Origin of the sequence: Pseudoalteromonas sp. SWXJZ10B (assembly GCF_015864475.1) — a bacterium.
Lineage (GTDB): Bacteria > Pseudomonadota > Gammaproteobacteria > Enterobacterales > Alteromonadaceae > Pseudoalteromonas > Pseudoalteromonas arctica.
Map to the genome: position 1 here is coordinate 1 of NZ_JADYXD010000006.1, position 115,343 is coordinate 115,343.

At 38.1% G+C, this 115,343-nt stretch carries 97 protein-coding genes, 2 tRNA genes and 2 pseudogenes (1 of these 101 running past the window's edge); 65 read left to right on the forward strand and 36 right to left on the reverse strand.

Annotated elements, in window-relative coordinates; all coding sequences use genetic code 11:
* The first annotated feature begins 103 nt into the window (after positions 1–103).
* From I6F54_RS07235 to I6F54_RS07250, 4 genes and pseudogenes are all read left to right on the forward strand, one after another.
* Positions 104–790 carry a hypothetical protein gene (locus I6F54_RS07235; RefSeq protein ID WP_197140543.1) on the forward strand — a complete coding sequence of 229 codons (687 nt, stop codon included), beginning with the start codon at positions 104–106 and terminating at the stop codon, positions 788–790.
* Between the two features lie 219 nt (positions 791–1,009).
* Positions 1,010–1,273 (forward strand): annotated as a pseudogene (locus I6F54_RS07240) (transposase); the annotation flags it as partial.
* A gap of 269 nt (positions 1,274–1,542) precedes the next feature.
* Complete coding sequence (locus I6F54_RS07245) at positions 1,543–2,937, forward strand: RNA-binding domain-containing protein (protein ID WP_197140547.1); 1,395 nt, start codon at positions 1,543–1,545, stop codon at positions 2,935–2,937.
* Between the two features lie 145 nt (positions 2,938–3,082).
* Positions 3,083–4,057, forward strand: a complete 975-nt coding sequence (locus tag I6F54_RS07250) for a transposase (protein ID WP_197140549.1) — start codon at positions 3,083–3,085, stop codon at positions 4,055–4,057.
* A gap of 649 nt (positions 4,058–4,706) precedes the next feature.
* Here the strand turns inward: I6F54_RS07250 and I6F54_RS07255 are convergent.
* Complete coding sequence (locus I6F54_RS07255; protein ID WP_197140551.1) at positions 4,707–5,897, reverse strand: PQQ-dependent sugar dehydrogenase; 1,191 nt, start codon at positions 5,895–5,897, stop codon at positions 4,707–4,709.
* Here I6F54_RS07255 and I6F54_RS07260 point away from each other — a divergent pair.
* On the forward strand, positions 5,882–6,334 hold the full coding sequence (locus I6F54_RS07260; RefSeq protein ID WP_197140553.1) for a hypothetical protein: 453 nt from the start codon (positions 5,882–5,884) through the stop codon (positions 6,332–6,334). The genes I6F54_RS07255 and I6F54_RS07260 overlap by 16 nt on opposite strands.
* A 103-nt stretch (positions 6,335–6,437) precedes the next feature.
* On the opposite strand, the gene I6F54_RS07265 is transcribed toward I6F54_RS07260, so the two are convergent.
* The 4 genes and pseudogenes from I6F54_RS07265 to I6F54_RS07280 all read right to left on the reverse strand — a co-directional run bounded on the left by I6F54_RS07265 (position 6,438) and on the right by I6F54_RS07280 (position 12,562).
* Entirely contained in the window at positions 6,438–7,637 is a 1,200-nt protein-coding gene (locus tag I6F54_RS07265) for an Nramp family divalent metal transporter (protein WP_197140562.1), read from the reverse strand.
* Between the two features lie 560 nt (positions 7,638–8,197).
* A pseudogene (locus tag I6F54_RS07270) lies at positions 8,198–9,459 on the reverse strand (valine--pyruvate transaminase).
* A gap of 135 nt (positions 9,460–9,594) precedes the next feature.
* Positions 9,595–10,254, reverse strand: coding sequence for a glutathione S-transferase (locus tag I6F54_RS07275; RefSeq protein WP_165741189.1), 660 nt, complete (start codon positions 10,252–10,254; stop codon positions 9,595–9,597).
* 13 nt (positions 10,255–10,267) lie between these two features.
* The gene (locus tag I6F54_RS07280; protein ID WP_166376821.1) at positions 10,268–12,562 is read right to left on the reverse strand and encodes a peptidase U32 family protein; all 2,295 of its coding nucleotides are present in this window, start codon (positions 12,560–12,562) and stop codon (positions 10,268–10,270) included.
* 296 nt (positions 12,563–12,858) lie between these two features.
* Between I6F54_RS07280 and I6F54_RS07285 the strand changes: the two genes are divergently transcribed.
* The 4 genes from I6F54_RS07285 to I6F54_RS07295 all read left to right on the forward strand — a co-directional run bounded on the left by I6F54_RS07285 (position 12,859) and on the right by I6F54_RS07295 (position 17,195).
* Positions 12,859–13,968 carry an endonuclease/exonuclease/phosphatase family protein gene (locus tag I6F54_RS07285; RefSeq protein ID WP_197140778.1) on the forward strand — a complete coding sequence of 370 codons (1,110 nt, stop codon included), beginning with the start codon at positions 12,859–12,861 and terminating at the stop codon, positions 13,966–13,968.
* A gap of 412 nt (positions 13,969–14,380) precedes the next feature.
* Positions 14,381–15,208 (forward strand): tetratricopeptide repeat protein, encoded by an 828-nt coding sequence (locus I6F54_RS20285; protein ID WP_231617005.1) that lies wholly within the window; start codon positions 14,381–14,383, stop codon positions 15,206–15,208.
* Complete coding sequence (locus I6F54_RS20290) at positions 15,209–16,585, forward strand: tetratricopeptide repeat-containing diguanylate cyclase (RefSeq protein WP_231617006.1); 1,377 nt, start codon at positions 15,209–15,211, stop codon at positions 16,583–16,585.
* A gap of 190 nt (positions 16,586–16,775) precedes the next feature.
* Positions 16,776–17,195 carry an MAPEG family protein gene (locus I6F54_RS07295; protein WP_002963227.1) on the forward strand — a complete coding sequence of 140 codons (420 nt, stop codon included), beginning with the start codon at positions 16,776–16,778 and terminating at the stop codon, positions 17,193–17,195.
* Between the two features lie 130 nt (positions 17,196–17,325).
* Here I6F54_RS07295 and I6F54_RS07300 read toward each other — a convergent pair whose 3' ends face one another.
* A complete protein-coding gene (locus I6F54_RS07300; protein WP_165727854.1) occupies positions 17,326–19,173 on the reverse strand; it encodes an ABC transporter ATP-binding protein in 1,848 nt (615 codons plus the stop codon).
* A gap of 149 nt (positions 19,174–19,322) precedes the next feature.
* The gene (locus tag I6F54_RS07305; protein ID WP_165727855.1) at positions 19,323–20,159 is read right to left on the reverse strand and encodes a hypothetical protein; all 837 of its coding nucleotides are present in this window, start codon (positions 20,157–20,159) and stop codon (positions 19,323–19,325) included.
* Between the two features lie 247 nt (positions 20,160–20,406).
* Here I6F54_RS07305 and I6F54_RS07310 point away from each other — a divergent pair, with 247 nt between their 5' ends.
* Entirely contained in the window at positions 20,407–20,811 is a 405-nt protein-coding gene (locus I6F54_RS07310) for a GFA family protein (protein WP_165727856.1), read from the forward strand.
* Positions 20,812–20,817: 6 nt separating this feature from the next.
* Here I6F54_RS07310 and I6F54_RS07315 read toward each other — a convergent pair whose 3' ends face one another.
* Positions 20,818–21,615, reverse strand: coding sequence for a hypothetical protein (locus I6F54_RS07315; RefSeq protein ID WP_165727857.1), 798 nt, complete (start codon positions 21,613–21,615; stop codon positions 20,818–20,820).
* Between the two features lie 149 nt (positions 21,616–21,764).
* Here I6F54_RS07315 and I6F54_RS07320 point away from each other — a divergent pair, with 149 nt between their 5' ends.
* From I6F54_RS07320 to I6F54_RS07330, 3 genes are all read left to right on the forward strand, one after another.
* Complete coding sequence (locus I6F54_RS07320; protein WP_024589167.1) at positions 21,765–22,157, forward strand: hypothetical protein; 393 nt, start codon at positions 21,765–21,767, stop codon at positions 22,155–22,157.
* A 118-nt stretch (positions 22,158–22,275) separates the two neighbouring features.
* Positions 22,276–23,679 carry a M28 family peptidase gene (locus tag I6F54_RS07325; protein WP_197119325.1) on the forward strand — a complete coding sequence of 468 codons (1,404 nt, stop codon included), beginning with the start codon at positions 22,276–22,278 and terminating at the stop codon, positions 23,677–23,679.
* A gap of 117 nt (positions 23,680–23,796) precedes the next feature.
* The gene (locus I6F54_RS07330; RefSeq protein ID WP_007580192.1) at positions 23,797–24,243 is read left to right on the forward strand and encodes a DUF4826 family protein; all 447 of its coding nucleotides are present in this window, start codon (positions 23,797–23,799) and stop codon (positions 24,241–24,243) included.
* A gap of 62 nt (positions 24,244–24,305) precedes the next feature.
* Here the strand turns inward: I6F54_RS07330 and I6F54_RS07335 are convergent, their stop codons facing one another.
* From I6F54_RS07335 to mnmA, 5 genes are all read right to left on the reverse strand, one after another.
* Positions 24,306–24,764 carry a GNAT family N-acetyltransferase gene (locus I6F54_RS07335; protein ID WP_010552647.1) on the reverse strand — a complete coding sequence of 153 codons (459 nt, stop codon included), beginning with the start codon at positions 24,762–24,764 and terminating at the stop codon, positions 24,306–24,308.
* 154 nt (positions 24,765–24,918) lie between these two features.
* A complete protein-coding gene (locus I6F54_RS07340) occupies positions 24,919–26,076 on the reverse strand; it encodes a ribosomal protein uL16 3-hydroxylase (protein ID WP_166376827.1) in 1,158 nt (385 codons plus the stop codon).
* Positions 26,077–26,164: 88 nt separating this feature from the next.
* A complete protein-coding gene (gene purB / locus I6F54_RS07345) occupies positions 26,165–27,535 on the reverse strand; it encodes an adenylosuccinate lyase (RefSeq protein ID WP_024589170.1) in 1,371 nt (456 codons plus the stop codon).
* A 31-nt stretch (positions 27,536–27,566) separates the two neighbouring features.
* Positions 27,567–28,169 carry a high frequency lysogenization protein HflD gene (gene hflD / locus I6F54_RS07350; RefSeq protein WP_197140565.1) on the reverse strand — a complete coding sequence of 201 codons (603 nt, stop codon included), beginning with the start codon at positions 28,167–28,169 and terminating at the stop codon, positions 27,567–27,569.
* Positions 28,169–29,269 (reverse strand): tRNA 2-thiouridine(34) synthase MnmA, encoded by a 1,101-nt coding sequence (gene mnmA, locus I6F54_RS07355; RefSeq protein WP_165741543.1) that lies wholly within the window; start codon positions 29,267–29,269, stop codon positions 28,169–28,171. The genes hflD and mnmA overlap by 1 nt, the downstream gene beginning before the upstream one ends.
* A gap of 360 nt (positions 29,270–29,629) precedes the next feature.
* On the opposite strand from mnmA, the gene I6F54_RS07360 reads away from it, so the two are divergent.
* The gene (locus tag I6F54_RS07360; protein WP_197140567.1) at positions 29,630–30,901 is read left to right on the forward strand and encodes a sensor domain-containing diguanylate cyclase; all 1,272 of its coding nucleotides are present in this window, start codon (positions 29,630–29,632) and stop codon (positions 30,899–30,901) included.
* A 50-nt stretch (positions 30,902–30,951) separates the two neighbouring features.
* Here I6F54_RS07360 and I6F54_RS07365 read toward each other — a convergent pair whose 3' ends face one another.
* Genes I6F54_RS07365 through I6F54_RS07395 form a run of 7 tightly spaced genes read right to left on the reverse strand, consistent with a single transcriptional unit; the run spans position 30,952 to position 34,091 of the window.
* A complete protein-coding gene (locus I6F54_RS07365; protein ID WP_165727862.1) occupies positions 30,952–31,389 on the reverse strand; it encodes an NUDIX domain-containing protein in 438 nt (145 codons plus the stop codon).
* A complete protein-coding gene (locus I6F54_RS07370; RefSeq protein WP_165727863.1) occupies positions 31,382–32,068 on the reverse strand; it encodes a pseudouridine synthase in 687 nt (228 codons plus the stop codon). Before I6F54_RS07370 ends, I6F54_RS07365 begins: the two co-directional genes overlap by 8 nt.
* Complete coding sequence (locus tag I6F54_RS07375; RefSeq protein ID WP_165727864.1) at positions 32,068–32,397, reverse strand: TusE/DsrC/DsvC family sulfur relay protein; 330 nt, start codon at positions 32,395–32,397, stop codon at positions 32,068–32,070. The genes I6F54_RS07370 and I6F54_RS07375 overlap by 1 nt, the downstream gene beginning before the upstream one ends.
* Positions 32,398–32,400: 3 nt before the next feature.
* A complete protein-coding gene (locus tag I6F54_RS07380) occupies positions 32,401–32,667 on the reverse strand; it encodes a DsrH/TusB family sulfur metabolism protein (protein ID WP_007580209.1) in 267 nt (88 codons plus the stop codon).
* A complete protein-coding gene (gene tusC, locus I6F54_RS07385; RefSeq protein WP_007580210.1) occupies positions 32,664–33,020 on the reverse strand; it encodes a sulfurtransferase complex subunit TusC in 357 nt (118 codons plus the stop codon). The genes I6F54_RS07380 and tusC overlap by 4 nt, the downstream gene beginning before the upstream one ends.
* Positions 33,017–33,370: a sulfurtransferase complex subunit TusD gene (tusD, locus tag I6F54_RS07390; protein ID WP_165727865.1), complete on the reverse strand. Its 354-nt coding sequence runs from the start codon at positions 33,368–33,370 to the stop codon at positions 33,017–33,019. The genes tusC and tusD overlap by 4 nt, the downstream gene beginning before the upstream one ends.
* A 55-nt stretch (positions 33,371–33,425) precedes the next feature.
* Positions 33,426–34,091 (reverse strand): Bax inhibitor-1/YccA family protein, encoded by a 666-nt coding sequence (locus I6F54_RS07395; RefSeq protein WP_007580214.1) that lies wholly within the window; start codon positions 34,089–34,091, stop codon positions 33,426–33,428.
* 251 nt (positions 34,092–34,342) lie between these two features.
* Here I6F54_RS07395 and I6F54_RS07400 point away from each other — a divergent pair.
* From I6F54_RS07400 to I6F54_RS07515, 24 genes are all read left to right on the forward strand, one after another.
* Positions 34,343–34,433: transfer RNA gene (locus tag I6F54_RS07400), tRNA-Ser, on the forward strand.
* Positions 34,434–34,516: 83 nt separating this feature from the next.
* Positions 34,517–34,607 (forward strand) — tRNA-Ser (locus tag I6F54_RS07405).
* A 370-nt stretch (positions 34,608–34,977) separates the two neighbouring features.
* A complete protein-coding gene (locus tag I6F54_RS07410; protein WP_231615207.1) occupies positions 34,978–35,874 on the forward strand; it encodes a LytR/AlgR family response regulator transcription factor in 897 nt (298 codons plus the stop codon).
* A gap of 118 nt (positions 35,875–35,992) precedes the next feature.
* A complete protein-coding gene (locus I6F54_RS07415) occupies positions 35,993–36,805 on the forward strand; it encodes a CPBP family intramembrane glutamic endopeptidase (protein WP_007586924.1) in 813 nt (270 codons plus the stop codon).
* 13 nt (positions 36,806–36,818) lie between these two features.
* Complete coding sequence (locus tag I6F54_RS07420; RefSeq protein ID WP_165727867.1) at positions 36,819–37,064, forward strand: hypothetical protein; 246 nt, start codon at positions 36,819–36,821, stop codon at positions 37,062–37,064.
* 174 nt (positions 37,065–37,238) lie between these two features.
* On the forward strand, positions 37,239–37,619 hold the full coding sequence (locus tag I6F54_RS07425) for a hypothetical protein (RefSeq protein ID WP_007586920.1): 381 nt from the start codon (positions 37,239–37,241) through the stop codon (positions 37,617–37,619).
* 128 nt (positions 37,620–37,747) lie between these two features.
* Complete coding sequence (locus tag I6F54_RS07430) at positions 37,748–38,206, forward strand: GAF domain-containing protein (protein WP_197140569.1); 459 nt, start codon at positions 37,748–37,750, stop codon at positions 38,204–38,206.
* On the forward strand, positions 38,206–38,484 hold the full coding sequence (locus tag I6F54_RS07435) for a hypothetical protein (protein WP_002961910.1): 279 nt from the start codon (positions 38,206–38,208) through the stop codon (positions 38,482–38,484). The genes I6F54_RS07430 and I6F54_RS07435 overlap by 1 nt, the downstream gene beginning before the upstream one ends.
* Positions 38,485–38,499: 15 nt before the next feature.
* Complete coding sequence (gene proQ, locus I6F54_RS07440; RefSeq protein ID WP_007586916.1) at positions 38,500–39,150, forward strand: RNA chaperone ProQ; 651 nt, start codon at positions 38,500–38,502, stop codon at positions 39,148–39,150.
* A gap of 26 nt (positions 39,151–39,176) precedes the next feature.
* Positions 39,177–41,201 carry a carboxy terminal-processing peptidase gene (gene prc / locus I6F54_RS07445; RefSeq protein WP_197140571.1) on the forward strand — a complete coding sequence of 675 codons (2,025 nt, stop codon included), beginning with the start codon at positions 39,177–39,179 and terminating at the stop codon, positions 41,199–41,201.
* Between the two features lie 181 nt (positions 41,202–41,382).
* Positions 41,383–42,846 (forward strand): Na+/H+ antiporter NhaC, encoded by a 1,464-nt coding sequence (gene nhaC, locus I6F54_RS07450; RefSeq protein ID WP_197140573.1) that lies wholly within the window; start codon positions 41,383–41,385, stop codon positions 42,844–42,846.
* A gap of 47 nt (positions 42,847–42,893) precedes the next feature.
* Entirely contained in the window at positions 42,894–45,488 is a 2,595-nt protein-coding gene (gene pepN / locus I6F54_RS07455) for an aminopeptidase N (RefSeq protein WP_165727869.1), read from the forward strand.
* Positions 45,489–45,710 carry a DUF2835 family protein gene (locus tag I6F54_RS07460; RefSeq protein ID WP_010552655.1) on the forward strand — a complete coding sequence of 74 codons (222 nt, stop codon included), beginning with the start codon at positions 45,489–45,491 and terminating at the stop codon, positions 45,708–45,710.
* 252 nt (positions 45,711–45,962) lie between these two features.
* Positions 45,963–48,062 carry a DUF1302 domain-containing protein gene (locus tag I6F54_RS07465; RefSeq protein ID WP_165727870.1) on the forward strand — a complete coding sequence of 700 codons (2,100 nt, stop codon included), beginning with the start codon at positions 45,963–45,965 and terminating at the stop codon, positions 48,060–48,062.
* A gap of 13 nt (positions 48,063–48,075) precedes the next feature.
* On the forward strand, positions 48,076–49,440 hold the full coding sequence (locus I6F54_RS07470; RefSeq protein WP_165727871.1) for a DUF1329 domain-containing protein: 1,365 nt from the start codon (positions 48,076–48,078) through the stop codon (positions 49,438–49,440).
* A gap of 126 nt (positions 49,441–49,566) precedes the next feature.
* Positions 49,567–50,562: a WD40/YVTN/BNR-like repeat-containing protein gene (locus tag I6F54_RS07475; protein WP_197140575.1), complete on the forward strand. Its 996-nt coding sequence runs from the start codon at positions 49,567–49,569 to the stop codon at positions 50,560–50,562.
* Positions 50,562–52,883, forward strand: coding sequence for an efflux RND transporter permease subunit (locus I6F54_RS07480; protein WP_197140577.1), 2,322 nt, complete (start codon positions 50,562–50,564; stop codon positions 52,881–52,883). The genes I6F54_RS07475 and I6F54_RS07480 overlap by 1 nt, the downstream gene beginning before the upstream one ends.
* Positions 52,884–53,091: 208 nt before the next feature.
* Entirely contained in the window at positions 53,092–57,933 is a 4,842-nt protein-coding gene (locus I6F54_RS07485; protein ID WP_197140579.1) for an NAD-glutamate dehydrogenase, read from the forward strand.
* 120 nt (positions 57,934–58,053) lie between these two features.
* Entirely contained in the window at positions 58,054–59,064 is a 1,011-nt protein-coding gene (gene pyrD, locus I6F54_RS07490) for a quinone-dependent dihydroorotate dehydrogenase (RefSeq protein ID WP_010552659.1), read from the forward strand.
* A 117-nt stretch (positions 59,065–59,181) separates the two neighbouring features.
* On the forward strand, positions 59,182–59,712 hold the full coding sequence (locus tag I6F54_RS07495) for a cell division protein ZapC (RefSeq protein ID WP_007586900.1): 531 nt from the start codon (positions 59,182–59,184) through the stop codon (positions 59,710–59,712).
* 357 nt (positions 59,713–60,069) lie between these two features.
* A complete protein-coding gene (gene rlmKL / locus I6F54_RS07500; protein WP_197140587.1) occupies positions 60,070–62,187 on the forward strand; it encodes a bifunctional 23S rRNA (guanine(2069)-N(7))-methyltransferase RlmK/23S rRNA (guanine(2445)-N(2))-methyltransferase RlmL in 2,118 nt (705 codons plus the stop codon).
* On the forward strand, positions 62,180–62,419 hold the full coding sequence (locus I6F54_RS07505) for a glutaredoxin family protein (RefSeq protein ID WP_007586898.1): 240 nt from the start codon (positions 62,180–62,182) through the stop codon (positions 62,417–62,419). Before rlmKL ends, I6F54_RS07505 begins: the two co-directional genes overlap by 8 nt.
* A gap of 15 nt (positions 62,420–62,434) precedes the next feature.
* The gene (gene uup, locus I6F54_RS07510; protein WP_010552661.1) at positions 62,435–64,348 is read left to right on the forward strand and encodes an ATP-binding cassette ATPase Uup; all 1,914 of its coding nucleotides are present in this window, start codon (positions 62,435–62,437) and stop codon (positions 64,346–64,348) included.
* Between the two features lie 11 nt (positions 64,349–64,359).
* Entirely contained in the window at positions 64,360–66,105 is a 1,746-nt protein-coding gene (locus tag I6F54_RS07515) for a DUF3466 family protein (RefSeq protein WP_024589193.1), read from the forward strand.
* Between the two features lie 121 nt (positions 66,106–66,226).
* Here I6F54_RS07515 and I6F54_RS07520 read toward each other — a convergent pair whose 3' ends face one another.
* Positions 66,227–66,733 carry a DUF2062 domain-containing protein gene (locus tag I6F54_RS07520; RefSeq protein WP_007586895.1) on the reverse strand — a complete coding sequence of 169 codons (507 nt, stop codon included), beginning with the start codon at positions 66,731–66,733 and terminating at the stop codon, positions 66,227–66,229.
* Between I6F54_RS07520 and I6F54_RS07525 the strand changes: the two genes are divergently transcribed.
* Genes I6F54_RS07525 through tcdA form a run of 7 tightly spaced genes read left to right on the forward strand, consistent with a single transcriptional unit; the run spans position 66,713 to position 74,174 of the window.
* Positions 66,713–68,980, forward strand: a complete 2,268-nt coding sequence (locus tag I6F54_RS07525) for a DNA internalization-related competence protein ComEC/Rec2 (protein WP_197140589.1) — start codon at positions 66,713–66,715, stop codon at positions 68,978–68,980. The genes I6F54_RS07520 and I6F54_RS07525 overlap by 21 nt on opposite strands.
* A gap of 60 nt (positions 68,981–69,040) precedes the next feature.
* Positions 69,041–70,786: a lipid A export permease/ATP-binding protein MsbA gene (msbA, locus tag I6F54_RS07530; protein WP_165740983.1), complete on the forward strand. Its 1,746-nt coding sequence runs from the start codon at positions 69,041–69,043 to the stop codon at positions 70,784–70,786.
* Entirely contained in the window at positions 70,783–71,763 is a 981-nt protein-coding gene (gene lpxK / locus I6F54_RS07535; protein WP_165740984.1) for a tetraacyldisaccharide 4'-kinase, read from the forward strand. The genes msbA and lpxK overlap by 4 nt, the downstream gene beginning before the upstream one ends.
* Positions 71,753–71,950, forward strand: a complete 198-nt coding sequence (locus I6F54_RS07540; protein ID WP_002961789.1) for a Trm112 family protein — start codon at positions 71,753–71,755, stop codon at positions 71,948–71,950. The genes lpxK and I6F54_RS07540 overlap by 11 nt, the downstream gene beginning before the upstream one ends.
* The gene (gene kdsB, locus I6F54_RS07545) at positions 71,938–72,699 is read left to right on the forward strand and encodes a 3-deoxy-manno-octulosonate cytidylyltransferase (RefSeq protein ID WP_197140591.1); all 762 of its coding nucleotides are present in this window, start codon (positions 71,938–71,940) and stop codon (positions 72,697–72,699) included. Before I6F54_RS07540 ends, kdsB begins: the two co-directional genes overlap by 13 nt.
* The gene (locus I6F54_RS07550) at positions 72,696–73,376 is read left to right on the forward strand and encodes a TIGR01621 family pseudouridine synthase (protein ID WP_165740985.1); all 681 of its coding nucleotides are present in this window, start codon (positions 72,696–72,698) and stop codon (positions 73,374–73,376) included. Before kdsB ends, I6F54_RS07550 begins: the two co-directional genes overlap by 4 nt.
* Positions 73,377–74,174, forward strand: coding sequence for a tRNA cyclic N6-threonylcarbamoyladenosine(37) synthase TcdA (gene tcdA, locus I6F54_RS07555; protein ID WP_024603405.1), 798 nt, complete (start codon positions 73,377–73,379; stop codon positions 74,172–74,174). It abuts the gene before it with no gap.
* A 6-nt stretch (positions 74,175–74,180) separates the two neighbouring features.
* Here the strand turns inward: tcdA and I6F54_RS07560 are convergent, their stop codons facing one another.
* The 3 genes from I6F54_RS07560 to I6F54_RS07570 all read right to left on the reverse strand — a co-directional run bounded on the left by I6F54_RS07560 (position 74,181) and on the right by I6F54_RS07570 (position 77,259).
* The gene (locus I6F54_RS07560; RefSeq protein WP_007586879.1) at positions 74,181–74,597 is read right to left on the reverse strand and encodes a SufE family protein; all 417 of its coding nucleotides are present in this window, start codon (positions 74,595–74,597) and stop codon (positions 74,181–74,183) included.
* Positions 74,598–74,630: 33 nt separating this feature from the next.
* Positions 74,631–75,857 carry a SufS family cysteine desulfurase gene (locus I6F54_RS07565; protein ID WP_165727882.1) on the reverse strand — a complete coding sequence of 409 codons (1,227 nt, stop codon included), beginning with the start codon at positions 75,855–75,857 and terminating at the stop codon, positions 74,631–74,633.
* Between the two features lie 115 nt (positions 75,858–75,972).
* Positions 75,973–77,259, reverse strand: a complete 1,287-nt coding sequence (locus I6F54_RS07570; protein WP_007586875.1) for a citrate synthase — start codon at positions 77,257–77,259, stop codon at positions 75,973–75,975.
* 420 nt (positions 77,260–77,679) lie between these two features.
* Here I6F54_RS07570 and sdhC point away from each other — a divergent pair, with 420 nt between their 5' ends.
* The 8 genes from sdhC (at position 77,680) to sucD (ending at position 87,537) form a co-directional block, all read left to right on the forward strand.
* On the forward strand, positions 77,680–78,057 hold the full coding sequence (gene sdhC, locus I6F54_RS07575; RefSeq protein WP_076914908.1) for a succinate dehydrogenase, cytochrome b556 subunit: 378 nt from the start codon (positions 77,680–77,682) through the stop codon (positions 78,055–78,057).
* Complete coding sequence (gene sdhD, locus I6F54_RS07580; protein ID WP_007586873.1) at positions 78,048–78,395, forward strand: succinate dehydrogenase, hydrophobic membrane anchor protein; 348 nt, start codon at positions 78,048–78,050, stop codon at positions 78,393–78,395. The genes sdhC and sdhD overlap by 10 nt, the downstream gene beginning before the upstream one ends.
* Entirely contained in the window at positions 78,396–80,168 is a 1,773-nt protein-coding gene (sdhA, locus tag I6F54_RS07585; RefSeq protein WP_007375750.1) for a succinate dehydrogenase flavoprotein subunit, read from the forward strand.
* 10 nt (positions 80,169–80,178) lie between these two features.
* On the forward strand, positions 80,179–80,895 hold the full coding sequence (locus I6F54_RS07590; protein WP_007375751.1) for a succinate dehydrogenase iron-sulfur subunit: 717 nt from the start codon (positions 80,179–80,181) through the stop codon (positions 80,893–80,895).
* Positions 80,896–80,989: 94 nt separating this feature from the next.
* Positions 80,990–83,809, forward strand: coding sequence for a 2-oxoglutarate dehydrogenase E1 component (gene sucA, locus I6F54_RS07595; protein ID WP_165727883.1), 2,820 nt, complete (start codon positions 80,990–80,992; stop codon positions 83,807–83,809).
* Between the two features lie 3 nt (positions 83,810–83,812).
* The gene (odhB, locus tag I6F54_RS07600; protein WP_165741166.1) at positions 83,813–85,321 is read left to right on the forward strand and encodes a 2-oxoglutarate dehydrogenase complex dihydrolipoyllysine-residue succinyltransferase; all 1,509 of its coding nucleotides are present in this window, start codon (positions 83,813–83,815) and stop codon (positions 85,319–85,321) included.
* 177 nt (positions 85,322–85,498) lie between these two features.
* Positions 85,499–86,665, forward strand: coding sequence for an ADP-forming succinate--CoA ligase subunit beta (sucC, locus tag I6F54_RS07605; protein ID WP_007586870.1), 1,167 nt, complete (start codon positions 85,499–85,501; stop codon positions 86,663–86,665).
* Complete coding sequence (gene sucD / locus I6F54_RS07610; RefSeq protein WP_010552674.1) at positions 86,665–87,537, forward strand: succinate--CoA ligase subunit alpha; 873 nt, start codon at positions 86,665–86,667, stop codon at positions 87,535–87,537. The genes sucC and sucD overlap by 1 nt, the downstream gene beginning before the upstream one ends.
* 59 nt (positions 87,538–87,596) lie before the next feature.
* On the opposite strand, the gene I6F54_RS07615 is transcribed toward sucD, so the two are convergent.
* The gene (locus I6F54_RS07615) at positions 87,597–88,667 is read right to left on the reverse strand and encodes a DUF3083 family protein (protein WP_165741149.1); all 1,071 of its coding nucleotides are present in this window, start codon (positions 88,665–88,667) and stop codon (positions 87,597–87,599) included.
* A 218-nt stretch (positions 88,668–88,885) separates the two neighbouring features.
* Between I6F54_RS07615 and glnS the strand changes: the two genes are divergently transcribed.
* Complete coding sequence (gene glnS / locus I6F54_RS07620; protein ID WP_197140593.1) at positions 88,886–90,544, forward strand: glutamine--tRNA ligase; 1,659 nt, start codon at positions 88,886–88,888, stop codon at positions 90,542–90,544.
* 109 nt (positions 90,545–90,653) lie between these two features.
* Here glnS and fur read toward each other — a convergent pair whose 3' ends face one another.
* From fur to I6F54_RS07645, 5 genes are all read right to left on the reverse strand, one after another.
* On the reverse strand, positions 90,654–91,097 hold the full coding sequence (gene fur, locus I6F54_RS07625) for a ferric iron uptake transcriptional regulator (RefSeq protein ID WP_007586857.1): 444 nt from the start codon (positions 91,095–91,097) through the stop codon (positions 90,654–90,656).
* Positions 91,098–91,283: 186 nt separating this feature from the next.
* A complete protein-coding gene (gene fldA / locus I6F54_RS07630) occupies positions 91,284–91,811 on the reverse strand; it encodes a flavodoxin FldA (RefSeq protein WP_007586856.1) in 528 nt (175 codons plus the stop codon).
* Between the two features lie 14 nt (positions 91,812–91,825).
* Complete coding sequence (gene ybfE, locus I6F54_RS07635; RefSeq protein ID WP_002962928.1) at positions 91,826–92,104, reverse strand: LexA regulated protein; 279 nt, start codon at positions 92,102–92,104, stop codon at positions 91,826–91,828.
* Between the two features lie 2 nt (positions 92,105–92,106).
* Positions 92,107–92,328, reverse strand: coding sequence for a DUF2788 domain-containing protein (locus I6F54_RS07640; RefSeq protein WP_002962930.1), 222 nt, complete (start codon positions 92,326–92,328; stop codon positions 92,107–92,109).
* Positions 92,329–92,423: 95 nt separating this feature from the next.
* Positions 92,424–93,191 (reverse strand): alpha/beta fold hydrolase, encoded by a 768-nt coding sequence (locus I6F54_RS07645; protein ID WP_007586854.1) that lies wholly within the window; start codon positions 93,189–93,191, stop codon positions 92,424–92,426.
* 220 nt (positions 93,192–93,411) lie between these two features.
* Between I6F54_RS07645 and seqA the strand changes: the two genes are divergently transcribed.
* The 7 genes from seqA (at position 93,412) to I6F54_RS07680 (ending at position 101,393) form a co-directional block, all read left to right on the forward strand.
* Positions 93,412–94,008, forward strand: a complete 597-nt coding sequence (seqA, locus tag I6F54_RS07650; protein WP_024589204.1) for a replication initiation negative regulator SeqA — start codon at positions 93,412–93,414, stop codon at positions 94,006–94,008.
* A gap of 9 nt (positions 94,009–94,017) precedes the next feature.
* The gene (gene pgm / locus I6F54_RS07655; protein WP_165741148.1) at positions 94,018–95,655 is read left to right on the forward strand and encodes a phosphoglucomutase (alpha-D-glucose-1,6-bisphosphate-dependent); all 1,638 of its coding nucleotides are present in this window, start codon (positions 94,018–94,020) and stop codon (positions 95,653–95,655) included.
* Positions 95,656–95,776: 121 nt separating this feature from the next.
* Positions 95,777–96,829, forward strand: a complete 1,053-nt coding sequence (gene astE, locus I6F54_RS07660) for a succinylglutamate desuccinylase (RefSeq protein WP_197140595.1) — start codon at positions 95,777–95,779, stop codon at positions 96,827–96,829.
* 265 nt (positions 96,830–97,094) lie between these two features.
* Complete coding sequence (locus tag I6F54_RS07665; protein ID WP_024596866.1) at positions 97,095–98,309, forward strand: thiamine pyrophosphate-dependent dehydrogenase E1 component subunit alpha; 1,215 nt, start codon at positions 97,095–97,097, stop codon at positions 98,307–98,309.
* Complete coding sequence (locus tag I6F54_RS07670; protein ID WP_008171214.1) at positions 98,309–99,286, forward strand: alpha-ketoacid dehydrogenase subunit beta; 978 nt, start codon at positions 98,309–98,311, stop codon at positions 99,284–99,286. Before I6F54_RS07665 ends, I6F54_RS07670 begins: the two co-directional genes overlap by 1 nt.
* Before the next feature lie 8 nt (positions 99,287–99,294).
* Positions 99,295–100,878, forward strand: a complete 1,584-nt coding sequence (locus tag I6F54_RS07675) for a dihydrolipoyllysine-residue acetyltransferase (protein ID WP_165727888.1) — start codon at positions 99,295–99,297, stop codon at positions 100,876–100,878.
* 149 nt (positions 100,879–101,027) lie between these two features.
* Entirely contained in the window at positions 101,028–101,393 is a 366-nt protein-coding gene (locus I6F54_RS07680; RefSeq protein WP_165741375.1) for a DUF805 domain-containing protein, read from the forward strand.
* A gap of 70 nt (positions 101,394–101,463) precedes the next feature.
* On the opposite strand, the gene I6F54_RS07685 is transcribed toward I6F54_RS07680, so the two are convergent.
* Both I6F54_RS07685 and I6F54_RS07690 read right to left on the reverse strand, forming a co-directional pair.
* The gene (locus I6F54_RS07685; protein WP_165741320.1) at positions 101,464–102,639 is read right to left on the reverse strand and encodes a putative manganese transporter; all 1,176 of its coding nucleotides are present in this window, start codon (positions 102,637–102,639) and stop codon (positions 101,464–101,466) included.
* 160 nt (positions 102,640–102,799) lie between these two features.
* Positions 102,800–104,425 carry a M28 family metallopeptidase gene (locus tag I6F54_RS07690; RefSeq protein WP_165741321.1) on the reverse strand — a complete coding sequence of 542 codons (1,626 nt, stop codon included), beginning with the start codon at positions 104,423–104,425 and terminating at the stop codon, positions 102,800–102,802.
* 113 nt (positions 104,426–104,538) lie between these two features.
* Here I6F54_RS07690 and I6F54_RS07695 point away from each other — a divergent pair, with 113 nt between their 5' ends.
* The 4 genes from I6F54_RS07695 (at position 104,539) to I6F54_RS07710 (ending at position 110,675) form a co-directional block, all read left to right on the forward strand.
* Positions 104,539–105,351, forward strand: coding sequence for a DUF3025 domain-containing protein (locus I6F54_RS07695; protein WP_165741322.1), 813 nt, complete (start codon positions 104,539–104,541; stop codon positions 105,349–105,351).
* Complete coding sequence (locus I6F54_RS07700; RefSeq protein WP_007586825.1) at positions 105,348–106,136, forward strand: ABC transporter ATP-binding protein; 789 nt, start codon at positions 105,348–105,350, stop codon at positions 106,134–106,136. The genes I6F54_RS07695 and I6F54_RS07700 overlap by 4 nt, the downstream gene beginning before the upstream one ends.
* Positions 106,129–107,337: an ABC transporter permease gene (locus I6F54_RS07705; protein ID WP_008171197.1), complete on the forward strand. Its 1,209-nt coding sequence runs from the start codon at positions 106,129–106,131 to the stop codon at positions 107,335–107,337. The genes I6F54_RS07700 and I6F54_RS07705 overlap by 8 nt, the downstream gene beginning before the upstream one ends.
* A 326-nt stretch (positions 107,338–107,663) precedes the next feature.
* The gene (locus tag I6F54_RS07710; RefSeq protein WP_442960970.1) at positions 107,664–110,675 is read left to right on the forward strand and encodes an ATP-binding protein; all 3,012 of its coding nucleotides are present in this window, start codon (positions 107,664–107,666) and stop codon (positions 110,673–110,675) included.
* A 25-nt stretch (positions 110,676–110,700) separates the two neighbouring features.
* On the opposite strand, the gene I6F54_RS07715 is transcribed toward I6F54_RS07710, so the two are convergent.
* From I6F54_RS07715 to I6F54_RS07730, 4 genes are all read right to left on the reverse strand, one after another.
* A complete protein-coding gene (locus tag I6F54_RS07715) occupies positions 110,701–111,534 on the reverse strand; it encodes a UDP-2,3-diacylglucosamine diphosphatase (protein WP_165741799.1) in 834 nt (277 codons plus the stop codon).
* A 361-nt stretch (positions 111,535–111,895) separates the two neighbouring features.
* Positions 111,896–113,620, reverse strand: coding sequence for a proline--tRNA ligase (locus I6F54_RS07720; RefSeq protein WP_165741928.1), 1,725 nt, complete (start codon positions 113,618–113,620; stop codon positions 111,896–111,898).
* Between the two features lie 89 nt (positions 113,621–113,709).
* Positions 113,710–114,414 (reverse strand): tRNA (N6-threonylcarbamoyladenosine(37)-N6)-methyltransferase TrmO, encoded by a 705-nt coding sequence (gene tsaA, locus I6F54_RS07725; RefSeq protein WP_165741930.1) that lies wholly within the window; start codon positions 114,412–114,414, stop codon positions 113,710–113,712.
* A 413-nt stretch (positions 114,415–114,827) separates the two neighbouring features.
* Positions 114,828–115,343: the 3' portion of an outer membrane beta-barrel protein gene (locus I6F54_RS07730; RefSeq protein ID WP_007586810.1), read on the reverse strand. The gene runs 54 nt beyond the window's last position; 516 of the gene's 570 nt are visible here — the last part of the coding sequence; its start codon lies beyond the right edge, outside the window; it ends in the stop codon at positions 114,828–114,830.

The following is a 115,343-nucleotide window of genomic DNA, read 5'->3' on the forward strand; positions in this document are numbered from 1 at the left end:
AACCAAAATAGGAACTCAGCTATGGTTTGTTTATCAATAAAAAAATTTTAAAACGAGTTAATCTACAGGCTCGTTAGCCTACTCCGTAGTATCGAGGATATATATGCGTAATACCATTCTAGTAATGATGACATTACTTTCTTTTTTTGTGCAAGGAAGTGAAGAAAAGACGGAACCTAACAAAATAGAACCTAAAAATGAGTTAGTAAAAAGTATCGAGTTGATACAAAAGCCTGAAATTATTGTCAATATAAAAGAACCAACAAATTGGTATATGCTCAGTCTTCCATTTATTACTATTTCACTAGTGATTGGTAGCACAATCATATCGATTAGAACTATAAATATTAAAACAGAGGAAGCTAAGGACTCATTTGCAAAATCATTAGAAACACAAAAAGAAATATCTGAAACTCAAGTTAGAATGACTATTCTGTCTGAAAGTAGACAGAAGTGGATAAATACATTAAGGGATGAACTATCTTCATTTATATCAAAATTACATGAAATAGAGCATATGCTTGATACTGATAAGGGTAATAAAACAAAAAAAGAAGACCATGATTATCTAACAAAATTACTATCTCAGATAGAACTGAAAGCTTCGAAAATAACTTTGTTAGTTAACCCTAGTGAAGACGATCATATTAAGCTTATCGATTTAATTAATGATGCATTAATTAATCACGGTAAGGGCTTAACTGATTTATATAAAATAAGTGACGATATAATTATACTATCTCAAAAGATTTTGAAAGATGAGTGGGAAGTTGTGAAAAAGCTAAAGTAGGCTAACAAGAAAATCAACAAGGACACGTAACAGTTGGCTACATTTCGCTTCGCTTCACAATTTTAGCCAACCATTACTTAGCCTGTTATTTGGGCGTTGAGGCTGTAGAATTACTCTTTTTAGGAACGTATCCAACTATTCTAGATTGGTTGCTTTTTAACCTTGAATCCATCTGTTCGCTGTGATCTAATAGATATTATTCACCCACGGTAAACTGTTATGGCTAACTACAAGCCTGACTTATCCTGTCAAAATAAATTCATTCCTATCAATTTTGCTGAGCAAATTCTGCCTGGCACTTTTGAGTATGCCCTTTGTTATATTGTCGAAAATAAACTCGATTTATCGGGATTTGACGCGTGGTACAACAATGACAAAACGGGTGCGGCGGCGTATCCACCTTCGGTAATGCTAAAGATTATTTTACTGGGCTATGCACATGGTTTGATCAGTAGCCGTCGAATTGCTAAAGCGTGTGAGACGAAAAAGAAACTAGACACCCAACTTAAATTGTGAATAAAGGGAAGCCTTTTAACCTAAATAAAAGCCACTCAACTACTCGTAATCCCTTACAAAACGCCAATTTAAACAACACCAAACACTTCTTTATATGCTGCGTAAAAATACAGTAATCGATTGAACCAAAATAGGAACTCAGCTATGGTTTGTTTATCAATAAAAATAAATAAAAAAACGAGTTAATCTACAGGCTCGTTATATGCGCAAATAAAGTATGGAGAGTATTTTAAACTATGGAAATTAGAGAAATTTCAAAGAAAGAAGTTTTGGAGTTCTGCACTAAAGACGAAGACCACTTTTTCGATAGAAAAGCATATGGCTTAAAAGGTGATAAAGTACAGCGTATTGCCGTTGCTCTTGCTAATGCCGATGGAGGTGAATTTGTCATAGGTGTCGCTGATGAAAAAGAATTTGAAGATCCAATGCTGCGATGGAATCCCGTTGAAAAAATTGAGGCCTTTAATGAAATCATTGCTAATTTATCTATGCCTGAACCTTCAATTGATTATCGATGTGTTTTCCTTAGGCAAAAAGGAACACGTGGGTACGTATTACATGTTTCCATTGAAAAAGGTTTGTACGTACATGAAACATCAAAAAAGCAAGTTATCGTTCGAAAAGGTGCACAATCACAAGAACTTAAAGGGAATTTTAGAATTTCTGAATTAGCTTATGCAAAAGGACAGCGATCTTATGAAGACGAATTGGTACCGGATTGTCAAATTGAAGATCTAGAATCATCAACTAGTTTAGCTAATTTCACAAATAACTTACCTTCCGATAAAATTGAACCATTAGCTTTATTAATTAAACAAAATCTTGTTGATAAAGAGTGGACTCCCAGAGTTGCTTCAGTTTTACTATTTTCAGAAAATCCATCTGCAATTTTACCTAAGCAATGTGCAATTAGAATTGCTCGTTATGACACTACAGATGAAGCGCCCGAAAGAGATGATCTTACGGAAGACATTTTTTCAATAGAACGACCTATATACGGTCAAATTAATGAAGCTTATGAAGGAATTGTCAACTTATTGAAAAAACATGAAGTCTGGACAATGGATGGGTTTAAACCCATGAGTTTTCCTAAGGAAACTATATGGGAGTTACTCGTAAATGCTGTTATTCATAGAGATTACTCTATTTCAGATAATATTTTTGTTGGTGTTTTTAATGACCGAATAGAAATCAAAAGTCCTGGTAAATTACCAGGATTTGTTAAAATTGATAATATCTTAGATAATCGGTTTTCTAGAAACTCAAAGTTAGTTCGTCTCCTCTCTCGATATCCGTCATCACCAAACAAAGATTTAGGTGAAGGTGTTAACACTGCATTTCAAAAAATGCATGCCTTAGGTAAAAAGTTACCATCAATTGTTGAAGAAGGTAATTTTGTTAAAGTTTCAATTCATCATACGCTTGCAGGGGAACCTGAAAATGTCATATGTGAGTTTGCTGATAAATTTGGTTCTATTAATAATAAACAAGCACGTGATTTAACTGGTATTAGAAATACATCTAAAATTACAGCTATATTCTCAAAACTTAGAGATCAAAACTTACTAAACAAAAATGAAGCACATTCAACACAAGATACAACTTGGTCAACTGTTGAAAAGTGCATATAACAACATAGTGAAATTAGGGTCACCAAAATAGACAAGACACCCAGACTAAATTTTGGACGATAACAGTGACACCCATCCTATTTTTTGCAGTTTAGTGAACTAAGTACTAGGCTTTTATCAGTGTGAAAAATAAGCAGGGTGTCTTATGGCAATTGCAAGAAAGCGCCAAGTAAGTTTGGTTGATACAAAGTACTACCATTGCATATCACGTTGCGTACGCCGTGCATTTTTATGTGGGGAAGACCACTTTACAGGTCAATCCTACGAGCATCGTAGAGACTGGGTTGAAGATAAACTGCTTGAGTTAGCCAAAGTGTTTTGTATTAATGTATGTGCTTATGCTGTTATGAGTAATCACACCCATTTAGTGCTGTATGTTGATGATAAAAAAGCGAATAGGCTAAATGATAAAGCGATTGTTATTCGCTGGCACAAGCTTTGTAAAGGCACTGTACTTACGCAAAAATACATACAGGGTGAAAAGCTAAGTAAAGCTGAACTTATCTTTTTTAATCAAACAGTAAAACAATACCGCGAGCGCCTATCAAGTATTAGCTGGTTTATGCGGTTGTTAAATGAAAACATTGCTCGCAGAGCAAATAAAGAAGATAACTGCACTGGCCGTTTTTGGGAGGGACGATTTACGTCTCAAGCATTATTAGATGAAGCAGCCCTTGCGGCCTGTATGGCGTATGTCGATTTAAACCCCATTAGAGCTAAAATGGCTAACACCCCAGAAGAGTCAGACCATACCAGCATCAAACAGCGTTTAACGTATGCAAAGGATGGCAAGCAACCAAAACAACTACTGCGCTTTGCAGGGATGCCTCGTCAAATTATGCCAAAAGGGCTGCCGTTTGAGCTTAAATCGTACCTTGAACTTGTTGAGCTAACAGGGCGCTGTATACGAGAAGACAAACGTGGTTATATTGAAAGTACACACTTACCCTTACTCGAAAGAGTTAATATCTCCCCAGAAAACTGGTTAAAGCTCACCACACAATTTACGCGTGTATTTCATGGTGCAGTCGGCAGGCCAGCCTCACAAGAAGGTTATTGTGAAAACTTAAACCGAAAGCGGCGAGCGAATATCAGTAACTGCGAAAAGCTACTGGCATAAAACTTAAACTACTCAGTAATAAATCACAACTGCATTATGCAGTCATTTTCATGCGTGTAATTTAGGTTTAACAGTGATAATTGCTTATTAAATGTGTAACGCGCGAGTAAAGATATAAAAAGAGGTGAACTCTTAGCTCAAAAAAGTAAATTTAGTGGCGCTAGATTAGTTTACAATTGGAGTGGCTGTCTAGTTTAATGTCCCCGCTGTCTAGTTTAATGTCCCCAGAAAACTGGTTAAAGCTCACCACACAATTTACGCGTGTATTTCATGGTGCAGTCGGCAGGCCAGCCTCACAAGAAGGTTATTGTGAAAACTTAAACCGAAAGCGGCGAGCGAATATCAGTAACTGCGAAAAGCTACTGGCATAAAACTTAAACTACTCAGTAATAAATCACAACTGCATTATGCAGTCATTTTCATGCGTGTAATTTAGGTTTAACAGTGATAATTGCTTATTAAATGTGTAACGCGCGAGTAAAGATATAAAAAGAGGTGAACTCTTAGCTCAAAAAAGTAAATTTAGTGGCGCTAGATTAGTTTACAATTGGAGTGGCTGTCTAGTTTAATGCGGTCTAGTTTAATGCGCAGCTTATTTAAAGCCGCTATCTTACTTTAAAAGCGAAGCGGCTCTTATCTCCTTTGTGAATTAATTTGCTGTCATCAACATTAGCTTTGCATCTTTCCCATCGGTTAATACCGCGACGTTACCTTTATCAGTTACAAATACATCTCTTAGTCTCCCTGAAGCCTTAGGGAATACCTGAGACTGCGTAAATTTACCATTAGCTAAATTAACGCTGTAGAGCTTTTTATCGACTAGCGTGGTGATGAGTACATGTTGTTGTAGTGAAGGAAAAGCGGCGTGTTTAGAGCCGTAATATGCCATGCCTGATGGGGCGATTGATGGCGTCCAATCTACGCTTGGCTTTTGCATGCCTTTATATTCGGTAAATGGTGAAATACGCGCATGAGAATAATCTTTACCGTAGGTGATTACGGGCCAGCCGTAATTAGTACCAGCGGTTAAATAGTTTAGTTCGTCACCGCCTGCAGGGCCGTGTTCGTGGCTAACAATTTGCTGCGTATCGTAATCATAAACTAAGCCTTGCGGGTTACGATGACCGAGCGAATAAACAGCATGTGCATTTAGGTTTTCGTTATTAATAAATGGGTTGTCTGTAGGAATGGTGCCATCTAGGCTTATACGTAATATTTTACCAAGTTGGTTGGTGATAACTTGTGCTTGCTCTCTAAAGTCAAACCCGTCGCCCGTTGAAATTAATAACGTATTATCGGGTAGTACAAGGGCGCGGCCAGCGTAATGTTGTGGTGTGTTTTTATTAGTCGCTATTTTATAAATAACGTGTGGCTTTGAAAAGTCAGTGCCATTAAACGTGGCTTTGGCAACAACCAGCCTGTTTGCGCTTGCATCACCTTGGGCATAAGTAAAAATAATTTCTTTGGAGTCGTTATAATCTGGTGATAACACAATGTCGAGTAAACCACCTTGGCCTGCTACGTATAAACCTGTTAGGTTTAATTTTACTCTTGATTGCGCATTGTTTTTAACTATAACTACGTGGCCATCACGCTCTGTAATTAACCATGTGCCGTTTGGTAGTTCAACCATGCTCCACGGAGACTGTAATTGCGTAGCCAGTGCTTTTGTACTGTATTGCTCTTTTGGTAACGTAGCATCTGCATTAACAGAAAGCGAAAAAAGCGAAAGCAAAGTAAAAAAAGAGATACATTGTTTACGGGGCAAGCCTTTGCTAGCATGACTAGTATAAGAAAAAAGCTTTATTTTAAGTTGAGATAACCATGTCGTTTTTAACACGTATATTGCCTTCATTTTTAGTTTCTTGGTTACTTACATTCACACTTGCTAGCTTGTTTCATAGCCAATACGTTGTCAATCAATTAGTTAATGTAGGTGTAGTGGTGGGCTTTAGTGATCGTGCTAGTTTAACGTTTGATGATTGGTTAGGCCTATTACCTACCTACGGCGCTATTATTGCCCTAGCACTTGCCATCGCTTTTTTTGTTACCCTAAAGCTTAATAAAAAGGTTAAAAAATACAGTACTCAGCTATTTGTTATTGCTGGCATTGTGGCATTTGCTATTGTGTTAATTGCCATTGAATCAATTATGAATATTCATATTATAGCGGGCGCAAGAGGCTGGGGTTTTTATGCTCAACTGCTTGCAGGCGCGTTAGGTGGTTTGGCGTTTTCGCAATTAGTTAAGGCAACTAAAAACCAAAAAGCGTGTTAGCTGTGTGAATATAAATACGGCTTATACGTTATTTGGTGATTAATAAATAAAGGCCGCTGTTTATTGTAAACAGGGGCCTTTAAATATGGTTTTTAGAATTTAATCAAAAAATTAAACTAATTAGTTTGTAGCTACTTAGCCCAAAAATTAGGATTAAAACGGGTAGGGTTACCAGGTTTAACACCAAAGAGTTAGTGTAGTTTCCCATAACGCCTTTTTGATTAACCAGCCATACAAGGTAGGTGCTAACAATAGGAAGTAATAACCCGTTAGCCGCTTGCGCGAATATAATCACCGCGACAGGGTCTAAACCGAGTGACGCCACAGCAGCACCAAACAATAAAATAACAATAGCGACGCCTTTAAAGCGCGTGTTACCCATATCGTTTGACCAACCTAACATGCCACACACAGCATAAGCACCCGCAAGTGGCGCTGTAATAGCACTTGTTAAACCTGCAGCAAATAAGCCAATAGCAAAAAAGTAATGAGCGGCGTCGCCAAGCAATGGCTCTAGCTGCACGGCCATGTTAGCCGCACTAATTTGCCCCGCATCGGTGCCATAAAATGCAACTGAAGCTGTAGATAAAATAGCTAAAGTGATCACACCGCCTAAAGTGATTGATAGGCCTGTATCAACATTTGTTTGTTTAATCACTTTTTGCATGTCGCTGTTACTGTCGTGTCTAGCAGCGAGTACGCCGGAGTGTAAAAATAGGTTATACGGCACAATGGTAGTGCCAACTAAAGCGAGTATGGTTGTAATAGAGCCTTCAGGCATACTAGGAATAAAACCAGCAAATACATCACCCAGTGAAGGCGCTGCCATTACAAGTGTTGAGATAAACACTAAGCTCATTAAAATAACGAGTAAAATTAGCGCGTTTTCAATCACTTTATGTTTGCCGCTATACAGTAAAGCAGCACTTAAAAAAGCAATAAGTGGTGTCCATACTTGAGAGCTAATTTGAGGGAATATTTCAATTAACCCCATGCTAGCGCCACTTAAGTTACCCGCTTCATAAGCTGCACTGCCCACACCAATTGCGCTAATGACTAAAAATATAGCTAAAGATTTAAATAAAGGCGTTTGAATATGTGCTCTGAGTGCTTGAGCTAAATCTTGCCCGGTGGCAACGCCAAGGCGCGCCGCCATAGATTGTAATAATATAGTGGCAACTACTGAAAACAGTAATGTCCATATAAGTGCAAAACCAAAGTTTGCACCTGCCACGCTGGCGGTAGTAATAGTCCCTGGTCCAATGAAGGCAGCGGTGACGAGTAGTCCTGGTCCTAATCGCATAATTGACCTTAATAGTGCTATTGCATGTTGCTATTTAAAGTTACATCTAACGTTTAAAACCAATATTTATACGCGATGCCTGTAGTGTTATTGCTGCCACTTTAATTAAGTGCCCTGCAGCGATTATCGCCCCTTGGCTGGTTCTTTTTTAATAAGCATATGTTATACCAATCCGCAATAATACTTAATCAATTTGAGGGATTAGATTTGACGCTAACTGCGTTAAAAATTTCTGATATAGAACAACTAAATAACGAAATTTTTGCCTGGTTATCGACACGATTTTCTCACCTCTGATAGATCACTTAATTAAGCGAATTGCTATTAAAAAAGGTCGCGTAGGATACCAATATATATATAAATTTAAAGGGGATACAGTGCGTTTGAATAAAGTTTAAGCTAAAAGTGGGTATGAGTATGTGTTACAAGCTAAGGTTCAAAGTTAAAATAACGCTTACTGCACAAACAAGCAGAGTATTAAATGCAGTAAATTTTAAACGAATATATAAGCCAATCGAGTTAAATGGGTGATGCTGATATTAATATCAGCATCAGTGTATTTACTTTATTAGCGATTTAATCACTTCTAAGCCTTTTTTTAGAGTATTGGCATCAGTAGCATAGTTAATACGAATACACTCGTGCTTGTGCGGCCAACTGTCGTCAATGCCAATAAAAAAGTTGTGCCCAGGAATTACATATACATCTTGAGCTTTAAGCTTTTGATACAACACTTCGCTGGTTATTTTTGCATCTTTAAACCACAGCCACATAAAAAAGGCACCTTCAACTTTGTGCAGGTAAACAGGCAGTTCGGCAAATACTTCATTAAACAACTCAATCGCTATGTGTGCTTTATTACGATAAAAAGGCAACACAACATTACGGCACAGTGGCAGTAGTTCGTTGTCGTTAATTAAGCGTGTCACTAAGCTTGGACCAATACTATTTGGCGATAACACCATGCTGCCATTTACGCGACCAATTGCTTTAATAATCTCATTGTTTGCAACCACAATACCGCTGCGTAAACCCGGTAGGCCCAGCTTTGAAAGTGACATACATAAAATAATATTTGAGTTCCACGTTAGGTTTGCATCGGTGTAAATACAACCTGGAAACGGATTGCCATATGCGTTATCAATAATGAGTGGAATACCATATTGCTTAGCGAGCAAATCAAGGTGTTTTACTTCATCGTCAGTAATTACATTACCTGTCGGATTGGTAGGTCGTGAGACGCACAGCGCGCTTATGCTGTTGTCGTTTGCTAGTGTTTTTTCAACTGCTTTAAAATCAATGACGTATTTAAACTGTTTTGATGTGCTGCCTGTATTTAAAATTTCGATATCAGGCTTTATGGCAACAAACATATCAGCCGATAAACCTTGATCGGCATAACCTATGTACTCTGGCGCAAGGGGAAATAAAATCTTTTTATGGCTGCCATCCGGCATTTCACCTGCCAACATATTAAACAATACAAAAAGTTAGCTTGGCTGCCATTACCAAGTGCTACGTTATCGGCGCTAATATCCCATGCGAACTCTTTACTTAGCTGGCCAGCTAATGCAGCTCTAAACTCGTCGTTACCAGTCGGGCCGTCGTAAAGGCCAAATACCTGCGATACCTTGTTACTGGCAACGAGTTTTTGTAATTCACTTAAAAAAACCTCATTTACTTGTGGTACTAATGCGGGGTTACCGCCACCGAGCATAACAATATTAGGATTGTTGCTGTTTTTAGCACCACCTAAATCTTCCATTAACTGAGTAATGCCGTTGGGTTGTGTGAATTTAGTGCCGAAGTTTGAGTAGTTCATAATGCATAGCGTTTGTTAGTAATGGGGAGGGCAGTATAGCGTAAATAAAGGGCTTAAATCCGATGATGAGAATAATTCAATACTTAGCTTTGTAGTTGGCTATGACAATAAAATTTCTATAAAACAAAGGCTAAGTTAAGATTTTTTAACGCCGTATAAAAACTCTTCGCCGCAGTCCATATACAAATCAAATTTGGTCATAACTTTGGTGAACATGGGGGCGTGTAAAAACTCGTTTAACCATGCGCGTACATGCGTGTATTCACTTTGTAAGTACCAATGTTTATCTACACGGGCAAACTGTCTAATAAATGGTAGCAGGGCATAATCGGCTAGACTTTTTTCATCGCCCATTAAGTATTTATGCGTGGTTAGTTTTTCTTCAAATTGCTTAATAAATTCTTCGCAGGCTTTTTGGTAATAAATTTGTGCCATGTCTTTTGTGCGAGCATAAAACTTATACTTTTCAAGCACTGGTTTAAATTTCGTGTCGTTTAGCTTAATTAATTCAAGCATGCGCTCAAGTGCTAATGGGTCTTGAGTATGAAGTAAATTATGCGGATCGTTTTGCTTTAAAGCCCACAGCATAATATCTAGGCTTTCATCTATAACTTGATTATTCGGCAGTAATAAAACAGGCACCGTGCCTTTTGGCGATATTTGCAAAAGATGCGGTGGTTTGTTTTTAGTTTTAATAGCGCGTAGTAGCACGTGTTGCTCTGCCATTAAAATACCCATTCGTGCACGCATTGCGTATGGGCAGTGTTGTAATGAATATAATAATGGCAGTGTCATTTTATTACTTACCTTAGCTATTTAAGCCTTCAACATATTGCTGACGTGTTTTTACTTTTACCATGTGATTTAACTGATCAGCTGCTTGTGTTTGCCCGCTAATTAAATCTTGAAAATGCGCAAGTAACACGGCTTTATCGAGTTTTTCTTTATCGCCTGAGCCAATGTCGGTTAAATCAATCATGAACTCGTCAAACTTGTCGGCATAATCGGTCACAATATCCATATTTAAAAATTGTTCATGATTATAAATGCTCGGGTAGCCGCCTTTTTGTTTATCAATGGCAAAGCTAATGCCTTTAACATTGGTAACGGTTGTTTCCTTTTTACAGCTCAGCATACAGCTGGCATCAATACGTGGTTTTTTACAGCCAACGGTTTGCTGGAAAAAACACTGGCGGCTGGTCATCATTAGTATTGGATGATAAATGCTGTACATCATTTTAAAGTTGTTAGGGCGTTTAATACTGCGCATTTGCTGCTTGTTTATTTCGTTTGAAATAAACGCGCCTTTTGCGTTTAAATCTTCTTGTAGCGTTAATAACGCATAAGAGTTTGTAGTATTTAATAATGGACCGGCAATCCAGTCAAGACCCATTTGCACGGCTTTAAATGCAACGCCTGTGTTGTTACTAATAATAAGCTTAGGTTTTACAACCTCGAGTAAACGTACCGCTTCTTCAAAATCTTTACCAATTAATACCGCCGGGAACCACGGAATTAACTGCGGGTGCTCTAAAAATACGTTGATGTATTTATCGTTATCGGTTCTAAAGCTCTCAGGTAATTTAAAGTAAACATCGCCATCTGTTAAATCACATAGGTGAACGTCTTTTATGTCCGATATTAAAATAGAGAGTGTTGTTTTGTTTTTATCTGCTTTTTCGTGGCTTACTAGTTTTGGTAATTCAACAGGGGCGAGTACGTCTTTGCCTTCGTTTAATAAAAACGCGACTTGCTTTTTAATACGGGCGAGCTCTTTAAACGGAATGCTTAAGTTGTTGCCTAAGTTTGAGTAATCCATATTTTTAATTTCAAAATTGGCATTACTAAAGCTTTTAAAGCGTTTATCAATAGCAGCAATATCAACAACCGATTTATCGGCGGTTTGCATAGGCATTTGCGATTGAACTTCAAAGCGTAGAGGCTCTTTTTCGTTTTTATTCGAAAGCGTAATATCGTTTTTATCTTCAATAATTATGTTTACAGTGAATGGCTGATTTAATTGCCCTGAAAATTCTAATGTAAGCTCGCGCTTTGAAATATCTAAAAATTCAATTTTCTTTTTAACTAACGAATCAATTTCACTTTTTTGAGTAGAAAGCTCTTGCTGTGCATCGTAAATTTGCACGACCGAAATTGCGTTGTTTTTTTCATTTGCGTGATCAAAGCTATGGTCGCGCGGGTTATCGGTAAACATGTTTTTGGTCATGTCGCCGGTTAAAAACTTATTAGTAAAGTTACGGTTAAATACTTTGTATAAGCTTGAATCGTCTTCAATTAGGTTACCGGTTTGCACAAACGTGTCTATCTGTTTGCGCCAGCTATCAATAACCGTATGTACGTAGTTAGCGCCTTTAATACGACCTTCTACCTTTAACGAATCAACACCTGCGGCTACTAGCTCTGGCAGGTCGAAATAAGCTGAGTTATCTTTTAAGTTTAACGGATGCTTGTTACCCATCGCAGTTGGCTCGTATTCATCACGACACGCTTGCGAGCAGCGACCACGATTACCCGAGTTACCCACACTTACTGAGCTTGAATAACATTGCCCTGAAAACGCAATACATAATGCGCCGTGCACAAATACTTCGGTTAATACGTCGCATTTATGCGCTACGTCGGTCAGTATTTTAATTTCAGTTAAGTTAAGCTCGCGCGATAAATTTACACGTGTAGCGCCAATGCGCGCTAAAAACTCAACCTGTGATTCGTTATGCGTGGTTAACTGAGTTGATGCGTGAATATGCAACGTAGGAAAGTGCTTTTTAACTATATTGAACAACCCTAAATCTTGCACAATAATGCCATCGAGCGTGGTATTTACTAGCTGATTTAATAGCTTAAATAGCGCACCCATTTCGTGCTCTAATATAACTACATTTAGCGTTAAAAAAATCTCACAGCCGTATTCATGGGCTAGGCGAAGTGCGCCGTTAAGCTCATCAAACGAAAGATTAGACGCTCGGTTACGTGCATTAAAGGTATCTAACCCACAATAAACCGCATTAGCACCGGCTACAATGGCGGCTTTTACCGCGTTTACATCACCGCCTGGGGCTAATAGTTCAATCTTTCTACTCATGACAACTTCACTTCGCTCATATTTAATTGCCGCGAATTTTATCTGGTTAAGCACGTTAATGCTATTTATTGAGGGATATAATAAAGACTAAAATAAAAGAGTGTATAAAATTACAATTAAGCTGGCTGATTTATTACGTAAACATGTAATAAAATGATAGTTTATAAGCAAGCAACACTTTCAACTTTACTTAGGCGATACCCATCAGCAATCAAGATCTTAAACAGTTAGATACAGATTTAAACCGTGAAGAATCTGTAATTATTAACACCCAACTAAAAATAGCCACATTTAACCTGTTTAACTATCTTGAGCCACCCAATGCATACTATGAGTTTGAGAAAATTTATACCGCGCAACAGTGGGCCAAAAAGCAGCGTTGGATTGCTGATTACTTAACAGAACATGCGCCTGATGTGATTGGTTTTCAGGAAGTGTTTAGTATTGATTCGTTAAAAGAGCTAGTTGCTGAGCAAGGCTATAATTACTTTGCGGTGGTAGATACACCAGAGGTGATTGATGATTTTATTTATAAGCGCCCCGTAGTGGCGATTGCCTCTAAATATCCCATAGTTGAGGTAGCAGCGGTTGAGCATGACAGCGAGCTTGCAAGTACGCTTGGCCTTAATAGTGAGTTTACTTTTAGTCGTAAGGTATTGAGAGCGACCGTTACTTTACCGCACATAGGCAATACTGATTGTTATGTGGTGCATTTTAAATCTAAGCGCCCGATGATTAATGTTGATGAGCATAATAAAGAGCTTACGCCCGAGAAAAACATAATTGAGATTTTAAAAGCAAATGTAGCAGGAGGGTGGGGCTCAACTATTCAGCGTGGTAGTGAAGCTACATTGCTAATGATACAAATGATTACTCGCCGCGAAGCTACGCAGCAACCCATGATGCTAATGGGCGATTTTAATAACGACCTAGCTGATGGTGTGCTCAGTCATTTACTTACTAATACGCTACGTTTTGCCCCTGCGTTTGACGCTAAAACCTACCTCGCTAAATATTGTCTAAATGATTCATGGGATTTGTTTGTTAAGTCGCAGCTAAGTAATGATGAAGTGATTAGCGATGAAGCAATAACAAACGATGAACAAAGTGATTGTGATCGCAATAACAGCGAGATTGTTGATTCAGCGGATAAAAGCCAAGTAAAAAATATAAATATAACAAAGACAGCACCGTTAAGGCCGCCAACACATTATTATGGCGCGAGCAGCTCTGTGCTTGATTACATTTTATTGTCGTGTGAGTTTGACGCTAGTTACGATGACAGCTTTTTTGAAGTAAGCGCGTATAACACTTACGACAGGCACTTAATAAACCCCGAATATGAGCGTGATGATTTAACTACCGACCACGGTGTTGTATTGGTTACCCTTAAACTAAGAAGCTAGGTTTTCTCATTTAATAACTTACAGCGTACGATTAAGCTAAAAAAGAATTAAGCTGCAATATGCATAATTATGCTAAAATCATAAATTAACAATTACCCATATTGCAGCGAAACTTGACCTGCAGTCTTTATGTGTATATTTTATCGCCAGAATTTTTGCATTAAATTAATAACAAATCACTAAAATGGTAAATATGGAATTTTACACTTACTCGTATCACACGCGAAAGATGGACTTAACTTCGCAAGTACACACTTTCTTCGTAAATCGAATTTATAATTCTAAATTGTTAGTGAAAGCTTTGCTTTTTGCTTTGTTTATTAGTTTAAGTAGCGCTTACGCGCAAGAAACCACCTCATACAGTTTAATCAATGAATCTAATACAGGGCTGCTAAAAAGAGCCGAATTACTTATGGATACTGACGTTATAACAAGTATCGAACTAAGTAAGGCGTTGTTGTTACAAGCGCAAAGTGCTGATGACACGTTACTCAGCGCAAAATTACATAACTTATTAGGTAAAGCGAATAAAAAAAATAACAATATTAATGAATCGCTTCATCACTTTTCACAATCCTCGGCTTATTACAGTAAATTAAATGATTCACGCAACCAAATAAAGGCGTCTATTAATTATATAAAAATATTATTAGATGAAAAACGTTATGACGAACTTGCTAACCGCATTGAAACTTTATTACCAACAACGCTTGTGTATGGCGATGAGTTTTTTATAGCACAAGTACTCCTAACAAAGGGGGATTCGTTTTATGAACAAAAAAAATACAATGACGCGATAACGCAATATTCATCTGCTTTAAAATACCTTGTAAATAAAGACGAACAAATACAAAAACAGTTAGGTGAAACGTATAAAAAATTAGCTCAGTCGTATAAGCGTCTTGAAAATAGAGAGCAAACGGCTCATTTTTATACCAAAGCTTTAGATATATATACTAATTTAGATGATTTAAAGTTGATGGCGCGTACATTAAATACACTAGCAGAAGCGCAGCGCTATTTAGACAACTTAGTTTTAGCCCTTGATTACAGCACTCGAGCATTAGAAATACATAAAGAAATTGACGATCCTGTTGGCTTGGCTAAAGCATTATTAGGTGCTGGTATTATTTATCGACATATCAACCTTTATGAAAAATCACTTAAGCATATAAATGAGGCATATTTATATTATAAAAAAGTAAATAACGTGCTTGGGATTGCTAAAACATCCAATTAAATGGGGCTGCTATACACACGATTAAAGCAGTTTGATCAGGCCGAGATTTTCTATCAAATAACCATTGATTTACCAAAAGGTGTGGTCGAGGAAAAAACGCTCGCGTCGGCCTTAAGAGAAATGGCTGTTATTAACTATGAGTCTGGCGACTTAGAATCAGCGATGAGATTTGCTCAGAAAGCTTACGTAACTTATAAAACCAAAAATCTTACATCCTACATTTCTATAACGGCGCGTATTATTGCTAATATTTATCGTGCCCAAGGGAATAAAAACAAGGCTATAGAGTATTACAAAGAGTCGTTGTCGTTCGCCAGAGAAACGGGCAGTAAGCTTTATGAGATAAAGTCGCTAACAGCGCTTGCGGCGATTTTAATTGGTATTGATACAAATGAGGCGATTTCTTTACTAAAAAGGTCACTCGCTTTATCAACCGAAATAGATGATAAGTTACATATGCTATACGCTTATCGTGAAATTCGAATAGCAGAAAAACAGCGTGGACGAATAAATGAATCACTACGTTACGCAGAAGAAGAAATTGCCCTGACCGGAATCATTCAATACGAAAGAGACGAAAGTAAGCTTGCTCTTGAAAAAGCACATTTGCATTCTCACAAAATGGAAATAGAGCTGGAAACGTTAAGAGAAAAAGAAAAACTCCATCAACTTGAGCTTGAAAAGAAAAACAATGAAATTGAAATATCAGGCCAAGCTAGGGTTATATCAGAGCTAGAGCTTGCAAAAAACAAATACGCGAGTATTGCGCTCGCATTTTTATTAGCCGCTTGCTTAGCTATTGTTTTATTGGTTTATCGAAGCTTTATTGCCTCTAAAAAACGTAATGAAGAGTTAGACTATTTGGCCGCGAGAGACCCTTTGACCAATTGTTATAACCGCCGTATTTTATTTGAAATTATGAATCGCGACTTTTTGGATTTACCTCAGATTGAAGAGTACTGTATTTTAATGGTCGATATTGACCATTTTAAAAGTGTTAACGATACTTATGGGCACAGCATTGGCGACACCGTACTTTGTGGCGTTGCCAGTCTTTTACAAGCTAATATACGTACGAGCGATAGCGTTGCCCGTTTTGGTGGCGAAGAATTTTGTATTATTTTACCCAACACGACTCAAGAGCAAGCAATACGTATTGCTGAAGCTATTCGTATTAAAGTAGAAAAAGCGATATTTGATGATATTCCTGTTACGTGTAGTTTTGGGGTTACGTCTATTAAATTTAAAGCCAGAACACCTTCTGAGTTAATTGAACAGGCTGATTTAGCACTTTATGAGGCTAAGTCTTTGGGTCGTAATCAAGTTGTGTTGTGGGATTGTGCGTTTGAAGAGTTTAAGCTTTTTAGATCGGAGTAAACCTAGCAGTATACAGCTCAGTTTTGATGTTATTTTTTAAAATCATAACAAGTAAATTTTATACAACGCCGTGAGTTACTTACATATGTAATTAGGTTTATTAAATTAACCTTTTAAATATCAGTGTATTAACTTAGGCTTTAAAATTGCATTCTAAACTAAGTTAAAAAACAAAATAAGGGATTTAGTAATGACTGAAGTTGCACTTTCGGCCTATTTGGCATTTTACCTCTATTTAATTATGTTGCTTGTACAGTGGGCTGTGGCTACGTTTAGCAAAGCTAAAGAGCCAAATGCTGTACCAGGTAAAATTGACGAGGATTTATCGCACGATAGCTTTATATTTAGAGCGCATCGTACGTTTCATAATACGCTTGAAAACAGCGCATTATTTATAGGTACGGTGTTATTTGCGTTTGTAATTAATTATCAAAGCCCGATTTTTGCAATGTGTATTTGGGTGTACTTAATTGCGCGTTTAATTCACATGGCGCTGTACTACGCTATAGCAACGGAGAAAAACCCAAGTCCACGTAGTTACTTCTTTTTAATTGGTGTGCTTGCTAATGTGGTTATGCTGATAATGATAGGATTAAGACTAATCTCTTAGTTTATAAAAAAGTTATAAACTCTATTTATAACTTTAAACAAAAAAGCGAAGAGCCTTTAAGGCATCTTCGCTTTTTTGTTTAGGTAGCAGCAGAATATAAACCACGTCTACAGTAAGGTAATATTAATGGCTAATCGACGCCTATAAACCCGCCTGTTTGATGTGTCCACAGGGCTGCGTAAATCCCACCCTTAGCGATTAGTTCTTCATGAGTGCCTTGCTCAACTACGCCGCCGTCATCAAGTACAATTAATCTGTCCATTTGTGCAATGGTTGAGAGCCTATGCGCTATGGCGATTACTGTTTTGCCTGTCATTAAGTCATCAAGACTTGCCTGAATTGCCGCTTCTACTTCTGAGTCGAGTGCGCTGGTGGCTTCGTCGAGTATAAGTATGGGTGCATTTTTAAGTAGCACACGTGCAATAGCAATACGTTGGCGTTGACCGCCTGAAAGAGTAACACCGCGTTCGCCCACTTGTGCATCAAAGCCTTTGTTACCTTTGCTATCTACCAAGTCGTTTATAAACTCAAGTGCCTTAGCTTGTTTGGTCGCGTTGATCATTTCGTCTTGTGTTGCATCAGGGCGACCATACAAAATGTTGTCTTTTACTGAGCGATGAAGCAGGGAAGTGTCTTGCGTAACCATCGCTATGTAGCGGCGTAGACTTTCTTGGCTTACGTCTGTGATGTTTTGCCCATCAATTTTTATTGTTCCTGAGTCAGTATCGTAAAAACGCAGTAACAAGTTAACAAGTGTTGATTTACCTGCACCAGAGCGACCGACTAAGCCAATTTTTTCGCCAGGTTTAATGTTTAAGTTTAAACCATTCATTACTGGGCTGCGATTAGTCTCGTTTGCAGCTTTGCCGTAGTTAAAATGTACGTTGTTAAACTCAATAGCACCTTGGCTTACGTTAAGTGTATCGGCATTTGGTTTATCGGCAACTTCAATAGGGTTAGACAGTGTTTTCATACCATCGGCTACGGTGCCAATGTTTTCGAACAAGCTGCTTATTTCCCACATGATCCATTGCGCCATACCGTTTAATCTAAGCGCTAAACTAACAGCAACTGCAATGGCACCTGCGCTAATTGCACTAAGCGACCATAAATAAAGTGATACTGCGGTAACCGAAAATACTAATAAATAATTTAAGCTTTGAATAACAAAGTTTAGGCTGGTTACCAAGCGCATTTGTTTGTACACAGGCTGCAAAAATACATCCATGCTTTGTTTTGCGTATTGCTCTTCACGCTGGGTATACGAAAACAATTTAATAGTAGAAATATTTGTGTAGCTATCAACAATTCGACCGGTCATTTCTGAGCGCGCATCAGCTTGTGAGCTGGCAATTTTTTTAAGGCGAGGTACAAAATAAAGCTGTACGCAAATGTATAAAACTAACCAAACCAGTAAAGGGATCATTAAGCGCCAATCAGCTTCGGCAACTAAAAATACCATTGAGCCAAAATAAACCACTATGTACATTAATACATCGAGTAGTTTGGTCACTGTTTCGCGAACGGCTAAAGAGGTTTGTAATACTTTGGTGGCTATTCTTCCTGCAAACTCATTTTGATAAAAGCTCACACTTTGGCGCAGTAAATAACGATGCGCTAACCAGCGAATCGACATAGGGTAATTGCCCAGTAATGCTTGGTGCAAAATAGCAGAATGAAAAAATACGACTACGGGCAATACCAGTAAGAGCATGACAGCCATTTTGATAAGTTCTGATTTTTGCTCTACAAACAAGGTTTCGGGTGTGTAGGCCGTTAACCAATCAACAAGCTGCCCCATATAGCTAAATAAAGAAACCTCTAAAATAGCGAGCATGGCGGCGCTGATTGACATTAGCACCAACGACAATTCCATTCCTTTGGTGTAGTGACGACAAAAAGCAAATAAAGTCGAAGGCGGCTGAGTAGGTTGATCCTCAGGAAATGCTTTTGTCATTTTTTCAAATAATCGATACATTTTAAAAACTTAAATGGCAAATAATGGTGGCTATTATACCATTTAAGTATTTTTAAATGCAGGTTTGTAAGGTATTAATTGTGAATATGCTAGAGCGTTATTAATATAAACTTATGTATAAAAGAACACCTAAAAACACTTCACTTACTTTATAGCATTGGGTTATTTAGGTTTGTACCTTTGCTCATGTATAAATCGTCATATCTGAGACCACCATTTCCGTAAGGCTTTTTAATTGGGCCTGTATTACAGTTTGCTAAAAAATATATAAGAGGTTGTTCGCGCTTCATTCTAAATTGTGCATTTTTATACACCAGTGTTTGCTTGCTAAATTCACCACCTTTTACGTAAACATCATATTGCTGACCTTGCTCTGAGGCTGCTGCGTTATTAACAACGTACCATACGTCGTACCAGGTATTTGTTTGCAGTGGCTTGGCCGATTGTTTGGTAGTGTAGTTTTGAATGTTGCTATACCCGCTGTCGGTTTTAACCATTAAAGCGCCATCGTTTACAAACCCGTTTGATTCTGTTTTATCGGTTACGCGAAGTGTAGGCTCAAACGCATCGTACGCATGTTTATTAATTAGCTCTGGCGTAAGGTTGCTTAATCCAAAAGCATGGTTATTAGGAAAAGCAGCTACGTTTATACGCATATAAAATGTGTAGGTTTGACCAACTTCAACCGCTTGTGGAAGTTTTGTATAAGAAAGCGCTTTACGATTTCCTACAATGCCCTCAGCTGCAGGTTTTTTTAGTAAATAATGATTTGTTGATGAGTTTGCTTGTTCTGGTTGTATAACTGTTATTTGTGGGTTTTTAACCTGTGGTTTAGTTTCATTTTGGGTATCGACACTTTGCCACTTGCTAAGTGAATTTTCAAAGTTATCAATAAGTAGCCAATCGCTCGATGTACTTTTTTGAATGGTTGAACATGCTGATAGCGTGCTAAACAAACATAGAATTAAAATGTGTTTGGAAGACATAATTGGCTCTCGTAATATTATTGATATTTGGTTAACCAATTTAAATTTTGGCTATAGTTTTTATTGAGAGTTATGTAACCAATTTAATGTTTTTATGTCAACCATTAAAGCAATAGGTAATGGCGTGGGAACTGCGAAGATACAAAAATTATTATTCCATTCAAAAAATTAACCAGTAAACTTATCCATTAAATCAACTCAGCAAATTTCAGCTGAGTTTAAAATAATTTAATAGTTAGGATGTTATATGTATACGGGTTCGTGTTTGTGCGGTGAGGTAAGGGTTGAAGTGTCGGGTAGTATAACCAGCATTATTCATTGTCATTGTTCACTGTGCAGAAAAAACAGCGGGACTGCATTTGCAACCAATGGCTTTGTAAATACAGATGACTTCACAATAACCAAAGGAAAAGCATTACTTAGTGAATTTAGTTTTAAACCAGGGCGCACTCGTTACTTTTGTAAGTGGTGTGGCTCGCCGGTTTACAGTAGCAATAATGATGACAAAAGCAGAATACGAATTCGTTTAGGAATATTTGATAGCGATATTACTGAGCAGGTTTTATCGCATAATTTTGTTACGTCTAAAGCTAACTGGGAGAAGTTAGAAACAAGCTTACCGTGCTATGAAAAACATGAACCTGGACGGTAACGCGTTTTATTCAATGTGGTAAATGCTGTTAATACTTTTATAAAGGTTTGGTGCAAAATTTATAAACACAGGTGAGTTTTGTATTTCATCAACGTTTATGTGCATTAATGTTTGCTGGCTTAGTATGATCACTATATTTTTGTATTCGTTAAACTCTATTATCCCTAAGCACTTAAAATGTTGCCTTAAAAGTACTAAAAGCATTTGCAGCTCTTGGCCAGTTTGTGGGTTTAAATTAATGATTACTTGCGTATTTTGCTCACTGCAGCTATTTATATTTTGCCAAAAGCTATCGCTGGTTAAAAAAGGCTGGTGATATTCACCACTAAAAATATCGATAGTGATTACGTTAAAGTGATCAGTGCATTGGGTAATATATTGCTCGGCGCATTGTAAATAGGTGCTGTGCTTAATTGGTAACTTAAAGTGCTGGGCAGCAATTAAGGCAATGCTTGGGTTTATTTCTACCGTGTTAAATGTATTGATGGTGTTTATGTAAGGCGTATTACTTTGTAAGTGATACATAATTCGCTCAAACCCTGCAGTGCCCAAGCCTAAATTTAATATATTTAGTGTATCTACCGGTTTAAGTAAAAATAACATCATACACTGGTTTACAGGTACTATTACTTGCTCAGGGTGTATAAGGTTCATAACGCCCTGAATTGTAATGTCTTCATTGGTTTTTTGTGCAAGCGTTAACCACCGGTATTCTTTATTTTGATACACGCATACGGGGCCGTATGCACTTTGCTGCGACTCAATAAGGTTACTTTTAACTGTATCTTCTTTTAGCTGACGCATAACTTAAACTATTAATATATAAACAATGACAGTGTGCCACGAAAAACATATTTTTTAATAGATTATTGTGTAACAAGGTTTGTAATTTAACCTCAAAATATAATATTGTATTAGCAATTAATTAGTTAGACGTTATTCAAGGATTGAAAATGAGAACATTTATTTGCGCTGTTCATTTTGTGTGTGCTCAGTGGATGAAAAAATTAGACTCAAGAAATAAAAATACGGCCATAAATGCTGCAGCATTGTTAGCTATGATATCTACTGTATATAGTTTTCTTTTAGCTATGACGTTTGACATTCACTACTTAGATAAAATAATCAGTACTTTTAAGCAAAACCCTTTACTTATTGGTGCTCTATTTTACGCAATCGTAATTGGAATTGTGTTTTTAATTTTGGGTGATTTTAACGGTTATAGAAGTAGAGTTAGATCTTGTATAAATAAAGGGAGCTTTAAAAAATATATTTTAGGAATAAAGCTGTGGATGTTTGGGTTAATTCCTATGACCGGTATTATGTTGATTGTACGACTCAATTAACTCTCTAAGTATTACTATAACTGCGCTTTAGCGTGCTCCTTTCTACATCTACCTCAAATGTATTGCCATAAAATCTTAGTTAAGTAATGGTTACACCATAATAATTAGGAGCTAATAGATGCTTAAAACACCTTTAAAAATCACAACAACGTTACTCAAATTTACTGCAATTGCAGGCGCTTGCTCACTTGCATTATCAGCACATGGTGAAACGCAATTACAATATACCGACCAACAAAAGTTACACGATATAGCAAGTGAAGTGTCGGCTACCCGTATCGGTAGTGACATTCAAACGCTGGTGGATTTTGGTACTCGCCATACGCTTTCAGAGACTAAATCGGATACGCGAGGTATTGGTGCGGCTAGGCGTTGGATAAAAAAAGAATTTGAAAAAATATCTGTGCAGTGTGGTGGTTGTCTGGAAATTATTGAAGTAAAGGACACTATATCGGGCGAAAAACGCATTCCTAATCCTGTTGAAGTGGTTAACATAGTGGCTATTCAACGTGGGTCGAGCGAGCCGAATCGGATGGTGATGATGTCGGGTGATATAGATTCACGTGTAAGTGATGTTATGGACTTTACGAGTGATTCACCGGGTGCTAACGATAATGCATCGGGCGTGGCAGGAGTAATAGAAGCAGCTCGTGTTTTAAGTAAATACAAATTTAATGGTTCGGTAGTTTACGCGGCGCTTTCGGGCGAAGAGCAAGGTTTGTTTGGCGGTAAAATATTAACGGCTTATGCACAAAAGCATAACTGGCAAGTTCATGGCGTTTTAAACAACGATATGATTGGCAATATTACCGGTATTAATGGGGTAACTAATAACACGACTGCACGTATATTTTCAGAAGGTACCCGTGTTGTAGAAACAAAAGAGCAAGCTAATACTCGGCGCTTTACAGGTGGTGAAGTTGATTCTGCGAGTCGTAATTTAGCTCGCTACATAGATACTATTGCTGACAGATACATTCCTAATTTAGATACAATGCTTGTATATCGATTAGATAGATTTGGTCGTGGTGGGCATCATCGCCCATTTAATGATGCAGGTTTTGCAGCAGTGCGTATTATGGAAACTAACGAGCACTACGATCGTCAGCATCAAGATTTACGCACTGAAAATGGTGTTGAGTATGGTGATACCATTGAAGGTGTTGATTTTGATTATACGGCTAAGTTAACTTCACTTAATGCGGTAACGATGGCGTCTATGGCGTGGGCACCCGCACCGCCAAAAGAAGTTAAAATAAAGGGCGCTGTTACAGCTGATACGTCGTTTTCATGGCAACAAAGCAGTGATGAAAATATTGCTGGCTATAAAATTTATTGGCGTTACACGAGCGAGCCGCAATGGCAGTTTAGTAAATACGTTGGTAAGGTTTCACAGTACACACTTAAAAACGTAGTGATTGATAATTATTACTTTGGTGTAGCCTCTGTTAGTAAAGACGGTATTGAGTCTCCAGTAGTTTTTCCGGGTGATGTAGGTTCGTTTGATCACAATATAAAATAATAGTTTGGCTAAAAACACAGCAAACAGAGCGCTTTAAGGTGCAAACGACCTTTTTATACTTGCACCTTATTTACTAAGCCCTTAGAGTGTTAAAAAAGAAGTAAAAGGTTATTAAAAATGCAACAACAAGAAAAAAAGCCGTTAACAGCAAAAGAGCAAGTTATAACTGATGAGCAAAGAATGCAGTGGCAACGCGAATGTTTTCAAGCAGCGCAAAAACATTTAGCCGAAAAGGGCATTATGCCAAAATCAGTAGTTGATAAAGACAGCCGATTTTTAGCACCACTTTGTGCAATGTGGAAATTTAAAGCCCAAAACGGTAAAACATATTGGGTAGTAACAGGGCGCTTACCTACAGATCATGCTGAAGTAAGTGCAGCTACAGATGCTCGCGATGCAATGCGTTATTTTTCTTTGCAGTGGCAATTAAAAGCGGATCAAATTATGAGTACAGGCGCGCGTGATAAAACGCAGGTAGATTTTGCTAACTTACTTATAAATAGAGCACATGGCTTGTACGAAATGTATGATAATGAACCGCTGTGGGCAAATGAACCAAAGTAACTACAGTTTGGGTTAAGTAACAATGTAGAGGGTGATAGCTTATTTATAGCCCTTTTCTTTATCTAATGGACAAGTGTGAAGGGGGTTGTATTAAACGCCGAAACAGAGCATTGCATACGTTGCCTAGGAATTCCCGCCTCCATAAAAACATTTCCTTGCTGAATAAAGCCATTTCGCTTAAAACGCTCTACCTCATTTAAAATACAATTAATGCTTACTTCTTCTATACCTTGGTTGGAAGCTAATTCAACAATAAAGTTAAGAAGCGATTTATATACTTTGCGATTACGGTGCTCGGGTAATACCGCTATTCTGCCGATTAAGCCATCTGTACACAGCCGACCTGTTGCAATAGGGCAGTTTGCATCGTCTGTAACAAGTACATGTAATGCAATTTTATCTAGGCTATCAAATTCGATGTGCTTGGGGATATGTAACTCGTAAACAAAAACTCGCTCTCGAATTTTTTGTAGCATATCTTTTTTTATATCCCATTCAACCTTATCAACCAGATAGCCCATTGCAAACTCCTATTGATAGCCAATTAAAATGAGTAAGCAATCACAGCAAAATTATTTAAGCCAATATCAGGTGAAAATTAAAATTTTTAACTAACCTGTATACATAATATTTTACGCTGCAAAATGCTCACCATTATTAATAAAATTGGTATTATTACTCTTGGTCTATATTAAACCAAAGCCCCTCATTAACAAGTGTAGTAAAAGTTTGAGTAAAAACTAAACTTGGGTTTGTTAAATTTAATGCTGAACTTTCAAATTCAGTATTATCGGTAAGTAGTTTTACCGCCGCTAAGTCAGTTAATGGCATAGCGTAATTTTCACCGTTTACACTTAATAACACTTCGGTATCGAGCTGCTGATAAATAGCACGCGTGCCACCTAAACGCTCAAACACAGCTTCTTCATCACTTAAATCATCGCTTATTTGCTCAGGTGTAAATGGAGGTTCTACTGGTGCTAAATCCATTTCATGCTTGGGCTGACTAAGCGTTGAGCCTAACCATTGTTTAAATAAATCGTCATTTTCTAAAAGTGCCGCCATCAGTGTTTTAACTTTATCAACTTCAAGGTTTGTAAGTTCACCTTTTGATTTTCTTAGTGTGATGTTGTGATCGGTATAACGTTTTTGTCCGCTTTCGGTATCAATAATATGATCGGCAAAGCTCGACAATAAATCTTGTTGATTTGGCGCCCTAAAACCAACTGAATAATTTAGTGCGTTTTCTACAGCGTAACCTTCGTGAGGGCACCCTGGTGGAATATACAAAATATCGCCTGGTTCTAATATGCAATCAATTACGGCTTCAAAAGGTTCAACTTGCAGTAACTTTTTGTTTTGAGCAAACTGTTTAAGTGTTGGATCGGGCAGGCCTACACGCCAATGACGTTTACCTTCGCCTTGAATAATAAATACGTCATATTGGTCTAAATGTGGGCCAACACCACCATTAGGCGTTGAATAGCTGATCATTAAATCATCTATGCGCCAGTTTGGAATAAACCTAAATGGCTCTAGTAGTTGTGCAGCTTCGCTATGCCAGTGATCAACTGCTTGCACGAGCAATGTAGAATGATCGTCTGTTAACTGCTCAAAGTCTTCAAATGGACCTTGGTGCGTTTGCCAGTCATTTTTATGATTGGTGATAATACGTGACTCTATGCTTTCTTCCATTGCTAGGCCGGCAAGTTCATTAGCATCAAGCGGGTCTTGAAAATTAGCAAAACCCTGTTTGATTAAAAGCGGCTTTTTTTGCCAAAAATGGCTTAAAAACTCTTGCTCAGACAAATTATTTATTTTTAATTGATACATACATTATGCCTACTAGTTAGTGCAATGGGGTTAAAACAAAAAAAGCGAAAGGATGATCCTTTCGCTTTTTAAAAGAGCAATTTAGTTTTTAAACTAAATCATCAATAAACTCAACAGCACGACCAATGTAATTAGCAGGTGTTAGTTTTTTCATTTCTACTTTAGCGTGCTCTGGAAGGTCTAAACCATCGATGAAGTCAGCCATTATTTCTTTGTTTACACGTTTACCGCGTGTTAAATCTTTAAGTTTTTCGTATGGCTTTTCAATACCATATTTACGCATAACTGTTTGAATCGGCTCGGCTAGCAATTCCCAGTTTTGATCAAGCTCGTCAGCTAAACGTTGCTCGTTTACTTCAAGCTTGCTTACACCTTTAAGTGTTGATTGGTATGCAATAATTGCATAACCCATACCTACACCTAGGTTACGTAATACCGTTGAATCAGTAAGGTCACGCTGCCAGCGAGAAACGGGTAATTTTTGTGCAAGATGAGCAAAAATAGCATTTGCTAAGCCTAAGTTGCCTTCTGAGTTTTCAAAATCAATTGGGTTAACTTTATGTGGCATTGTTGATGAGCCAATTTCGCCAGCAATTGTTTTTTGCTTAAAGTGATTAAGGGCAATGTAACCCCACATGTCACGGTCGAAATCTAACAATATAGTGTTAAAACGTGCAATTGCGTCAAATAATTCTGCAATATAGTCATGCGGTTCAATTTGTGTAGTAAATGGGTTTAGTGTTAAGCCTAAACTTGATACAAATTTATCTGCATGTGTATGCCAGTCGTAATCTGGGTATGCGCTAAGGTGAGCGTTGTAGTTACCAACAGCACCATTAACTTTACCTAGCATCTCTACTTGTGCAATTTGCCCGCGTTGACGCTTTAAGCGCATATATACGTTAGCAAACTCTTTACCCATAGTTGATGGTGTAGCAGGTTGTCCGTGCGTACGAGTCATCATTGGGATTGTTTTGTATTCAATTGCTTTAGCTTTAATTGCGCTTAAAAGTTCATCGCAATAAGGAAGTAAAACATTTTTACGCGCTTCGCTTAGCATTAAACCATGAGATAGATTGTTAATATCTTCTGAAGTACAAGCAAAGTGAATAAATTCGTTTATTGCATGAAGCTCACTGTTATCGGCGACTTTTTCTTTTAGTAGGTATTCAACCGCTTTAACATCGTGATTTGTAGTGCGTTCTATATCTTTAACGCGTTGTGCATCAGCTTCACTGAAGTTATCTACAATGGCGTTTAGAAGTGCATTAGCTTCTTCGCTAAATGCAGGTACTTCTTTAATATCGCTTGCTGCAGCTAACGCTTGCAACCAACGCACTTCAACAATTACGCGGTATTTGATTAAGCCAAATTCGCTGAAAATACTGCGTAGTTCAGTGGTTTTGCTGCCGTAGCGACCATCCACTGGAGAGATAGCCGTTAACGCTGAAAGCTCCATAATAACTCCTAAATTTTAGTTTGAACGATAGTTAAATTTTTGTTTTAGCAATGGCGAGTATTTTTCTTTTTGCAAAGAAAAAGTGACGGCGTTTGCCGCCCATTTGACGCCATAACACTGCACTTCTAATGCCGGCTAATAATAATGCACGGATTTTATTTTGAGTGAGCTGCTGTTTTAGTAACTCGGGTTTACCATAAACCTGTATTCGGTGCCCAAGGGGGCTCAGCACCGACGAGTATATATCTGCTAAACCGGCGACAACGCTCTCGTCGGTAATAGCAAAATGATCTAAACGACGATGAATATCATCTATTCGTTTACCTAATTCGTTTAAGCTTTTGTCGTTTGCGCTCAGTGCGCGCTCAAGTTGCATTAAACCACCTACGTATTTAACTATTTCAACATCTTTTTGAGCGCCAGCAGTAAGCTGTGCCATTAATGTTTTATAGCCATCACGTAAGTTGTCAGTGCCTTGATAAACATCTTCTGGCGATGCCGGAGATGTTTGAATAATACTTGAAAGTAATATTTCTAAATCATGTTCGTTATTGTTGCCATATTGGGCAATTTTTTGAATTTGTTTAGCAGCCTGGCACATGGCGGCAAGCGCCATGACTTGGTGTTCATTCATTACTTAATCACCGAATCAATAATACCGCCACCTAAACAGATATCTTCTGCGTAAAATACGGCAGATTGACCAGGCGTCACTGCTTTTTGTGGCTCGTCGAACAATACGCGGGCCATGCCGTCTTCACCTACAAGTAGGGTACAGCTTAAGTCTTCTTGGCGGTAACGCGTTTTTACTGTGCAGCGAGTTGTGCCTTTAGGGCCAATACGGTCTACCCAGTGAAGTTGGTTTGCGTTAAGACCGTTGCTGTATAGGCGAGGGTGATCTTTACCTTGGCCCACAATAAGTACATTTCGCTCAAGGTCTTTATCTACTACGTACCAAGGCTCACCAGAACCTTCTTTCATTCCACCAATTAACAAGCCTTTGCGTTGTCCAAGTGTGTGGTACATTAAGCCTTCGTGTTCGCCTACGTCATTACCGTCTGTGTCTTCGATAACGCCAGGTTGTGCTGGTAAGAACTTTTGTAAAAAGTCTTTAAATTTACGCTCACCAATAAAGCAGATACCAGTGCTATCTTTTTTATCGTGAGTGATTAGGTCTTGCTCTTCAGCTATGCGGCGTACTTCAGGTTTTTCGATATCACCTACAGGGAATAACGTTTGGCCAATATGTTCATGACTTAAGGTATATAAGAAGTAGCTTTGATCTTTATTGTTATCAAGCCCGCGACACATTACGTATTTGTCATCGCGAAGCTCACGGCGAACATAGTGACCCGTTGCAATAAAGTCTGCGCCTAGCGCTTGAGCTGCAAATTCTAAAAAAGCTTTAAATTTAATTTCTTTGTTACACATTATATCTGGGTTAGGTGTACGGCCTGCTTTGTACTCTGCTAAAAAGTACTCAAATACGTTGTCCCAGTATTCTGCTGCAAAGTTAACAGTGTGAAGCTCAATGCCTAATTTGTCGCACACTGCTTGCGCATCTTTTAAATCATCAGCGGCAGCACAGTATTCATCATTGTCATCTTCTTCCCAGTTCTTCATAAACAGGCCTTCTACTTGGTAGCCCTGTTGTTGTAATAAATATGCAGATACAGAAGAATCAACACCGCCGGACATACCAACGATGACTTTAATGTGACTATTTTCGCTCATGAATAATTTCGCTTATACAGATTGCTGTTAACTTGGAAAGGCCGCGATTATAGCATGTATTTTGTTTGTGCTTAAAGAGACTAAGGGCGCAAAGAGAGGAATTAGTCAGTATTTTATTTATATAACAAATAGCAAACTAGACTTAAACGCGTTATTGAGCTGAAGCTTCAGTGAAATTTAAGTGATCTGAACTAATGAATTAGGGCTATAGACTAATTCATGTAGTTATTAAGTTTTATTAATAGTATTTCCTTTTAAAACTACTAGAGTAAATATACACTTAATAAAATAAATATAGTGGTGAGTATATGAATGTAAACCACTTTAAGTCGCTTGATATATAGTCAATGGAATGAATATATGAATTACGCCTATCAAATAAACAAGATAAATTCTTTAGTTGAACACTACACAAACGAATCTGATTTTGTGGATAGTGAATTACTCTCCAGTAAAACGACAGAGTTTAAAAAGTCAGCCTATCACCTTTTTTACGAGTTAATAAAACTCAAGAACCCTCATATTTTTCAAGAGCCTAATTATGTACATGAGCTATTTAGTTTAATTAAACGTTCAACCGCTAAAAAGAATGTTGAGCTAAAGGTGCTTGAGCGTGTAGAGCACTGGTGGCTTGAATGGTATTTTGCTTTAGAAATGAATGAAAAGCTTAGTATTGAAAAAAATGATATGCCAATGAGTTACTTATCTCAAAGTACACTTAATCCGATGCGCAAACACGAGATAAGCCATTATGCAAAGTTATTCACTGTTCTCCCTATGCCAGTATGTAACGTATGCGCTAAAACAGGAGATATTTTAAGAGTAAATCAACGGTTTGTCGACGTATTCGGTTATACAGTAGAAGATGTTCCTAACCTGAAGTCGTGGTGGGATAAAGCGTATCCAGATCCGCAATACAGAGCACTTGTAAAAGACCTGTGGCAAGACTCACTTGAAAAGGCGCTGAATAATAATAACGACATACCCGCAAATAACTATCGAGTGTCTTGTCGTGATGGTTCACAAGTGATGATGGAAATATCAGGGATTGATATTGGAGAGGAATTTTTGGCGGTTTTTAATGATGCGACAGAGCGTTTAGAAGCTGAAGATATACTTAGAGATATGGCTTTTTTGGATGCACTAACCAAAATTGCGAATAGACGACGATTTGAAGACAAGCTTACGCATGAGTTTGAGCGTGCAAAGGACTGTGAGGGCGTGCTATCGATGATTATTATCGATATTGATCATTTTAAACAGTTCAATGACCGATATGGACATGTTGCTGGTGATACCTGCTTATATGACGTAGCTCAAAAAATTGCTTCTACGGTAAGTCGACCAGAAGATTTTGTTGCTCGTTATGGTGGAGAAGAGTTTGTCGTTTTATTACCCCAAACAGATAGGCAAGGTGCTTTGTTTATAGCTGAGCAAATACAAAAGGCGGTAGAGAACTTAGCTATTGCGCACGAAGATAGTTTCACTGGTTTTTTGTCTATCAGTATGGGAATTAATACAATAAACGACTATACAACGGACGATAAAGTCAGCTTTGTGAAAGCAGCCGACAGTGCCCTGTATTATGCTAAAAAACAAGGGCGGAATTGCATAGCGTTAAGTTCGGTTTAATTATTTACAGTTATGTTTATCGCATAAATTAAAACAAGCTTTGATAGCGACTAGTTGTAAATAGTTTCAAGGCTCAACATTGGGCGCATTAGACTGTCGTTAATGCATTTTATTACCAGGGGACTTCTAAGCGGTAATGACTTGATTTGCTCAAACGTATACCAATTGGCGCTGATTATATCGGTATCTATTGGCACTGGAGTTTGTATGTTATCGAGCGCTTCAAATAAAAAGCAGAACCGTAAATAGTGTACTCCATTTTCGGCATGCAAATTATACACACCTAAAAAGCCGACTGGCTCAAGCGCTAAGCCTGTTTCTTCAAGTAATTCTCTGCTTGCGGCTTGTGCAAGAGTTTCGTTTTGTTCTAAATGACCAGCAGGTTGATTGTAGCAAACCTGCTGTGTAAATTTATCGCGCTCTTTGACGAGCAAAAACTCATTTTGCTTTTTTACTATTGCTGCAACCGTGACATGCGGTTTATGCATCAACTACACCCTTAATTACTTTGTATTCACCACAATTAATATCATCTAACGTATAGTTGCCAATGCTATAGCGAATAAGGCGAAGTGTAGGGTGGCCAATATGTGCGGTCATTCGACGAACTTGTCTATTTTTACCTTCGTTAATGGTGATACTTAGCCACGTAGTTGGGATTGCTTTTCGCTCGCGTACAGGGGGATTACGCGCCCAAATTGTAGGCTCATCTATTATTTTAACGTTAGCAGGGAGTGTTAGCCCGTCTTTAAGTTTTACGCCATTGCATAAATCGTTAATTGATTCACTTGTTGGTTCACCTTCAACTTGTGCCCAGTAGGTTTTATTGGTTTTTTTATCAGGTGCAGTTAAGGTGTTTTGTAATTTACCGCAGTTTGTTAAAAGCAATAAACCTTCACTGTCTCTGTCTAATCTTCCTGCTGCGTAAACTTCTTTAATAGGGATAAACTCTGCAAGCGTTTGTCTGTCGGCGTCATCTGTAAATTGGCATAGCACATCAAATGGTTTATTGAATAACACAATTTTTCTGTCTTTAGATGCTATTTGTGGCTTTATTTCTCTTTTACCAGAAGGTGTTTTGTTAAGTGCACTGCGTGAATAAGTGCGCCCTGTACTTCTTTTTGGCTTGGATTCAGTTACTTGATTATTGCCTGATTTAGATCTCATTATATGCACCTAGCTGGTTTTGGTAATCCGGCGATTTTTGTTGCTTGCTTAGCAGGGCCTTTAGGAAATAATTTATACAAATAAAGGCTGTTTCCTTTGTCTTCACCGAGTGCTTTAGCCATTGCTTTTACAAGCATTCTAATGGCTGGGCTGGTGTTATACTCAATGTAAAAATCACGAACAAAGTTAATGACTTCCCAGTGTTGTTCACTAAGTGTAATGTTTTCTTGGATAGCAATTACAGGTGCAAGCTCCTTTGACCACAAAGTATGATCAAGCAAGTAGCCTTGTTTGTCGGTTTCAATCTGTTGGTTGTTAAATTCAAGCATGAGTTACCACGTAATTGATTGATTAGTTGATAAAGTGAGTGCTACAAAGTCTTCATAGCTAATGGCTTTATCGTTATCTGTTAATTTTATTGCACGTACTTGCGCGTCTTGTTCAAGTATTAACAGTGTATCTGCAAATTGCCTAAATTGTTTTTTTGCAAAGCAGGCATCACCAACAAGTAGCACGTTATCGTCTGATAAAATTAAGTTCTCTAGCTGATTTGCCGAATAATAGTTAAGCGGCTTAGAAAAAATATGTAATGTACTCATAAATTCACCACATGTTGCTGCGCTTTAATTAATGTTTGTTGTTGGCTAAAGTTGAGTGCTTTTGCCTCTATGAGCAAATCATGTTTATTTAAACCATAATCAAGCAATGACTTTTCACACACGTAGATGTTTTCAACATCATAAATTTCGAGTGTTTTAATGTTTTTAAAAAAATCTTTTAATCCAATATTGTTTGGTTGTTGATGCTTTTTTAAAGCCAAAACGGCGGGGCCGCTAAACAACCAACTCACATTTTGGTCAACGGCAGCAAATATCAATGTCATATCAAGTGCATCACGAATATTTAAATCGTCAAATGGACTGCACTGACTCATTACTAATACGTTTATCATTTAAATTGCACCCATTTATCAGCGTCGCTTGCAAGCATTGCAAATTCAGCTAGCCCTGCGACTGCAAATACACCTGTGTTTTTAATATCTAACCCGCGTTTTTCAGCGGCGGTAACACACAGCATTAAATTTAGTTTTTGATCAGCGAGTTGCTGCCAAAGTGCTGAAATTTGTAGTTCGTCTGAGGATAAATCAAAGTGGGTAGATGCATGATAAATACCTTGCTGGTATAAAAAAATAGCATCAATGGTGTGCCCTTGGGCTAAACATGCATTCGCAAACTTAACTAATCTTTGCGTGGTATCGTGATCGGATGGTGGTGTATGTAATGAAAGAACAAAACGTGACAAAACAATTCCAATAAAAAAGCCCCAATTAAGGGGCTATTTTAACAGAACTATTTAATTAGTCATCACTTGCGCCAAGTAGAGCAAGTAAAGACGTAAATAAGTTATATACGCTTAGGTATAAAGACACTGTTGCGCGAATGTAGTTGGTTTCGCCGCCATTAATGATTCGGCTTGTATCGAATAAAATCAAACCAGACATGATCAATACAACTGCAGCATTAAGAACCATAAACATCAGCGAACTGCCAACAAAAATATTAACAATGCTAGCTACAATCACAACTATTAAGCCAACCGTTAAAAAGCCACCCATAAATGAGAAGTCTTTTTTAGTGTTCAGTGCATAAGCAGATAAACCAAAAAAGATAAGCGCCGTAGAACCTAACGCTTGCATAATAAGCATTGGGCCATTAGGCATTGCAGCATAATGGTTAAGTAATGGACCTAAGCCAGCCCCCATTAAACCTGTGAAAGCAAACACCCAAAATACACCAGATGCTGTATCTGCTTTTTTATTTACAACAAATAATAAACCGAACGAAACAAGTGTAAACACAATTCCCATAAAGTAAGGTAATTGTAGTGCCATTGAAATACCGGCTGTAACAGCACTGAAAGCAAGTGTCATAGCTAGTAAAAAGTAGGTGTTTTTAAGTACCTTGTTTGTTTCAATGGTAGACATTACCGGTTTCGCGGTATTGTACGATTGATTAAACGCCATTGTAGAGCTCCTTTAAGTGAAACGTGTGTGTTTCGATAATTTAACTAAAATTAGATTACCAACTCTTATATGTTTGGGCAAACCTTTGTAGATCAATAGAGTTAAATATTTAAATAAAAGAGTATTGACGGCTAAATTAAAAACACTTTGTTCTAACTTTAGACAAATTAATTGTTTTTTAAGCACTTAAACAATTAATTTAAAAAAAAGCTTCACAAAAGGGATGGGTTTCCCTATTATGCAGGCCGTGCGGAGAGATGGCAGAGTGGTCGAATGCACCGGTCTTGAAAACCGGCATGGGTTTATAGCCCATCTAGGGTTCAAATCCCTATCTCTCCACCACTTATTTAATAAGTGTGTGGTAATTAAAGTATCATTCATTTAAATAGTTATTAGTACACTCTTACTTTTAACTTAGCAGTATCGGAGAGATGGCAGAGTGGTCGAATGCACCGGTCTTGAAAACCGGCATGGGTTTATAGCCCATCTAGGGTTCAAATCCCTATCTCTCCACCATATAACAAAATAGCCCGCTAATTTAGCGGGCTTTTTTGTGTTTGGAACAAAATCAGTGCACTTATACCAATCCGTAATAATACTTAATCATTTTGCGGGGCTAAACGTGTCGTTCCCTGCATTAAAAAATTCTCATTTAGAACAACTAATAGCGGATTTTTTGCCTAGCTATCAACACGTTTTTCCGCCCTCAAAATAGACCACTTAATTAAGCGAATTGGTATTACATGTTTTATCTCTCATTAGTAAAATCTTAAAAGCAGATAGAATTGCTCACACACCACCTTCTGCTGTTAAATAACGTTGATGTTCTCTTCCTTTTTTTGTTTTTAATAAAACTACCATCACAAAAAATTTTAAATGAGTTGGAATGCACATATTAATGTGTGCTATTTTTAAACATTGGTGGATTAAAGGTATGCAAAATAGGATGTTGTGGCTCAAAGATGATCTAGATTCGAGAAAGTTAGTTGTATATCGTGCCGTCATGTTTTCGTTTATAGCGCTTTTTGTACTTTTTGTATTTCAACCTTTTGGCACTTCAAGCGATACCGAGTCTTACAAGTTTCTGCGGCTTTTTGGCTATGGGTTAGTAACCTTTTGTGCTTTGCTATTGTCAGGTTTCATAGAAATAGTGTTACTTAAGTTTAAGCTAAGTAAATTAAGCCGTTTAATTATTATTCCTGTTACATATATTTTAATTACTGCGTTATTCAATCATGGGTATTTTGTGGTTGCTGTACTTGGGTCTTGGCATTGGCAGAATCAATTACTTTTTGTAGGGTATATTTTTTGTATTGGTGTATTTCCTCTTATTTTTTTACTTGTGGTAAATAGGCATGTAATAGATTTAACTAAGCCAAGTACAGTTAGCGTCGATCAAGAGCAGTTGAGAGAAGTTGAATTAAAGACAATTACTCTTAAAGGCGATAATAAAAACGACGAAATTAACACGGCTCATCACCATATTTTATTTATTAAATCTTCAGACAACTATTGTGAAATAACAATACTGGAAGGAGCTTCAACTTCACGTAAACTATTACGTGTATCTCTTAGCGGTTTATTAAAGCAGCTTCCAGAAAATACAATTATATTACGATGCCACCGTTCTTATGCGGTCAACCTGCAAAACATTCAGCACTACAGTGGTAATGCTGGAGGGTTGCAATTATCGCTGCATACAATTGATATTAAAATACCGGTGTCTCGTTCTTATGTAAAAGTAATAAAAGATGCTTTGTCATTAATCCCAAAAACATGTTAATCCCCCCTAAAACATGGGCTTTATACCTCGTCTTGTAATTGAGACCTAATAAGTCGCTTTGTATTTTTACTATTGCCAAGATTAAGTTGAAATTTACAACTTAACGAGGAAAGTAGATATGAAATACGCTATCAAGGCACTTGTAATAATTTCTATATTTGTATTTTGCCACTATGTAATGAGGCAGTTTTGGGGAGAAGGTTGGTCTAGCTGGTTGTCTGAACTTGATAATCTAACTGGCATTTTATTTACCCCCGCTAAATATACTTTTTTATATGGACCGTTAGTTATTGCGGCTATTATTTTGTTTAAACAAAGTGAGCCTTTTGAATCTATAGGGCTTAATTCTTCTGGTTTTATTAACTATGCACTCGCAGCAATTATTTGTTGTGCTCCTATGGCAATAGGTTATGGATTTTTGAGTGATGAACTTAACCTATCAATACCAGCAATAATCACCGGCTCAGTTTATGCGGGTTTTTTTGAAGAGCTAATTTTTAGGGCTGCATTGTTTGGTGTTTTATTTAAATATTGTAGATGGGGCTTTGTGCCTGCGGCATTAATTAGTTCAGTAATATTTGGCCTGGGTCATATTTATCAAGGTAATGATGCGATTTCTGCATTGATGGCGGTTGCGATCACTACTGTAGCAGGTACATGGTTTGCGTGGCTATATTGTGAATGTGGTTATCGTATTTGGTTTCCTATGTGGATGCATATTTTTATGAATGCAGCTTACGGAATATTTGGTATGTCGGGTGGCGCAGTAGGTGATCTACAAGGTAACTTGTTTAAAGCAACAGCCATTGTGTTAAGTATTGTGTATGTTGAGATGCTAATTCGACGAGGAAAGCAGCGCGAAGTTACATTATCAAAATTATTTCAATGCACTAAAAGTGGCCTTTATACGCAACAAGCTAACTTAAATTGATTGGGAAACGACCATGCTAGAACTATTTATTGTAATAACTATATTTAGCTCACCCTTTGTGATTCTTACTATTACTAAACGTTATTTCACCTATAAAACTACAATAATGGCAGCGCAAGCAAAATTTAAAGGACTGAGTAATAATAAGATAACAAAATTAGAGGAACAAACAGCGATGTTGAACAAAAGATTGGCAGTGCTAGAGGAAATAGTAACATCTCGCCACTTTGAGTTATCAAATAAAATAGCTCAGTTATAAGCACTTTGATAAGTATGACCCAAACGTATGAGCCTATTAATTTATTAATAGGCTCATACTGCAATAAGGTTTATTTTTAATCATAAATTACGACCATAGTCTCTATTTCTAAGCTTTAGATCTTGGTGCATGCTTAATACATTAAAATTTATACTCTGTATTAAGGATTATTAGATGAAACATCAACTCGCAAAAAGTGTCGCGCTTTCATTATTGTCCCCGGTAATTATTGGTAGCTTGTTAGGATTGTATTATGCACTAACGCTACAGGGTGATTTCTTATCCGTATTTTTTCAACTATTGATGACTGCTATCTCAAATGCACATATTGTAGGCTTAACGATGGCGGCCTTTGTTGTGCCAGGGTATTTACTAATGTTTAAGTATTCTAAAGTTAATTATTCAGGTGTATTAACGCTTGGTTTGTTAGGTGGCGCTATATTTAGTTACTTATTAAGTGCCTCAACTGGCGAGATATTTTTGATTAATAGTGTTATGTCAGCATTTGCAGCCGGACTGTTTTTATTTGGTCTTCGCAAATCGGTAAAAAAATAATCGTAGCATTATTAACCAAGCACGCTGATAAACGGTGTGATTTCCTTTTTTTTACCTCCAAAAGGTTCCAATTTTTCACGACAAAGAGTACCTTTAGCTACTGTATGTTTAATAAGAAGTAGTTTGGTATGCAAAAGCACGATTTTTACCAGTCATTAGTTAAGCAAACTGAATCGCTGATAGCTGGTGAATCTAATGTAATTGCCAATTTGGCAAACATAAGCGCGCTGTTATTTACCTCTTTAGAAGATGTAAATTGGGCGGGCTTTTACTTTATGGATTCTCCTACTGAATTAGTACTTGGTCCGTTTCAAGGTAATCCTGCATGCATCCGTATTCCCGTTGGGAAAGGGGTATGTGGAACAGCTGCGGCAACCGCTGAAACACAATTAATTGAAGATGTTCACGCTTTTGACGGGCATATAGCCTGCGATGCAGCGTCTAACTCTGAAGTGGTTGTACCTATCATGAAACATGGTAAAGTATTCGCAGTACTAGACATTGATAGTCCAAGTATTGGCCGATTTGATACTGATGATAAAGCTGGCCTTGAAGCATTAGTGAAATGCTTAGAGGCGAGCCTGTAATGAAAGATTTGCTAAATGTTCAAGACTACCTATTTGCTGTGCAAGATGTTGGCGACTGGGAAGGCGAAGAAGAGCATGTAGCGGAAACGCTCAATGATTTAATTCATATTGCATGGGATCGTCTTCCAGATGATTCAGAATGTGAATTTATTGATGAAACAATTAATGGTATTTGGGAACACCTTCGGGGTGATATGGCTGTAATAGAAGCCGATTTCGAAGAGTTGGTCGACTGGGTAACACACTACGTCGATTCGTCCCTTGATGAAAAGATGTGAAAAATAGGTTCTAAAATGGAAACCACAAACAAGCTAAAAGATATTAATGAAGTGTTGGAATTTTTATATCAAGAATTCCCACAATGTTTTAAACAAAAAGATGGCATCAAGCCGCTTAAAGTAGGTATTTTTAAAGATATTGCTGAGCGTATTGAAGGGTCTGAAAAAGTAAGTAAGACTCAAGTTCGTCAAGCGCTTAGAAAATACACGTCTAATTGGCGTTATTTAGAAGCTGTGACAAAGTCAGAGTTTCGTATTGATCTTGATGGTAATCAAGGTGAAAAAGTTGAGCAAGAGCATATCGACCATGCACAAAAAGCATTGGAAGAAAGCCGTGCTAAAATGGCAAAACGCAAAAAACAACAGCGTCCTCGCCAAGATTCTGATTCTAAATCTTTCAAGAAAAAACCAGCTCATGCTAGCAAAGCAGGCGATAAAAACGCACCTGCAGCTAACAAACCTGCTAAAGCAGCGCCAGTTAAACGTTCAGGAAAAATTGAACCTTTACCAGCAACTGAGGTCAAGGTTAATAATAAGGTTAAGGTTAAACTTGGCCAAGCACTTGTAAATGCAGTAATCACTGAAGTGAACAAAGATGACGTTCATGTTGAATTAGTGACTGGTATGCAAGTTAAAACCAAAGCTGACAGCTTATACATCGTTTAAGTTGTAAATAAATTAAGGAGTTGTGTATGAGTAAAAAGTTTACGCTCATTCCGTTAGTTGCTGCCCTGTTTTCAGGTTCATTATTTGCTGCTGTAGAAGCCGTTACAATTGACGATTTACCCCAGCTTAAGCAAGAGAGTCAACATGGTACTGCTAGCAAACGAGTGGCTAGCTTATTTGCTCGTTCACACTATACACCGGTTCGATTTAACGATGAGCTTTCTAGTAAAGTGTACGATCGTTATATCGAATCCCTTGATTTTAATAAAAGCGTTTTCTTAGCCAGCGATATTGCTTCTTTTGAGCAATATCGTGATGACTTTGATAACGCTATTACTACCGGTAAATTAGACTTTACGTTTGATATTTTTAACTTAAGTCTTAAACGCCGTTTTGAACGTTACGAGTATTCACTTACTTTACTTGAAAAAGAAATGACGTTTGATAAAGAAGATGAATACTTTTTTGACCGTGAAGATTCAGCATGGCCTTTGTCACAAGCTGAGCTTGATGAAATTTGGCGTGAGCGTGTAAAGTACGACGCACTGCGTTTAAAAATGACGGGTAAAGATTGGGAAGGCATTAAAGAAGTGCTGACCAAACGCTATAAAAATGCAGAAAAACGTTTAGTACAATCTAATTCAGAAGATGCTTTTCAAATTGTTATGAATTCGCTAGCACGTAGTATTGAGGCGCATACGTCTTATTTATCGCCACGTCGTGCAGAGCAATTCAAAATGGATATGGACTTAGAGCTTGAGGGCATTGGTGCCGTACTAAGCCCAGATGAAGACTACACTGTTATTCGCAGCTTAGTGCCGGGAGGCCCTGCAGATAAAACAGATCAAATTAAAGCTGATGACCGCATTATTGGTGTTGCCCAAGATGGCGAAGAATTTGTAGACGTAATTGGCTGGCGTTTAGATGACGTAGTTGATTTAATTAAAGGTCCTAAAGGGACTAAAGTACGTCTACAGTATTTAAAAGGTGTTGACGCTCACGGCGCACCTAAAGTTGTTGAAATCACGCGTGATAAAATTCGACTTGAAGATAGAGCGGCTAAATCAGAAGTATTTGAAGCAAAATACTCTGATTTAACAAGTAAAGTTGGCGTGATTGAAATTCCAGGCTTTTACAATAATCTTTCGAAAGATGTAAAAGTTGAGCTGGCTAAGCTTAAAGAAGAAAAAGTTGATGGTATTATTATCGACTTACGCCAAAATGGTGGTGGTTCTTTATATGAAGCAACACAACTGTCTGGTTTGTTTTTTGACCAAGGTCCAGTTGTTCAAATTCATACCTTAAATAACCGTATTGAAGAGCAAAAAGATCGCGATGGTATAACTTATTACGATGGTCCTTTAACTGTTTTAGTTGACCGTTACAGTGCCTCTGCTTCTGAAATATTTGCAGCAGCTATGCAAGATTACGGCCGTGCGGTTATTATTGGCGAGCAGACTTTTGGTAAAGGTACTGTACAGCAGCACAAAGGCTTAGGCCGCGCTTACGATTTATACGATAATGCGCTGGGTAGCGTACAGTATACGATTGCTAAGTTTTATCGTATTAACGGTGGTAGTACGCAACATAAAGGTGTGATCCCTGATATTTCGTTTCCATCAGCAATTGATCCTGCAGAGTGGGGCGAAAGTAAGCAAGATAATGCACTTCCTTGGGACAGCATTGTTAAAGCGAAATACAAAAAATTAGGTAATTTAACACCTATTATTACGTACCTTGAGAAACAACACGAAGTACGAATTAAATCAGAACCAGAATTTGGTTATGTATTTAATGACATTACCTTATACAACGAAGAGAAAGACCGTAAAACTATCTCTTTAGTTGAAGCAGACCGTATTAAAGAAAAAGATGAAGGTGAAGCACGTGCACTTGTACGTACTAACGAACGTCTTAAGCGTTTAGGTAAAGATCCGGTAGAAAACTTAGACGATTTACCTGAAGTAATTGAAGAGCTTGACCCATTTTTGGAAGAAGCTGCATTAATTACTCAAGATTATATTAATTATGGTCGTATAGCTAAGAAGTAACAACTGGTTTTACCTCTATAAAAAAGGCGCATTAGCGCCTTTTTTACTACCTAAAATTTACTAAATTGTTATAATATTTGATTACATAAAGTTGAGCTAGAACAATCATGCTCAATTAATGCGCTTTACGTGCTAAAAATAATAATTAAACACACAGTAAGTGTGTCTAGGAGTCTCTACTTTGAAGCTATTGGATGACAAACCAATCAAGCCCGCCTCGTTTTTTGATGCATTAATTCCTATCTCTGTATTAATTTGTTTACTTGGTGCTGCCGTTTACTTATTTGGTGATAACTCTTCATCAGGCCCTAACCAAATTGCACTTTTATTTGCTACTTTTGCAGCGGCTTTAATTGGGCTTAAAAACGGTTATACATGGAAAAAATTAGAACAAGCTATGATCGAAGGTATAACGCTTTCACTTGGCGCTATCCTAATTTTACTTATGGTAGGTGCGTTAATTGGCACTTGGCTACTTTCTGGAACTGTACCAACTTTAATTTATTATGGCTTGCAAGTTATAAACCCAAGTTGGTTTTATGCAGCGAGTTGTTTAATTTGTGGCATTGTAGCTATGAGTATAGGTAGTTCTTGGACTACTGCCGCTACGATAGGTGTTGCTTTATTAGGCGTTGCAACGGGTCTTGGACTTGAACAAACAGTTACAGCAGGCGCTGTTATATCTGGCGCGTACTTTGGTGATAAGTTAAGCCCGCTGTCTGAAACAACCAATTTAGCGCCAGCAGTTGTAGGCGCTGATTTATTTGAGCATATTCAACATATGCTGTGGACGACAGTACCAAGTTTTGTAATTGCGCTGATTATATTTATATTCATGGGCTTTAACGCAACTGCTTCAAGCGAAGCGGGGCGCATTGATGAAATAAGGGCTATTTTACAGCAAAACTTTAATATTGGTTTTGAAATGCTAATCCCGCTAATTGTACTTTTAGTTTTAGCGATTAAAAAAATGCCAGCCTTTCCTGCTATCTCTATCGGTGCTGTTGTGGGCGCTGTTTGGGCCATGTTGTTTCAATCTGATTTAATTGCTAGTCAAATTGATGTTTCTCAAGGGCAGTTAGTTGGCTATTTTAAGCTTGTTTGGACGACGTTTTTTGATGGTTTTAGCATAAGTACAGGCGATGACAAAATGGACTCCCTACTCAGTGGTGGCGGTATGTCTGGAATGCTTACAACCACATGGCTTATTATGACTGCACTGATGTTCGGTGCCATTATGGAAAAAACAGGCCTTTTGGATATTTTTGTTAAAAGCATACTTAAAATAGCTAAAAGTACGGGATCGTTAATTGCGGCAACAATAGCAACGTGTATTGGTACTAACGTGATAGCGGCCGATCAATATATTGCAATTGTTGTACCTGGTCGTATGTTTAAAGATGAATATGAAAAACGTGGTTTGAAGCCTGTTAACTTATCTCGTACATTGGAAGATGGCGGTACAATTACCAGCCCACTAATTCCATGGAACACGTGTGGCGCATATATGCAAAGCGTTTTACTAATAAATCCTTTTGATTATGCACTCTACGCTTTCTTTAACTTAATTAACCCTGTTTTAGCGGTGGTTTATGCCTACTTGGGCATTAAAATTTTACGTATTAAGCCAAAACAATCCGCCTAATTTTAAACAGCTCCTTTTAACTTAAAAGGAGCTGTTTTGGAGTATCTATGACTGAATCAAGTAAACCTCAAGCACAATATCTTAAAGACTATAAAGCTCCTGATTTTTTAATTGACCACACAGAGCTAACCTTTGACTTACAGCCATTATCAACCAAAGTAAGCTCTTTGCTAACGCTTACGCGTGTTGGTGATAAAAAAGCACCTTTAGTGCTTGATGGTATTGATTTACGCTTACTGTCTTTATCTATTGATACGGTTGATATAACTGATTATGAAATTATTGGCGAGCAGCTAATAATTAATAACCTACCGGATAGTTGTCAATTAAGTATTGTGACCGAGATATCGCCTGAGACGAATACTTCTTTAGAGGGTTTGTATTTATCTGGCGGTGCGTATTGTACACAGTGTGAAGCGCAGGGTTTTAGAAAGATCACCTATTACATGGATCGCCCTGATGTACTTGCCACGTTTGATGTAACTATTATTGCCGATAAAAAGTATCTACAACTTCTTTCTAATGGTAATCAAGTAGACAGTGGTGAAACACAAGATGGTCGTCATTTTGTTAAATGGCAAGACCCATTTAAAAAGCCGAGCTATTTATTTGCACTTGTAGCTGGCGATTTTGATGTTTTAAAAGATACGTACACGACTAAAAGCGGCAAAGATGTAGAATTAGCATTGTTTGTTGATAAAGGTAATTTATCTAAAACACCCCATGCTATTGCCTCACTCAAAAAGGCAATGCAGTGGGATGAAGAACGCTTTAATTTAGAGTATGACCTTGATATTTATATGATTGTAGCCGTCGATTTTTTCAACATGGGCGCGATGGAAAATAAAGGGCTAAACGTTTTTAACAGTAAATGCGTATTAGCTAATCAAGAAACAGCCACAGATAAAGACTACCATACGATTGAATCCATTGTAGGGCATGAGTACTTTCATAACTGGACAGGTAACCGAGTTACTTGTAGAGATTGGTTTCAGTTATCGCTAAAAGAAGGGTTAACTGTATTTAGAGACCAAGAGTTCAGTAGTGATTTAGGCTCTCGTGCACTTAACCGAATTGATGCGGTCAAAGTTATGCGTACGCATCAGTTTAGCGAAGATGCAGGCCCTATGGCTCACCCAATTCGCCCTGAGAAAGTTATTGAAATGAATAACTTTTATACAGTAACTGTATACGATAAAGGTGCTGAAGTTATCCGTATGATGCACACATTACTGGGTGAAACTAATTTTCAAAAAGGGATGACGCTTTACTTTGAGCGCCACGATGGGCAAGCAGTTACATGTGATGACTTTGTAAGTGCGATGAGCGATGCATCAGGTGTTGATTTAGAGCAATTTAAACAATGGTACAGCCAATCAGGTACACCGCGTTTAAATGCAATTCAAGAATTTGATAGCAGCTCAAATACATACACTTTGACAATCGAGCAAACAGCGCCAGCTAATCAGCCAGAGAATAAAAAGCTTCATATACCTTTTGCTATTGAACTACTTGATGCCAATGGACAAAGTATTGCTCTGCAATATAAAGGTAAAAAGCTAGATCATGTACTCGATGTAACTAATGCGACTCAAATATTTAGCTTTGATAATATTTTAGAAAAGCCTGTTGCGGTTTTGCTAGAAGACTTTTCTGCACCTTGTATTTTAAACCAGCAAACAACAGAGCCCGAACTATTGCATATTATGCGTTTTGCGCGCAGTGATTTTTCACGTTGGGATGCACAACAGCAGCTATTCATTAAGGCGATTAAATCTCAAATCACCGATGCAACGAATAGCGTATTAAGCAGCGAAATTATAAATGCGCTACGTGTACTTATAAACACCAAAGAGGGCGATTTAGCTTTAATTGCAGAGCTGTTTAAATTGCCGAGTTTTGACACGTTAGCTGCTGAATTTGATGTAATACCTGTAGATGACATTATTGAAATAACAGAAAAGTTTGAGCAACAAATTGCTGATGAACTTGCTGATGAGCTGCTTAGTTGTTACGAATCTCTTGAAGATGATGGCAGTATAAGTGCAAGCGCTGTTGCGAATCGTGCTTTAAAGCAAATATGTCTGCACTACCTTGCTAAAACACAAAGTCCAGAAGCTGTAACCTTTATTCAAGAAGCTGCAAGCTCGACTAATATGACTAATGTACTTGGTGCCTTAAGCGCTGTGGTAAAAGCTTCACACCCTGTTAGAGATGAGCTTTTGAGTCATTTTGATAGTCAGTGGCGTCATGATGTTTTAGTCATGGATAAGTGGTTTGCACTACAAGCTATGCAATCAGGCAGTACTGCTATAGATGATATTAAGGCACTTTACGAACACCCGTGTTTTGATTTTTCAAATCCTAACCGTGTACGTGCACTTGTAGGAAGTTTTAGCCACTTTAATACAGCACAATTTCATCGAGCAGATGCTCAAGGCTATGCGTTATTAGGTGATTTATTAATAAAACTTAATGCAATTAATCCACAAAATGCATCTCGTATGTTAACACCGTTTATGTCGTGGAAGCGTTACGATGATGTACGCTCACAAGCAATGAAGCTGCAATTACAACGCTTAGCCAACTTAGATGGCCTAAGTGCTGACTTGTATGAAAAGGTTGAAAAAGCGCTCGCATAAATGATTGAGTATTATTTTACCTTAAGATTGAGCTATAACGAGTGCATGGATTACTACCATGGCCGTTTTAGCTCTTTACAAGTTGTAGAGGATGGCGGTAAAACAATTCGTTTTGCTGCTACGCATTTGAGGCCCTTCATTTCGAGCTTGGGTGTACGTGGCCGTTTTAGACTCTTATTAACCCCCGAAAACAAGTTCATCCGCCTAGAGCGAGTGGCCTGACACTCGGTTTTTATGTTATATATACATAAAAATATTGTATTTTTGTTAATTTCAATTTGTCCTATTGTTAAATTACGTGTATAAATTATCTGGTACGACGTCTTACCAATACGTAAGCGTTAACCAGAATAAGAAGTATATGACAGATTAGAGCGAGTATTTGTAATTTTACTGATTCGCTTCTATCGTTATGATTACACTAAAAACAATAACTTGATCACACAAAATGACCCGCGACAGGGGGGAACCAAAATGATAAGAAGATCGCTTTTTGTTAAAAATAGAATCGCTATAGGTTTAGCAGCCGCTAGTTTAGGTTTATCTGCAGCAAGTACTCAAGCTGTAACATTTGAAGCTGGAGGTTTTGATATTACCTTCGATTCAACCTTTTCATATGGGCAAAGTGTTCGTGTAGAAGACAGAGACTTTAACCTAATTGGCAAAAGTAATAACCCAGCATTTGATTGGACAGGATACAACCCAGCGCTAAGTAATACTATTTACTCATCACAAGATGTATGGGCACAACCGGGCTCTTACTCAAACAATGGTGATGCGGGTAATTTAAATTTTGATAGTGGTGACTCCTTCTCAAAACTATTGAAGGGCACACACGACCTTTCAATAAATAAAGATAACTACGGTTTGTTCACTCGCTTCATGTATTTTTATGACTTTGCGTTGATGGATGGCAATCATGCATATTCAAATCCTACATCAGGGCAGGGTGTTGATCCATGTGACGATAAAGACACCAAAGCACAAAGTTGTGCCGACATACGTTTATTAGACGCGTTTGTATGGGCCGATTTTGATTTAAATGATGGTAATAACCCTTTATCTGTCCGTTTAGGCCAGCAAGTAGTTAACTGGGGTGAAAGTACGCTTATATCTCATGGTATTAACGTAAACCCAGTTGATATAGATCGATTAAAAGCACCTGGCGCTGAGCTAAAAGAAGCATTTATACCAATCGGTATGCTTTGGGCATCGCTCGGAATTACTGAGAATATTACGCTTGAAGGTTTCTACCAATATCAATGGCAAGAAACACGTTTACCAGCAGCAGGTACATACTTTTCTACTAATGACTTTGCAGCAGAAAATGGTTATCAGCAGAATGTTCAATTAGGCTTTACGTCTAATCCTGATATTGATGTTGCTTTTTTAACGGATAGTTTAAATAACCTAACATCTGATTTTGCATTAGCAGCAGCTGCTCAAGGTATTGATCCTTCAAGTGCTGAAGGAAGCGCTTTATTAGCCCAAATGTATCTTGCTTACCCAACTAAGGTTGCATTAAAAGGCAAAGGGGATAATGGTAAAACAGAACCTGAAGATGGCGGCCAGTACGGTTTACGTTTAGGTATATTTTTACCTGAATTTAATGATACTGAAATTGCGTTATACCACGTGAACTACCACAGTCGTCGTCCGCTTATATCTGGTCGTGTATCAAACTTTTCGCAGGCAGCAATTGCTCAAGATTTAGCGATGATCATGACAACAGAAATTACGTCAGATAATGTTGCTGATTTAACCGCTTTTTCTAAAGCTGAAAACGACTACCCAGAAGATATTAAACTATATGGTTTAAGTTTTAACACAACTATTGGTGAAACAGCCTTTGCGGGTGAGTTTGCGTTTCGTCAAGATGAACCACTGCAAATTGATGACGTAGAGTTACTTTATACAGCTATGCCTGAGCAGTTAGCTCTTGCAGGTCTTCGTCCTGATTTTGCAGGTATTTCGCAAATGAGTTTTGGCGATGATATTAGTTCTGTTGGTGCGGGTGAAGTTGCTCAAGGCTATATTGAACGTGATACATCACAAATTCAATTCACGGCTACTCACTTATTTGGACCTTCATTAGGTGCTGATAGTTGGGCTGTAGTTGGTGAAGTGGGTGCAGTAAAAATTCATAACATGCCAGAATATGACGAAATGCGTTTAAATGTATCCGGTACTGGCCGTAGTGGCACAATTACAGGCCCAGGTACTACTGATTATTCAACATTGCAACTTGGTTTATCAAATGGCGCTGAAGAAAAATCATTCGCCACAGCATCTTCTTGGGGTTACCGCTTAATTGCTAAAGGTGATTATTTTAACCTTTACAAAGGTATTAACTTCTCTCCACGTTTTGTATTTTCTCATGACGTAAATGGTAATACACCAGACCCTATGTTCTTATTTATCGAAGACCGTAAATCTTTGGGTGCAACCATGAACTTTAACTACCAAAATGCGTGGTCACTTGATGTGAGCTATAACTCGTTTTGGGGCGGCGGCGATATTAATACTTTCTCAGATCGCGATTACGTTTCTTTTAACTTAAAATATTCTATTTAGGGGTAACATTATTATGATTAAAAAACCTACCCTCATCGCTACAGCTTTTTGTAGCTTGTTTGCAAGCAGCGCAGCTTTAGCTAAATTAAACGCTGATGAAGTTGCTCAATTAGGTCAAAACTTAACGCCAATGGGCGCAGAAAAAGCAGCTAATGCTGATGGCTCTATTCCAGCATGGAATAATGGCATTACTTCTGCACCAGCAGGTTATGAAGCTGGTATGCATCACCTTGACCCATTTACAGCTGATAAAGTGCTTTTCACTATTGATAAAAGTAATATTGAAAAGTACAAAGCCAATTTAAGTCCGGGTCAAATTGCTTTATTTGAAGCATACCCAGACACATTTAAAATGCCTGTGTATGAAACTCACCGTTCTGCGTCTTACCCTCAGTTTGTGTATGATGCGACTAAAAAGTTTGCACCGACTGCTGAATTAATTGAAGGCGGTAACGGTATTAAAAATACGGCGATTGGTATTCCTTTCCCTATTCCTAAAACGGGTTTAGAGGCAATTTGGAATCATTTATTACGTTACCGTGGCCAGTCTATTGAGCGTTTTGGTGGTCAAGCTGCACCAACTGCATCTGGTTCTTATAACTATGTTGGCTTTGATGAGCAGTTATTAGTTAAGTACTCAGACCCTAGTGCAACACCAGCAGAGCTACAAGACTCAAATATTTTGTTTAAGTTTAAACAAAGCGTTACAGAACCAGCTCGTTTAGCGGGTACTGCATTATTAGTTCATGAAACAATGGATCAAATATTAACGCCGCGCCAAGCATGGACTTATAACTCGGGGCAACGTCGTGTTCGTCGTGCACCTAATGTTGCATATGATGCACCAGGCACAGCTGCAGATAGCCTGCGTACTACCGATGATTTTGATATGTTTAATGGCTCGCCAAATCGTTACAACTGGACACTAAAAGGCAAGCAAGAGTTATATATACCTTACAACAGCTATAAACTTCATAGTGATAAGCTAGAGTACGATGATATTTTAATGCCTGGCCATATTAACCCAGAACATACACGTTACGAAAAACACCGTGTTTGGGTTGTTGAAGCTAACTTAAAAGATGATACACGTCATATCTATAAAAAACGTGTGTTTTACATCGATGAAGATAGCTGGCAAGTACAGGTTACTGATATTTATGATAACCGCGACCAACTTTATCGTGTAGCAATGGCTTATGGCCTTAACTACTACGAAGTACCTACACAGTGGAGTACGCTTGAGGTTTATCATGATTTGAATTCTCGTCGTTATTTAGCAATTGGTTTAGATAACCAAGAAAAAATGTACGATTTTTCACAGTCATTTAACGATAACGAATTTACTTCAAGCGCTTTACGTCGCGCAGGTAGATAGTATTAAACTAGGCATTTAACAATTTGTTAAGTGCCTTTTCCTTTCTCATCGCGTTTGTCTTACAGCGCGCAACGCTTTCCCCAGTAAAAAGACAAACAACTCTCTCGTACAAGGCGATTAAAATTTATGAAGTATTTGGTATATGCCAGCCTGATAATAAGCGGTGCGAGTGTTGCACAAGAAGCCCCTAGCAATGCAATCAGTGCAACAAATGCAGCTAAAACCTTACTCACCGACATAACCAACACAGGCAATGGTCTAATTGCAGTAGGTAAACACGGTACTGTTATTAAAAGTATCTCGGGTGATAAATGGCAACAAGCTGAGCTAGTCCCAACTCAAGTGCTATTAACTGCCGTTGATTTTAGTAATGAAAATAATGGATGGGCGTGTGGCCACGATGCAACAATAATAAATACTACTGACGGTGGTGTTAATTGGCAACTACAACAAGTACAACCAAAATTAGACAAACCATGTTTAGATATTCTATTTGAAGATGATTTAAAAGGTTTTGCAGTGGGCGCATATGGCATGTTTTATCAAACCACCGATGGTGGTAAACATTGGCAAAAACGCTTTTTAGATTCGCTATTATTTAGTGATGATCGTGATTACTTGAACGATTTAAAAGAAAATGACCCCGAAGGATACGAAGCCGAAACTGCTTCAATTTTACCGCACTTTAATCGAATCGAAAAAACAGATAATGGTTTAATGCTGGTTGGTGAGATGGGCTTGATGGCCAGAAGCATTGATGATGGTCAAACTTGGCAAAGGATAGAAGAAATTTATCCTGGTTCATTCTTTGCAGTTGCATCAGATAGCACACAAGAAATTGTGGCAGGGCTTCGAGGTAATGTTTTTGCAAAGCAAAATGGTGAACAGCAGTGGCAGCATTTCGAAAATGTTAAAACAGCGACGATCAACAACATCATTAATTATAATAACAAACAATGGCTTATGCTTGCCAACAGTGGCGTTATTTTTCATCTTCAAGATGGGTTACTCACCCATGAGCAGCTTGCTGACGGTAAAGCGATTCTTGATGGTGTAATATTAGATAACAGGCTGATTATGGCTACAGAAGATGGCATTAAAGTGAAGGAGTTAACCCCTTAATGCATAAACTACTCGATTTTATTGAAAAGGCGATTTTTAGACATCGCTTAATTATGCTTATAAGTTTTGCACTTATAAGCTGTTTACTTGTATTCAAAGCGACTCAAATTCAATTAGATGCATCGTTTAATAAAAATATTCCGTTAAACCACGATTATATGAAAGTGTATACCAAGCATGAAAAGCAGTTTGGTGGTGCAAACAGTATTTTGATTTCAGTGTGTGATGACAGTGGTGATATATTTAATCCAGAGTTCTTTACTCAATTAAAAGCGGTTCACGATCAGCTTTATTTCATTCCTGGCGTAAATCGTCCATTAGTTAACTCAATATTTTCACCCAGTGCTCGTTTTGTTGAAGTAGTGGAGGATGGCTTTGCCGGTGGCCCAATTATTCCTGCTAACTTTAAAGCAGATAAGCGTGGTTTAGGTGTAGTAAAGGAAAACATTGAAAAAGCAAAAGTTGTAGGACGTATGATTGCCAGCGATTATTCGTGTGCAATGGTAACTGCTCAACTTTTAGAAACTGATCCTCAAACACAACAAAAATTAGACACATTAGCTTTTGCACAAAAGCTAGAAAGTGATTTAAGAGAGCCTTTAAGTACGGACAAAGTAAGTATTCATATTATTGGCTTTGCAAAAATGGCTGGTGATATAGCGGAAGGTGCAAAAGGGGTGGTTGTATTTTTTGCCATTGCTATCGCTTTTACCTTTATTATGGTCTGGCTATTTTGTGGCAGTTTAAAGCTGACTATTTTGCCTATCGCATGTTCCATTATTGCTGTTATTTGGCAATTAGGCCTGCTTTCAAGTTTAGGTTTTGGCCTTGATCCTATGTCTATTTTGGTACCGTTTTTAGTATTTGCTATTGGTGTAAGCCATGGTGTGCAGATGATAAATGCGATTGGTAAAAAAGTAGGTGAAGGTAAAACAACACGTATTTGTTGTCAGTCAAGTTTTAGGGCTTTATTAGTGCCAGGCGGTATTGCACTGCTTTCAGACACCGTAGGCTTCTTAACATTACTTACCATCGATATTGGTATTATCCGTGAACTTGCCATTACAGCGAGTTTAGGTGTAGCAGTAATTATATTTACTAATTTAATCTTATTGCCAGTTTGGGCTTCGTACATGAACTTTGAAAATAGTGTACATATTCAATCTGGTGATGCAGCAAAACCAAACATGCTTGATAAAATCCGCGACTTACTTGTTAAAGCGACTGATCCTAAAGTAGCTAAAATGATTATTGGTTTTACCCTTGTTCTATTTGCTTTAGGTTACTGGCAAGCAGATAAAATGCGTATAGGTGACTTACATGCAGGCGCGCCATCACTGCATCAAGATGCTCGTTATAATCAAGACACGTTTTTAATATCAGACAAGTACACTATCTCGTCTGATATCTTAAAGGTAATTGTAGAAGCGTATCCTGCAGCATGTACTGAGCATGATGTGATGGAGCGTATAAGCCGTTTTCAATACAAAGTAGAGAATGTAGCAGGTGTTCAGTCTGCTGTAAGTTTGAGCTCTGTAGCTCAATCGGTTAACGCAGGCTACAACGAAGGCAATTTGAAATGGCAAAGCTTGCCACGAAATTCAGCAAGTTTAGTGCAGTCAACGTCTCGAGTTGAAACTAGTACAGGTTTACTTAACGGTGATTGTTCAGTTATGCCAGTGATTATATTTTTAGATGATCATAAAGCACAAACTATAGATACTGTAATTAAGAGTGTTAAGCAATTTGCGCAAGAAGAGGGCACTGATAAATTAGCATTTAAATTAGCTTCAGGACCTGTTGGTGTAATGGCAGCGACTAATGAGTCAGTTGCAGAAGCGCAAATACCAATGATGCTTTATGTTTATGGTGCCGTTATCATTTTATGTTTAATGAGCTTTAGAAGCGTAAAAGCAACGATTGCTGTGGTATTGCCGCTTTATATCGTATCAACACTTGCACAAGCACTTATGGTGCAATTAGAAATAGGCTTAACCGTTTCTACTTTGCCAGTTATTGCTCTAGGAGTAGGTATTGGGGTCGATTACGGTATTTATATACTGTCGTCGATGATGGGGCAGCTTAAGCAAAATGTACCATTAAGTGTTGCTTATCGAAATGCGCTTGTTGAACGTGGCAGTGCGGTTCTATTTACCGGTATTACACTTGCGATTGGTGTGAGTACGTGGATATTCTCAGATCTTAAATTCCAAGTTGATATGGGTATACTGTTAACCTTCATGTTTTTAGTGAATATGTTAGGTGCAGTGTTGTTATTACCCGCTATTGGTAGCCTTCTCTGGACTGACCAGAAAAAATAATGTGAATAATTTTGCTCCTAAATGGCCTGTAAAGGCCATTTATATCTACAATTTGTGAATAGATGACCAAATAGCTGAAATGCTTAAAATGTTTTCATCGAAAAGGCTGTTTATTAGCTGTAAAAGGGTTAGAATTTGATTGACTCCACGCTAATGAATAGCTGTACAAATTCCTGCTCCTGAGCAGTAATAGATTAAGGAACATACAATGACACGAAATGAAGGCCAAGCCTCGGTTATCCTAGATAATGTCTGTAAGCTGATCCAGAAAAAAGTTCGCGCTGATAATGTGTTACTCGTTGAGAAATTCGCCAAAGCCTTGTACAGCAATATGTCTAAAGAGGATTTGGCAAACCGCAACGATAGTGACCTATATGGCGCAGCATTAAGCCTTTGGAACGCGCTAGAAAAAAATACTACCGACGACGCAGTTATCCGCGTTTTCAACCCTGAAGTGGCAAAAGATGGCTGGCAGTCATCACATACAATCGTAGAGATTATTACTAAAGACATGCCGTTTTTAGTTGATTCTGTTCGTATGGCCATGACTCGTGAAAATATCGCCTCTCACTTATTACTTCACTGCCCATTAAAAATTAAGCGCGATGAAAACGCTAAAATTTCTGGATTATCAAATTTAAAAGCAGAGCAAGAATCCTCATCTACTAAAACAGTATTTTTTATTGAAATTGACCGTCAAACAGATTCTTCTGTGATTGAGTCTTTCAAGAAAGAGTTAGAGTCGGTTCTTGTTGATGTATCAGTTGCTGTCGATGATTGGCAGCCAATTCGTAAAAAATTGATTGCAGTAACCAAAGAGTTACCTAAACGTCATCATAATAAAACGACAGAAGAAGTTTCAGAAACAACTGAGTTTTTAGATTGGTTAGCGAAAGATAACTTTACCCTAATGGGTTACCGTGAATATGAGCTAAGCCCAGTTCAAGGTGATTACCAATTAAAAGGTAAAATGGAATCAAGCCTTGGCTTGATGAAAAACTCTACTGAAGAGCACACACGATTATTATCAGAATTACCAGAAGTTGCCCGCCAAGAAGCACGCAGCAGCAACCTACTGATCCTAACAAAAACTAACTCTGTTTCTCGCGTTCACCGTCCAGCTTACATCGATTACGTAGGTATTAAGCGTTTTGACGATGAAGGCAATGTAATTGGTGAAGACCGCTTTATTGGTTTGTTCTCATCAAGCTTTTACAATAACAGTGCTACTGATGTGCCTGTTTTAAAGAGTAAAATTAACCGCATTATGGAAATGTGTGATTTTGCTAAAGGTACACACGCTTACAAAGCTGTTTTAAATATTTTAGAAACCTACCCACGTGACGAGCTAGTTCAAGCGCGCGAAAGTGAGCTACTTGAAGTTGCTATGGGTGTTTTACAAGTACAAGAGCGCGATATGTGTCGCTTGTTTGTACGTAAAGATGCGTATGGTCGCTTTTTATCTTGCATGGTTTATGTTCCTCGCGAACGCTATAACACGGCTCTTCGTCGTGAAACGCAAGATATATTAGCTAATGCATTTAATTCTGACGATAAAGTCGAATTTACTACTTATTTCTCTGAGTCAACACTGGCGCGTACTCATTACACCGTTCGTGTGACCGACAACAAGATCGAATATAACGTGAAAGACATCGAAAACAATTTAGTAGAAGCTGCACGTACGTGGGAAGATAAACTTCAATCTGCACTTTTAGAGTCTGCGGGTGAAGCACGTGGTAACGATTTAAATCGTAAATACTGTAATGCATTTGCACGCTCATACAAAGACGAAGTGCTTCCAAGTGCTGCGGTTGTTGATATTGAAAAGTTAGAACTACTTAGCGATGAAAACAAGCTAGAAATGCTGTTTTACCGTCCTCAAGAAGAAGCAAACAGTAATATTGTACGATTAAGCTTATTCCATAAAGATGAGCCAATTCACTTATCTGATGTTATGCCAATGCTTGAAAACTTTGGTCTGCGCGTTGTTGGTGAAACACCATATTCAGTTAAAACTAGCGATGGTCGTATTAACTGGATCATGGACTTCTCGATGCTTATTGACAGCAAAGGGATGGCAGACTTTGATAAAATTTCAGCACGTTTTCGCGCTGCATTAACAAATGTGTGGGGCAACCGCCTTGAAAATGATGGTTTTAACCGTTTAGTATTAATGGGTGGCCTAACTGGCCGCGAAGCCTCTATTTTACGTGCTTACGCTAAGTACATGCGTCAAATTGGTGTAACGTTCTCACAAAGTTACATTGAAAGCACATTTGCAAATTATCCAAACATTGCAGCGCAAATTGTTAATTTATTTGCTAAAAAGTTCTCAGTTAAGAGCCCAGCAAGTGCTAAAACACTTGAAAAGTTAAGTACGCAAATTTACTTAGAACTTGAAAATGTAGCAAACCTTGATGATGACCGCATTATACGTTTATACGTAGATATGATTGTTGCGACACTACGTACCAACTATTTCCAAAAAGATGATGCAGGTCAGTTTAAATCTTATGTTTCGTTTAAAATACAGCCTAGCTTAATTCCTGATGTACCACTTCCACTTCCTGCGTTTGAGATCTTTGTTTATTCTCCGCGCGTTGAAGGTGTGCATTTACGTTACGGTAAAGTAGCGCGTGGTGGTCTGCGTTGGTCTGACCGTCGTGAAGACTTCCGTACTGAAGTACTTGGCTTAGTTAAAGCGCAACAAGTTAAAAATACAGTAATTGTACCTGTTGGCTCTAAAGGTGGTTTTGTATGTAAACAATTACCTAGTGAGCGCGAAGCGTTTATAAAAGAAGGCCAAGAGTGTTACAAAATCTTTATCCGTGGTCTTCTAGATATTACAGATAACATAGAGCGCGGTGAAGTAGTGCCAGCTCGTGATGTTGTTCGCCACGATGAAGATGATGCATACCTAGTGGTTGCAGCCGACAAAGGTACAGCTACTTTCTCTGATATCGCAAACGGCATAGCTAATGAATACAATTTCTGGCTAGGCGATGCATTCGCATCAGGTGGCTCGGTTGGTTACGATCATAAGAAAATGGGTATTACAGCTAAAGGCGCATGGGAGTCAGTTAAACGACATTTCCGTGAAATGGATATCGATTGTCAAACGACTGACTTTACAGTGGTAGCCATAGGCGATATGGCTGGTGATGTATTTGGTAATGGTATGTTGTTATCTAAGCATATTCGTTTACAAGTTGCCTTTAACCATATGCACATTTTTGTTGATCCGAACCCAGATGCTGCTACTTCTTACCCAGAGCGCGAACGTTTATTTAATATGCCGCGTTCATCGTGGGAAGATTACAATAAAGAGTTAATTTCTGCCGGTGGTGGTGTTTTCTCTCGTGCTGCTAAATCAATTACGCTTAGCCCAGAAATGAAAAAAATGTTGGGCACTAAAAAAGCAAGTATGACCCCAAATGAGTTAATGAAAGCTTCATTGATGATGGAGTTCGATTTACTGTGGAATGGCGGCATTGGTACATACATTAAAAACTCTAAAGAAACTGATGCAGATGTAGGGGATCGTGCAAACGATGCACTACGTATCAATGGTAGAGATTTAGGCGCTAAAATAATTGGTGAGGGTGGTAACTTAGGTGCAACTCAATTAGGTCGTGTTGAATTTGCAGCTAAGGGTGGTCGTGTTAATACTGACTTTATTGATAACGTAGGGGGCGTTGCCTGTTCAGATAACGAAGTTAACATTAAGATTTTACTTAATGGCTTGGTTGCTGAAGGCGACTTAACACGTAAACAACGTGATGAGCTACTTTATTCTATGACAGATGAAGTATCTGAATTAGTATTAAAAGACTGTTACCGTCAAACACATACTATTTCAATTACGCAGTCTAAAGGTACTTCAACGCTTAAAGAAAAGATTCGCTTTATTCATGCACTTGAAAAAGATGGTAAGTTAAACCGTGCTATTGAGTTCATTCCAAGTGATGAAGAATTGGCAGAACGTGCAGCCGCAGGTAAAGACTTAACTCGCCCTGAGCTTTCAGTGCTAGTGTCTTACGCAAAAATGGTATTAAAAGAGTCTTTAGTAAGTGATGAAATTACTGAAAACCCTTACTATCGCCAATTGCTTGTGAAGTCATTCCCACGTCCTCTACGTGAGAAGTTTAACGATGCGATGAACAACCATCCACTTCGTAAAGAAATTATTGCAACTAAACTTGCTAACAGTATCGTTAATGATATGGGTTTAAACTTCATGGTACGTATGCATGAAGAAACCGGTGCCAACGAAGCTGAAATTGCAATGTGTTACTCAATTGCTAGCGAAATATTTGAAATGCGTGATACATGGTCTTCTATCAGCGCACTGGATAATAAAATACCAGCAGCGGTACAAACTGAAATGCTTTACCAACTTCGTCGTACTGTTCGCCGTACTACGCGCTGGTTCTTACGTCATCGTAATAAGTCACAAACGATTGAACAAGGAATTGAATTCTTTGCGCCAACGTTTAAAGATTTAAGCGATAATTTAAATACATACATGATTGAAAAAGAAAATGACCGTATTGTAATTGAAGCTAATAAGTTAATTGATGCCGGCGTTCCTGCAGATATAGCTAAGCGTATTGTTTCGTTATCAAGCTTATTCTCTGTGATGGATTTAGCTGAGGTTGCTAATAATTCAGGTAAGAGTATTTCGATGGTATCGAATACTTACTTTAAACTAGGCGCGAGAATGGGTCTGCATTGGTTCTTAGAGCAAATAACTAAGCAACCAGTAGCAAATCATTGGCAAGCACTTGCTCGTTCATCTTACCGTGAAGAGCTTGATTGGCAGCAACGTACGTTATCTGAAGTGGTGCTAAATAGCTTTGAAGGTGACGAGAGCGATGTTGATAGTCAAATAGATGAGTGGATGGATAGCCAAGATTTATTACTTCAGCGTTGGAAACAAATGTTGGCTGAGTTTAAAACATCACAAAGCCACGACTTTGCTAAGTTCTCAGTTGCACTTCGTGAACTTATGTTATTAAGTCACAACTGTGATACATCAGGAAAATAATTTAGCTTTAATCAGTTATTTGTTTAGTAAATAAATAACTGATTGTTAAAATTGTTATACAATACCTCAGCCTTGTCTGAGGTATTTTTTTGTCTGAAATTTAAAAAGAGGATTATATTGATGTTTTATGATTTAGCTCGCCGTTTTATGTTTACCCGTGATGCGGAGTGGGCGCATGAGTTTGCACTTAATAATCTTCGTCGTTTTGCTAATACGCCTCTAAATATAGCTTGGTCACAAAGTGTTTCAGATAAACCCGTAAACTTTTTAGGTCTTGAATTTAAAAATCCAGTAGGGCTTGCCGCTGGCCTGGATAAAAATGCAGAATGTATAGATGCATTTAGCCAAATGGGATTTGGTTTTATTGAAGTTGGAACGGTTACACCGCGTCCTCAAGTTGGTAATGACAAGCCACGTATTTTTAGACTTCCAGAGTCAAACGCAATTATTAACCGTATGGGTTTTAATAATAAAGGTGTTGATAATTTAGTCGAAAATGTAAAAGCAGCAAAGTACAGTGGCATACTCGGTATCAATATTGGTAAAAATAAAGATACACCTAACGAGCAAGGTAAAGATGACTACATTCATTGTATGCGTAAAGTATTTGAGCATGCCTCATATATTACGGTAAATATTTCATCACCAAATACCCCAGGGCTTCGTGATTTACAATATGGTGCTGCACTTGATGATTTATTGCAAAGTCTTAAAAATGAACAGTTAGATTTAATTGCAAAGCATAATAAGCAAGTTCCTATGCTTGTAAAAATTGCACCGGATCTCGATCAAATACAAATAGAGCAAGTAAGTGAGTCACTTTTAAATAATAAAATTGATGGTGTAATTGCCACAAACACAACGCTTGAGCGAGCCGCAGTCATGGGGCAGCAATATGCACAAGAGGCGGGCGGTTTATCAGGTCACCCTGTTAGAATGCGCTCTACAGAGGTAGTAAGTGAGCTAAAACGCTTAACACAAGGTAAGCTACCAATCATCGGAGTCGGCGGTATTGATGATGCTACATCTGCAAAAGAAAAGTTAGATGCAGGCGCAAATTTAGTTCAGGTTTATACTGGGTTCATCTACAAAGGTCCACAATTGGTAAAGTCGATCGTTAACGGCTTATAAGGATCAGTTATCTAAGCTTTTGATCGTTAGCTAAATGTTCTAAGCAAACATTTTAAAAATGGTCAAAAGCGGTTATACTCTGAGCAATAATTATTCAACATACCCAAGGAGGAGTAAATGTTACAAGCATCAAAGCAATGGCAGTGGATTACTTGTCCTGATAAAAATCGTTTGTTACTTGATTTAAATGACGACATGCAATTATGCACGCCTTATAAATTAAGACAGCTCACCGATTCTGTTTTTAAAAATCCACGTTTTAGTCTCGAAGATGCTGCATTTTACGAACAAGTTTATAATTATCTGGATGGATTTGAATTGTGGTCTGCGGCTCAAATTTGTCAAATATCATTAAATGCTACTGCTGTTAAGTATCACTTAAAACCCGTTTTAGCAAAAAGTTGGTTTTTTGAAGAATATACCGGGACAGAGCCAAGCGTAGAGGCAATAGTAAAATTAACATCTAAAGCGCAGTCAGGTGATTTTTTAATTGTAGAGCATTGTCCTGATGCATCTATTTGTTTGAATTTAAGTGAAACCTTTAAATTAGACGAAAACTTATCTTTAGCGCAATTTGAAGTAATCCGTATTTTGAATAATCGAGTACACCCCATCCTAAATCAGCAATATCAAAGTCAAACCGCGTAGGGTCTGTTGATCTTTGCGGATTAAAATTTGTTCAAACTAGGGGCTATTTAATCGCAGCGCGAGATTTGTAACCTAGTGGGCTAAGTAAAAACCGAGCAACAAAGAGTAAATAGCCCCTAGGAAGAACCCTTTGGGCAGCGCCTGTTTGGCATTAATGCTACGTTCTCGCCCATTTATGGGGAATAACCACACTGCATAGGCTCTGCCTTGCCTAAATACCAAACAGACTGCTGCAAATTTAACCTTGAAAGTTCAACAGACCCTTATCAAATTTAAGCCTTAAGCGTGTCTTTATGGCGTGTTTGTCGCCCAACCTATGTTATAATCCTGCGCAATTAGCTATTAAGGGTTATTACTTTGCAATTTATCGCACTTACTTCTATCGGAATCGAAAATTTATTGGTTGATGAACTAACAGAACTTGGCGCAACCGTATCTAAGCAAACTGTTGGTTCTGTTCGTTTTGAGGCTGACTCATTACTTGCGCAAAAGGTTTGTTTATCAACTCGTTTTGCAACGCGTGTGCTTATGCTTATTGAAGAAAAAGAAGGCGTAGATGACAAAAATAGCCTGTATAATTTTGCGCGCTCGCAACCTTGGCAAGAATGGTTTGGACCTACGCAAACATTCGCTGTCGACTTCAACGGTACCAATGACTCATTAAAAAACACGCAATTTTCGGGTCTTGTAATCAAAGATGCGATTGTTGACTATTTTAATGATTTATACGAGCAACGTCCTAACGTTGATAAGCAAGATGCTAACGTGCGCGTAGTTGCACGATTAAATCGTTACGGCGTATCGATGTATATTGACTATTCAGGTCCTCGTTTGTCAGAACGTGGTTACCGCCAAGGCCAAGGTAAAGCGCCAATTAAAGAGCACTTAGCTGCTGCATTAATTAAGCGAAGTGGCTGGCTTGAAAATGTAAAACAGCCTTTATTCGATCCATGTTGTGGTGCGGGTACTATTTTGATAGAAGCTGCCGGTATGGCGCGAAACGAAGCGCCAGGATTATTCCGTGAAGGTTTTGCTTTTGAGCGTTTACCCAGTTTTAGAGCCGCTAAGTTTAAAGAGCTTAAAGAAGAGTTACTCGCTAATATTACTGATCCTAAATTGTGGTTAATTGGCCACGATTACGATGAGCAAGTATTAAGTAAAGCAATTGATAATGCTAAACGAGCCGAGCTTGACGACGTGATTAAGTTTAAGCAAAGTGATGCAACTAAACTTACAGCTGTTGCAAAATTACCGGGTGTTGTAATTTCAAACTTACCTTATGGTGAGCGTATTGGCTCTATGGCTGAGCTTGTTGATTTACACCGTAATTTAGGCGTTGGCTTTAAAAAGCACTTCAATCACTGGAAACTTGCCTTATTGGGTATGGACGAGAGCTTATTTAAACTTTTAAAACTTGTGCGCCTTAAGCGTTATAAATTTAAAAATGGCCCGCTTGATGTAGAACTTAACTTATATCAATTAGATGATAAGCAAGTAAGTTTGACTACAGATGACAAAAAAGCACTCAATTTTGAAGGCTCAACGTCATTTGCAAATAGATTGAAAAAAAATAAGCAAGGCTTAAAAAACTGGCTTAAACAAAATCAAATAGATGCTTATCGCGTCTATGAAGCGGATATCCCTGAATACAATGTTGCTGTAGATATTTATGGTGACTCTGCTGTAATTTTTGAATATGCAGCGCCTAAAGAAATTGATGAAAAAACATCAGAAAAACGCCTGCAAGATGTAATAAGTTTAACGGCTCAACAGCTTGAGATTTCACCTGAAAACATTGCTGTAAAAGTACGTAAAAAGCAGAAGGGCGAAGATCAATACACCGCTATGTCTAAACAAAACCGTACTATGGTTGTTGAAGAGTTTGGTGCTAAGTTCAAAGTTAATTTATTTGACTACTTAGACACAGGCTTGTTTTTAGACCACCGTTTAATGCGCCGTTATATTCAAGAAAATGCTAAAGATAAACGTTTCTTAAACCTTTTTGCATACACAGGTACAGCTTCTGTACATGCTGCTCTTGGTGGTGCTAAAGCCATTACTACAGTCGATTTATCAAAGACCTACTTAAAATGGGGCCAAGATAACTTTGATTTAAATGGTATTAGTAATACACGATACCGCTTTGAACAAGCAGATTGTTTAAAATGGTTAGAGCACGCAACGGCGCAATATGATCTGATATTTTTAGATCCTCCAACGTTTTCAAACTCAAAACGTATGAAAGACGCGTTTGATGTGCAGAGCGATCACATTAAATTATTAACGTGGGTTAAAAAGATTTTGAGCCCATCGGGTACTTTGATTTTCTCTAATAACAAACGTGGCTTTGTAATAGATGAAGTTGGCCTGATTGGTCTAGGTTTAAAAGCCATTAATATTTCAGATAAAACGTTATCACCAGACTTTAAACGTAATAAAAAAATCCATAATAGCTGGTTAATCACACATGGCTAAATGGGTTTTATATCACACTGATGGTTGCCACTTGTGCGAGCAAGCTGAGCAACTTATCACTGAGGTACTTAGTAATACGAGTGAGTTATTACTAATCGATATTATGACTGATGAGCAGCTTATAGCTGAGTATCAAATTACTATTCCTGTATTAAAAAGTGAAAAAGGCGAGCAATTATTTTGGCCTTTTACTTTACACACTGTGCGCGAATTTTTAGCACAAGCAGAATAAGAGCAAATAAGAACTATGGATTTAATTAGAATTTTAAAAGCACAACTTGCTTTTGGTACGCATGCTTTGCTTAACAAAGCAGATGCCGTTATAGAAAGTGGCGAAAGAGTGTGTGTTGTTGGTCGAAATGGCGCGGGTAAGTCAACTCTATTAAAAGTGCTTGATGGCGAAGTTGTATTAGATGATGGTGAAATAAATCAGCTAGGCGGGATTAGAATTTCTCGTTTAGAACAAGATCCACCAAAAGGCGCAAATGGCACAGTATTTGATTATGTTGCGCAAGGTATGCCTGAGATTGCAAACTTACTAATTGATTTTCATCATGTAAGTAATGAGTTGCAAACAGTGTGTACTGATAAGTTATTAAACAAGCTTGAACGTTTATCAAATCAACTAGAAGCGGCTGATGGCTGGCGCTTTGATAGCCGAATTCAATTAGTGCTAACACAATTAGAATTAACGCCAGAAGCTAAACTTGAGTCTCTTTCTGGTGGTTGGTTACGTAAAGTAGCACTTGCACGTGCACTTGTCAGTGAGCCTGATTTATTATTACTTGATGAGCCAACAAACCATTTAGACATGGCAAGCGTCATGTGGCTTGAGCAATTTTTAAAAGAGTTTAAAGGCGGAATCGTATTTATATCGCATGACCGTGCGTTTATTCGCGCTGTTGCTACGCGTATTTTAGATTTAGACCGTGGTAAGCTTATTTCGTACCCTGGTGATTACGCTACGTACTTAGAGCAAAAAGCCCATGATTTAAAAGTTGAAGAAAGCCAAAATGCATTGTTCGATAAGCGTTTAGCCGAAGAAGAAACATGGATCCGCCAAGGTGTTAAAGCGCGTAGAACGCGTAACGAAGGACGTGTTAGAGAGTTAAAACAGCTTCGTACAGAGCGTAAGCAACGTGTTGACCAAGTTGGTAAAACTGATTTCAATATTGAAACAGCAGATCGCTCTGGTAAGTTAGTATTTGAAGCTCAACATCTTTGTCATGCATTTAAAGACAAAGTTATTGCTGATGATTTTTCTACACTGGTAATGCGCGGTGACAGAATCGGTCTAGTAGGCCCAAATGGTATTGGTAAAACAACACTATTAAAGCTAATGTTTGGTGATTTAGAACCAGATAGCGGCATAACTAAGCAAGGTGTTAATTTAGAATTTGCTTACTTTGACCAATATCGTGAAAAGCTTGATGAAGAAGCAACAGTTCAAGATAACGTTGCCGAAGGTAAACAAGAAGTGATGATGGGCGGACGCTCACGTCATGTTTTAGGTTACCTGCAAGACTTTTTATTCCCTCCAGCACGCGCTCGAACCCCTGTTAAAGCACTCTCTGGTGGTGAAAAAAATAGACTACTATTAGCTAAACTGTTTTTAAAACCGTCTAATATCCTTGTTCTCGATGAGCCAACGAATGACTTAGACATTGAAACGTTAGAGTTACTAGAGGACATCATTAATCAATACCAAGGTACAGTGCTGATTGTAAGCCATGACCGTGAATTTATTGATAATACATGTTCAAGTGTATGGGCGTTTGAAGGTAACGGTAAAGTTACAGATATTGTAGGTGGCTATAGCGACTATGAGGCTTACGTTAACTATTTAGCTGAACAAGAAAAAAAAACGCAGCAGCAACCAGTAAAAAAAGTTGAAAAAGTAGTCGCTCCAGTTGCTAAACCTGCAGCTAAAACAAATAAACTCTCTTACAAATTAAAACTTGAATTAGAGCAACTACCGAATAAAATGGAAAAACTAGAAGCTGAAATTGAAGCTCAACAAGCTGTAGTTAGTGACTCAGACTTTTTTAAACAAGAGAGTGATGTAACAACTAAAGCATTGAACCATTTGGCACAACTTGAGTCTGACCTTGAAGCTGCGCTTGAGCGCTGGGAAGAACTTGAAGAATTACAGAATCAGTAGTAAGGACTAAAATGAAATATAAATTACTCGCTGCCAGTATTTTAGCGACATTAAGCACTTCAGCAACAAGTGCTACGTACCAGTTAAGTGAATTAGGGACTCTTGAAGACGCTAAATATTCTTATGTAACAGATGTAAGCGAAAGCGGGCATATTATTGGTTTCGCAAATGGTTTATACAATTTACCTATTGATATCAGCTATATAGATTTTACTGAAAATATTATTGAAAATAGCTACGATAATACAGAGGCTGCATTTGATTTAAGTGATAAAGAGATTACCTTTACACTTGATGACATTGAAAATAATGATGCAGTACTTACTAATTCTGATGCACATACTTTCATGGTTAGTTTTTTATCTTCAATTTCTACAAATTTTGAATATCAAAAATTAAGCTCATTAGTTGGCATAAAGTACAATGACACACAAGTAACAGAGCAACCGTTATTTGATGTTGCATCTGTTGATTATGATGGCTTAACGCGTTCAACTATTAACCTTTTTAATGCTGTAAGTGAAGACGGCGTTACTGTTGGTTGGGGCGGTGCTCCTTACGATAAAGTGTCTTTTACACCTGATGGTGAAGATGATGCAGAAACGTGGTTCACACATGAGTTTATAGAACGTGGGATTGTAATAAGTGCTGATGGCAGTATAAGTGTTGAGTTAGAGCCTGAGTTTAATGAATACGGCGGCACAAGCCGCGCTAACGATATAGTCAAAACAAATAGTGGTTACACTGTTGTAGGTAATATCTCTACAAGTATTCCTGATGACAGACAAGATAATATTGATGATAACTGTGATAATGAAGACGAACCAACGTCAGTGTGTATCAACTTATTAAATTCTAATATTTCACGAGGCTTATTTAATAAGCGTGCTGTTAAATGGGAACTTGATGAATCGTTAAATATTATTTCTGTTGAAGAGCTTGGTATGGCACTTACACCTGATGAAGGTGAAACGGAAGATGACGCATTTACGAGTACTGCTTTAGCAGTGAACAACAACGGTACAATTGTAGGTTCATCAAATACGCGTTATTACAAAAATGATGATACGATTCTTACAATGCCAGTCTATTTTAAAGACGGTGCAGTCACTGACTTTATTAATCAAGAAGACGATTGGCAGGCTGGTAAATCAATCGCTATTAATGATAATGATGTAATTACAGGTTATGCGACAAAGCGTATTGAAGGCACTCTTCGTAATAAATTCTTCTATCATGACATCGAAACAGGTAATACAGTTTTTCCAACTGATTATTTTTCAAGTTCAAGTTCTTATGGCAACGATATAAATAATCAAGGATATATTGTAGGCGAAGGGGAAGTGGGTGTATCTGATAGTTCACGACTCAAAGAAGCCTTTATTTACAAAATTGGTGAAGATAAAATCACTAATTTGAATGATTTACTGCCTTGTTATGACACTGATGGCGAAACTGACTACGCTTACTCAATGGTTGAAGCAACAGCTATCAATGAAAATAATGAAATATTTGGTACTGCGACTAAGACAGTTGAAAAACTTGATTCTTTAGGCGGTGTTGTAACTGATATCAATGGTGAAATTGAATACGAAAGTATTGCAGTTGCAGTTAAGTTAACGCCAATTGCAAATGGTGAAGTAGAAAACTGTGCTCCAGTAGAAGCAGAAGTGTATGAGCGTAACTCTGCTAGCTTTCCTTGGTATACATTATTGCTATTACCATTAGTTGGCTTAAGACGTATATTTCGCTTTTAAAGTTTACTAATATTGATTATAAAAAAAACCAACTTAATAAAGTTGGTTTTTTTTCGTCTATAATATTTTATAAGATTAGGATTGCCATGAATCTTATAATTATTATTTAGCTTTAACGCTACTAATTATTTCGCGATAACCATGCCTTTTTAACAGAACGACGCCAAATAATATCAATACCAAAATAGCCGATAATTGATGCAATAGAAGCACATACTAACGAACCTAGTAAAAATGCAGGACCAATAGTTTCTATGCTCTCTAGAAACCAAGACCAACTAGCTTCAAATACAAAGTGTTGCTCAGGCTGATTAAGTATTAATGTACCCACTAAGTATGAGCCATAAAAAATAGGTGGCATAGTTAGAGGGTTTGTAAGCCATACTAGTGCTACTGAGATAGGTAAATTAACTCTAAATAATATAGCGCCGGCTGCTGCTAAAACCATTTGAAAAGGAACAGGGATGAAAGCAAAAAATAACCCGACTGCAAATGCACCTCGAGCAGAACGTCTATTTAAATGCCAAAGATTTGCATCTTGTAAAAGGCGTCCAAATATTCTTAGTGATTTATGATGTCTAATTTTATTTGGATCAGGTAAAAATCTTTGGATCGTTTTTTTAGCCATTTAAAGCAACCATTTACATCAGTGTGGATAAGTCTTGGGTTTGTAATTGGCTGTATAGCAACCGTATTTTATTATCAAACTCTCGAATTTACAGTATTCACAATTTTCATTGTAATAATGAGCGCTTATTTTAAGCCGTTTTCAAACGTATTGTTAGGCTTTATTTGCGCAATTTGCTTTGTCGGACTGCATTTTTACCTATTTTATAGTTTTGAAATACCAAAACCGGATGAAAAGTATGCACTTGATTCTACATTAATTGTTGAAGAGGTTATTTCTGACAAAAAACCTCAATATATTAAAGTTAAAATAGTGGCATTAGAAGGGAGTAATTTCTCGGATTTTAGAGCACCCAAAGCAATGCTCAGTGTTAATTCTGCACAGTCTTTAATAGTAGGTGATGAATTTTCTGCTTTAATTCATTTAAAACATTTTCGTAGTAATAAAAATTTTAATGTATTTGATAATGAACGTTATGCTTTTATAAGTAGAATATTATTTAAAGGTAAAGTACTTAATAAAAATCTTAATATTATAAATAGCGACAAACAAAGCATAATTTTAGATTATCAACACTTCCTTAAAAACACTTATACGGATACAAAACTACAGTGGCTCTATTATGCATTGCTTAGCGGTGAAAAATCTTTGATGAGCTACGCTGATAAACAATTAATGCAATCTCTTGGGCTAAGTCATTTACTTGCTATATCGGGGTTACATATTGGTTTGATTTTTAGCTTCGGTTATCTATTTACTCGATTCATTTTTGCAAAGATTAATTCTTCGATTGGGCAATCATCCAACCTGACTCTTTATTACAGTTCATGCGGATTTTTAGTAGCCTTGGTTTATGTATACTTAAGTGACTTTTTAGTATCTGCAACGCGAGCGCTTATCATGCTGGGTTGTTATTTATTATTGTATTTTCTTGCTAAGCAGCCGCTGCGTTGGCGGAGCATTTTATTTGCCTTGGTTATTGTTCTTATTGTTAACCCATTTAATTTACTCAATCCAGGTCTCTACTTTTCATTTTTAGCTGTTGCTATCATTTTTACAGTTATTAATAAATTACCAATATTAAACACTCGCATAAAAAATAAAGTTATTTCACTGTTTGTTATTCAAATAGCGTTATTTATTGGTTTATTGCCACTTTCACTCTATTTTTTTAATGGGGTAAGTATTGCGGGTTTGATAATAAACTTAATTGCTATACCGCTGCTTTCAATCATTATCTTACCTTTTTTAATTGTTTTTACATTACTGAGTATTTTCTTAGATATAAGTATTTTAATAAACCTGTTTGATACTGGCTTATATGCGCTATTTAAATTGCTTAATGAAATACCAGAATCGTTAAGGTGGATAACGACTGGCAGAATTGACTCAATATTTGTCGTTTTTACTTATATTATTATGTTGATGGTTTATTTTCTTCCTTATAAATGGCTCGCTTTTATTCCAGCAATAACGCTTTTATTAAATTATTGGCTAACAGAAAAGTCTAAGTGGCAACTACATGTATTTGATGTAGGGCATGGACTGATGGCATTAATTGAAAAAGATAAACAAGTGCTTATTTATGATTTTGGCCCCAGTTATTTCAATCGCTTTAGCCGTACGCGAAGTATTTTATTGCCTTATATTAAAGCAAATAATTTAACAGTGAAAACGGCGATTCTAAGTCATGAAGATAATGATCATGCTGGAGGATTACAACATTTCATAGATGCTGGCTTTGGTGAAACATTACAACAATTTCATCCTAAAAATACACATAATGTATGTGAAGTCATAAACATTGATTTTGCTGGATTAAAAGTACAAAGCTTTAGTACAAAAGGGTTTGGAAATGAAAATGATGATTCATGCATTGTTAGGGTATCAGATAATACTCATAGCGTTTTACTTACTGGTGATATATCAAAAGCGCGTGAAGCATCGTTATTAGCGGATAATACATCATTAAAAAGTACAGTAATGTTAAGCCCGCATCATGGCAGCGATACATCCTCAAGTGTTAATTTTATAAATAACGTTGCTCCCCAAGTAGTCATTCATTCAAGTGCCTATAAAGGGCAATGGGAATTCCCCAAGGCCATTGTCGTTGAACGGTATAACCAAATAAATGCCCAGCAATTTACGACAGGCGTTGAAGGGCAAATTAGTATTAAATTTTATGCAAAGAATTTGGCTATAGAAACAGCAAGAGGGCAGGAAAGTTACTGGTTTATCAAAGATTGACGTTTAGTTTTATCTCATCGGAGGATACAATACAGATTGTTTCTGTATTTAGAGAGTGTTATGGATCAAAGTACTACACAAATTTATAAACGTCTTGTCTCATATGTTGGCACCTACAAAAGCGTCGCATTTGTCGCAATTATTGGGATGATAGGCTATTCAGCAATGGATGCTTTATTTATTCAATTAATGAAGCCGTTTATTGATCAAGGTTTGAACCAGCGTAATACAGAAGTTTTAAAGTACGCTCCTTTTGTCGTTATCGCGTTAGTTCTAGGGCGTGGTGTTTTTAACTTTATGTCTTCTTACTGCTTAAGTTATGTAGGCTCCCAAGTTGTACGCTCTTTACGCCAAGAGTTATTTGAGCACATATTGCACTTACCCGTTTCTTTTCATGACAAAAACTCAACGGGAGATTTAATTTCAAAAATCACATTTGATACAGAACAAGTTCAACAAGCGATTACTAAAGCCTTGCTAATAGTTGTACGTGAAGGGGCATTTGTTGTATTTTTACTTGCGGTAATGTTCTATACCAGTTGGCAACTATCACTGATATTTTTAGTGATCATCCCACTTGTTGCTATTATTGTCGCCGTCGTCTCTAAACGTTTTCGCCACATTTCTAAAAACATTCAATCTGCCATGGGGCAAGTTACCCGTAGCTCAGAACAAATGCTGAGCGGACATAAAGTTATTCATGGTTTTGGTGGTCAAGATCAAGAGATTAATCACTTCTCGAAAATTAATAATCATAATCGTCAGCAACGTATCAAAATGGACGCAACTAAAGCGCTTAGTGTGTCTATAATTCAAATTTTAGCGGCAAGTGCCATGGCAGTTATTTTGTGGGCGGTGTCGTTGCCATCAATGATTGATACGATTACATCTGGTGACTTCATGGCATTAATTGCCTCAATGATGATGTTATTGCGTCCGCTAAAACAACTTGCCAATGTGAATAGTGATATGCAACGTGGTATCTCTGCAGCGCAAAGTATATTTTTAGTTTTAGACGAAGAAATGGAAAAAGATACAGGCACTGTTTCGGTTGATAAAGTTAAAGGTTTAATTGAAGTTAAGAACGTAACCTTTAAGTACCCAACGAAAGATGAAGCCGTATTAAACGATTTGTCGCTAAAGATTGAGGCGGGTGAAAGTATTGCTTTAGTTGGGCGCTCAGGCTCAGGTAAGTCCACAATTTCTAACTTGTTACCACGCTACTATGACTTAGAGTTACCGAGTGAAATATTACTTGATGGTATAGCCCTGCAGGATTATAAATTAACTGATCTGCGTCGCCAATTTGCTTTAGTGTCTCAGCAGGTCGTGTTATTTAACGATACGATTGCTAACAATATTTGTTATGGCATAAAGCACGATGTGTCTGTTGAAGAGTTAGAACAAGTTGCCAAACAAGCGCACGTGTGGGAATTTGTTAAAGACCTGCCAGAGCAATTAAACACCATGGTAGGCGAAAATGGGGTAATGCTCTCAGGTGGTCAACGCCAGCGAATAGCGATAGCGCGTGCAATATTAAAAGATGCACCTATTTTGATTTTAGATGAGGCAACGTCAGCACTTGATACCGAATCTGAAAAGCTTATTCAGCAAGCGTTAGAAACGCTAATGAAAGATAAAACCTCTATTGTTATAGCACATCGCTTATCTACTATTGAAAACAGTGACCGAATTTATGTTATTGATAACGGTCGTGTGATAGAAAGTGGCGATCATAGTAGCTTATTAGCAAATGACGGTACTTATTCAGCACTTTGCAAAATGCAGTTTGGTGATCAGGCGTGAGCAAAATAGAGCAAAGCTGGTATAAACCATTTGGTCTAATTACTTTATTGTTATTACCATTAAGTGCTTTGTTTTGGGTTGTATCGGCATTTCGAAAACTCTTGTACAGCGCTAAAATACTTAAACCTTTTGAGTGCAAAACGCCTGTTATTGTAGTCGGCAATATAAGCGTAGGCGGCAATGGTAAAACACCTTTTGTTTTGTGGTTGTATAGTCATTTAACACAGCAAGGTTTATCAGTGGGTATTATTAGTAGAGGTTATGGTGGGCAATCAGATAATTACCCGCTGTTAGTCACTTCAGTTGTAGATGCTCAGCAGGCTGGAGATGAGCCTGTGCTTTTATACCATCGTTTAAAATGCCCAATAGCAGTTGGCCCTAATAGACAACACAATATCGATTTATTAGAAAAAAATCATACGCTAGATGTCATTATTTCTGATGATGGGATGCAGCATTATAAAATGCCTCGTAGCATTGAGTGTTGTATTGTTGATAGTGAACGCCGCTTTGGTAATGGTTTTGTTATGCCCGCAGGGCCACTACGCGAAACAACTAAACGCTTACAAAGTGTTGATATAGTAATTGAAAATGGCGGTCAGGCTAATAATAGCTACGTGCTGCAAGTAAGTAACCTTCGCTTAGTTAATTCAGGTGATGATGCAAAACATACGGTAACTCACGCACATGCAATAAGTGCAATTGGGAACCCTAAACGGTTTGAAAACTCATTAGAAGCACAAAATATTAAGCTATTGTCGACTCATCACTTTAGAGATCATTATGCTTATACAGCAGATGATTTTATTCAGTTTGGTGATGATTGCATTATAATGACCGAAAAAGACGCGGTTAAATGTAAGTCCTTTGCAAAACCTAATTGGTATTATTTACCTATAGATGCAGAGCCTTCCGATAGCGTAATAAACACATTAAATTCATTATTAAAAGAAAAAGGAATACTCAATGGCCTTTGATACAAAATTACTCGAGATAATTGCCTGCCCAGTTTGTAAGGGTAAACTACGCTTTGATAGAGAAAACAACGAACTAATTAGTACTGCAGCTAAGCTTGCTTACCCCGTTCAAGATGATATTCCAGTATTGCTTGAAAACGAAGCACGTGAGTTATCTTTAGAAGAGGTTGAAAAGTGGAATTCGTAGTTGTAATTCCTGCACGTTTTGCATCAACCCGACTACCGGGTAAGCCGCTTGCTGATATTTGCGGTAAGCCAATGGTTCAACATGTTTACGAAAAAGCATGTTTATCAGGTGCAAGTAAAGTGGTTATAGCAACCGATCATCAAAAAGTGTTTGATGCAGTAAGTTTATTTACTAGTGATGTTGTAATGACTCGCGAAGATCACCAATCGGGTACTGAGCGTTTAGCCGAAGTAGTTGATTTACTTGATCTCGACAGCGATACAATTGTGGTTAATGTACAAGGCGATGAGCCCTTACTTGCGCCAGAAAATGTATCCCAAGTTGCTGCACTATTAAGTGTTTCAACAGCACCAATGGCAACGTTAAGTGTTGCTATTGAAGAGCGTGATGAAGTATTTAATCCTAATGCCGTTAAAGTGGTTAGCGATATAAATAAAAATGCGCTGTATTTTTCTCGTGCAAGTATTCCGTTTGATAGAAGCACAATGATGAATGACAGCAGTGCTCTTAATTTAGCGCCATTTCAGCGCCACGTAGGTATTTATGCGTACAGAGCGGGTTTTATTAAACAATATATAGAATTGAGCGTATCGCCACTTGAGCTACTTGAATCGCTTGAGCAGTTACGTGTGTTGTATCATGGTTATAAAATCAAAATAGAGCAAGCTCAAATAGCACCCCATGCTGGAGTTGATACGCCCGATGACTTAGCTAAAGTGATAGCGCATATTAAAAGTAAAAACGTGTGAGTGAGCAAGTAAGTAAAATATTAAAAATCATTTTTACACATAACGATTTTTATATTTTAGAAAAGCCAGCGGGTCTTAATTTTCATTCAGAAGATGGCCCCGGCTTTGTTGTGTTAGCCGAACAACAATTATCGCAAAAGCTTTATGCCGTTCATCGTTTAGATAAAGTGACATCAGGGCTGATTATTTTAGCGCGAAACAAAGCCGCTGCGGCCAGCTTTACTGTTATGTTTACTGAGCATGCGATTGCTAAATTTTATTTAGCGGTTAGTGACGCTAAACCGAAAAAGAAGCAGGGGTGGATCAAAGGCGATATGGCTAAATCTCGCCGTGGCTCGTTTAAGTTACTAACGAGTAAGCTGAATCCTGCAATTACCCGATTTTATTCGCTAAGCTATAAACCTGGGTTTAGAGGGTATATTTTAAAACCTTACTCAGGAAAGACGCATCAATTAAGAGTGGCACTAAAAAGTGTTGGCTCACCTATTTTAGGCGATGCAATGTATTCAGGCACGCCATCAAATCGTACCTATTTACATGCATATGCGTTGAGCTTTTTATGGCAAGGTGAACAAATACAGCTAACTTTATTACCCGGTAATGGTGATGAGTATTTGGCGTTAATTAAACATCAAGATTTTCAAGCATGGCAGTCGCCATGGCAACTGGATTGGTAAATGAGCGAAAAAGTTACAGATATACGTTTTGGTGGTATTAAACGTTTATATGGTCATCAACAGTTTGATTGGCTTCAAGAAGCACATTTTTGTGTAGTAGGGATTGGTGGTGTAGGGAGCTGGACAGCAGAAGCACTTGCACGTACTGGTGTTGGTAAAATAACATTGATTGATTTGGATGATATTTGCGCGACTAACGTCAATAGACAAATTCATGCGTTAACGGGCACTATTGGTCAAGCTAAAGTAGATGCAATGAAAGCGCGCTGCGAGCTTATTAATCCAGAGTGCCAAATTAATGTAATAGATGACTTTATTACGCTTGATAATATTCAAGAGCATATTCAAGGTTTTGATTATGTGATTGATTGTATTGATGCAGTTAAAGAAAAAGCAGCATTAATTGCTCACTGTAAACGTAATAAACTACCTATAATTACAACTGGTGGTGCTGGCGGGCAAACAGATCCTAGCCAAATAACTTTTGGTGATGTAGCTAAAACTACGCAAGACCCATTACTTGCAAAAGTACGTTATATTTTGCGTAAGCAGTATAATTTTAGTAATAATCCTAAACGTAAGTTTAATATTGATTGTGTTTACTCAACAGAGCAATTGGTTTACCCAGGAAGCGATGGCAGCGTATGTCATGCTAAGCAAAGTGCTGATGGCTCGATGAATATGGATTGTAATAATGGTTTTGGATCTGTGACTATGATCACAGGAAGCTTCGGCTTTTTTGTTGCGGCAAAAGCGGTGCGTAAATATCTAGATAAAAAACAACGCTCGCAAGCTTAGTTTTTGCTAACTAAGCTTTTGTTGTGCCATGGTTTGTATTTTATCAACCATGGCTTTAATACCATTACCACGTGATGCGCTTAAGTGGCTTATAAGGCCGAGCTTTTCAAATTCTTCATACGCATTTTTATTCACTACTTGCTCTGGTGTGAGGCCATTGTAAAGCGCTAAAATAATGGCTAATAATCCTTTTACTATACGTGTATCTGAGTCACCAATTACAACAAGTGTATTTTCTGTTAAATCAAATTCAACAAACATCCATACTTTGCTTTCACAGCCCGGTACAAGTGCATCATCAGTCTTCAAAACATCAGCTAAAACAGGTAAAGTTTTTCCTAAAAGCATTATCTCACGATATTTTTGCTGCCAAGCGGGCGCATTTTTTATAGATTCTGTGACTTTGTTAAACGTATTTGTCATGAGTTATCCTAATTAATTCTATTAAAGTGACGTTTAGTCCAGTAAAGCGATACATTTTTTAAGTGAATCAATGAATATATCTACATCTTCATAGGTATTATAAAAACAAAAGCTCGCTCTTAGCGTTCCATTAAGCCCTAAATGTGTCATTAATGGCTGTGTACAATGGTGTCCACTCCTTACTGCAACCCCGTACCCGTCAAGTAAAGTTGCCAAATCATAAGGATGTTCATCATTTAAGTTGAAGCAGAGTGTACCAATATTGTCAGATAGGTTGCTATATATTGTAATACCATCAACCTTTACCAATTTTTGAGCGGCATAACTAAACAATTTTTGCTCATATTGCTGAATTTTTGCGTGATCTAATTCATTTAAATAGTCTAATGCGGCACCAAAGCCTAAAACTCCAGAGATATTTGGTGTTCCAGTTTCAAATTTTGCAGGCGCAGGACGATAAGTACTGTGAGTTAAGTACACTTTATCGATCATTTCCCCACCTGATTGGTAAATATCAAGGGTATTTAATTGCTCATATCGACCATAAAGTACACCTAATCCTGTTGGGCCGAGCATTTTATGGCTTGAGCAGACATAAAAGTCACAGTTTAATTCACGTAAATCGGGTTTTAAATGCAGTGCACCTTGTGCACCATCGACTAAAACAAGAGAATTGACGTCTTTTGCAGCTCTAATTAGTGGTTTTAAATCGGTGATATTACCCAGTGTGTTAGATGCTTGTGTAATAGCTAATAGGGCTGGTTTTGTTTCTTTTATAAATTCACAGCATTCTTTGGTGTTCAGCGTGCCATTTTTATTTAGTGGAAGCGCTATTAATTTAGCACCCGTTTGTTGACTCACTATTTGCCAAGGCACTATGTTTGCATGATGCTCAAGCGGAGATATCATTATGGTATGACTTTCATTTAAGCGCTTTTTTAATCCGTTAGCGACCAAGTTAATGGCTTCTGTAGCACCTTTAGTCCATACAATCTCTTTACTAAATACATTGAAATACTGTGCAGTTTTATCCCGTACTTGTTCATATGAATAAGTTGCTTGCTCGCTAAGTGTATGGCGTCCACGGTGTACATTAGCGTTTTGAAACGTATAGAATTCAGTAATTGTATCTATAACTGATTGAGGCTTTTGTGAGGTTGCTGCTGAGTCTAAATAAACAAGCGGGCAGCCGTTTATTGTTTGATTTAATGTTGGGAAGTCGTTTCTAATTTTATTTATATCAAACTTTAAAGCAAGCATGGCTCATCTACATAGTGTTTTTAAGGCAGGAATTGTAATCGGTTTATGATAATTCTCAAGTGTTGTTAATAAAAAAGGCCGCAAAATGCGGCCTTTTTAAACTAACCAACGTTAATTAACGCTTGTCAGTTGATACGTAGTCACGTTGAGTGTAACCAGTATAAAGTTGACGAGGACGGCTGATCTTATGACCAGGTTGAGATAGCATCTCATCCCAGTGAGTGATCCAACCAACAGTACGTGCCATTGCAAAGATTACAGTGAACATGCTTGTTGGAATACCAATCGCTTTTAAGATAATACCAGAGTAGAAATCTACATTAGGGTATAGTTTTTTCTCTACAAAGTATGGGTCTTCAAGCGCAATTTGCTCAAGCTTCATAGCAATATCAAGAAGTGGATCTTGGATATTCAGCTCAGCTAAAACTTCGTGACACGTTTGACGCATTACTGTAGCGCGTGGGTCAAAGTTTTTGTAAACACGGTGTCCAAAGCCCATAAGGCGGAACGGGTCAGCTTTATCTTTAGCTTTAGCTACGTATTCATCGATACGGTCAACAGAGCCAATCTCTTCTAACATGTTTAAACATGCTTCATTAGCGCCGCCGTGAGCAGGGCCCCACAAAGATGCAATACCAGCTGCAATACATGCATACGGGTTAGCACCAGATGAACCAGCAAGACGAACTGTTGAAGTTGATGCATTTTGTTCATGATCTGCATGAAGCATAAAGATTTTATCCATCGCTTTTGCAGTTACTGGATTAACTTTATATTCTTCAGCAGGTACAGAGAACATCATGTGTAAGAAGTTTTCTGCGTAGCTTAAATCGTTACGTGGGTATACAAACGGTTGGCCGATATTTGTTTTATAAGCCATTGCCGCGATTGTTGGTAACTTAGCAACAAGCTTAACTGCGCTTGTTTTACGTTGTTCAGCATCAGTAATATCAAGGTCTTCATGATAGAAAGATGATAATGCACCTACTACGCCACAAAGCATTGCCATTGGGTGAGCGTCAAAGCGGAAACCTTGGAAAAAGTTAGCAATTTTCTCGTCAAGCATAGTGCTTGTAGTGATTTCATTCTTAAAAACTTCATATTGTTCTTTAGAAGGTAACTCACCATTTAAAAGTAAGTAACAAAGTTCAATGTAGTTTGAGTCTTCAGCTAATTGCTCAATTGGGTAACCACGGTGAAGTAGTACACCTTTACCACCATCAATATAGGTGATTGCAGATTCACAAGAACCAGTCGACATGAAACCTGGGTCATAAGTAAAGTGACCGTGTGAACCTAACGTACGTACGTCGATTACATCTTGGCCAGCAGTGCCTTGATAAATTGGAAGTTCGATTGGATCTAGTCCATCAATTTGGACTGTGGCTTTTTTATCTGCCATCGTTATGTATCTCCTATTAAGATATCTATTCTGATTTTTAGATTTTAAAGTTCTGAAATCTGTTTTAAGCACATCTTCTCATTTTAACGTGAAAGAGGGGGTTAAAGTCAATTTTTATAAACATTATGCATATATGTATAATAAATATTCGGTATTAATTAAATATAATACTATTGGCTAATTCGCAAACATCTCTAAATAAACAAGAATTGTAAAAAGCCCTGTGGGTATATATACTAACGGTGGTTTTAAACCGTATTGTATTTGGGTAAACATATTCTTAACAGCTTAAAATTTACAGGTTTGTGAACTTTAATTGTTTTGGTACGTTTATTTTGATAGTTCCATCAGTAATATTTGGTGGGTTTTTAGAAAAACAAGTAGATGAGCTCCACTGTGAGCAAAGATGGGCAAGTAACTGTGAAAAAGCAAAGACCTGTAAATCTAGATCTAACAACTATATCTATGCCGGCAACGGCTAAAGCTTCAATTTTTCACCGCGTCACCGGTGTTGCATTATTTTTTGCTTTAACGTTTGTCATTTGGGCTTGGTCTGAGTCTCTCTCTTCAGCTGAAAGTTTTGAATTCGTCAAGGGTCTGTTTAACGGATTCATTGCCAAATTTATAGCTTGGGGCACTGTTTCTGTATTAGGTTATCACCTTATTGGTGGTATCCGTCATATGATTATGGATATGGGACATTGGGAAGAACTTGAATCAGGTAACCTCAGCGCTAAAGTTTCAATGGCTCTTGGTGTTGTGTTTGCCGTATTGGCAGGGGTGTGGATATGGTTTTAAATCAAGCAACTCTAAAACGTGATGGTGTACAAGATTTCGTATCTTTACGTACCACGGCATTAATAATCAGCGCTTACGCGATTTTTATTATCGGCTATTTTTTAGCGACGCCAGAAGTCACTTTCGAAGCCTGGACAGGCCTCTTCTCTAACCTAGCAATGAAAGGGTTTACGTTAATTACCCTTGTTTGCATTATGGTTCATACCCGCATTGGCCTTTGGCAAGTTCTTACAGACTATGTTAAGTGCGCAAAGCTTCGTGCAGTTTTAGGTTTTGTATTAAACCTAATGGCCGTTGCTTACGTAGCTATTGGTCTAATCGTATTATGGGGTGTTTAAGTGAAATATTCTGTTCGTGAATTTGACGCCGTAGTAATTGGTGCAGGTGGTGCAGGTATGCGCGCTGCTTTAGCAATTACAGAATCTGGCAAAACGTGTGCATTAATATCTAAAGTATTTCCAACGCGCTCACACACTGTATCTGCTCAAGGCGGTATTACGGTTGCGCTTGGTAATTCACACGAAGATAACTGGGAATGGCATATGTACGATACCGTTAAAGGTTCCGATTTTATCGGTGACCAAGACGCTATTGAATACATGTGTCAAACTGGCCCAGAAGCTATTACCGAATTAGAAAACATGGGTTTACCATTTTCTCGTTTTGAAAATGGCCGTGTTTACCAACGTCCTTTCGGTGGTCAATCGAAAAACTTTGGTGGTGAACAAGCCGCACGTACTGCAGCAGCTGCTGACCGTACTGGTCATGCTTTATTACACCTTCTATATCAACAAAACGTTAAAAACAAAACAAATGTATTCTCTGAATGGTATGCACTTGATTTAGTTAAAAACGATAATGGTGATGTAGTAGGGTGTACTGCAATTGAGATTGAGACAGGTGAAGTTACCTTCTTCAAATCTAAAGCTGTTGTATTAGCTACTGGTGGTGCAGGTCGTATATTTGCATCAACCACTAATGCTCACATTAACACTGGTGACGGTGTTGGTATGGCAACACGTGCTGGTATTTCTATGCAAGACATGGAAATGTGGCAGTTCCATCCAACGGGTATCGCAGGTGCTGGTACGCTAGTAACTGAAGGTTGTCGTGGTGAAGGCGGTTATCTTTTAAATAAAGATGGCGAACGCTTCATGGAACGTTACGCACCAAACGCAAAAGACTTAGCGTCTCGCGACGTTGTTGCACGTTCAATGATGACTGAAATCCGTGAAGGTCGTGGTTGTGATGGTCCTTGGGGTCCACATCTTAAGTTAAAACTTGACCATTTGGGTGAAGAAACACTTAATTTACGTCTTCCAGGCGTATGTGACCTTGCTAAAACATTTGCTCACGTTGACCCTGCAAAAGAGCCAATTCCAGTAATTCCAACTTGTCATTATATGATGGGTGGTGTTCCTACTAATGTAAATGGACAAGCGCTACAAATCGATGCTCAAGGCAACGAAACAGTAGTTCAAGGTTTATTTGCAGTAGGTGAGATTGCATGTGTATCTGTACACGGTGCAAACCGCTTAGGTGGTAACTCATTACTTGATTTAGTTGTGTTTGGTCGTGCTGCGGGTAACTTCTTAGGTAAGTACCTAAATGACGTTGAAATATCTAAAGCTGCTTCAGAATCAGATTTAGAAGCGTCTCTTGCACGTTACAATCGTTGGGAAAATTCAACGGCTGGCCAAGGTGAAGATCCAGTTCAAATCAAAAAAGACCTACAACAATGTATGCAGCTTAACTTCTCGGTATTCCGTGAAGGTGACTCAATGGCTGCAGGTCTTCAAGAACTTAAAGAAATTCGCGAACGTCTGCAACATGCTCGTCTTGATGATAAATCATCAGACTTCAATACGCAGCGTATCGAATGTCTTGAACTAGATAACTTAATGGAAACAGCTTACTCGACTGCAGTAGCTGCAAACTTCCGTACAGAAAGCCGTGGTGCACATTCTCGCTTTGACTACCCAGATCGTGATGACGAAAACTGGTTATGTCACTCAGTATTCAATCCTGTAACGGATGAAATGAGTAAGCGTGATGTAAACTATGCGCCTAAAACGCGTGAAGCTTTCCCACCTAAAGCACGTGTTTACTAGGAGATAGACGATGGCACAAGTACAATTTTCAGTTTATCGTTATAATCCAGATGTTGACAACGCTCCTCGTATGCAAGAATACACCTTGCAAACAGAGGAAGGTCACGACATGATGGTGTTGGATGCACTTATTCTTCTAAAAGAACAAGATCCTACATTATCTTTCCGTCGTTCATGCCGTGAAGGTGTGTGTGGATCTGATGGTGTTAACATGAATGGTAAAAATGGTTTAGCATGTATTACTCCTTTATCTACGCTACAAAAAAATGGCAAAGGTAAAATCGTAGTACGTCCATTACCAGGTTTACCTGTGGTTCGTGACCTTGTTATTGACATGAGTCAGTTCTACACTCAGTACGAAAAAGTTAAACCTTATTTAATTAATGATCAGCCTGCAGCAGGCGAACGTCTTCAAACTATTGAAGAACGTGATAAATTAGATGGGCTTTATGAGTGTATTTTGTGTGCATGTTGTTCAACATCGTGTCCTTCGTTCTGGTGGAATCCAGACAAGTTCATTGGTCCAGCAGGCCTTCTTCATGCTTACCGTTTCTTGGCTGATAGCCGAGATACAGCAACTGAAGAACGTTTAGCGGATTTAGACGATGCGTTCAGTGTGTTCCGTTGTCACAGTATCATGAACTGTGTTAGCGTTTGTCCTAAGGGTCTTAATCCGACCAAAGCAATTGGACAAATCAAATCTATGTTACTAAACCGAGCGGTTTGATAGCTTAGTAAAGGTAAGATGGCTGATATTAAATTATATTAGCCATCTTGTTATAATAACTATTAATTTCTGCGCTAAAAAAAAGGGCTTATAAATGCACGAAGGTGTGATGAAGGCATGGCTAGAATCTTCACATTTAAACGGCGGCAACGTTGCTTATGTAGAAGAGCTTTATGAAGCGTATTTAGACGATGCGACTTCTGTGCCAGACGAATGGCGAGAAGTGTTTGAACAATTACCTAAAGTTGATGGTGTGGATGTTGAAGTAAAACATTCAGAGGTTCGAGCACAGTTTGCACAGCTTGCAAAAAACAAGCATAGAGAAGTAGTGGTAGCAGAGGGTAGTGGCGGTGACCTTAAACAGGTTAAAGTTCTACAACTTATTAATGCTTTCCGTTTTCGTGGACACCAAAATGCAAACCTAGATCCATTAGGTATTTGGCAACGAGAGCGTGTACGAGATTTAGAGCTAGAGTACCACGACCTATCTTCAAGTGATTTTGACCGCGAGTTTAACGTAGGGTCGTTTGCCGTAGGGCGCGATACTATGCCTTTAGGTGAACTATACCAAGCACTAAAAACTACATATTGTGGTTCAATTGGCGCTGAGTATATGCACATCACATCAACAGAGGAAAAGCGTTGGTTACAACAGCGTTTAGAATCTGTCCAGTCTAGGCCAAAATTCTCAAAAGATGAAAAGCTACGTATCCTAAAAGGTCTTACGGCTGCTGATGGTCTTGAAAAATATTTAGGGGCTAAGTTCCCAGGTGCTAAGCGTTTCTCACTCGAAGGTGGCGATGCGTTAGTTCCAATGCTAAAAGAGCTTATTCACCGCGCTGGTGAAAGCGGCCAACAAGAAGCTGTTATTGGTATGGCTCACCGTGGTCGTTTGAATGTTCTTGTGAATGTACTAGGTAAAAACCCATCAGAATTATTTGATGAGTTTGCCGGTAAACACAAAGAGACATTAAGTTCTGGCGATGTTAAATATCACATGGGTTACTCATCTGACTTTGCTACTAAAGGTGGCAACGTACATATGGCGCTTGCGTTTAACCCATCTCATCTTGAAATTGTAAATCCAGTAGTTATGGGCTCAGTTCGCGCTCGTCTTGATCGCTTAGGTGATAGCTCTGGTATTAAAGCTCTACCAATTACAATTCATGGTGACTCTGCAGTTACTGGTCAAGGTGTTGTACAAGAAACATTTAACTTGTCACAAACTAATGGCTTTAGCTGTGGTGGTAGTATACGCATTGTTGTAAATAACCAAGTAGGTTTTACAACGTCTAAACAAGATGATGTACGCTCAACTGTATATTGTACTGACATAGCTAAAATGGTTCAGTCACCAATATTTCATGTTAATTCTGATGATCCTGAAGCTGTTGCATTTGTTACACAGCTTGCACTTGATTTCAGAAACCAGTTTAAGCGCGACGTAGTTATCGATTTAGTGTGTTACCGTCGCCATGGTCACAATGAAGCTGATGAGCCTAATGCAACTCAGCCTGTCATGTACCAAAAAATTAAAAAACATCCAGTTCCACGTTTAATTTACGCTGATCAACTGATTGCAGAAGGCTCTTTCTCTGAACAAGAAGTTAAAGCTCTAGCAGATGATTACCGTAATGCATTAGATGAAGGCAACTGTGTTGTTTCAGAAATACAGCCAGAGACTTCGCATTCTTCAGATTGGGCTAAATATGTTGGCCACGAGTGGAATGTTGATTACGACGCGAGTGTTTCTGTTGAAAGACTAAAAGAACTGGGTGAAAAAATTGCAACTTACCCAGAGCAATATGTTGCTCAATCTCGTGTTAAAAAGATTTACGATGATCGTAAGTTAATGGCAAGTGGTGAAAAAGCGCTTGATTGGGGTATGGCAGAAACACTTGCTTATGCAACAATTGCGACAGAAGGCACTGACATTCGTTTAACTGGACAAGATTCTGGTCGTGGTACATTCTTCCATCGCCATGCTGTTGTTCATAGTCAAACTGATGGTGCTACGTACACTCCTTTAGAGCACCTAAGTAAAGACCAAGGTACTTTTCAAGTATTTGATTCGGTTTTATCTGAAGAAGCCGTTGTTGCTTTTGAGTATGGTTATGCAACAGCAGAGCCTACATCACTAATACTTTGGGAAGCGCAGTTCGGTGATTTCGCCAATGGTGCACAGGTTGTATTTGACCAATTCTTAAGTTCTGGTGAGCAAAAATGGGGCCGTTTATGTGGTCTTACAATTTTGTTACCGCATGGCTACGAAGGTCAAGGACCAGAGCATAGTTCAGCGCGTTTAGAGCGTTTCTTACAACTATGTGCTGATCACAACATGCAAGTGTGTGTTCCGTCTACTCCGGCACAAGTTTACGCTATGCTTCGTCGTCAATCAGTTCGACCACTTCGTCGTCCACTGATTGTAATGACACCTAAGTCGTTACTTCGTCACCCTCTTGCTACTTCATCACTTGAAGAGCTTTCACACGGTGTTTTCCATAATATGATCGATGAAATTGATGATATTAACCCGGAGAAAGTAGAACGTGTTGTATTTTGTAGTGGTAAAGTTTACTACGAACTATTACAAGAACGTCGTAAGCTTGAGCAAGATAATGTTGCAATTGTACGTGTTGAACAGCTATATCCGTTCCCGCACGATGAAATGAAAACAATTATAGAGCGCTACCAACACGTAACTGATTTTGTATGGTGTCAAGAAGAGCCACAAAACCAAGGTGCATGGTACTGTTCACAACATCACTTTATTGATGCAATCCCACAAGGTGCTAAATTAAAATATGCAGGACGTAAAGCATCTGCATCACCAGCGTGTGGTTACATGTCAGTACATACTAAAGAACAACAAGCGCTCGTTGCCGACGCGCTTACTATAGAAAATAAAGGATAAGCAATGAGCACAGAAATTAAAGTTCCTGTTCTTCCTGAGTCGGTTGCAGATGCTACCGTTGCTACATGGCATGTAAGTGTTGGCGACAAAGTAACTCGCGATCAAAACTTAGTAGACATTGAAACAGATAAAGTGGTTCTAGAAGTTGTTGCACAGCACGACGGTGTAATTACAGAGATATCACAAGAAGAAGGTGCAACCGTACTTGGCGATCAAGTTATGGGTTTACTTGGTGATGCTGATGCAGCGCCAGCAAGTGAAGGTTCAACTAAAGAAGAATCAGCACCAGCTAAATCAGAAGACGCGCCAGCGGCGCAATCAGCATCAGAAGGTAAAGAAGTGGATATTAAAGTACCTGTACTTCCAGAATCAGTTGCAGACGCAACAATTGCTACATGGCATGTACAACCAGGTGACGCTGTAACACGCGACCAAAACTTGGTAGATATTGAAACAGATAAAGTTGTTCTTGAAGTAGTAGCTCAAGAAGATGGCATCATGGGTGATATCATTCACGGAGAAGGTGATACTGTATTAGGCGAGCAAGTAATTGGTTCGGTTAAAGCAGGCGGTGCACCAGCGGCTCCAGCTGCAAAAGCAGACGCAGCGCCAGCAGATTCAAGCGAAAGCTCAGATGTGTTAACTCCATCAGTTCGTCGTTTAATCGCTGAAAAAGGCTTAGACGCTTCTAAAATTAAAGGCACGGGTAAAAATGGTCGTGTAACTAAAGAAGACGTTGATACTTTCTTAAAAGCACCAGCGCCAGCGGCTAAAAAAGCAGAAGCTTCTGCTCCAGCAGCACCGATGGGCGATCGTACACAAAAACGTGTACCTATGACTCGTTTACGTAAAACGATTGCGACACGTCTTCTTGAAGCTAAAAACTCAACTGCAATGTTAACAACATTCAACGAAGTGAACATGGGACCAATCATGAGCCTTCGTAAGCAGTATCAAGAAACGTTTGAAAAGCGTCATGGCATTCGTTTAGGTTTCATGTCTTTCTACGTGAAAGCGGTAACTGAAGCACTTAAACGTTTCCCTGATGTTAACGCATCAATTGATGGTGACGATATTGTTTACCATAACTATTTCGATATCAGCATTGCAGTATCTACTCCACGTGGTCTAGTTACTCCAGTACTTAAAGATTGTGACAAACTATCTGTTGCTGAAATCGAAAAAGGTATTCGTGAACTAGCACTTAAAGGTCGTGATGGTAAGCTAACGCTTGCTGATATGACGGGTGGTAATTTCACTATTACTAATGGTGGCGTATTTGGTTCATTGCTATCTACACCTATCATTAACTTGCCACAATCTTCGATTTTGGGTATGCATAAAATCCAAGATCGTCCTATGGCAGTAAATGGTAAAGTTGAAATACTTCCTATGATGTATTTAGCACTTTCTTATGACCACCGCATCATTGATGGTAAAGAATCTGTTGGTTTCTTAGTGACTATTAAAGAGTTACTTGAAGATCCAACTCGCTTATTGCTAGATGTTTAATCTAGTTGTATGAAATGTAAGCTGTGAATGAACATTCACAGCTTTTTTTTTGCGCCTTTGGTCGTACTGGGGTTTTCATGTTAAGCCTTGGGATCTATACTAGGTGCGCAATTTGGGATAGTTGTTTATTTGAAAAAATATTCAGCTCTTTTAGTATAAAAAATTGGATAAAGCATCATGAATTTGCATGAGTATCAGGCAAAACAACTTTTTGCCGAATATGGTTTACCCGTTTCTACAGGTTACGCTTGCGATACACCTGAAGAAGCTGCTGCAGCTGCTGAAAAAATTGGCGGCGATATGTGGGTTGTTAAAACTCAGGTTCACGCAGGTGGACGTGGTAAAGCTGGCGGTGTAAAGCTAGTTAAAACTATCGAAGAAGTAAAAGCGTTTGCAGCTAATTGGTTAGGTAAAAACCTAGTTACTTACCAAACAGACGAGAAAGGCCAGCCAGTAGCTAAAATTTTAGTAGAAAGCTGTACTGACATTGCTAACGAATTGTACCTAGGTGCAGTAGTTGACCGTGCATCTCGTAAAGTAGTTTTCATGGCGTCTACTGAAGGCGGCGTTGAAATTGAAACTGTTGCTGAAGAAACACCAGAGCTTATCCACAAAGCAGAGATCGACCCGTTAGTAGGTCCTCAAGCTTACCAAGCACGTGAACTAGGTTTCAAATTGGGTCTTAACCCAGTACAAATGAAACAGTTTGTTAAGATCTTTATGGGTCTTGGTAAAATGTTCACTGATTTTGATTTCGCACTACTTGAAATCAACCCGTTAGTAATTACAGATGAAGGCAACCTTCACTGTCTTGACGGCAAAATCGGTATTGATGGTAATGCACTTTACCGTCAACCTAAAATCCGTGAATTCCACGATCCATCTCAAGAAGATGCTCGTGAAGCACACGCAGCAAGCTTCGAGCTTAACTACGTTGCTCTAGACGGTAATGTTGGTTGTATGGTTAACGGTGCAGGCCTAGCAATGGGTACTATGGACATCGTAAACCTACACGGCGGCAAGCCGGCTAACTTCTTGGATGTTGGTGGCGGTGCTACTAAAGAACGTGTTTCTGAAGCATTCAAAATCATTCTTTCTGACGACAATGTTAAAGCTGTTTTAGTAAACATCTTTGGCGGCATCGTTCGTTGTGACATGATTGCTGAAGGCATCATTGGCGCAGTTAAAGAAGTTGGCGTAACCGTACCAGTAGTTGTACGTTTAGAAGGTACTAATGCTGAATTAGGTCGTGAAGTTCTTAAGAACTCTGGTCTAGATATCATTGCTGCTGAATCACTAACAGACGCTGCTGAAAAAGTTGTTGCTGCTGCGGAGGGCAAATAATGTCTGTATTAATCAATAAAGATACAAAAGTTATCTGTCAAGGTTTCACTGGTGGCCAAGGTACTTTCCACTCAGAGCAAGCGCTTGAGTACGGTACACAAATGGTTGGTGGTGTTAGCCCAGGTAAAGGCGGTCAAACGCACCTTGGTCTTCCTGTATTCAACACAGTTCGTGATGCTGTAAAAGAAACTGGCGCAACTGCTTCAGTTATCTACGTACCAGCTCCTTTCTGTAAAGATGCAATCTTAGAAGCTATCGATGCTGGCATCGAGCTAATAGTTTGTATTACTGAAGGTATCCCTACACTTGATATGGTTGATGTTAAAATTAAACTAGATCAAACAGGTACTCGTATGATCGGTCCTAACTGCCCAGGTGTTATTACTCCAGGTCAGACTAAGATTGGTATCATGCCTGGTCATATCCACAAACCTGGTAAAGTAGGTATTGTTTCTCGCTCTGGTACTTTAACGTACGAAGCAGTTAAGCAAACTACTGATGCTGGTTTTGGTCAGTCTACGTGTGTTGGTATTGGTGGTGATCCAATTCCAGGTACTAACTTTATCGACGTTCTAGAAATGTTCGAAAAAGATCCACAAACTGAAGCAATCGTAATGATTGGTGAAATTGGTGGTACTGCAGAAGAAGAAGCTGCAGAGTACATCAAAGCTCACGTAACTAAACCTGTAGTATCTTACATTGCTGGTGTTACTGCACCAGAAGGTAAGCGTATGGGTCACGCTGGCGCAATCATTGCCGGCGGTAAAGGTACTGCTGATGAGAAATTTGCTGCATTAGAAGCTGCGGGCGTAAAAACTGTACGTTCACTTGCTGATATCGGTAAAGCACTTAAAGAGAAAACAGGCTGGTAATCGCTTGTTTCCTTTGAAAAGGCCCGCACATGCGGGCCTTTTTGTTATTAGATGAAAATTTAGAACGGGTAACTAATATGCTGGAAAAAACGTACAGATAAGTCTTGGCGTTGTTTATTTATAGCCAGCTCATTACACAGAGTATAGATTGTTTTTTCTACTTGGTTCATAAATCGACCGTAGCCCATTTCATGTTTATCCTGCTGCGTTGCTACTACTACAAAATGCAGCGTTTCTACTAATTTACTTGCTTCAGAAAAGTGCTTAATTTGATTTTCATTAGATTCAATATCAAAACTTAACTTTTGAAGTTCATCATTGCCTTCACTCTTATCTATTTTACTATTGCGTATAATAGGCGTTGCGCCGTTAGCAACCATAGCGCCATGGTTTAAGTTGTTATTTTGACACGCACGTATAAATGCATATGCAAAGTAGTCATAAAATTTAGCATAGTCGTTTGTGTTCATTAGTGTTTGAAACTGCGTTTTAATTGCGCGCGAAACCGGTATAGTAAAAGTGGCGTAAGTCATCTCTGCATAATCATTGGGTATGCTGCATTGTCTTGATTGGTAGCGAGGGTAGAGACTTCTTAATTTGTAACCATAGCTTTCCTTGTTGCCTTTTTCTTTAGCAAATAGGTCATACGTTAAGTGTTGATGGTCGCGTAGTTTAAACTGGGGCTGATTTATTAAGAGTTGTCCTTGTAAAGTGTCTAACACTTTTTGAACTTTATTATGAAATTCTGCAGAGTTGGCTCGCAAATCATCGCCTGTTGCTAAAAATAGAATGCGTATTTTTTTACTCGGTGTACCTTCAGTGTAATAAATCTTATGCGCTTCGTGATAACGGGGATTATAAAAAAAGAGCATTTGTTTATCTGTTTCTAATTGATAAGACTCATCATTAAATCTTACAACGGGTAGTTTATCATTCGCTAATAAGTGCACATTATAAAGCTCGTACTCATCACAAGAAGCAAACAGCTGGCGTGCAATACGTTCATAGCAGCAATTTATATCACTAAAGCTTTTATAAAAATCCTGATTAGGGGTTATTTCAGCTAAAAGGTAGTGGTTAGCGCGTGCATTAGTTGGAATATATACACGATGTTGATTAAGTGTCGCCATCTTTAAATCCTTATAATGTAGGTTATTTACCTACTATAAACTGTTTAGATGACTTAAATATTGCGTTAAAACAAATTTTATTCATAAACAATGGTTCAGCTGAATTAAAGTTAAGCAATATCAAAAATAAACCTTAATCTAGTGCTGTATGTTAGTGTATGTTTTTGTAATAATGCATTAGTTTTGTTATTACGTAATATTTAGAGGACTACACTCCTATGGCGGAAATTGAGAATCGCCCAAGTAACTTTATTAGAACCCGAATTGATGAAGACTTAGCAAGTAAAAAGCATGCAACAACGCATACACGTTTTCCACCTGAACCAAATGGCTTTTTGCATATTGGTCATGCCAAATCAATTTGTTTAAATTTTGGCATCGCAAAAGATTATAACGGTTTATGTAACTTACGTTTTGACGATACAAACCCAGAAAAAGAAGACATTAACTACGTTAATTCTATAAAAGAAGACGTACAGTGGTTAGGTTTTAACTGGGATGGCGATATAAAGTATTCTTCTAACTATTTTGATACTTTATATGGTTACGCTGTTGAGCTTATAAATAAAGGCTTAGCGTACGTTTGCTTTTTAACAGCGGATGAAGCACGCCAATACCGTGGTACATTGAAAGAGCCAGGTAAAAATAGCCCGTACAGAGATACATCCGTTGAAGAAAACCTAGCGTTATTTGAAAAAATGCGTGCTGGCGAATTCAAAGAAGGCGAATGTGTCCTGCGTGCTAAAATTGATATGGCAAGCTCATTTATGGTGCTTCGCGATCCAATTATTTATCGCGTACGTTTTGCTCATCATCATCAAACAGCAGACAAGTGGTGCATTTACCCAATGTATGACTTCACGCACTGTATTTCTGATGCACTCGAAGGTATTACACATTCATTATGTACACTCGAATTTCAAGATAACCGTCGTTTGTACGACTGGGTACTTGATAACATTAGTTTAGAGTGTCACCCACAGCAAATTGAGTTTTCACGTTTAAATCTTGAATACACAATTATGTCTAAGCGTAAGCTAAGCGATTTAGTGGTAAATAACCATGTAGAAGGGTGGGATGACCCACGTATGCCTACAATTGCAGGCCTGCGTCGCCGTGGTTATACACCAGGTTCAATCCGTGAGTTTTGTTTGCGTATTGGTGTAACAAAACAAGAGAATATGGTTGAAATGGGTATGCTTGAAGCATGTATCCGTGAAGATCTAAACGAAAATGCACCACGTGCAATGGCCGTACTCGATCCTGTTAAAGTTGTTATTGAAAACTACGATGCAGACAATGTTGAGGTTTTATCTGTGGCTAACCACCCAAATAAAGAAGAAATGGGTCGTCGTGATGTACCGTTTACTCGTGAAATCTATATAGAACGAGAAGACTTTAAAGAAGAAGCGAATAACAAGTTTAAACGTTTAGTGCTTGATAAAGAAGTACGCTTACGTGGTGCTTATGTTATTAAAGCACAGCGTGTTGAAAAAGACGAAAATGGTGAAATCACAACTATCTTCTGTACTTACGATACTGAAACACTTGGTAAAAATCCAAGTGATGGACGTAAAGTAAAAGGTGTTATTCACTGGGTTTCAGCACCAGAGTCTATTACGGCAGAAGTTCGTTTATACGATCGTTTGTTTAGTGTTCCAAACCCAGCAGCCGCTGATGAGTTTGAAACAACATTAAATCCAGAGTCACTGGTTGTTTTATCAAACGCTAAATTAGAGCCATCGCTTGCTAATTCACAAGCAGATCAGGGCTTTCAGTTTGAGCGTACGGGTTATTTCTCTCGTGATTCTAAATCAGAGAATGTTGTATTTAATCAAACAGTGGGTCTTCGCGATTCATGGTCTAAAACTCAATAAATAATATCTAAATATCTCCAGTATTTACTGGGGATATTCATTACAAGCGTATTTTAGACACAAAAAAACCTGCACTTAGCAGGTTTTTTATTGCTTTTTAAAAGCGGTATTAGCTGTTAGCGTCGCTAAATTCTTTACACGCTGCTTTATCATTACACTCACCGTATAAATATAAAGAATGGTTTGTAAGTGTAATACCATTTTCTTCAGAAATTTCAAGTTGACGACGTTCAATCATCTCATCTTCAAACTCTACAACTTTGCCACACTTCAAACATACTAAATGATCGTGGTGTGTGCTTCCTGAAAGTTCAAATACTGATTTGCCACCTTCAAAGTGATGACGGCTTACAATACCCGCATCATCAAATTGGTTAAGTACGCGGTATACAGTTGCAAGACCAATTTCTTCACCTAGATCCAAAAGAATTTTGTAAACATCTTCAGCACTGATGTGTTGGTTATCTGGAGATTGTAAAATCTCTAATATTTTAATACGCGGTAAAGTTACTTTTAAACCGGCTTTTTTAAGTTCCAAGTTATGATCAGTCATTAAATCTGTCTCAATTTTATTTGGTTATACTAGACATCTTGCAAAGATGTACACGACACATTAGCAACAAACAGGATAACGTGCCTAAGCGTTAAGTGCAAAGAACAATTGATTTATATTGCCACTAAAGCTTAAAACGCTAACTGTTTGATAATTATTTAAACAGCTAGCGATATATGCAGTAAATTAGTCAGCTAATTCACTTAAACACATCTCTTCATATACTTGAGCAGACCATGCTTTAACACGTTGTTCTGTAAGCTCTGGTTGACGGTCTTCGTCGATACCCAAACCTACAAAATGCTTATCATCAGCCATGCCTTTAGATGCTTCAAAGTCATAGCTTTCGCTCGGCCAATGACCAACAACAATAGCGCCACGCTCAGTAACGATATCGTTGATCATGCCCATCGCATCTAAAAAGTACTCAGCGTAATCTTCTTGGTCTCCACAACCAAAAATAGCAACAAGTTTACCTTCAAAGTCTACTTCTTCAAGTTCTGGAAAAAAGTCATCCCAGTCACATTGTGCTTCACCGTAGTACCAAGTAGGGATACCGAATAAGATTAAATCAAATTCAGCAATCTCTTCTTTAGAGCTTTTTGCAATATCATGAACAGCCACTAGCTTCTTACCCAATTCTTTTTGGATCATTTTTGCTACGTGTTCTGTGTTACCTGTGTCACTTCCGAAAAAAATGCCTACACTTGCCATGGATTTAAAACCTTTTATGTATCAATAGCCAATCTTTCTTGTAAAATCGTTTCAATCAGCGCACTGCGGCTAATATTTTGTGCATCTGCCATATCACTCAATGCTTGATATAACTGCGATGAAACTTTAAATTCAACACGCTTTAAGCCACGTGCTTTATCTCTTTTTATTTGATTACGTTTATTTACCTTTAACTGCATATCCCGTGAAAGGGGATTGGTTTTAGGTCTGCCTGGGCGTTTTTCGTATTCAAATAAATCGAGTGTAGTTCTATCTGTTTCTGACTTCGCCATGCTTAACCTACACCTGCGCCTTGCCAAAATACTTGAATAAGACCTTTAGCAATAAAGCCTGAACAACCTAAAAAGAGCACACCCCAGACAATGTATTGTCCGAACTTAGGCACATTGCCACTTTTTAGTACGTCTTTAATTGCCATGCCGATGAATATGAAAATACCGGCTAAGCCAAAATACAACCCTAGGGTATCAAATTCGTTAATTAACTGACTGACCATCAACGTATAACCTTTAAATTAAACGGCGCGTACTATAGCATATAATTATTCATATATTTAGTGCGCAAAATCAAAAACACGCGATTAAAATTGCTTTAAACCGCAGTTAAAAAGTCGTTTATCGCTTTATTTACGGCAAGTGGCTTTTGAGCATGAAGCCAATGGCCTGCGCCATGAATTATTTTAGCCTTGGTATTTTTAAAGCGAGCTTTAATTGCAGTACGATGCTCGGGCAAAATATAGTCAGAATCATTACCTTTAATGAAAAGAGTATCGCATAAACAAGAATTGTTTTCATTAACATTGGATGTAATTGTAGAATATTTTTCGTCAAGCACATTTAAATTAAATCGCCATGCAAAATGACCTTCCTCATTTTTAGCGAGGCTTTTAAGTAGAAACTGTCGAACTCCCAGCTCTTCTATGTAAGGCTGCATTAGAGCATCAGCTTGTTTTCTATCGTCAATTGATTGTGCTGAAACCGCTTTTAATGCCTGTAATATTTTTGTGTGCCGAGCAGGGTAACTAACAGGTGCTATATCAAGTACAACAAGCTTATTTACAAGTTCAGGATGTGTAAGCGCTAATTCCATTGCCACTTTACCACCCATAGAGTGCCCAACTAAATGTGCTTTATCTATGTTCAAATGTGCTAATAACTCAACAATATCTTGTGCCATTGCTGGGTAGTTCATTTCATCACTATGAGGAGAAAGCCCGTGGTTACGTAAATCAACGTTAATAACAGTAAAGTGTTCACTTAATGGTTTTGCTATTACATTTAGGTTTTCTAATGATCCAAAAAGCCCATGTATCAAAATAACATTAGGACCTTGCCCTTGTTGCTTGTAATTTAACTGCATACCCGCCTCCTGAAAATTTCGCCATAGTTTGCCGAGCATTGCTCTAAAAAGCAAAAAATACAGCGACTATTTATTAAATTGGGCTTTTGTTTGTTAAATCAACAACAATGAGGTAAATATTAATATGTTTACGGGAGTGCTTGTTGTAACTCGCATTTCTGATTGGTTTGGGTATAATCACACGGGAGAAAAAAATGTGACCCGTAATGACAGGAAGAACATGAAACAAATCGACATAGACGACGAGTTATATCAATATATTGCTAGCAATACGCAAAGTATTGGTGAAAGTGCATCCACTATTTTACGTCGTTTATTAAATCTGAGCGGCGAAAAAATTCAAACCGCAAACGTAGAACTAACTCAAAATAATCAAACTGCGACTACGTCTACCGCCACATTAAAAAGCTCAGAGCCATCTGCTGCTGAGACTTCAAAAAAACAAACGCCTGTAGCTCACGCACCCGTGAAGCAAAAAAGCGATAATGTTTTTAATGTATTAAATAAAGAAGAGCTGGCAATGCAAAAAGGTGTTGTTGGACGCTTTTTGTTTATTTTAAGTGCATTTTACCGCACACATAAAACTGATTTTTCTGCGGTATTAGACATAAAAGGGCGTGACCGTGTTTACTTTGCTACTAGTAAAGAAGCTTTAGTAAATAGCGGTAGTAGTATGAATCCTAAAAACATAACCGATAGTGAATATTGGGTTATGACTAATTCTAATACAACGCGTAAAAAAATGATGCTTCATGAAGTTGCTCTTTGCCTTGGATATAGTGCAGAGCAAGCTGAAAAAATTCGCGATTACCTGTAAGGAAATATAATGGCTATTCACTCAGGCGCAGGCAAAACTGCTCCACAATCGGCACTGGTTAACGTACCTAAATTAGTATCTGCGTATTACTTAAATGAACCTGATCTTGAACAAAATCCAGAGCATTGTGTTGCCTTTGGTACCTCAGGCCACCGTGGTTGTTCTTACGATGTTAAATTTAACGAGTCACACATTCTAGCGATTACTCAGGCTATTTGTGATTACAGAAAACAAAATGACATATTTGGTCCGTTATTTTTAGGCAAAGACACACACGCATTGAGTGAAGCCGCATTTAACTCTGCAATAGAAGTACTTGTTGCGAATGAAGTGCAAGTGATCACACAAGAAGATGGTGATTTTACGCCAACACCAGTGATTAGCCATGCAATCGTTAGCCACAATAAGCTACACCCAAATGAATTAGCAGACGGGATTGTTGTTACGCCTTCGCATAACCCTCCTGAAGATGGTGGCTTTAAATACAACCCACCTAATGGCGGACCAGCAGATACCGACGTCACTAAATGGATTGAAGACAGAGCTAATCAACTTTTACTAGAAGATTTAGTTGAAGTTGAGTTATTCCCATTCGCTAAGGCATCGCGTTCTGGCTTTATCCGCTACGAAGATTTAATGACTCCTTATATTGATGACTTAGCAAATATCGTTAATTTAAAAGCAATTAGCGATGCAGGTATTAAAATTGGTATCGATCCACTAGGTGGTTCAGGTATTAATTTTTGGCCAGTCATTGCAAAAAAATATAATTTAGATTTAACCGTAGTTAATGATGTTGTTGATCCACGTTTTGCTTTTATGCCACTTGATAAAGACGGCAAAATTCGTATGGATTGTTCATCACCTTATTCAATGGCAAATCTTATTGCACTAAAAGATGATTTTGATGTGTCTATTGGTAACGACCCTGACTACGATCGTCACGGTATTGTAACGCCAGACGGCTTAATGAATCCAAACCACTTTTTAGCAGTGGCAATCGATTACTTACTTAAACACCGTGATTGGAATGAAACCGTAGAAATTGGTAAAACATTGGTTTCTAGCTCTATGATCGACAAAGTAGCTGCTCGTAACAACCGTAAGGTTAAAGAAGTACCAGTAGGCTTTAAATGGTTTGTTGAAGGCTTAAGCAAAGGCAAGCTTGCCTTTGGTGGCGAAGAAAGCGCAGGTGCTGCATTCTTACGTTTTGATGGCTCTGTATGGTGTACAGATAAAGACGGCTTCATTATGGGTCTACTCGCTGCAGAAATACTTGCTGTGACAGGTAAAACGCCATCAGTCCTTTATAAAGAATTAGAACAAGAGTTTGGTTCTCCAATTTATAAACGCCTAGATGCACCAGCCACAAGCGGTCAAAAATCACGTTTACAAGCATTGAGTGCTTCTGATGTAAAAGCAGATACACTTGCTGGCGAGCCTATTTTGCAAAAATTGACTCATGCACCAGGTAACGATGCTGCCATTGGTGGTTTAAAAGTGGTTACTGAAAATGGCTGGTTTGCAGCGCGTCCATCAGGTACTGAAGATATTTATAAAATATACCTTGAATCATTTAAAGGTGAAGAGCATTTAGCGTTACTTGAAAAAGAAGCTAAAAAGCTTGTAGATTCAGTTATAAGCTAACTTAATCTAATAATTTTAAAACGGCTGATTTATTCAGCCGTTTTCGTTTCTATACCTTGTGTATTTATAAAAATATATGCATAAGAGTCTACTCTCACATTATTTTTAAAGGGCTTATTATATGTCAGCCAATCCATCTTACTTAAATGAATTAAAACAAACAGGCGATTTTTTAACGCTTAGTCGTGACAACGAATGGCATTTAGATGCAGGTGAGTTTGTTTTAGATAATGGGACTCGTGTAAATATACACGATACCGGAGTCATTGAGTTTCAACCTGCTGTTATAACGTCAAAAGATGTAGTTTATTCAAGCGCTGTACACGGTAACGAAACTGCGCCAATTGAAATTTGTGATGCACTTATTAAACAAATTATAAAAGGCGAGCTGATACTTAAGCAGCGTGTTTTGTTTATTTACGGTAATCCACAATCAATTAATATTGGCCTGCGTTTTGTAGAAGAAAACTTAAATAGATTATTTAATGGTCACCATACAATTGAAGGTGTACCAATGAATAATGAGCGAAACCGCGCTGCAAAGCTTGAGCAGTACGTAAGCGATTTTTATACATGTGGCGAGCAAGGCAGTACGCGATGTCATTACGACTTACACACTGCAATTAGAGGCTCTAAAAACGAAAAATTTGCTGTATATCCATTTTTACATGGTAAGCCATGGAAAAAGTCGCAGCTACAATTTTTATTGAGTTGTGGTGTAAATACCGTGCTTATGATGAAATCTCCTGCAACAACATTTAGCTATTATTCGTCATTTATACACGGTGCTGATTCTTTTACGGTAGAGCTGGGTCAAGTTAAGCCATTTGGTCAAAACGATATGGCTCGCTTTGAAAAAACAAAGCAAACCTTAACTGCATTAATTAGTCAAAATGAAGTTAAATATCCTGAATTTAATGCAAACGATTTTGAATTGTTTGCTGTCCATCGCACAATAAATAGAACGCAGAACGATTTTAGCTTTCCTTTTTCTGACGATGCCGAGAACTTTACTGGCTTTGCGAAAGGTGCACTACTTGCAACCGACGGTGATACAGCGATTTACGCTGACGTTGAAGGAGAGGCTATTATTTTTCCAAATGCGAGCGTAGCATTAGGGCAAAGAGCACTCCTTACTGTTATTCCAATGGATATTGATAGCAATTTCGTCTAATTTAACTCATCAGACCACTAGTAACTTAAAGTTAACTATATGATTACTATTAATTAAAGTAACCGTATCGTTAACTTGCCACTTATTTAACCAGTATTTGCTTTTGTTTCGTCCCAGATCTGTTGAATAACACTTTACGTTAACGTAAAGTGTTGGCAGCTTTAATTAAAGATAGTGCAGATGTTGCAAAGTTTAACCAGCAACAATCACCCACAATAATAATTTAAAGGGGCACTGTTTTACCGACAACAAAAGAAGGTAGGTTATGAGTAATCCAAATAACGTATCGCTGAATATTAACCACGAGCTTGAATTTATTGATGGTCAAGCGCTTAATATTCCAACCCTTAGTATTTTAACTGAGGACGGCGACATTCATCCTAGTGCAACCGCACCTGACATTTCAAAACATACCGCTATTAAGTTATATGAAACAATGCGTTTTATACGTTTGTTAGATGAACGTATGCAAGGCGCGCAGCGCCAAGGCCGTGTTAGTTTTTATATGCAATGCCTAGGCGAAGAAGCCGCAGTTACAGCCTCTGCTGCTGCACTGGATCAAGACGATATGATCATGGCTCAATATCGTGAACAGGCAGCCCTGCATTATCGTGGCTTTACGCTTGATCAATTTATGAACCAAATGTTTTCAAATGAATTGGATTTAGGCAAAGGCCGTCAAATGCCAATTCATTATGGGTCTAAAGCGCTAAACTACATGACGATTTCATCGCCATTGGGTACGCAAATACCACAGGCAACGGGTTATGCATATGGCCAAAAAATAAAGCACATCGACGCTAAAACAGGCGAGCTTGCCAGCACAATTGATAATGTGACTATTTGTTACTTTGGTGAAGGTGCTGCATCTGAAGGTGACTTTCATGCCGGTTTAAATATGGCCGCTGTTCACAAAGCGCCGGTTATATTTTTTGCACGTAATAACGGCTATGCCATATCTACCCCTGCTGATGAGCAGTTTAAAGGCGACGGTATTGCGTCGCGTGGTGTGGGTTATGGCATTAAAACAATTCGTGTTGATGGCACAGATGCACTTGCTGTTTATGCGGCAACTAAAAAAGCACGCGAAATAGCCTCAACACAAGGTGAACCTGTACTTATTGAATCGATTGCTTATCGTTTGGGTGCGCACTCTACGTCAGACGATCCAAGTGGTTATCGCTCTAAAGATGAAGAAGCGAATCATCAAACGTGTCCTATTGATAAATTTAGAAAATGGCTGGTCAAGCAAGACTGGTTAAACGAAGAAGACGATATAAAAGCAAAAGAGTCGATTCGTGAAGAAATTTTAGCAGCGCTTAAACGTGCTGAAGTTGTTGCAAAGCCCGCTTTAGAAGAACTGGTATCTGACGTTTACGATACACCAATTCCATTACTGCAACGCCAGTACGAGCAACTAAAAGAACATATAAAACAGCATCCAGATGCTTACCCAGTAACCGCAGGGAGAATTAAGTAATGGCTAAAATGAACATGCTCCACGCAATTAACTCTGCTCTCGATATTACGATGAATGAACACCCTCAAGCCTGTATTTTTGGTGAAGATGTTGGTTACTTCGGTGGTGTATTTAGAGCAACATCGGGCTTGCAAGAGAAGTACGGTAAACATCGTGTTTTTAATACGCCTTTAACCGAGCAAGGTATTTTAGGTTTTGCTAATGGTTTAGCTGCTTTTGGTGCGCCTGCATTGGCAGAAATTCAATTTGCTGATTATATTTTCCCAGCGTTTGATCAAATAGTAAATGAAGCCGCTAAATTTCGTTATCGCAGTGGTAATGAATTTAATGTCGGTAACTTAACTATTCGTACACCTTATGGTGGCGGTATTGCCGGTGGTTTATACCATTCACAATCACCCGAGGCGTATTTTGCGCACACACCTGGTTTGAAAGTAGTTGTACCGCGTAACCCTTATCAAGCTAAAGGTTTATTACGTGCATCAATTAAAGATGATAACCCGGTCATATTTTTTGAGCCTAAGCGTTTATATCGTGCATCAATTGGCGAAGTGCCAGAAGAAGATTATAGTATTGAATTAGGCACGGCTGAAGTAGTACAAGAGGGGGCCGATATTACGCTTTTAGCGTGGGGTGCTCAAATGGAGATTATTGAAGATGCAGCAAAGCAAGCAAGTGAGCAAGGTATAAGCTGTGAAGTTATTGATCTTCGTAGTATTTTACCATGGGATGTTGAAACGATTGCTAAATCGGTTATTAAAACCGGCCGTTTAATCGTGAGTCATGAAGCGCCTATAACCAATGGCTTTGGTGCAGAGATAGCCGCGACAATACAACAAGAGTGTTTCTTGCATTTAGAGTCGCCAATTTTACGTGTATGTGGTCTAGATACGCCATACCCGCTGGCACTTGAAAAAGAATACGTACCGGATGCACTAAAAGTGTTGGCTGCAATTAAACAATCAATGGATTTTTAGGGGTTACCATGGCTAAAGATTTTATATTACCCGATATTGGTGAAGGCATTGTTGAATGCGAAGTAGTTGAATGGCTAGTACAAGAAGGCGATACCGTATCTGAAGATCAGCCAATTTGCGATGTTATGACAGACAAAGCATTAGTACAAATTCCGGCAGTGCATGATGGCGTTATTTCAAAGCTATATTATCTAAAAGGTGAGATTGCTAAAGTACATGCCCCTTTATTCGCTATGGATGTAGCAGGTGAAAGCATTAGCAATGAAGTAGTACAAGAGCCAGTACAAGCTGAAAATAAAACTAATGATGCAGCTGATGTGGTTGAGGACTTTATATTACCGGATATTGGTGAAGGTATTGTTGAGTGTGAGATTGTTGATTGGTTAGTTGCTGAAGGCGACGAAATAGAAGAAGACCAAGCGGTTTGTGACGTAATGACCGACAAAGCATTAGTACAAATTCCGGCAAAATATACAGGCACAGTAAAAAAACTATATTACCAGAAAGGTGAAATAGCAAAAGTACATAGCCCGTTGTTTCAAATGACAATTGCAGGCAGTGCAGCAAAACCAAATGTTGATATAAACCAAGCGGTCGTAAAGGCTCAAACTAATGCCGTCGCTGAAAAAGTTGCCCCTGTTAAAACACAGCAAACTGCTAAAGTTATCAATCAAAAAGCGGTTGCATCACCTGCGGTTCGTCGTAAAGCACGTGAGCTAGATGTTGATTTAACCTGTGTACCAGGTAGTGGTAAAAATGGACGTATTTACAAGCAAGATATTGAAGAGTTTGTAAAAGGCGAAGTGCCAAATACTATTGATACTTCACCGCTTAATAGCGATGCTTCTCAAAGTGCAGTACAAAACCAAACACAGAATCAAAGCGGTGGCGTACGAGTAGAGCAAATTAAAGGTATTAAAGCGGCCATGGCCAAGCAAATGGTAGCTTCGGTTTCAACTATTCCGCACTTTACGTTTAGTGATGAAATAGACTTAACACAGCTTATAGCTTTGCGTAGCGCTTTAAAAGAGCAGTATAAAGCACAAGGCGTTAAGCTCACCATGATGCCATTTTTTGTAAAAGCACTCTCGCTAGCAATGAAAGAGTACCCTGTACTTAATTCAAAAGTGAACGATGAATGCTCAGAGCTTACCTATTATAACGATCATAATATCGGTATAGCGGTTGATTCTAAAATTGGCTTGTTAGTGCCTAATATTAAATCGTGCCAGAGTAAAAGCATTGTTGATGTGGCAAATGATTTAACCCGTTTAACTCATTCTGCGCGAGAAGGCCGTGTTGCACCCGATGATTTAAAAGGTGGGACAATTAGCATCTCTAACATTGGTGCTATTGGCGGCACTATCGCGTCCCCTATAATTAATAAACCAGAAGTGGCTATTGTTGCGCTAGGTAAACTGCAGCATCTACCGCGTTTTGATGAAAGTGGGCAGGTTGTGAGTAAAGCTATTATGCAAGTGAGCTGGTCTGGCGATCATCGTGTTATTGATGGGGGCACTATTGCTCGTTTTAATAACCTATGGAAGTCTTACTTAGAAAACCCATCGGCAATGATGATGGCTATGAGTTAATAGCTAAATTGTTAATATTTAATAAAAACCAGCTTTTAGCTGGTTTTTTGTTTTAATGTCAGCTGTTTTTAATTAAGATACAAATGTTACTAAAAAGTAATTGGATTAACCCCGTTAGGGAATATAAAAAATAACACTAAGGAAATTTTATGGAACATTATATGAACGCGTTGCGTAGCTACGCAGATTTTTCAGGTCGTAATCGTCGTAAAGCATATTGGATGTTTGTATTATTTAACTTCATTTTTTCAGTAGTTTGTAATGCGATTGATGGTGTACTAGGTACAATGTTCATTGGCTCTATTTATAGCTTAGCGCTATTAATTCCTGGCTTAAGTGCTGGTGCTCGTCGTCTTCATGACACAGGCCGTTCAGGCTGGTGGCAGCTACTTTGGTTAGTGCCAGTAATCGGTTGGATTGTTTTAATTGTTTTTCTTGCGCAAGATTCGCACGAAGGTGAAAACGATTTTGGTCCAAATCCTAAAGAATTAGCAGTAGAACCAGCAACTGTATAAGTAAGAATAACTTAACATGTTGAAAGCTCAGCAATTGCTGAGCTTTTTTGTGTTTTTTAAATCTCATTTTTTAAATTTCAGCAAAAAAATACAACCCATAACCAACTATTAATGCGGGAATAGATGTATAAAGTGTAGCTATAACTGCAGCTTTGGGCGCCATTGCTATTGCTGGAAATAACGCATCACCATCGTTAGAAATTGCGTTTCCTGCTAAAGCACTAAAGGGAATAATGCCTTGAATATAAAGTGTTGTAACAATTATTTGCGGGCCACAGCCGGGTAAAAAACCAATAAGCACTGCAATTAATGGGGCTAAATAGGCGTAATGTACAAACCACGTTTTTAAATCAAGTCCTGCAATGTTAACCAAAATCTCAAATAGCATAAAAGAGGCTACAACCCATGCCGTTACAAAGTGGGTATCTTGTAATACTTTTATTATTTTAGAAGGGGGGTTACATGCATCGTCTTCTGATGTTACTTCTTGATAGCTTTCACCTCTTGACGAAAGCGCCCAAATACTAACAATAAATAAAGCCATTAATGCACCAAATAGCGTAATTACAGTACTTGTGCTTGAACCAAACTGTGAAAAATCAACATTAAACGCAATCAAAAAGGCAATTATAAGGCTTGGGATAATTGTTACCATCCAAACCGGTTTACTGATTTTAATAATGTTAGTTGAGAGTATTTTAATTTGGTGCTTTTGTTCTTGCGCTGTTGGGCGTAAAAAGTCTTTTTTGTGTATCGTATTAACCAGTAAACCACTGAATGTACCCACAACCAACCCTATTCCCATAATTAACAAGCCTTCAGTAGGGCGGGTAGCAAGTAATAAAAATGCTGCATCTCCCATTGTAGCTGTTAGCACAGCAACAATAGCACCAAAGCTTGCTTGGCCTTTTGTAAATTGAGTAACCACAATAATAGCGCCACCACAGCCAGGTAATGCACCTAAAACCGCTGCAAAGCTAATTTCTAAAATAGGGGACTTGGCACTTAAATAACTAAGCTCTAATTGAGGTAAGTGTTCTATAGCGTAGTAATAAATTAAAAGGGTAGCAGCAACAAACACACTCACTTGAAAAAATGCATCACTCAGTGCGGTCATTGTTATTTCGCGTAATTGCGGTATTGCAAGGCAAGTTAAAATAAATAAAGGCAGCAGTAAGCGTTTATTTTGGCTCAAAAATCGTTTTGAGGCAGGAGTAATAAAACCAATGTGAGGGAGTGAAATCATACAATGCGACCTAATAAATTAACTAGGTCACACTGTATATTTTAATCAAATGATAATCAATATCATTTGCATCTATTTAAATCGATTACTCTGTTTGAGTTTTTCGATAACCAAATCTAAGTTAGTTTAAATTTGAATTAAAGGCTGTGATTAAATTGGGCTACTTACGCTGAAATTCAGAGTTTGTATTCCACGTTGGCCACTGTTCTGTTTCAGAAATATCGAAACCTACCTTATAAAATAATTGTAAGTCTTGAACAGCACCCGATAAATCCCATTCATCACGGTAACGGTCACATGGTTGATGGTAACAACCGCGAAGTACTAAACTCATACGTTTACGGTAATTAGCCGTTTCTTCATCAGCAGCCACTGTGCCGCCACCTGCGTACATGGCCGGAATGCCCATGTTTGCAAATGCAAAGTGATCAGAGCGGTAGTAGCCACCCGATGATGGTTTAGGATCACCTGATATTGTTCTGCCTTGCTCTTTAGCCGCAGTTTCTAAAAACTCATCCATTTGTGATTTACCAATACCAACCACATTCATGTCTTTTACTTTGCCTAATAAATTTAAGCTATCCATGTTTATGTTAGCGACTGTTTTATTCGCTGCAATCACAGGATTTGCCGCATAGTATTTAGACCCTAATAAGCCTTGCTCTTCAGCAGTTACCGCTAAAAAGGTCATCGAGCGGCTAGGATGCTTAGGTAATTTAGTAAAAGCTTCAGCTACTTCAATAAGACCCGCTGTACCCGTTGCATTATCGTGAGCACCGTTATAAATTTGATCGCCTTTACGTGTTTTATCTGTGCCTAAGTGATCCCAATGAGCTGAGTAAATAACATGCTCATCTGGTTTTTCACTACCAGGTAAAGTGGCGATAAAGTTATATGACACCGATTTTTTAATCGTGTTTTTAATAGTAACAGAAGCAGTTAAATCGCCCATATCAACATGGTAAGCACCTTTGGCAGCATTCGTTTTAACGGTATCAAAATCTAAACCTGCTTTAGTAAAGAGCTCTTTTGCTACGTCAGTTGTAACCCAGCCTTCAACAGCTACACGGTCCATGTTGTTGTTTTCTTTTTGAAAACCAAACTGCTCGCCGCTCCACGAGTTTTCAACAACCGACCACGGATAAGATGCAGGTGCTGTTTCATGAATGATAATTGCACCTGCGGCACCACGGCGACTCGCTTCTTCGTATTTATATGTCCAACGCCCATAATAGGTCATCGCGTCGCCAGTAAATAAAGCAGGGTCTTTTGTTGCAAAACCCGGATCGTTAACCAGCATTACAACCGTTTTGCCCTTAACGTTTAAACCTTCGTAATCATTCCAATTGTATTCAGGTGCATTAACGCCGTAGCCCACAAATACAAGTTCAGAGTTTTCTATGCTTTCTTGAGCACTTATCCGACTGCTACCCATAACCATGTCTTTTTTGTATTGGTAGTCTTTACCGCCAATACTAAGCACCATGTTCGAATCAGCTTCTAAAGAAACTAATGGCACTTCTTGTAAGTAACTGTCGCCATTACCTGGTTTTAAACCTAAAGCTTTAAACTGCGCAGTTAAATAATCAAGCGTTAGCTTTTCGCCTGGTGATGAAGGAGCACGACCACCAAATTCGTCCGATGCAAGTACTTTTACATGTTTAGCCAGTTCATCAGCTTGGATACTGTTATAACCATTTGTTACATCAGTAGGTGTAATACTTGTTGTTGCGCAACCTGCTAAAACAGCGGTAGCGAGGAGTGTGAGAGAGAAATAATGTTTCATGTCAGCTCTTTTTTTGTTTTAAGTTGTGATTAGTATATTAACTTCTATTAAGTAGAACCAGTTTTTGCGGTAAACTTCTCGTAAATTATAGGCATAAATTGTTAAAGGTTTAAATGAAGCGTTTTACTCCCCCCGAGCAGTGGCAAATCAGTAGTTTAGAAACAGGTGCATTTGCGCATTTACGTGAGCTGTTTAAAGTTAACGAACTAACAGATTGGCCGGCGCCGCAGTGGTTTTCTCCATTTTTAACCGCTATTAATGCGAATAATATTCCTATTACTTTTGAAGATGATGCAAAGGTAGATTTTGGCGATCGTTATTACGAACAAGTTATTTTTGAAACGGGTGTTGTACCTACACGCAGTGAGAACTGGCATGACTTATTTGGTGGCTTTATTTGGTGTTTATTTCCTAAAACTAAAGCACTTATAAACCAGCGGCATGTACAAGATATAGCTGAACATGGATTACAACAGCGTACCAAACATCGTAATGCATTAACGCTCTTTGATGAATGTGGTGTTGTATTAGCTATAAGTGAGAGTAAATGGCAGCAGTGGCTTTGCGATCATCAATGGAAAACAGCATTTGTTGAACACAAACATGAGTGGGGTAAAACAATAAAACCTTTTATGTTTGGCCATGCTAATTATGAAATGCTCACCAAACCTTATATAGGTTTAACGGGTAAAGCATTGTTTGTTTGTGTACCGGATGAAATATTTTGTAAAGATTTAGTTACTCAATATCAGTACCTAGACCAAGCCCTTTATGAGATGATTAATACAGATAACTGCTTAGCCGATAACAAACAGCTTTCACCACTGCCTTTATTAGGTGTGCCAGGCTGGCATGACGAAAACAAAGACGACTCTTTTTACAACAATACAGATTATTTTAGAGCGAAACGAAGGATACGAACATGATAGAAGTTGCTGGGCTTAAAAAGAAATTTAAGCTAACTAAAGATCACAAAAAAAATAAAATAGACGACATCGACCCTCGTGAAGATAAAGATTATTTTCACTCAGTACGAGATGTGAGTTTTAGCTGCGCAAAGGGTGAAGTACTTGGATTGCTAGGCCCAAATGGTGCGGGTAAAACAACTACACTTAGAATGATTTCAACCGCGTTAAAGCCCGATGAAGGCTCAATAACAATTGCCGGAAACGACATTGTAAAAAAACCGCTACTGGGGCGTAAGTCTATCGGTTTTTTATCGGGCTCTACCGGTTTGTATGGCCGCTTAACTGTAAAAGAAAACATAGAGTATTTTGCAAAGCTCCACGGTATGAGCAAAAGCGATATTGCATCGCGTTGTGATGAGCTATTTACATTGCTTGATATGCATAAGTTTGTAGATAAACGCGCAGAAAACCTATCAACAGGTATGAAGCAAAAAGCAAATATAGCGCGTGCTGTTGTGCATCGCCCAGCAGTTGTTGTGCTTGATGAGCCAACAACGGGTCTCGATATAATGACCACGCAAACCGTTATTCAATTTATTAAGGGTTTAAAGGCGCAAGGTACTCCTGTTATTTTTTCTACCCATCATTTAGATGAAGTTGCACTTTTATGTGACCGAGTAGCTGTAATTAACGAAGGTATTAGCTGCTTTGACGGAACAGTAGATGAATTTAAACAAGCAGGTAATAGTGATGAGCTTAATCAAGCGTTTATGAACATATTAACGGAGAAACATGATGTTTGAGGTATTTAAAAAGGAATTAAGAGAGTTATTACGCGACAAAAAAACGCTATTATTTGTTGTTGCGCTTCCTGTCGCTATATTTCCGTTATTGTTTGCCGTAATGGCATTTATAAGCTCACAAGCAGCAATGGACGCAGAACAAAAAGTAAATACGTATGCCATTATTAATGGTGAATATGCACAAGAATTTACTGATAAAGTGTTTTATCACAAAAGTTTTGAGCTTTATAAAGGGGCTAAAACCTTTAATAACATTGAAGAGCTTAAAGCTGGTGTTATAGCTGGCGATATTGATATGGGTATTTATTTACCAAGCCATGCTGAGCAAACACTAGATAATGGTGAACAAAGTCAGTGGCAGGTTGTTTTTAACGATTCAAAATCTATTAACTTTTTATTCGAACGCGTCAAAGAGCTAGCAAAAGAATACAGTGACGTACTGCAAACTCAAAAGCTAATCAGTTTTGGTATTGAAGAGTCTGTTCAAAAATCTATTCTTAACCCAATTGAAGTAATTAAGGTGGATACAGCCGATAAACGTGAAAACCTTGGCGAAAAAATTGGCGGTTTTTTACCTTACTTACTTATACCATTAGTACTAATGGGGGCTACTTATCCCGCTATTGATTTAGGCGCTGGCGAAAAAGAACGCGGCACGCTAGAAACACTCCTACTTACACCTATTACGCGTACAGAGCTGGTGCTTGGTAAATTTATAACTTTGTTAACTACATCCATTGCCTCCACAACCATAACGGTCTTAAGTATGGGCTGCTGGATAGCACTGGCGTTAGCATTTGCCGATCTAGATTTTATTAAAGCGGCATTTAGTACATTAGCGGTAACCGATTTACTGATGATATTTGTATTGCTACTGCCTGTGGCTGCTATATTTTCGGCTTTGGCACTGGCTATATCTATTTATGCACGTACGTTTAAAGAAGCACAAAACTATATGGCCCCCTTAAGTATGGGCGTGTTTTTCCCTATTATTATTTCAATAATGCCAAATATGGAGCTTACTGCTAAAACAGCATTCATTCCTGTTACAAACGTGGCTTTAGCAATTAAAGAAATAGTAAAAGGGACTGTTGATTACACATTTGTAGGCTTAATATTTTTAGCAACTGCAATCATTGCAGCCGGACTACTGGCATTTTGCGTTAAATGGTTTAACAGAGAAGATGTGCTGTTTAGATAATAATATAGATTTAGCACTCTAAAAATATATAAAAGGTAGCATTGGCTACCTTTTATATTTTAAAGGAATGATTGCTTGAAAAAACTATTTTATAAGCTGCGTGAGTCGATATGGGTACTCTCATTCATTTATAATTCATATAGAGAGAGTGCTCTAAATAAAACTAATGATTTAGTCTTTTTATTATAAAAATTATAACGATAACCGATTAGTTAGGTGGTCCAATTCTTTCGTTAATGCTCTATACTAATAACAATAAAAATTTATGGTGAAGGTAAATGTTGAAAAAGAATAATTTTTTGAATGTGACAAAAAATAATAGACTAATGCTCGTTGCAACAATAATATTTGTTCTTATAGCTTTACCATCTCTGTATTTGTTTGACCAAAAAGTAAGAAGTGATGTTTATAATTCAGCCCAAATAGAATTAAAACGTGAGCTTGAAACAAAAAGCCTTTCACTAAAAAACCATCTTAAAGATAGTGTTACCGCTATTCGCTTTTTAGACGCAACGCCCCCGATTAAAGGCATTACTCGCGCCACTGAAAACAAGAAAATAGATCCCTTGTTAGGCACGCACATCGACGTTTGGGAAGAGCGCTTAGCGAGTATTTTTAGTGGTTTTATGCGCACAGACGACAGCATACTTCAGGCTCGCTATATTATTCTCGCAGATGGTGGGCAAGAAGTTGTCAGGGTTGATAGAAACCAACTCGGAGAAATTAATCGACTGCAAGGTCTGCAATTACAAAAGAAAGGCCAACGCGATTACATGATAAAAGCGAGTATGCTCGATAATAAAAGTGTTTATATTTCTCCAATTAACTACAACCGTGAAAATGGGCAGATACAAGAACCTTATATAAGTACTTTTCGTGTAGCTAAGCCTGTTTTTGATGAAAAAAATAAAATTTTTGCAATATTAGTCACTAACTACTTTGCTGATAAATTAATAAAAAGTTTAACGGTTGAATCTCCACAAGGAACACAAATTTACCTAATGAATAATGAAGGTGAATTTTTATATCATCCAAACTCTCAATTACGCTTCGGTTTTGAATTTAATAAAGCAAAAACATGGACTGAAGAATTTTCCACTGCAAGCACAATGGCAGAGCAAGGCACTTTACCGCTAAGTAATTACCCAATTGCTTACACGTTAAAAAAACGTATTTCGTTTGATGGTGATATTGCGATGTTACCTTTAGAGCTTGGTGTAAGTGTTGATACTAAAACGTTGTTTGCAAAGGTGAACGAAAGGCGTCAAAACTTTATTGCAATGCTAGTGGTATTCTTTAGCGTATTTTTAGTTATTGCCTTTTTATACCAACGTTTTATAAACCGTAAGTTGTTAATTAATTCTCTAAAAGAGCAAAACAATAAAGTAATAGAAAATTCTTTGGATGCTATTTTTACAATTGAGCAAAACGGCGAAATTGTTCACTTTAATAATACAGCTAAAGAGGTTTTCGGTAATTCAATCTCAGGCACTAGCCCTGACTTTGTTTCTTTATTTAACTTAAATGAAGCCGATAATAACTGTATAGAAGAGACTATTTCAAACGGATCAAAAATGCCGTTTGAAGCTATCTACACAGATGGTTATGGCAACAAACAATACTTTTCAATTACACTCAGTAGTATTTTTGATGTCTACAATAACCGTTATCAGGTAGCGGCTATTTTAAGAAATATTAGCTCATTAAAAAATACTCAATCAGAGCTTGAAGGCTTAAACAGTACTTTAGAGCTAAAAGTATCACAAAGGACTGTTGAGCTAGAGCGAGCAATTGATCAAGCATTAGCAGCGAGCCAAGCAAAAAGTGACTTTGTAGCAAATATATCTCACGAAATACGCACACCGATGAATGGCGTTTTGGGTATGCTTGAAATGCTCAAAGAAGATGGCTTAAGTGAACAACAATACCATTACTTAAAATTAGCTAATAGTAGTGCTAACTCTCTGATGAATTTGATTAACGATATTCTCGATTTTTCTAAAATAGAAGCGGGTAAGCTTGATATTGATAATCATACATTTGATGTTGTTACAGTATGTAGCGATATGATTAGCTCTTTAGCGTTACAGGGCCAGCGCAAAGGTCTTGAAGTGTTTTTAGATACAAAAGATGTAGTAGATAGAATGGTTATTGGCGACAGCCATCGACTTAAACAAATTTTAATTAACTTAGTTAATAATGCATTTAAATTTACTCACCGAGGTGAAGTAAGTTTAACTGTCGGCTCTAAGTACATTACCGACTCAAAGTTATTAATGAGCTTTACAATAAAAGACACGGGAATTGGTATAGCGCCAGAGAACATAGACAAACTATTTGAAGTGTTTACACAAGAAGATTCAAGTACAACCCGCCATTTTGGTGGTACAGGCTTAGGCTTATCTATATGTAAAAAACTTGCTCAGTTAATGGGTGGTAATATTACGGTTATAAGTGAAAAGGGTGCTGGTAGTACCTTTACCGCAACAGTTGAGCTACATGTAGCACAAGAGAAAAAATTAAACACAGGTATTGAGCTTGCTACAAGTATTAACGTAGCGGCATTAATAGCGCGCGATAACGTTTATAAAAACGTGTGCGATTTATTGCTACTAACCTGTAAAGTAAATGCAGAAAACATTGTAAGACTCGACTACTTTAGTGAGCATAAAGAGTTTGAAGCTGACTTATTATTGATTGACGATGAGCATCCTCAAATTGATGCGTTAATTGATTACTGTAAGCAGTTTAATAAAAAGTACGTCTTAATTTTACGCGACATGGTGACCGATAAACCGACTAAAATGATATTACCTGAGGGTAGCCACATTCTAAATAAACCGCTTACCCAAGATCAATTTAGCTATAAGTTAGCCAGCTTATTTGGTGCCAGTAATGATTGTATTATAGCGCCACCAAAAGGCTTAACAGAAGAACAAGTAGAGCCTGATTTGTCTGCTTATCATATATTATTAGTAGACGATAATATGATTAATATTGAAGTTGCTAAGGCGATTTTAAAACGCACTAAAGTAAAAATCACCTGTGCATCAGACGGTGTAGAAGCATTAGAAGCATTGAGAGAAAACACAGAGCAAGCTTTTGATGTTATTTTAATGGATTGCCAAATGCCTAATTTAAATGGCTACGATACAACAAGTGAAATCAGAAATAGTAAGGCCGGGGTAGACTACACTTACATACCTATTATTGCTATGACAGCAAGCGCAATGGAAGGTGATAGAGAACGTTGTTTAACTGCAGGCATGAACGACTATATTACTAAACCAATCAAACCAAGAACGCTGAAAGATAAGTTAATCACCTGGCTAAGTTAATCGTTATTAGATGAGAATCAGCTGCTTATGCAGCTGATTTTTTTGGTTTAGCATCCGTTGATATATTTAACCTTGTTATGTCGGCGCTATCGAGTACGGTTTGTGTGTCTGACCAATGTAGTAATTCAATTTTTCCATCTTGCTGCTCTACCAGCGCCGTACAACTCTCAATCCAGTCTCCATCGTTACAATACATAATTCCGTCATCTACTTTTATTTTGGGATGATGAATGTGTCCACAAATAATACCGTCTACGTTTTGCTTTTTAGCTTCATGAATTGCGGCATCTTCGAAGGCTTTAATTGCTTCACGTGCTTTGTGTACGCGAGCTTTTATCCATGATGCAAGCGAGTAGTAATTACCACCAAATAGCTTTCGAATACGATTGGTCCAGCGGTTTAAAAATAATAAAAAGTCGTACCCTGCATCACCTGCGATACTAATAAGTTTGTTATAGCGTGTCGCGGAATCAAAGTCATCACCGTGTACGAGTAAAAAACGTTTATTAGCTTTAGTGGTGTGAATAAATTGCTGGTGGATTTCAATACCAAATAACGTTTGATTTATATAGTTTCTAAACGTTTCGTCATGATTACCGGGAATATAAATGACGCGTGTACCGCTAGCTGCTTTTTTTTGTATAGAGTTTAATACTTGATAATGCGAAGGGTGCCAATAAAACTGACGTTTCATTGACCATAAATCAATAATATCACCCACTAAATAAAGTGTGTCGGATTCTACCGAGTTTAAAAAATCGAGTAAGTAATCTGCTTTACAGTCTTTGTAACCTAAATGAACATCAGATATCCAAATAGCAGGGTAGTGTTGCTTCTTAGTGTTTGCGCCATTACTCATTTTCATTCCCTAAAGTATCGAGTGTAATAGTTAAATAACCTGAACTCTGGTTAAGAGATTTACTAAGGTATTGAATCATGGTGATATTTAAATTTATTTTCTCTAGCCAGAGATTTTCAGTGAAAACAAGGCGAATTTACGCGTCAATAGCGAGCCTATTGCAAGTAAATTCAACGCAGTTAGCGCTGAAAATAGCTGCTCGAGATAGATTTATTATCCAGAGTTCAGGTTAAATACTTTAGGGAATAAAAATGACAATTATACGACAGTAATACTAAAGCTAAATGACACATGTAAAATTTAGATATAAAAAAACCGCTTTTAAAAAGCGGTTTTAAAATTACTTATAAGTATTTTTAGCTTAACCTTTAACGGCTGCTTTAATTGCATCAATTGCTGTATCGATATCAATCATTAGCTTTTCACCTGTACGGCGGTTTTTAAGCTCAATTTTGTTTTCGTCAAGGTTACGCTCACCAATTACTAGCGTAAATGGCACACCAATGAGTTCCATATCGTTAAACATAACACCAGGGCGCTCTTTACGGTCATCAAATAACACATCAAGACCTGCATCTTTTAAACCTTGGTAAAGGTTATTTGCAATATCAGGAATACGATGCGATTTGTGCATGTTCATTGGAACAATTGCTAAATCGAATGGCGCGATTGATTTTGGCCAAATGATCCCGTATTGATCGTTGTTCTGCTCAATAGCAGCAGCAACAATACGTGAAACACCAATACCGTAACAACCCATAGTCATGGTTTGGTTTTTACCACCTTCGTTTAATACACCCGCTTTCATCGCTTCTGAGTATTTAGTGCCAAGTTGAAAAATATGACCTACTTCAATACCACGTTTAATTTGTAAAACGCCTTGGCCACATGGGCTCATATCGCCTTCAACAATATTACGAATATCAGCAACTTCGTAATCAGTTACGTCACGATCCCAGTTAATACCGCTGTAATGCTCGTCGTCTTTATTTGCACCGGCAACAAAATCAGCAAGTATGTTAGCTGCTCTATCAACAATAATAGGCATTGATAAGCCGACAGGACCTAATGAGCCAGGTTTTGCGCCAATAGCAGCAACAATATCTGCCTCTGTTGCCATTTCAAGCGGAGAGTCTACTAATGGGTGCTTTTCAGCTTTTAGTTCATTTAATTCGTGATCGCCACGCAGTACTAAAGCTACTAAACCGCGTACTTCGTTTTCATCAGGCGTACCATAAACAATTAACGTTTTAACACCGCGATGTGGCTTAACACCGTAGTGTTTTTTAAGCTCGTTAATCGTTTTAGCGTCAGGAGTTGGAAACGCTTTAAGCTCTTTTGATGCTTCAGGGCGAGGCTCGCTTGGTGCCAGTGCTTCTGCTTTTTCAATATTAGCGGCGTAATCACTGCCATCACTAAACGCGATTGCATCTTCGCCCGACTCAGCAAGTACATGAAACTCGTGCGATACGCTACCACCAATAGAGCCTGTATCGGCTATAACAGGGCGGTAATCAAGGCCTAAACGCTCAAAAATATTACAATATGCTTTGTGCATCGCTTGATAAGTCGCATCTAAACACTCTTCACTTAAGTGAAAAGAGTAGGCATCTTTCATTGTAAACTCACGAGCACGCATTACACCAAAGCGAGGACGACGTTCGTCGCGTACTTTAGTTTGTACTTGGTATAAAGTAACTGGTAATTGCTTGTAGCTGCTTATTTCTTTACGTACGAAATCAGTTATTACTTCTTCGTGTGTTGGGCCAAGTGCAAACGTACGGTTATGACGGTCTGTAAAGCGCATAAGCTCAGGACCAAATTCATTCCAACGGCCAGACTCTTCCCACAAATCAGCAGGTTGAATAACAGGCATTAGCATTTCAATTGCACCCGCTTTGTCCATCTCTTCACGTACAATGTTTTCTACTTTACGTAGCACGCGTAAACCAGAGGGTAACCAAGTGTATAAACCCGAAGCGACGCGACGGATCATACCGGCTCTAAGCATTAACTGATGCGATACGATTTCAGCATCTGATGGCGTTTCTTTAAGTGTTGCGAGTATATATTGGCTTGTACGCATGTTTTTTCCGAAATAGAGTAATTATATTCTTTTAATAGAGCTTAAGTTTACCAGCGGATGCTTTTACACTAAAGCGCTAAGTGAGTTATTTAGTTTTTTTCTATGCTTGTTACTAAGTTATGTGCATCATTAACCTGCCAGCGAATATTAAAGTCATAGAGAGTCATCCCGTAGCTTTGCATTTCTTCTTTTTGTTTTTTATAAGCAGGGCGAGGATCTTGTTTTAAAACATTGGCTATAAAATCATGTAAGTCTGGGTATTGTGTTTGGGCATTAACAAACTCAATTGCCTGAGGGCTAAATTCAACCGTCATTTGTGTTTCAGGGCGCGTGTCAGCAAAGCCAGCACTTGCATCCGGCATAGAGTCTGAATACGGCAAATACGGTTTTATGTCAATAATCGGTGTGCCATCAAGTAAATCAATGCCAGCGAGTAATAAGCTAAGTTGTCCGTTTTTATATTCAATACCTTCAAGTTTTACGGCGCTCATTCCAATTGCGTTTGGTCTGAATGTAGCACGGGTCGCAAATACACCTTTTCGCTCATTGCCACCCAAACGAGGCGGGCGCACCATAGCAGAATAACCTTTATCAGCTGTTCCATGAAAACGAAATAACAACCAAATATGAGTAAATTCATCTAAACCACGTACAAACTCTTCGCGATTAAAATCGGGGGCAAATATAAGCTTTGCTTTAGCTTGTGGCACTAAACGTGGTTGCCTAGGTATAGCAAACTTTTGTTTATAAGGAGATTGAATGTGGCCAATAGCCGAAATGGTGTAATCGCTCATAGTACTCGGGTACAAATAAAATAGAGCGCTATTCTACCCGCATTTAGCATTTATGGCATTAATGTAAGCAAGTTTATTGCGTATACCAATTTTATTAAAAATATGATTATTCTACTGCATTAAATAGCGCACTTACTTTGTTAAAAATTATTCTTAGTTGACTGTATGGATGCAGGAGGTAGAACAATGCAGGGAGCAATTAGTGATAACAACTATATATTATAATTTTGCCTTGTTATTGCGCTATTTTCTTAGTGCTATAATAGAACACCTATTTAATGCACTTGGCATTATAGAGCAAACGGTTTAAAGTTTTTTATTAGACTGATTGGTTTATATTAATATATTTAAAAAGAGCCTAAAACAAAAAAGGTAAGCCCTTGGGCTTACCTTTTATACATGCTAAAGACTAATTAAAACATGTATTGAACTGATACAGACGCTACATCCATATCTGGGTCAATATCGTCATCAAGTTTATAGCGTTCGTACTCTAAACGAAACTGTACATTTGTTGTAAGCGCGTATTCAATACCAGCGCCGTAAAATGCATCACCACCATCTGTAGACGCTGATACGCCACCTACTGGTAAATCTTGTGTGTAATCTGCATCCCATTCAAGCCAACCGCCTTTTGCATACACAGAAAAGCTTTCTGTTATAGGGTAGCCCAAACGTGCGGCAAGCGATACGCCATCAATTTCAGCTTTGCTGTCTATATCACTTACTTCATCAAAGTTTTGATAAGCAAGCTCTAAGCTTAAGTACTCGTTAAATTGTGCACCAACGTAACCCTTAAGCATTTGTGCATCGTCGTCAAAGTCAGTGTCGTTGTCACTGTCTTCAAATTCAAAAGAATATTGACCGTAACCGATACCAGTATAAATACGTGGAGAATCGAAATCAGAAATGTCAGCGTGTGCTGCAGA

Bases quoted from the DNA above. Each gene is read 5' to 3' on its own strand.
- I6F54_RS07475 (WP_197140575.1), top strand. From the start codon at position 49,567: ATGAAGTATTTGGTATATGCCAGCCTGATAATAAGCGGTGCGAGTGTT.
- I6F54_RS07245 (WP_197140547.1), top strand. From the start codon at position 1,543: ATGGAAATTAGAGAAATTTCAAAGAAAGAAGTTTTGGAGTTCTGCACT.
- I6F54_RS07410 (WP_231615207.1), top strand. From the start codon at position 34,978: ATGCACATATTAATGTGTGCTATTTTTAAACATTGGTGGATTAAAGGT.
- I6F54_RS07425 (WP_007586920.1), top strand. From the start codon at position 37,239: ATGAAACATCAACTCGCAAAAAGTGTCGCGCTTTCATTATTGTCCCCG.
- I6F54_RS07420 (WP_165727867.1), top strand. From the start codon at position 36,819: ATGCTAGAACTATTTATTGTAATAACTATATTTAGCTCACCCTTTGTG.
- prc (WP_197140571.1), top strand. From the start codon at position 39,177: ATGAGTAAAAAGTTTACGCTCATTCCGTTAGTTGCTGCCCTGTTTTCA.
- I6F54_RS07330 (WP_007580192.1), top strand. From the start codon at position 23,797: ATGCAACAACAAGAAAAAAAGCCGTTAACAGCAAAAGAGCAAGTTATA.
- odhB (WP_165741166.1), top strand. From the start codon at position 83,813: ATGAGCACAGAAATTAAAGTTCCTGTTCTTCCTGAGTCGGTTGCAGAT.
- I6F54_RS07705 (WP_008171197.1), top strand. From the start codon at position 106,129: ATGTTTGAGGTATTTAAAAAGGAATTAAGAGAGTTATTACGCGACAAA.
- tsaA (WP_165741930.1), bottom strand. From the start codon at position 114,414: ATGAGCGATTACACCATTTCGGCTATTGGCCACATTCAATCTCCTTAT.
- I6F54_RS07280 (WP_166376821.1), bottom strand. From the start codon at position 12,562: ATGAGTAGAAAGATTGAACTATTAGCCCCAGGCGGTGATGTAAACGCG.
- I6F54_RS07590 (WP_007375751.1), top strand. From the start codon at position 80,179: ATGGCACAAGTACAATTTTCAGTTTATCGTTATAATCCAGATGTTGAC.
- I6F54_RS07310 (WP_165727856.1), top strand. From the start codon at position 20,407: ATGTATACGGGTTCGTGTTTGTGCGGTGAGGTAAGGGTTGAAGTGTCG.
- I6F54_RS07375 (WP_165727864.1), bottom strand. From the start codon at position 32,397: ATGCTTGAATTTAACAACCAACAGATTGAAACCGACAAACAAGGCTAC.
- I6F54_RS07540 (WP_002961789.1), top strand. From the start codon at position 71,753: ATGGCCTTTGATACAAAATTACTCGAGATAATTGCCTGCCCAGTTTGT.
- I6F54_RS07295 (WP_002963227.1), top strand. From the start codon at position 16,776: ATGACTGAAGTTGCACTTTCGGCCTATTTGGCATTTTACCTCTATTTA.
- I6F54_RS07670 (WP_008171214.1), top strand. From the start codon at position 98,309: ATGGCTAAAATGAACATGCTCCACGCAATTAACTCTGCTCTCGATATT.
- I6F54_RS07520 (WP_007586895.1), bottom strand. From the start codon at position 66,733: ATGGCTAAAAAAACGATCCAAAGATTTTTACCTGATCCAAATAAAATT.
- I6F54_RS07505 (WP_007586898.1), top strand. From the start codon at position 62,180: ATGGCTAAATGGGTTTTATATCACACTGATGGTTGCCACTTGTGCGAG.
- I6F54_RS07335 (WP_010552647.1), bottom strand. From the start codon at position 24,764: ATGGGCTATCTGGTTGATAAGGTTGAATGGGATATAAAAAAAGATATG.
- tusC (WP_007580210.1), bottom strand. From the start codon at position 33,020: ATGATAAACGTATTAGTAATGAGTCAGTGCAGTCCATTTGACGATTTA.
- I6F54_RS07715 (WP_165741799.1), bottom strand. From the start codon at position 111,534: ATGAGTAATGGCGCAAACACTAAGAAGCAACACTACCCTGCTATTTGG.
- I6F54_RS07380 (WP_007580209.1), bottom strand. From the start codon at position 32,667: ATGAGTACATTACATATTTTTTCTAAGCCGCTTAACTATTATTCGGCA.
- mnmA (WP_165741543.1), bottom strand. From the start codon at position 29,269: ATGAGCGAAAATAGTCACATTAAAGTCATCGTTGGTATGTCCGGCGGT.
- purB (WP_024589170.1), bottom strand. From the start codon at position 27,535: ATGGAGCTTTCAGCGTTAACGGCTATCTCTCCAGTGGATGGTCGCTAC.
- I6F54_RS07640 (WP_002962930.1), bottom strand. From the start codon at position 92,328: ATGGTCAGTCAGTTAATTAACGAATTTGATACCCTAGGGTTGTATTTT.
- I6F54_RS07250 (WP_197140549.1), top strand. From the start codon at position 3,083: ATGGCAATTGCAAGAAAGCGCCAAGTAAGTTTGGTTGATACAAAGTAC.
- ybfE (WP_002962928.1), bottom strand. From the start codon at position 92,104: ATGGCGAAGTCAGAAACAGATAGAACTACACTCGATTTATTTGAATAC.
- I6F54_RS07470 (WP_165727871.1), top strand. From the start codon at position 48,076: ATGATTAAAAAACCTACCCTCATCGCTACAGCTTTTTGTAGCTTGTTT.
- I6F54_RS07495 (WP_007586900.1), top strand. From the start codon at position 59,182: ATGTTACAAGCATCAAAGCAATGGCAGTGGATTACTTGTCCTGATAAA.
- I6F54_RS07695 (WP_165741322.1), top strand. From the start codon at position 104,539: ATGAAGCGTTTTACTCCCCCCGAGCAGTGGCAAATCAGTAGTTTAGAA.
- I6F54_RS07560 (WP_007586879.1), bottom strand. From the start codon at position 74,597: ATGACAAATACGTTTAACAAAGTCACAGAATCTATAAAAAATGCGCCC.
- I6F54_RS07460 (WP_010552655.1), top strand. From the start codon at position 45,489: ATGATTGAGTATTATTTTACCTTAAGATTGAGCTATAACGAGTGCATG.
- I6F54_RS07615 (WP_165741149.1), bottom strand. From the start codon at position 88,667: ATGGCGACACTTAATCAACATCGTGTATATATTCCAACTAATGCACGC.
- sucD (WP_010552674.1), top strand. From the start codon at position 86,665: ATGTCTGTATTAATCAATAAAGATACAAAAGTTATCTGTCAAGGTTTC.
- I6F54_RS07265 (WP_197140562.1), bottom strand. From the start codon at position 7,637: ATGCGATTAGGACCAGGACTACTCGTCACCGCTGCCTTCATTGGACCA.
- I6F54_RS07685 (WP_165741320.1), bottom strand. From the start codon at position 102,639: ATGATTTCACTCCCTCACATTGGTTTTATTACTCCTGCCTCAAAACGA.
- proQ (WP_007586916.1), top strand. From the start codon at position 38,500: ATGGAAACCACAAACAAGCTAAAAGATATTAATGAAGTGTTGGAATTT.
- pepN (WP_165727869.1), top strand. From the start codon at position 42,894: ATGACTGAATCAAGTAAACCTCAAGCACAATATCTTAAAGACTATAAA.
- tcdA (WP_024603405.1), top strand. From the start codon at position 73,377: ATGAGCGAAAAAGTTACAGATATACGTTTTGGTGGTATTAAACGTTTA.
- msbA (WP_165740983.1), top strand. From the start codon at position 69,041: ATGGATCAAAGTACTACACAAATTTATAAACGTCTTGTCTCATATGTT.
- I6F54_RS07480 (WP_197140577.1), top strand. From the start codon at position 50,562: ATGCATAAACTACTCGATTTTATTGAAAAGGCGATTTTTAGACATCGC.
- I6F54_RS07485 (WP_197140579.1), top strand. From the start codon at position 53,092: ATGACACGAAATGAAGGCCAAGCCTCGGTTATCCTAGATAATGTCTGT.
- I6F54_RS07365 (WP_165727862.1), bottom strand. From the start codon at position 31,389: ATGCATAAACCGCATGTCACGGTTGCAGCAATAGTAAAAAAGCAAAAT.
- I6F54_RS07515 (WP_024589193.1), top strand. From the start codon at position 64,360: ATGAAATATAAATTACTCGCTGCCAGTATTTTAGCGACATTAAGCACT.
- I6F54_RS07340 (WP_166376827.1), bottom strand. From the start codon at position 26,076: ATGTATCAATTAAAAATAAATAATTTGTCTGAGCAAGAGTTTTTAAGC.
- I6F54_RS07435 (WP_002961910.1), top strand. From the start codon at position 38,206: ATGAAAGATTTGCTAAATGTTCAAGACTACCTATTTGCTGTGCAAGAT.
- I6F54_RS07645 (WP_007586854.1), bottom strand. From the start codon at position 93,191: ATGCAGTTAAATTACAAGCAACAAGGGCAAGGTCCTAATGTTATTTTG.
- fur (WP_007586857.1), bottom strand. From the start codon at position 91,097: ATGACTGATCATAACTTGGAACTTAAAAAAGCCGGTTTAAAAGTAACT.
- I6F54_RS07315 (WP_165727857.1), bottom strand. From the start codon at position 21,615: ATGCGTCAGCTAAAAGAAGATACAGTTAAAAGTAACCTTATTGAGTCG.
- sucA (WP_165727883.1), top strand. From the start codon at position 80,990: ATGCACGAAGGTGTGATGAAGGCATGGCTAGAATCTTCACATTTAAAC.
- I6F54_RS07720 (WP_165741928.1), bottom strand. From the start codon at position 113,620: ATGCGTACAAGCCAATATATACTCGCAACACTTAAAGAAACGCCATCA.
- I6F54_RS07465 (WP_165727870.1), top strand. From the start codon at position 45,963: ATGATAAGAAGATCGCTTTTTGTTAAAAATAGAATCGCTATAGGTTTA.
- I6F54_RS07395 (WP_007580214.1), bottom strand. From the start codon at position 34,091: ATGGCGTTTAATCAATCGTACAATACCGCGAAACCGGTAATGTCTACC.
- sdhD (WP_007586873.1), top strand. From the start codon at position 78,048: ATGGTTTTAAATCAAGCAACTCTAAAACGTGATGGTGTACAAGATTTC.
- glnS (WP_197140593.1), top strand. From the start codon at position 88,886: ATGGCGGAAATTGAGAATCGCCCAAGTAACTTTATTAGAACCCGAATT.
- I6F54_RS07305 (WP_165727855.1), bottom strand. From the start codon at position 20,159: ATGTCTTCCAAACACATTTTAATTCTATGTTTGTTTAGCACGCTATCA.
- I6F54_RS07320 (WP_024589167.1), top strand. From the start codon at position 21,765: ATGAGAACATTTATTTGCGCTGTTCATTTTGTGTGTGCTCAGTGGATG.
- I6F54_RS07430 (WP_197140569.1), top strand. From the start codon at position 37,748: ATGCAAAAGCACGATTTTTACCAGTCATTAGTTAAGCAAACTGAATCG.
- pgm (WP_165741148.1), top strand. From the start codon at position 94,018: ATGGCTATTCACTCAGGCGCAGGCAAAACTGCTCCACAATCGGCACTG.
- uup (WP_010552661.1), top strand. From the start codon at position 62,435: ATGGATTTAATTAGAATTTTAAAAGCACAACTTGCTTTTGGTACGCAT.
- I6F54_RS07700 (WP_007586825.1), top strand. From the start codon at position 105,348: ATGATAGAAGTTGCTGGGCTTAAAAAGAAATTTAAGCTAACTAAAGAT.
- I6F54_RS07680 (WP_165741375.1), top strand. From the start codon at position 101,028: ATGGAACATTATATGAACGCGTTGCGTAGCTACGCAGATTTTTCAGGT.
- sucC (WP_007586870.1), top strand. From the start codon at position 85,499: ATGAATTTGCATGAGTATCAGGCAAAACAACTTTTTGCCGAATATGGT.
- I6F54_RS07570 (WP_007586875.1), bottom strand. From the start codon at position 77,259: ATGGCAGATAAAAAAGCCACAGTCCAAATTGATGGACTAGATCCAATC.
- I6F54_RS07665 (WP_024596866.1), top strand. From the start codon at position 97,095: ATGAGTAATCCAAATAACGTATCGCTGAATATTAACCACGAGCTTGAA.
- I6F54_RS07360 (WP_197140567.1), top strand. From the start codon at position 29,630: ATGAATTACGCCTATCAAATAAACAAGATAAATTCTTTAGTTGAACAC.
- I6F54_RS07300 (WP_165727854.1), bottom strand. From the start codon at position 19,173: ATGTATCGATTATTTGAAAAAATGACAAAAGCATTTCCTGAGGATCAA.
- pyrD (WP_010552659.1), top strand. From the start codon at position 58,054: ATGTTTTATGATTTAGCTCGCCGTTTTATGTTTACCCGTGATGCGGAG.
- I6F54_RS07710 (WP_442960970.1), top strand. From the start codon at position 107,664: ATGCTCGTTGCAACAATAATATTTGTTCTTATAGCTTTACCATCTCTG.
- I6F54_RS07690 (WP_165741321.1), bottom strand. From the start codon at position 104,425: ATGAAACATTATTTCTCTCTCACACTCCTCGCTACCGCTGTTTTAGCA.
- seqA (WP_024589204.1), top strand. From the start codon at position 93,412: ATGAAACAAATCGACATAGACGACGAGTTATATCAATATATTGCTAGC.
- I6F54_RS07415 (WP_007586924.1), top strand. From the start codon at position 35,993: ATGAAATACGCTATCAAGGCACTTGTAATAATTTCTATATTTGTATTT.
- I6F54_RS07325 (WP_197119325.1), top strand. From the start codon at position 22,276: ATGCTTAAAACACCTTTAAAAATCACAACAACGTTACTCAAATTTACT.
- hflD (WP_197140565.1), bottom strand. From the start codon at position 28,169: ATGAATGAACACCAAGTCATGGCGCTTGCCGCCATGTGCCAGGCTGCT.
- I6F54_RS07675 (WP_165727888.1), top strand. From the start codon at position 99,295: ATGGCTAAAGATTTTATATTACCCGATATTGGTGAAGGCATTGTTGAA.
- I6F54_RS07565 (WP_165727882.1), bottom strand. From the start codon at position 75,857: ATGCTTGCTTTAAAGTTTGATATAAATAAAATTAGAAACGACTTCCCA.
- I6F54_RS20290 (WP_231617006.1), top strand. From the start codon at position 15,209: ATGGGGCTGCTATACACACGATTAAAGCAGTTTGATCAGGCCGAGATT.
- fldA (WP_007586856.1), bottom strand. From the start codon at position 91,811: ATGGCAAGTGTAGGCATTTTTTTCGGAAGTGACACAGGTAACACAGAA.
- astE (WP_197140595.1), top strand. From the start codon at position 95,777: ATGTCAGCCAATCCATCTTACTTAAATGAATTAAAACAAACAGGCGAT.
- I6F54_RS07275 (WP_165741189.1), bottom strand. From the start codon at position 10,254: ATGACACTGCCATTATTATATTCATTACAACACTGCCCATACGCAATG.
- I6F54_RS07235 (WP_197140543.1), top strand. From the start codon at position 104: ATGCGTAATACCATTCTAGTAATGATGACATTACTTTCTTTTTTTGTG.
- I6F54_RS07370 (WP_165727863.1), bottom strand. From the start codon at position 32,068: ATGAGATCTAAATCAGGCAATAATCAAGTAACTGAATCCAAGCCAAAA.
- I6F54_RS20285 (WP_231617005.1), top strand. From the start codon at position 14,381: ATGGATACTGACGTTATAACAAGTATCGAACTAAGTAAGGCGTTGTTG.
- I6F54_RS07260 (WP_197140553.1), top strand. From the start codon at position 5,882: ATGTCGTTTTTAACACGTATATTGCCTTCATTTTTAGTTTCTTGGTTA.